115 protein-coding genes and 1 tRNA gene (1 of these 116 cut by a window edge) are annotated in these 115343 nt (G+C 52.1%); 74 read left to right on the top strand and 42 right to left on the bottom strand.

From position 1 onward, the window contains the following. Positions 1 to 214 precede the first annotated feature (214 nt). Positions 215 to 520, bottom strand: a complete 306-nt coding sequence (cbpM, locus tag ACLJNW_RS06195) for a chaperone modulator CbpM (RefSeq protein ID WP_001284251.1) — start codon at positions 518 to 520, stop codon at positions 215 to 217. Further along, positions 520 to 1440 (bottom strand): curved DNA-binding protein, encoded by a 921-nt coding sequence (gene cbpA, locus ACLJNW_RS06190; protein ID WP_000420603.1) that lies wholly within the window; start codon positions 1438 to 1440, stop codon positions 520 to 522. Before cbpA ends, cbpM begins: the two co-directional genes overlap by 1 nt. Positions 1441 to 1675: 235 nt before the next feature. Here cbpA and ACLJNW_RS06185 point away from each other — a divergent pair, with 235 nt between their 5' ends. The 5 genes from ACLJNW_RS06185 (at position 1676) to agp (ending at position 6463) form a co-directional block, all read left to right on the top strand. Further along, complete coding sequence (locus tag ACLJNW_RS06185; RefSeq protein WP_023204327.1) at positions 1676 to 2038, top strand: hypothetical protein; 363 nt, start codon at positions 1676 to 1678, stop codon at positions 2036 to 2038. A gap of 48 nt (positions 2039 to 2086) precedes the next feature. Next, positions 2087 to 3973 (top strand): protein-disulfide reductase DsbD family protein, encoded by a 1887-nt coding sequence (locus tag ACLJNW_RS06180; RefSeq protein WP_001748334.1) that lies wholly within the window; start codon positions 2087 to 2089, stop codon positions 3971 to 3973. After that, positions 3970 to 4593: a DsbA family protein gene (locus ACLJNW_RS06175; protein WP_000876685.1), complete on the top strand. Its 624-nt coding sequence runs from the start codon at positions 3970 to 3972 to the stop codon at positions 4591 to 4593. Before ACLJNW_RS06180 ends, ACLJNW_RS06175 begins: the two co-directional genes overlap by 4 nt. Then, positions 4583 to 5089: a protein disulfide oxidoreductase gene (locus ACLJNW_RS06170; protein ID WP_001529108.1), complete on the top strand. Its 507-nt coding sequence runs from the start codon at positions 4583 to 4585 to the stop codon at positions 5087 to 5089. Before ACLJNW_RS06175 ends, ACLJNW_RS06170 begins: the two co-directional genes overlap by 11 nt. Before the next feature lie 132 nt (positions 5090 to 5221). Continuing rightward, a complete protein-coding gene (agp, locus tag ACLJNW_RS06165) occupies positions 5222 to 6463 on the top strand; it encodes a bifunctional glucose-1-phosphatase/inositol phosphatase (RefSeq protein ID WP_000749201.1) in 1242 nt (413 codons plus the stop codon). Positions 6464 to 6496: 33 nt separating this feature from the next. Here agp and ACLJNW_RS06160 read toward each other — a convergent pair whose 3' ends face one another. Both ACLJNW_RS06160 and wrbA read right to left on the bottom strand, forming a co-directional pair. Beyond that, the gene (locus tag ACLJNW_RS06160) at positions 6497 to 6724 is read right to left on the bottom strand and encodes a YccJ family protein (RefSeq protein WP_001143125.1); all 228 of its coding nucleotides are present in this window, start codon (positions 6722 to 6724) and stop codon (positions 6497 to 6499) included. A gap of 20 nt (positions 6725 to 6744) precedes the next feature. Next, positions 6745 to 7341 carry an NAD(P)H:quinone oxidoreductase gene (gene wrbA, locus ACLJNW_RS06155; protein ID WP_001062898.1) on the bottom strand — a complete coding sequence of 199 codons (597 nt, stop codon included), beginning with the start codon at positions 7339 to 7341 and terminating at the stop codon, positions 6745 to 6747. A 384-nt stretch (positions 7342 to 7725) separates the two neighbouring features. Here wrbA and ACLJNW_RS06150 point away from each other — a divergent pair, with 384 nt between their 5' ends. Together ACLJNW_RS06150 and rutR are read left to right on the top strand one after the other, a co-directional pair. Then, positions 7726 to 7893: a general stress protein gene (locus ACLJNW_RS06150; RefSeq protein WP_001273663.1), complete on the top strand. Its 168-nt coding sequence runs from the start codon at positions 7726 to 7728 to the stop codon at positions 7891 to 7893. A 135-nt stretch (positions 7894 to 8028) separates the two neighbouring features. Then, positions 8029 to 8667, top strand: coding sequence for an HTH-type transcriptional regulator RutR (rutR, locus tag ACLJNW_RS06145; protein WP_000083120.1), 639 nt, complete (start codon positions 8029 to 8031; stop codon positions 8665 to 8667). On the opposite strand, the gene ACLJNW_RS06140 is transcribed toward rutR, so the two are convergent. Both ACLJNW_RS06140 and putA read right to left on the bottom strand, forming a co-directional pair. Next, positions 8664 to 9059: a lysozyme inhibitor LprI family protein gene (locus tag ACLJNW_RS06140; RefSeq protein WP_000821059.1), complete on the bottom strand. Its 396-nt coding sequence runs from the start codon at positions 9057 to 9059 to the stop codon at positions 8664 to 8666. The genes rutR and ACLJNW_RS06140 overlap by 4 nt on opposite strands. Positions 9060 to 9117: 58 nt before the next feature. Further along, positions 9118 to 13080, bottom strand: a complete 3963-nt coding sequence (gene putA, locus ACLJNW_RS06135; RefSeq protein WP_023204328.1) for a trifunctional transcriptional regulator/proline dehydrogenase/L-glutamate gamma-semialdehyde dehydrogenase — start codon at positions 13078 to 13080, stop codon at positions 9118 to 9120. Positions 13081 to 13501: 421 nt separating this feature from the next. Here putA and putP point away from each other — a divergent pair, with 421 nt between their 5' ends. Continuing rightward, positions 13502 to 15010 carry a sodium/proline symporter PutP gene (putP, locus tag ACLJNW_RS06130; protein WP_001018467.1) on the top strand — a complete coding sequence of 503 codons (1509 nt, stop codon included), beginning with the start codon at positions 13502 to 13504 and terminating at the stop codon, positions 15008 to 15010. 880 nt (positions 15011 to 15890) lie between these two features. After that, the gene (phoH, locus tag ACLJNW_RS06125; protein WP_000533527.1) at positions 15891 to 16679 is read left to right on the top strand and encodes a phosphate starvation-inducible protein PhoH; all 789 of its coding nucleotides are present in this window, start codon (positions 15891 to 15893) and stop codon (positions 16677 to 16679) included. A 104-nt stretch (positions 16680 to 16783) separates the two neighbouring features. Here phoH and ACLJNW_RS06120 read toward each other — a convergent pair whose 3' ends face one another. From ACLJNW_RS06120 to ACLJNW_RS06110, 3 genes are all read right to left on the bottom strand, one after another. Then, positions 16784 to 17665 carry a MurR/RpiR family transcriptional regulator gene (locus tag ACLJNW_RS06120; protein ID WP_000433673.1) on the bottom strand — a complete coding sequence of 294 codons (882 nt, stop codon included), beginning with the start codon at positions 17663 to 17665 and terminating at the stop codon, positions 16784 to 16786. Positions 17666 to 17950: 285 nt separating this feature from the next. After that, positions 17951 to 19447, bottom strand: coding sequence for a sodium:solute symporter (locus ACLJNW_RS06115; RefSeq protein WP_023204329.1), 1497 nt, complete (start codon positions 19445 to 19447; stop codon positions 17951 to 17953). Between the two features lie 341 nt (positions 19448 to 19788). Further along, positions 19789 to 20469: an N-acetylmannosamine-6-phosphate 2-epimerase gene (locus tag ACLJNW_RS06110; RefSeq protein ID WP_000054241.1), complete on the bottom strand. Its 681-nt coding sequence runs from the start codon at positions 20467 to 20469 to the stop codon at positions 19789 to 19791. Positions 20470 to 20974: 505 nt separating this feature from the next. Between ACLJNW_RS06110 and ACLJNW_RS06105 the strand changes: the two genes are divergently transcribed. The 4 genes from ACLJNW_RS06105 (at position 20975) to ACLJNW_RS06090 (ending at position 25553) form a co-directional block, all read left to right on the top strand. Beyond that, positions 20975 to 22135 carry an N-acetylneuraminate epimerase gene (locus ACLJNW_RS06105; protein WP_000525756.1) on the top strand — a complete coding sequence of 387 codons (1161 nt, stop codon included), beginning with the start codon at positions 20975 to 20977 and terminating at the stop codon, positions 22133 to 22135. A 45-nt stretch (positions 22136 to 22180) separates the two neighbouring features. Further along, a complete protein-coding gene (locus tag ACLJNW_RS06100; RefSeq protein WP_000700610.1) occupies positions 22181 to 22873 on the top strand; it encodes an oligogalacturonate-specific porin KdgM family protein in 693 nt (230 codons plus the stop codon). 282 nt (positions 22874 to 23155) lie between these two features. Then, positions 23156 to 24436, top strand: a complete 1281-nt coding sequence (locus ACLJNW_RS06095) for an MFS transporter (RefSeq protein ID WP_024154812.1) — start codon at positions 23156 to 23158, stop codon at positions 24434 to 24436. Between the two features lie 10 nt (positions 24437 to 24446). After that, positions 24447 to 25553: a Gfo/Idh/MocA family protein gene (locus tag ACLJNW_RS06090; RefSeq protein WP_000988585.1), complete on the top strand. Its 1107-nt coding sequence runs from the start codon at positions 24447 to 24449 to the stop codon at positions 25551 to 25553. 150 nt (positions 25554 to 25703) lie between these two features. On the opposite strand, the gene ACLJNW_RS06085 is transcribed toward ACLJNW_RS06090, so the two are convergent. Then, positions 25704 to 25791 (bottom strand) — tRNA-Ser (locus ACLJNW_RS06085). A gap of 235 nt (positions 25792 to 26026) precedes the next feature. Between ACLJNW_RS06085 and ghrA the strand changes: the two genes are divergently transcribed. The 4 genes from ghrA to ACLJNW_RS06065 all read left to right on the top strand — a co-directional run bounded on the left by ghrA (position 26027) and on the right by ACLJNW_RS06065 (position 28948). Next, complete coding sequence (gene ghrA, locus ACLJNW_RS06080) at positions 26027 to 26965, top strand: glyoxylate/hydroxypyruvate reductase GhrA (protein WP_000402551.1); 939 nt, start codon at positions 26027 to 26029, stop codon at positions 26963 to 26965. Between the two features lie 84 nt (positions 26966 to 27049). Further along, on the top strand, positions 27050 to 27787 hold the full coding sequence (locus tag ACLJNW_RS06075; protein WP_023193537.1) for a phosphatase: 738 nt from the start codon (positions 27050 to 27052) through the stop codon (positions 27785 to 27787). A gap of 23 nt (positions 27788 to 27810) precedes the next feature. Further along, positions 27811 to 28365 (top strand): molecular chaperone, encoded by a 555-nt coding sequence (locus ACLJNW_RS06070; protein ID WP_001001883.1) that lies wholly within the window; start codon positions 27811 to 27813, stop codon positions 28363 to 28365. A gap of 100 nt (positions 28366 to 28465) precedes the next feature. Then, positions 28466 to 28948: a DUF1097 domain-containing protein gene (locus tag ACLJNW_RS06065; protein WP_001546652.1), complete on the top strand. Its 483-nt coding sequence runs from the start codon at positions 28466 to 28468 to the stop codon at positions 28946 to 28948. A gap of 38 nt (positions 28949 to 28986) precedes the next feature. Here the strand turns inward: ACLJNW_RS06065 and csgG are convergent, their stop codons facing one another. Genes csgG through csgD form a run of 4 tightly spaced genes read right to left on the bottom strand, consistent with a single transcriptional unit; the run spans position 28987 to position 31340 of the window. Continuing rightward, positions 28987 to 29820, bottom strand: coding sequence for a curli production assembly/transport protein CsgG (gene csgG / locus ACLJNW_RS06060; RefSeq protein ID WP_001137620.1), 834 nt, complete (start codon positions 29818 to 29820; stop codon positions 28987 to 28989). A 26-nt stretch (positions 29821 to 29846) separates the two neighbouring features. Further along, on the bottom strand, positions 29847 to 30263 hold the full coding sequence (gene csgF / locus ACLJNW_RS06055; protein WP_001264073.1) for a curli production assembly/transport protein CsgF: 417 nt from the start codon (positions 30261 to 30263) through the stop codon (positions 29847 to 29849). 26 nt (positions 30264 to 30289) lie between these two features. Next, the gene (gene csgE / locus ACLJNW_RS06050) at positions 30290 to 30685 is read right to left on the bottom strand and encodes a curli production assembly/transport protein CsgE (RefSeq protein WP_000833307.1); all 396 of its coding nucleotides are present in this window, start codon (positions 30683 to 30685) and stop codon (positions 30290 to 30292) included. 4 nt (positions 30686 to 30689) lie between these two features. Then, the gene (csgD, locus tag ACLJNW_RS06045) at positions 30690 to 31340 is read right to left on the bottom strand and encodes a biofilm master transcriptional regulator CsgD (protein ID WP_000481517.1); all 651 of its coding nucleotides are present in this window, start codon (positions 31338 to 31340) and stop codon (positions 30690 to 30692) included. Between the two features lie 754 nt (positions 31341 to 32094). Here csgD and csgB point away from each other — a divergent pair. The 6 genes from csgB (at position 32095) to ACLJNW_RS06015 (ending at position 35935) form a co-directional block, all read left to right on the top strand. After that, positions 32095 to 32550, top strand: coding sequence for a curli minor subunit CsgB (gene csgB, locus ACLJNW_RS06040; RefSeq protein ID WP_000791655.1), 456 nt, complete (start codon positions 32095 to 32097; stop codon positions 32548 to 32550). A gap of 41 nt (positions 32551 to 32591) precedes the next feature. Next, on the top strand, positions 32592 to 33047 hold the full coding sequence (gene csgA / locus ACLJNW_RS06035) for a curli major subunit CsgA (RefSeq protein WP_000771416.1): 456 nt from the start codon (positions 32592 to 32594) through the stop codon (positions 33045 to 33047). A gap of 61 nt (positions 33048 to 33108) precedes the next feature. Beyond that, entirely contained in the window at positions 33109 to 33435 is a 327-nt protein-coding gene (gene csgC, locus ACLJNW_RS06030; RefSeq protein ID WP_000557256.1) for a curli assembly chaperone CsgC, read from the top strand. 130 nt (positions 33436 to 33565) lie between these two features. After that, positions 33566 to 33886, top strand: coding sequence for a type 1 fimbrial protein (locus ACLJNW_RS06025; protein WP_000111254.1), 321 nt, complete (start codon positions 33566 to 33568; stop codon positions 33884 to 33886). An 86-nt stretch (positions 33887 to 33972) separates the two neighbouring features. After that, positions 33973 to 34512, top strand: a complete 540-nt coding sequence (gene ymdB, locus ACLJNW_RS06020; protein WP_000203941.1) for an O-acetyl-ADP-ribose deacetylase — start codon at positions 33973 to 33975, stop codon at positions 34510 to 34512. Beyond that, on the top strand, positions 34448 to 35935 hold the full coding sequence (locus tag ACLJNW_RS06015) for a phospholipase D family protein (protein ID WP_000976323.1): 1488 nt from the start codon (positions 34448 to 34450) through the stop codon (positions 35933 to 35935). Before ymdB ends, ACLJNW_RS06015 begins: the two co-directional genes overlap by 65 nt. 16 nt (positions 35936 to 35951) lie before the next feature. Here the strand turns inward: ACLJNW_RS06015 and mdoC are convergent, their stop codons facing one another. Beyond that, positions 35952 to 37106, bottom strand: coding sequence for a glucans biosynthesis protein MdoC (gene mdoC, locus ACLJNW_RS06010; RefSeq protein ID WP_000100070.1), 1155 nt, complete (start codon positions 37104 to 37106; stop codon positions 35952 to 35954). 271 nt (positions 37107 to 37377) lie between these two features. On the opposite strand from mdoC, the gene mdoG reads away from it, so the two are divergent. The 3 genes from mdoG (at position 37378) to ACLJNW_RS05995 (ending at position 41750) form a co-directional block, all read left to right on the top strand. Further along, positions 37378 to 38913, top strand: a complete 1536-nt coding sequence (mdoG, locus tag ACLJNW_RS06005) for a glucans biosynthesis protein MdoG (protein ID WP_001562609.1) — start codon at positions 37378 to 37380, stop codon at positions 38911 to 38913. Next, positions 38906 to 41449 carry a glucans biosynthesis glucosyltransferase MdoH gene (mdoH, locus tag ACLJNW_RS06000; protein ID WP_001044609.1) on the top strand — a complete coding sequence of 848 codons (2544 nt, stop codon included), beginning with the start codon at positions 38906 to 38908 and terminating at the stop codon, positions 41447 to 41449. The genes mdoG and mdoH overlap by 8 nt, the downstream gene beginning before the upstream one ends. A 73-nt stretch (positions 41450 to 41522) precedes the next feature. Continuing rightward, positions 41523 to 41750 (top strand): YceK/YidQ family lipoprotein, encoded by a 228-nt coding sequence (locus ACLJNW_RS05995; RefSeq protein ID WP_001217832.1) that lies wholly within the window; start codon positions 41523 to 41525, stop codon positions 41748 to 41750. Here ACLJNW_RS05995 and ACLJNW_RS05990 read toward each other — a convergent pair whose 3' ends face one another. From ACLJNW_RS05990 to ACLJNW_RS05980, 3 genes are all read right to left on the bottom strand, one after another. Next, the gene (locus ACLJNW_RS05990) at positions 41751 to 42125 is read right to left on the bottom strand and encodes a MysB family protein (protein ID WP_000180050.1); all 375 of its coding nucleotides are present in this window, start codon (positions 42123 to 42125) and stop codon (positions 41751 to 41753) included. An 81-nt stretch (positions 42126 to 42206) separates the two neighbouring features. Continuing rightward, entirely contained in the window at positions 42207 to 43421 is a 1215-nt protein-coding gene (gene mdtG / locus ACLJNW_RS05985; protein WP_000075053.1) for a multidrug efflux MFS transporter MdtG, read from the bottom strand. Between the two features lie 154 nt (positions 43422 to 43575). Then, positions 43576 to 44496, bottom strand: coding sequence for a Kdo(2)-lipid IV(A) acyltransferase (locus ACLJNW_RS05980; protein ID WP_000163973.1), 921 nt, complete (start codon positions 44494 to 44496; stop codon positions 43576 to 43578). 219 nt (positions 44497 to 44715) lie between these two features. Here ACLJNW_RS05980 and ACLJNW_RS05975 point away from each other — a divergent pair, with 219 nt between their 5' ends. Continuing rightward, complete coding sequence (locus ACLJNW_RS05975; RefSeq protein WP_024154811.1) at positions 44716 to 45768, top strand: rhodanese-related sulfurtransferase; 1053 nt, start codon at positions 44716 to 44718, stop codon at positions 45766 to 45768. 51 nt (positions 45769 to 45819) lie between these two features. Here the strand turns inward: ACLJNW_RS05975 and ACLJNW_RS05970 are convergent, their stop codons facing one another. The 10 genes from ACLJNW_RS05970 to mdtH all read right to left on the bottom strand — a co-directional run bounded on the left by ACLJNW_RS05970 (position 45820) and on the right by mdtH (position 53229). Continuing rightward, positions 45820 to 46395, bottom strand: a complete 576-nt coding sequence (locus tag ACLJNW_RS05970; RefSeq protein WP_000739886.1) for a YceI family protein — start codon at positions 46393 to 46395, stop codon at positions 45820 to 45822. Further along, positions 46392 to 46964: a cytochrome b gene (locus tag ACLJNW_RS05965; RefSeq protein WP_023204060.1), complete on the bottom strand. Its 573-nt coding sequence runs from the start codon at positions 46962 to 46964 to the stop codon at positions 46392 to 46394. Before ACLJNW_RS05965 ends, ACLJNW_RS05970 begins: the two co-directional genes overlap by 4 nt. Before the next feature lie 262 nt (positions 46965 to 47226). Continuing rightward, positions 47227 to 47340: a YceO family protein gene (locus tag ACLJNW_RS05960; RefSeq protein WP_001253282.1), complete on the bottom strand. Its 114-nt coding sequence runs from the start codon at positions 47338 to 47340 to the stop codon at positions 47227 to 47229. Positions 47341 to 47380: 40 nt separating this feature from the next. Then, complete coding sequence (solA, locus tag ACLJNW_RS05955; RefSeq protein WP_023204062.1) at positions 47381 to 48499, bottom strand: N-methyl-L-tryptophan oxidase; 1119 nt, start codon at positions 48497 to 48499, stop codon at positions 47381 to 47383. Positions 48500 to 48611: 112 nt separating this feature from the next. Further along, a complete protein-coding gene (bssS, locus tag ACLJNW_RS05950; RefSeq protein ID WP_000414441.1) occupies positions 48612 to 48866 on the bottom strand; it encodes a biofilm formation regulator BssS in 255 nt (84 codons plus the stop codon). 289 nt (positions 48867 to 49155) lie between these two features. Further along, complete coding sequence (gene dinI / locus ACLJNW_RS05945; RefSeq protein WP_001217763.1) at positions 49156 to 49401, bottom strand: DNA damage-inducible protein I; 246 nt, start codon at positions 49399 to 49401, stop codon at positions 49156 to 49158. A 73-nt stretch (positions 49402 to 49474) separates the two neighbouring features. Beyond that, a complete protein-coding gene (gene pyrC / locus ACLJNW_RS05940; RefSeq protein WP_000126587.1) occupies positions 49475 to 50521 on the bottom strand; it encodes a dihydroorotase in 1047 nt (348 codons plus the stop codon). A gap of 103 nt (positions 50522 to 50624) precedes the next feature. Continuing rightward, positions 50625 to 51185: a lipoprotein gene (locus ACLJNW_RS05935; RefSeq protein WP_000713054.1), complete on the bottom strand. Its 561-nt coding sequence runs from the start codon at positions 51183 to 51185 to the stop codon at positions 50625 to 50627. Between the two features lie 124 nt (positions 51186 to 51309). After that, entirely contained in the window at positions 51310 to 51957 is a 648-nt protein-coding gene (grxB, locus tag ACLJNW_RS05930) for a glutaredoxin 2 (RefSeq protein WP_000780893.1), read from the bottom strand. Between the two features lie 63 nt (positions 51958 to 52020). Continuing rightward, the gene (gene mdtH, locus ACLJNW_RS05925; RefSeq protein ID WP_000092174.1) at positions 52021 to 53229 is read right to left on the bottom strand and encodes a multidrug efflux MFS transporter MdtH; all 1209 of its coding nucleotides are present in this window, start codon (positions 53227 to 53229) and stop codon (positions 52021 to 52023) included. Between the two features lie 236 nt (positions 53230 to 53465). On the opposite strand from mdtH, the gene rimJ reads away from it, so the two are divergent. From rimJ to murJ, 4 genes are all read left to right on the top strand, one after another. Then, entirely contained in the window at positions 53466 to 54050 is a 585-nt protein-coding gene (gene rimJ / locus ACLJNW_RS05920; protein ID WP_000468204.1) for a ribosomal protein S5-alanine N-acetyltransferase, read from the top strand. A 35-nt stretch (positions 54051 to 54085) separates the two neighbouring features. Next, complete coding sequence (locus tag ACLJNW_RS05915; protein WP_000873047.1) at positions 54086 to 54733, top strand: YceH family protein; 648 nt, start codon at positions 54086 to 54088, stop codon at positions 54731 to 54733. Between the two features lies 1 nt (position 54734). Beyond that, a complete protein-coding gene (locus ACLJNW_RS05910) occupies positions 54735 to 55658 on the top strand; it encodes a Gfo/Idh/MocA family protein (protein WP_001259729.1) in 924 nt (307 codons plus the stop codon). A 303-nt stretch (positions 55659 to 55961) separates the two neighbouring features. Further along, a complete protein-coding gene (gene murJ, locus ACLJNW_RS05905) occupies positions 55962 to 57497 on the top strand; it encodes a murein biosynthesis integral membrane protein MurJ (RefSeq protein WP_001537775.1) in 1536 nt (511 codons plus the stop codon). Between the two features lie 81 nt (positions 57498 to 57578). Here the strand turns inward: murJ and flgN are convergent, their stop codons facing one another. The 3 genes from flgN to flgA form a co-directional block, all read right to left on the bottom strand. Further along, positions 57579 to 58001 (bottom strand): flagella biosynthesis chaperone FlgN, encoded by a 423-nt coding sequence (gene flgN / locus ACLJNW_RS05900; protein ID WP_000197547.1) that lies wholly within the window; start codon positions 57999 to 58001, stop codon positions 57579 to 57581. 4 nt (positions 58002 to 58005) lie between these two features. Next, entirely contained in the window at positions 58006 to 58299 is a 294-nt protein-coding gene (flgM, locus tag ACLJNW_RS05895; protein WP_000020893.1) for a flagellar biosynthesis anti-sigma factor FlgM, read from the bottom strand. A 91-nt stretch (positions 58300 to 58390) separates the two neighbouring features. Continuing rightward, the gene (gene flgA / locus ACLJNW_RS05890) at positions 58391 to 59050 is read right to left on the bottom strand and encodes a flagellar basal body P-ring formation chaperone FlgA (protein WP_001194086.1); all 660 of its coding nucleotides are present in this window, start codon (positions 59048 to 59050) and stop codon (positions 58391 to 58393) included. A gap of 156 nt (positions 59051 to 59206) precedes the next feature. Here flgA and flgB point away from each other — a divergent pair, with 156 nt between their 5' ends. From flgB to flgL, 11 genes are all read left to right on the top strand, one after another. After that, positions 59207 to 59623 (top strand): flagellar basal body rod protein FlgB, encoded by a 417-nt coding sequence (flgB, locus tag ACLJNW_RS05885; protein WP_000887043.1) that lies wholly within the window; start codon positions 59207 to 59209, stop codon positions 59621 to 59623. 3 nt (positions 59624 to 59626) lie between these two features. After that, positions 59627 to 60031, top strand: coding sequence for a flagellar basal body rod protein FlgC (flgC, locus tag ACLJNW_RS05880; protein ID WP_001196448.1), 405 nt, complete (start codon positions 59627 to 59629; stop codon positions 60029 to 60031). 11 nt (positions 60032 to 60042) lie between these two features. Beyond that, the gene (gene flgD / locus ACLJNW_RS05875) at positions 60043 to 60741 is read left to right on the top strand and encodes a flagellar hook assembly protein FlgD (RefSeq protein WP_000020450.1); all 699 of its coding nucleotides are present in this window, start codon (positions 60043 to 60045) and stop codon (positions 60739 to 60741) included. A gap of 26 nt (positions 60742 to 60767) precedes the next feature. Further along, on the top strand, positions 60768 to 61979 hold the full coding sequence (flgE, locus tag ACLJNW_RS05870) for a flagellar hook protein FlgE (protein ID WP_000010562.1): 1212 nt from the start codon (positions 60768 to 60770) through the stop codon (positions 61977 to 61979). A gap of 20 nt (positions 61980 to 61999) precedes the next feature. After that, positions 62000 to 62755, top strand: a complete 756-nt coding sequence (locus ACLJNW_RS05865; RefSeq protein WP_000349278.1) for a flagellar basal body rod protein FlgF — start codon at positions 62000 to 62002, stop codon at positions 62753 to 62755. Positions 62756 to 62768: 13 nt separating this feature from the next. Beyond that, positions 62769 to 63551, top strand: a complete 783-nt coding sequence (gene flgG / locus ACLJNW_RS05860; protein ID WP_000625851.1) for a flagellar basal-body rod protein FlgG — start codon at positions 62769 to 62771, stop codon at positions 63549 to 63551. 54 nt (positions 63552 to 63605) lie between these two features. Continuing rightward, positions 63606 to 64304: a flagellar basal body L-ring protein FlgH gene (gene flgH / locus ACLJNW_RS05855; RefSeq protein ID WP_001174897.1), complete on the top strand. Its 699-nt coding sequence runs from the start codon at positions 63606 to 63608 to the stop codon at positions 64302 to 64304. 11 nt (positions 64305 to 64315) lie between these two features. After that, a complete protein-coding gene (locus ACLJNW_RS05850) occupies positions 64316 to 65413 on the top strand; it encodes a flagellar basal body P-ring protein FlgI (protein ID WP_001518955.1) in 1098 nt (365 codons plus the stop codon). Next, entirely contained in the window at positions 65413 to 66363 is a 951-nt protein-coding gene (gene flgJ / locus ACLJNW_RS05845) for a flagellar assembly peptidoglycan hydrolase FlgJ (RefSeq protein ID WP_000578692.1), read from the top strand. Before ACLJNW_RS05850 ends, flgJ begins: the two co-directional genes overlap by 1 nt. 64 nt (positions 66364 to 66427) lie before the next feature. Then, the gene (gene flgK / locus ACLJNW_RS05840) at positions 66428 to 68089 is read left to right on the top strand and encodes a flagellar hook-associated protein FlgK (RefSeq protein WP_024154810.1); all 1662 of its coding nucleotides are present in this window, start codon (positions 66428 to 66430) and stop codon (positions 68087 to 68089) included. Positions 68090 to 68103: 14 nt separating this feature from the next. Beyond that, positions 68104 to 69057 (top strand): flagellar hook-associated protein FlgL, encoded by a 954-nt coding sequence (gene flgL, locus ACLJNW_RS05835; RefSeq protein ID WP_001223032.1) that lies wholly within the window; start codon positions 68104 to 68106, stop codon positions 69055 to 69057. Positions 69058 to 69313: 256 nt separating this feature from the next. On the opposite strand, the gene rne is transcribed toward flgL, so the two are convergent. Next, complete coding sequence (gene rne, locus ACLJNW_RS05830; RefSeq protein ID WP_023203916.1) at positions 69314 to 72517, bottom strand: ribonuclease E; 3204 nt, start codon at positions 72515 to 72517, stop codon at positions 69314 to 69316. A gap of 573 nt (positions 72518 to 73090) precedes the next feature. Between rne and rluC the strand changes: the two genes are divergently transcribed. The 3 genes from rluC (at position 73091) to ACLJNW_RS05815 (ending at position 75378) form a co-directional block, all read left to right on the top strand. After that, entirely contained in the window at positions 73091 to 74050 is a 960-nt protein-coding gene (gene rluC, locus ACLJNW_RS05825) for a 23S rRNA pseudouridine(955/2504/2580) synthase RluC (protein WP_023203917.1), read from the top strand. Positions 74051 to 74205: 155 nt separating this feature from the next. Next, the gene (locus ACLJNW_RS05820; protein ID WP_077910178.1) at positions 74206 to 74949 is read left to right on the top strand and encodes a DUF3053 domain-containing protein; all 744 of its coding nucleotides are present in this window, start codon (positions 74206 to 74208) and stop codon (positions 74947 to 74949) included. A gap of 204 nt (positions 74950 to 75153) precedes the next feature. Then, the gene (locus ACLJNW_RS05815) at positions 75154 to 75378 is read left to right on the top strand and encodes a hypothetical protein (protein WP_000528428.1); all 225 of its coding nucleotides are present in this window, start codon (positions 75154 to 75156) and stop codon (positions 75376 to 75378) included. Positions 75379 to 75449: 71 nt separating this feature from the next. Here the strand turns inward: ACLJNW_RS05815 and ACLJNW_RS05810 are convergent, their stop codons facing one another. After that, the gene (locus ACLJNW_RS05810) at positions 75450 to 76034 is read right to left on the bottom strand and encodes a Maf family protein (protein ID WP_001137607.1); all 585 of its coding nucleotides are present in this window, start codon (positions 76032 to 76034) and stop codon (positions 75450 to 75452) included. Between the two features lie 197 nt (positions 76035 to 76231). On the opposite strand from ACLJNW_RS05810, the gene yceD reads away from it, so the two are divergent. From yceD to ptsG, 14 genes are all read left to right on the top strand, one after another. After that, entirely contained in the window at positions 76232 to 76753 is a 522-nt protein-coding gene (yceD, locus tag ACLJNW_RS05805; protein ID WP_001174492.1) for a 23S rRNA accumulation protein YceD, read from the top strand. 51 nt (positions 76754 to 76804) lie between these two features. Then, a complete protein-coding gene (gene rpmF, locus ACLJNW_RS05800; protein ID WP_000290727.1) occupies positions 76805 to 76978 on the top strand; it encodes a 50S ribosomal protein L32 in 174 nt (57 codons plus the stop codon). Between the two features lie 133 nt (positions 76979 to 77111). Then, complete coding sequence (gene plsX / locus ACLJNW_RS05795) at positions 77112 to 78191, top strand: phosphate acyltransferase PlsX (RefSeq protein WP_001532250.1); 1080 nt, start codon at positions 77112 to 77114, stop codon at positions 78189 to 78191. A gap of 79 nt (positions 78192 to 78270) precedes the next feature. After that, entirely contained in the window at positions 78271 to 79224 is a 954-nt protein-coding gene (gene fabH, locus ACLJNW_RS05790) for a beta-ketoacyl-ACP synthase III (RefSeq protein ID WP_000288148.1), read from the top strand. A 15-nt stretch (positions 79225 to 79239) separates the two neighbouring features. Beyond that, positions 79240 to 80169, top strand: coding sequence for an ACP S-malonyltransferase (fabD, locus tag ACLJNW_RS05785; RefSeq protein ID WP_001529843.1), 930 nt, complete (start codon positions 79240 to 79242; stop codon positions 80167 to 80169). A 12-nt stretch (positions 80170 to 80181) separates the two neighbouring features. Continuing rightward, positions 80182 to 80916, top strand: a complete 735-nt coding sequence (fabG, locus tag ACLJNW_RS05780) for a 3-oxoacyl-ACP reductase FabG (RefSeq protein ID WP_000007236.1) — start codon at positions 80182 to 80184, stop codon at positions 80914 to 80916. A 155-nt stretch (positions 80917 to 81071) separates the two neighbouring features. After that, positions 81072 to 81308, top strand: coding sequence for an acyl carrier protein (gene acpP, locus ACLJNW_RS05775; protein ID WP_000103754.1), 237 nt, complete (start codon positions 81072 to 81074; stop codon positions 81306 to 81308). Positions 81309 to 81393: 85 nt separating this feature from the next. Beyond that, positions 81394 to 82635, top strand: coding sequence for a beta-ketoacyl-ACP synthase II (fabF, locus tag ACLJNW_RS05770; protein ID WP_000044664.1), 1242 nt, complete (start codon positions 81394 to 81396; stop codon positions 82633 to 82635). 123 nt (positions 82636 to 82758) lie between these two features. Then, a complete protein-coding gene (gene pabC, locus ACLJNW_RS05765; protein ID WP_000478653.1) occupies positions 82759 to 83568 on the top strand; it encodes an aminodeoxychorismate lyase in 810 nt (269 codons plus the stop codon). A 2-nt stretch (positions 83569 to 83570) separates the two neighbouring features. Next, on the top strand, positions 83571 to 84593 hold the full coding sequence (gene yceG, locus ACLJNW_RS05760; RefSeq protein WP_000736459.1) for a cell division protein YceG: 1023 nt from the start codon (positions 83571 to 83573) through the stop codon (positions 84591 to 84593). After that, complete coding sequence (gene tmk, locus ACLJNW_RS05755) at positions 84583 to 85224, top strand: dTMP kinase (protein ID WP_000535396.1); 642 nt, start codon at positions 84583 to 84585, stop codon at positions 85222 to 85224. The genes yceG and tmk overlap by 11 nt, the downstream gene beginning before the upstream one ends. After that, positions 85221 to 86225, top strand: a complete 1005-nt coding sequence (gene holB, locus ACLJNW_RS05750) for a DNA polymerase III subunit delta' (protein WP_023203779.1) — start codon at positions 85221 to 85223, stop codon at positions 86223 to 86225. Before tmk ends, holB begins: the two co-directional genes overlap by 4 nt. A gap of 10 nt (positions 86226 to 86235) precedes the next feature. After that, on the top strand, positions 86236 to 87033 hold the full coding sequence (locus ACLJNW_RS05745; protein WP_000480277.1) for a metal-dependent hydrolase: 798 nt from the start codon (positions 86236 to 86238) through the stop codon (positions 87031 to 87033). A gap of 294 nt (positions 87034 to 87327) precedes the next feature. Next, positions 87328 to 88761 carry a PTS glucose transporter subunit IIBC gene (gene ptsG / locus ACLJNW_RS05740; RefSeq protein WP_000475705.1) on the top strand — a complete coding sequence of 478 codons (1434 nt, stop codon included), beginning with the start codon at positions 87328 to 87330 and terminating at the stop codon, positions 88759 to 88761. 84 nt (positions 88762 to 88845) lie between these two features. Here the strand turns inward: ptsG and fhuE are convergent, their stop codons facing one another. Next, entirely contained in the window at positions 88846 to 91020 is a 2175-nt protein-coding gene (fhuE, locus tag ACLJNW_RS05735; protein WP_023193237.1) for a ferric-rhodotorulic acid/ferric-coprogen receptor FhuE, read from the bottom strand. Positions 91021 to 91361: 341 nt separating this feature from the next. Between fhuE and hinT the strand changes: the two genes are divergently transcribed. The 8 genes from hinT to ACLJNW_RS05695 all read left to right on the top strand — a co-directional run bounded on the left by hinT (position 91362) and on the right by ACLJNW_RS05695 (position 97434). Continuing rightward, positions 91362 to 91721, top strand: coding sequence for a purine nucleoside phosphoramidase (gene hinT, locus ACLJNW_RS05730; RefSeq protein WP_001532068.1), 360 nt, complete (start codon positions 91362 to 91364; stop codon positions 91719 to 91721). Positions 91722 to 91723: 2 nt separating this feature from the next. Then, positions 91724 to 92098 carry a YcfL family protein gene (locus tag ACLJNW_RS05725; protein ID WP_000589563.1) on the top strand — a complete coding sequence of 125 codons (375 nt, stop codon included), beginning with the start codon at positions 91724 to 91726 and terminating at the stop codon, positions 92096 to 92098. A gap of 13 nt (positions 92099 to 92111) precedes the next feature. After that, positions 92112 to 92750, top strand: a complete 639-nt coding sequence (lpoB, locus tag ACLJNW_RS05720; protein ID WP_000164359.1) for a penicillin-binding protein activator LpoB — start codon at positions 92112 to 92114, stop codon at positions 92748 to 92750. Beyond that, complete coding sequence (thiK, locus tag ACLJNW_RS05715; protein ID WP_001257320.1) at positions 92731 to 93555, top strand: thiamine kinase; 825 nt, start codon at positions 92731 to 92733, stop codon at positions 93553 to 93555. Before lpoB ends, thiK begins: the two co-directional genes overlap by 20 nt. A gap of 10 nt (positions 93556 to 93565) precedes the next feature. Then, positions 93566 to 94591 (top strand): beta-N-acetylhexosaminidase, encoded by a 1026-nt coding sequence (nagZ, locus tag ACLJNW_RS05710; protein WP_000529339.1) that lies wholly within the window; start codon positions 93566 to 93568, stop codon positions 94589 to 94591. Positions 94592 to 94615: 24 nt separating this feature from the next. Then, on the top strand, positions 94616 to 95158 hold the full coding sequence (gene ycfP, locus ACLJNW_RS05705) for an alpha/beta hydrolase YcfP (RefSeq protein WP_021000185.1): 543 nt from the start codon (positions 94616 to 94618) through the stop codon (positions 95156 to 95158). A gap of 253 nt (positions 95159 to 95411) precedes the next feature. Beyond that, positions 95412 to 96716 carry an NADH-quinone dehydrogenase gene (ndh, locus tag ACLJNW_RS05700; RefSeq protein ID WP_000211053.1) on the top strand — a complete coding sequence of 435 codons (1305 nt, stop codon included), beginning with the start codon at positions 95412 to 95414 and terminating at the stop codon, positions 96714 to 96716. Positions 96717 to 96894: 178 nt separating this feature from the next. Then, the gene (locus tag ACLJNW_RS05695; RefSeq protein ID WP_001043449.1) at positions 96895 to 97434 is read left to right on the top strand and encodes a glycine zipper 2TM domain-containing protein; all 540 of its coding nucleotides are present in this window, start codon (positions 96895 to 96897) and stop codon (positions 97432 to 97434) included. A gap of 73 nt (positions 97435 to 97507) precedes the next feature. Here ACLJNW_RS05695 and comR read toward each other — a convergent pair whose 3' ends face one another. Then, positions 97508 to 98143 (bottom strand): TetR family copper-responsive transcriptional repressor ComR, encoded by a 636-nt coding sequence (comR, locus tag ACLJNW_RS05690; protein ID WP_000205986.1) that lies wholly within the window; start codon positions 98141 to 98143, stop codon positions 97508 to 97510. Positions 98144 to 98384: 241 nt separating this feature from the next. On the opposite strand from comR, the gene bhsA reads away from it, so the two are divergent. Beyond that, positions 98385 to 98642, top strand: a complete 258-nt coding sequence (gene bhsA, locus ACLJNW_RS05685; protein ID WP_000800158.1) for a multiple stress resistance protein BhsA — start codon at positions 98385 to 98387, stop codon at positions 98640 to 98642. A gap of 96 nt (positions 98643 to 98738) precedes the next feature. Here the strand turns inward: bhsA and ACLJNW_RS05680 are convergent, their stop codons facing one another. Continuing rightward, a complete protein-coding gene (locus tag ACLJNW_RS05680) occupies positions 98739 to 99704 on the bottom strand; it encodes a L,D-transpeptidase family protein (RefSeq protein ID WP_023203778.1) in 966 nt (321 codons plus the stop codon). Positions 99705 to 99851: 147 nt separating this feature from the next. Beyond that, entirely contained in the window at positions 99852 to 103298 is a 3447-nt protein-coding gene (gene mfd, locus ACLJNW_RS05675; RefSeq protein ID WP_023261436.1) for a transcription-repair coupling factor, read from the bottom strand. Positions 103299 to 103635: 337 nt separating this feature from the next. Here mfd and lolC point away from each other — a divergent pair, with 337 nt between their 5' ends. Genes lolC through cobB form a run of 5 tightly spaced genes read left to right on the top strand, consistent with a single transcriptional unit; the run spans position 103636 to position 108553 of the window. Further along, positions 103636 to 104835, top strand: a complete 1200-nt coding sequence (lolC, locus tag ACLJNW_RS05670; RefSeq protein WP_023204578.1) for a lipoprotein-releasing ABC transporter permease subunit LolC — start codon at positions 103636 to 103638, stop codon at positions 104833 to 104835. Next, complete coding sequence (gene lolD / locus ACLJNW_RS05665) at positions 104828 to 105529, top strand: lipoprotein-releasing ABC transporter ATP-binding protein LolD (RefSeq protein ID WP_001033714.1); 702 nt, start codon at positions 104828 to 104830, stop codon at positions 105527 to 105529. The genes lolC and lolD overlap by 8 nt, the downstream gene beginning before the upstream one ends. Continuing rightward, positions 105529 to 106773 (top strand): lipoprotein-releasing ABC transporter permease subunit LolE, encoded by a 1245-nt coding sequence (gene lolE / locus ACLJNW_RS05660; RefSeq protein WP_000168091.1) that lies wholly within the window; start codon positions 105529 to 105531, stop codon positions 106771 to 106773. Before lolD ends, lolE begins: the two co-directional genes overlap by 1 nt. Before the next feature lie 28 nt (positions 106774 to 106801). Next, positions 106802 to 107713, top strand: a complete 912-nt coding sequence (gene nagK / locus ACLJNW_RS05655; RefSeq protein ID WP_001580511.1) for an N-acetylglucosamine kinase — start codon at positions 106802 to 106804, stop codon at positions 107711 to 107713. Positions 107714 to 107731: 18 nt separating this feature from the next. Next, positions 107732 to 108553, top strand: coding sequence for a Sir2 family NAD+-dependent deacetylase (cobB, locus tag ACLJNW_RS05650; protein ID WP_001191856.1), 822 nt, complete (start codon positions 107732 to 107734; stop codon positions 108551 to 108553). An 81-nt stretch (positions 108554 to 108634) separates the two neighbouring features. Here cobB and potD read toward each other — a convergent pair whose 3' ends face one another. From potD to potA, 5 genes are all read right to left on the bottom strand, one after another. Continuing rightward, positions 108635 to 109681 (bottom strand): spermidine/putrescine ABC transporter substrate-binding protein PotD, encoded by a 1047-nt coding sequence (gene potD, locus ACLJNW_RS05645; RefSeq protein WP_000759329.1) that lies wholly within the window; start codon positions 109679 to 109681, stop codon positions 108635 to 108637. A gap of 24 nt (positions 109682 to 109705) precedes the next feature. Next, a complete protein-coding gene (gene potC, locus ACLJNW_RS05640; protein WP_000580299.1) occupies positions 109706 to 110485 on the bottom strand; it encodes a spermidine/putrescine ABC transporter permease PotC in 780 nt (259 codons plus the stop codon). A gap of 315 nt (positions 110486 to 110800) precedes the next feature. Next, a complete protein-coding gene (gene sifA / locus ACLJNW_RS05635) occupies positions 110801 to 111811 on the bottom strand; it encodes an SPI-2 type III secretion system effector SifA (protein WP_001533329.1) in 1011 nt (336 codons plus the stop codon). A gap of 328 nt (positions 111812 to 112139) precedes the next feature. Beyond that, positions 112140 to 113003: a spermidine/putrescine ABC transporter permease PotB gene (potB, locus tag ACLJNW_RS05630; RefSeq protein WP_000799391.1), complete on the bottom strand. Its 864-nt coding sequence runs from the start codon at positions 113001 to 113003 to the stop codon at positions 112140 to 112142. Continuing rightward, positions 112987 to 114123, bottom strand: a complete 1137-nt coding sequence (gene potA / locus ACLJNW_RS05625; protein ID WP_000531607.1) for a spermidine/putrescine ABC transporter ATP-binding protein PotA — start codon at positions 114121 to 114123, stop codon at positions 112987 to 112989. Before potA ends, potB begins: the two co-directional genes overlap by 17 nt. Before the next feature lie 250 nt (positions 114124 to 114373). Here potA and pepT point away from each other — a divergent pair, with 250 nt between their 5' ends. Continuing rightward, on the top strand, positions 114374 to 115343 hold the 5' portion of the coding sequence (gene pepT, locus ACLJNW_RS05620; protein WP_000359412.1) for a peptidase T. 260 nt of this gene lie beyond the right edge of the window; only the first 970 of its 1230 coding nucleotides appear in the window; its start codon is at positions 114374 to 114376; the stop codon falls past the right edge of the window.

The following is a 115343-nucleotide window of genomic DNA, read 5'->3' as shown; positions in this document are numbered from 1 at the left end:
GTGAACGTGTGGCTGGTCTTTATTTAAACGATGATCTTCGCAATGGCGCATTAATGGCTGACATTGGCGGTTCGTTGATCGGGTTGTGCGCGGTGAAAGGCTATATTTCTTCCGTTGGGGGAAGTATGTCAGAGGCATTCTGGTATTATACCGGGTGCATGTAAATCCGGGGTGGGCAGAAAGCCCACCCTCGGTTTATTGCCTTTATCGTGGATTAGGGATGCGAGATAAAGCGAGAAAGGCGTTGCAGCAGTAACCGGTTTTCTTCGCGCAGCCGTGAATTCTCTTCCAGCAGCGTTAACGCGACCGCGATCCCAGGCCAGTCGAGCGCCAGCTCCTCGCGTAAGCGTAGCGCGCGTTGTACCACGCTCGCTGCGCGATCGTCGAATTGCCAGTCGGCGTTATCGTCTTCGTAAGGCTCAATTACGCCAAGTCCGACGATTTCGTTTAGCTCCTCTTCCGTCACGCCGGTGTGCAAACAAAATTCGGTGATGGTAAAGGTGACAGTGATGTTAGCCATTATGCTTTCCCCCATTGCTGGCGTGGGTCAAAGGACGACTGCGCGTCCGCCAGTTGTTGCCACAGGGCAGCTGTCTTCTCGTCAGGTTTCGGCGGCATAACGATTTTGATGATGGCATAGAGATCGCCAGTGTGCTTTTTACTGGCTAATCCTTTTCCTTTGATACGCAGCCGCTGACCTGCCTGGCTGCCGGGGGGAATGGTCAGCAAAATACGCTCTTTAAGCGTTGGCACAGACACCTTAGCGCCGAGCGCCGCCTCCCATGGGGCAAGCGGAAGGACGACTTCCAGATCCTGATTGACAATATCAAAGAGCGGATGCGGGGCAATATGGATAACGAGCCATAAATCGCCATTAGGTCCGCCGTTTTCCCCCGGCGTGCCCTGGCCTTTCAGTCTGATTCGTTGCCCGTTGCTGACGCCAGCCGGGATTTTCACATTCAATGTTTTGGGAATTTCCCGCTCCACCAGGCCGAACGCGTTATAAACGGGGACGGAATAGCTAATCGTACGCTGGTGCTCTTCCAGCGTTTCTTCCAGGAATACCGCCACTTCAATTTCGATATCATGACCGCGTGCGGCGTGGCGGTGGTGCGAATGGCGACCGTGCTGACCAAAAATAGACGAGAAAATATCATCAAAATCTTCGGCGTTATACGGCTGGCCTTCGTGTTGCTGGAACTGGCGATTAAATTGTGGATCGTTACGGTGTTGCCATAACTGGTCATACTCGGCGCGCCGTTGCTCATCACTCAGCACTTCCCATGCTTCAGCAACCTCTTTGAAACGGGCTTCGGCATCGGGTTCTTTGCTGACATCTGGATGGTACTTGCGGGCCAGTCGGCGATAGGCGGTCTTAATCGTCTTGAGATCGTCCGTCGGTTTCACGCCCATAATGGCGTAATAATCCTTAAGTTCCATAGCATCATCTCGCTAAATCAATACATACAGAAGGGACCCCAAAAAGGTTTCTCCACTAAGTGTAGGGTAAACCTGAAAAGTGCGTATGAAAACACCAGTTATATCATTAGTAAGAATAAATTACGTTGTTCGACTATCAGAAGGTTGCGCAGCGCGCCGACATAACTTTACAGGGGAAAGGTTGCCAAAACCGCGCCAGTGGCTAAGATAACTCGCGTTAAACAGTGAGGGCGCAATGGCGAAACAACAACGGATGGGCTGGTGGTTTCTTTGCCTTGCATGTGTCGTGGTAATGGTTTGTACCGCGCAACGCATGGCGGGCCTGCACGCCTTGCAGATGCAGGCGACGGCCTCTGCTGCGGTGGTCAGCGCTCCCTCCTCGACAGATGACGGCTCGCCGGTCACCCCCTGCGAATTAAGCGCCAAGTCGCTGCTGGCGGCGCCTCCGGTACTCTTTGAAGTCGCTATCCTTGCGCTTTGTCTACTGCTTTCCTTACTGGCGCCTGTCCGGGTCATGCGCCTGCCGTTTTCGCCTCCACGGGCTATTTCGCCGCCCACATTACGGGTACATCTACGATTTTGTGTCTTCCGTGAATGACAGACCGGTTATTGCTAACGGTTAATTACTCATTCACGGAGAAAAAATATGATGATTTTGTTCAGGCGGATACTGTTCTGCCTGTTATGGCTTTGGCTGCCCGTTTCCTGGGCGGCGGAAAGCGGCTGGCTGCGTTCGCCCGATAACGACCATGCCAGCATACGGCTACGTGCCGATACGTCCGCTAACGGTGAGACCCGGCTGTTGCTGGATGTCAAACTGGAAAACGGCTGGAAAACCTACTGGCGCGCGCCGGGGGAAGGGGGCGTGGCGCCCTCTATCGCCTGGAAAGGCGACATGCCTGAGGTAAGTTGGTTCTGGCCAACCCCCTCGCGCTTTGATGTGGCGAATATCACCACCCAGGGATATCACGACGAGGTGACCTTTCCGATGATCGTGCGCGGTACGCCGCCCGCGACCTTGAGCGGCGTGTTGACGTTATCAACCTGCAGCAATGTTTGTCTGTTGACCGATTACCCCTTTTCCGTGACGCCCACTGTGCAGAATGCCGATTTTGCCCATGACTATGCGCGGGCGATGGGTAAAGTTCCGCTCCGCAGTGGACTAACGGACTCGCTTGACGTCGGCTATCGCCCGGGAGAACTGGTGGTCACTGCTACGCGAGCGGCGGGCTGGTCATCGCCCGGGCTCTATCTTGACACCATAGATGACGTCGATTTTGCGAAGCCTCGCCTGCGCGTAGAGGGCGACAGGTTACAGGCGACGGTGCCGGTGACGGACAGTTGGGGCGAAAAGGCGCCCGATTTGCGCAACAAATCGCTGACCCTCGTGTTAGCCGATGGCGCTATCGCCCAGGAGAGCACGCAAACCATTGGCGCTGCGCCAGCGCAAACGCCGGACAATGCGGCGCTACCTTTCTGGCAAGTTGTAATGATGGCGCTGATCGGCGGACTGATTCTTAATTTAATGCCCTGCGTACTGCCGGTTCTGGGCATGAAACTTGGCTCTATTTTATTGGTAGAGGAAAAAAGCCGCTCTCACATCAGGCGACAATTTTTGGCTTCGGTCGCCGGTATCATTGCGTCATTTATGGCGCTGGCGGCGTTTATGACCCTCCTTCGCCTGTCAAACCATGCGCTGGCCTGGGGAGTCCAGTTCCAGAATGCATGGTTTATTGGTTTTATGGCGCTGGTGATGTTGTTGTTTAGCGCCAGCCTGTTTGGGCTTTTTGAGTTCAGGCTTCCCTCATCTATGACCACGAAACTGGCCACTTACGGCGGTAACGGTATGTCGGGACATTTCTGGCAGGGGGCATTCGCCACGCTGCTGGCGACGCCTTGTAGCGCGCCGTTTCTGGGCACGGCGGTCGCGGTGGCGCTCACGGCGTCGTTGCCGACGCTGTGGGGGTTGTTCCTTGCGCTTGGCCTGGGAATGAGCGCGCCGTGGCTACTGGTCGCGCTACGACCAGGGCTTGCGCTACGTTTACCGCGCCCCGGGCGTTGGATGAATGTCCTGCGCAGGATCCTCGGTCTGATGATGCTGGGATCGGCTATCTGGCTGGCGACGTTACTCCTGCCGCATTTCGGCTTCACTGCGTCAAAGAGCGCGCAAGACACGGTTCAGTGGCAACCCTTGAGTGAACAGGCAATCCAGTCGGCGCTGGCGCAGCATAAGCGGGTATTTGTCGATGTCACTGCGGACTGGTGTATTACCTGTAAAGTGAATAAATACAACGTCCTGCAAAAAGAGGATGTGCAGGCCGCCTTGCAACAGCCGGATGTTGTGGCGCTGCGGGGAGACTGGACGCTGCCGTCCGATGCCATTACAGATTTTCTGAAAACGCGTGGCCAGGTCGCCGTGCCGTTTAATCAGGTATATGGCCCCGGCTTGCCGGAAGGGGAGGCATTGCCCACTTTGCTGACCCGCGATGCGGTATTACAAACGTTGAAAAAAGCGAAAGGAATAACCCAATGAAATACATGATTGTTTTACTGCTGGCGCTGTTTTCAACGCTGAGCATCGCGCAAGAAACCGCCCCTTTTACGCCGGATCAGGAAAAGCAGATTGAAAATCTGATCCATGCGGCGTTGTTTAACGACCCTGCCAGCCCGCGGATAGGCGCTAAACACCCTAAGCTGACGCTGGTGAACTTTACGGATTACAACTGTCCGTACTGCAAACAGCTCGATCCGATGCTGGAAAAGATTGTGCAGAAATATCCTGACGTTGCGGTCATTATTAAACCGCTGCCATTCAAAGGAGAGAGTTCCATACTGGCGGCGCGTATTGCGCTGACCACCTGGCGCGAGCATCCGCAACAGTTCCTCGCGCTACATGAAAAACTCATGCAAAAGCGCGGTTACCATACGGATGACAGTATTAAACAGGCCCAGCAGAAAGCAGGGGCTACGCCAGTGACTCTGGATGAAAAAAGCATGGAAACGATACGCACTAATTTGCAGTTGGCAAGGCTGGTCGGCGTGCAAGGAACGCCAGCGACGATCATTGGCGACGAGCTGATTCCGGGCGCAGTGCCCTGGGATACGCTGGAAGCGGTGGTGAAAGAAAAACTGGCGGCTGCCAATGGCGGGTAAACTGCGGCGTTGGCTGCGTGAAGCCGCGGTTTTTCTGGCGCTCCTCATCGCGATAATGGTGGTCATGGACGTCTGGCGCGCGCCGCAGGCGCCTCCGGCGTTTGCCGCGACACCATTACATACGCTGACGGGAGAGTCGACAACTCTGGCGACATTGAGCGAAGAACGCCCCGTACTGCTCTATTTTTGGGCCAGCTGGTGCGGGGTATGCCGCTTTACTACGCCTGCGGTCGCTCGCCTGGCGGCGGAAGGGGAAAACGTCATGACCGTTGCGCTCCGCTCCGGCGATGACGCTGAGGTTGCCCGCTGGCTGGCGCGCAAGGGCGTTGACTTCCCGGTCATCAATGATGCTAACGGCGCCTTATCCGCTGGATGGGAAATCAGCGTGACGCCAACGCTGGTGGTGGTTTCACAAGGTCGGGTTGTGTTCACCACCAGCGGCTGGACCAGCTATTGGGGCATGAAGCTTCGGCTGTGGTGGGCAAAAACGTTCTGAATATGCGCCGGGGTTTCCCGGCGCTAACGCGTTTACTGTAAGAAAAACCCCCGTTTTGCGAAATCGTTCCCGGAAAAATGATCCATTTCTGTCACACTCAGAACGATTTGATAACAACAAGAGGTCATAGGGATGAAAAAATCATTACTCGCTGTTGCTGTGGCAGGGGCTGTTTTGTTGTCATCCGCCGTACAGGCGCAGACAACGCCGGAGGGTTATCAATTACAACAGGTGCTGATGATGAGCCGCCATAATCTGCGGGCGCCGCTGGCGAATAATGGCAGCGTACTGGCGCAGTCGACGCCGAACGCCTGGCCGGCGTGGGACGTTCCCGGCGGGCAACTGACGACGAAAGGCGGCGTGCTGGAAGTCTATATGGGACACTACACACGTGAATGGCTGGTCGCGCAGGGGCTGATACCGTCGGGAGAATGTCCGGCGCCCGACACGGTATATGCCTATGCGAATAGTTTGCAGCGCACCGTCGCCACCGCGCAATTTTTCATTACCGGCGCTTTCCCCGGCTGTGATATTCCTGTTCATCATCAGGAAAAAATGGGCACTATGGACCCTACCTTCAATCCGGTGATTACCGATGATTCCGCCGCGTTCCGGCAACAGGCCGTACAGGCGATGGAAAAGGCGCGTAGTCAGCTACATCTTGATGAGAGTTATAAACTGCTTGAGCAGATAACGCATTATCAGGACTCGCCGTCCTGCAAAGAGAAGCATCAGTGTTCGCTAATCGATGCGAAAGATACCTTCAGCGCGAACTATCAGCAAGAGCCTGGCGTGCAGGGGCCGCTGAAAGTAGGGAATTCGCTGGTGGATGCGTTTACCCTGCAATATTACGAAGGGTTTCCGATGGATCAGGTCGCCTGGGGCGGGATCCACACCGATCGGCAGTGGAAGGTGCTGTCAAAATTGAAAAACGGCTATCAGGACAGCCTGTTTACCTCACCCACGGTGGCGCGCAATGTCGCTGCGCCGCTGGTGAAATATATCGATAAGGTGCTGGTTGCCGATCGCGTTAGCGCGCCGAAGGTTACCGTGCTGGTGGGGCATGATTCCAATATCGCGTCGCTGCTGACGGCGTTGGATTTTAAACCCTATCAGCTCCATGACCAGTATGAGAGAACGCCGATTGGCGGTCAGCTTGTCTTCCAACGCTGGCATGACGGCAACGCTAACCGGGATTTGATGAAAATCGAGTATGTCTACCAGAGCGCCCGGCAGTTACGTAACGCGGAAGCGTTAACGCTCAAATCGCCCGCGCAAAGGGTAACCCTGGAACTGAAAGGATGTCCGGTGGATGCGAACGGCTTCTGTCCGCTGGATAAGTTCGATAACGTCATGAACACTGCTGCAAAATAGCCATATGCCCCCGCGCAGGCGGGGGCGTTTGTGTTATACGTTTTTACGTTCGATGATTTGTTCGCCCCAGAAGAGCGAGTCTTTGTCCGTTTTCTCAAAGGCTTTGATCAGCACCTCATCGCTACCTTCTTCCCATATTTTTTCTGCCAGTTTCTCGTCATAGTGAGCGACTTCAAAAATGGCTTCGGCAATTTCCGGCGACGTATTACGCAGGCTTGCCCATTCGCCGACGCGGTGCGCTTTTGCTTCTTGAGTTGGCATTCGAATCCTCCTGTTGAAGATTAGCCGTTGAGTTTGACTGCCAGACCGGCGACGTATTCCCCCTGATAGCGAGCGATAGAGAGTTCCTCCTGGCTTGGTTGACGTGAACCGTCGCCTCCGGCGATAGTCGTTGCGCCGTAAGGCGTGCCGCCGCGAACCTGGGAGACGTCAAACAGTTCCTGTGCGGCATAGCCTATCGGGACGATCACCATCCCATGATGGGCAAGCGTAGTCCAGGTCGAGGTGATGGTCTGCTCCTGGCCACCGCCCGTTCCGGTAGAACTGAACACGCTGCCGAGCTTGCCGTATAGCGCGCCGGATGCCCACAGTCCACCGGTTTGATCCAGGAAGGTACGCATCTGGCCTGACATATTGCCAAACCGGGTTGGCGTACCAAAAATAATGGCATCGTAATCCGCCAGCTCCTGTGGGGTGGCAACCGGTGCGTTTTGCGTTTTACCGCCAGCTTTTGCGAAGATTTCAGGCGGCATTGTTTCTGGCACACGCTTTATAATGACCTCTGCGCCGTCGACTTTCTTTGCCCCTTCCGCCACCGCGTGCGCCATGGTTTCAATGTGTCCGTACATGGAATAATAGAGCACCAGAATCTTTGCCATTTGTACTACTCCTCAGATTAATCAGGTGTGTAGCGATTCGCTACGTCTATTTAAAGATATGCCCTCCTGTGAAGAGTGCAAATTTCAGCGCCATTTCTTTGATTTATAACAATAATTAATTTGGCGACCTTTGTTGCAAAATGATACATTTTTAAGCGCTTTGATTTTTCCAAGTATAAGAATAACTTATTTATTTCTCATGGTTATTATTCTGCATATTCGGCTTCTGATGTTGCAGAATATTTCGGTAAGCGGCCTACCACGGCGTTTTTCACTATGCTTAATTTTACGCGGCGTTACTGATGATATCGTTCATACGCGGCGCGAGGAGATACTCCTCATTACCTATGCAATATGATGTCTAATCTATGACGGAGGTCAGTAATGGCAAACCATCGTGGCGGTTCCGGTAATTTTGCGGAAGACCGCGAAAGAGCATCAGAAGCAGGTCGTAAAGGTGGTCAGCACAGCGGGGGCAATTTTAAGAATGACCCGCAGCGTGCATCCGAAGCAGGCAAAAAAGGGGGCAAAAGCAGTAACCGTAATAGCTAGCCTGCGTCACAACAGCAAGACGCTGAGCGTTTCGCGCTAAAAAGCGTCATGCGCCACCGCCGCCGGATTTCCGGCGGTTTTTTGTTTATAAGCCGGATTTGGTATGCTTGCGTCCTGACGAAAAGGAGAGGGCGCATGTCGCAACGCACAGAGAAAAAAATCGGGAAACGCTCGCAGGCCACCGGTGCAAAACGGCAGCTTATCTTAACCGCCGCGCTTGCCATTTTTTCCCAGTATGGCATTCATGGCGCGCGTCTTGAGCAGGTCGCCGAGCGGGCAGGCGTCTCCAAAACCAATCTGCTTTATTATTATCCCTCGAAAGAGGCGCTGTATGTCGCGGTAATGCGACAGATCCTGGATGTCTGGCTGGCGCCGCTCAAGGCATTTCGCGCAGAATTTTCCCCTCTGGAGGCCATCAAAGAGTATATCCGTCTCAAGCTGGAGGTTTCGCGTGATTATCCGCAGGCGTCGCGGCTCTTCTGCATGGAGATGCTGGCGGGCGCGCCGCTCTTAATGGAGGAACTGACCGGCGATCTAAAAGCGTTGATAGATGAAAAATCCGCGCTGATTGCCGGATGGGTGCACAGCGGGAAACTGGCGCCCGTCTCCCCGCACCATTTGATCTTCATGATTTGGGCCGCCACGCAACATTACGCCGATTTTGCCCCTCAGGTTGAGGCGGTAACCGGCGCGACGCTTCGCGATGAAGCCTTTTTCAACCAAACGGTCGAAAGCGTTCAGCGCATTATTATTGAAGGGATTCGCGTGCGTTAACCGGCTGGCGGCAGTGGGCAGCTCAAATCACCCTCTTCACATTGCAGCAGCGAGGCTAAAAACGCTTCGCGTTCGTTCGTTTTATCGGTCAGGCACTGGCTGGCGATCATGGGTTGCACGCTGCCGCCCTCCGTACCTGAGCGAATCAGAGCGCAATCGGCGTCCCGCAGTGCAATCCATGCCACCTGCGCTTTTTGCAACAGCTCGCGCTGCGGCGGTTGCGCACGCTTAATCGCGCTTTGATAGGTTTCGTTCAGCTTTTTATCTGCCGCCTGGTATTGCGCGGCGGCGCAGCGATTCATTTCCAGCTGCGTACTGGCGCTGGCACATTCATCGGCCAACGCCTGACTGCTGAACAACAACGCCGCGCAGGTAAGGAAAATTCGTTTCATACGCTCCTCTGACGCGAGTAAAAAGGCTCCATTGACGGAGCCTTAATTAACCACAGTATTAGCCAATTGTCATCAGGCTGGCATTACCGCCAGCGGCAGCAGTGTTTACGCTCAGCGAACGTTCAATATAGAGCCGTTCCAGCAGCATATTGCTTTCGCCGCGGGCGAACCCCTGTACCGACACTATCGCGCCTTCGCGGGCGGCGACGGCTTCGCAAACGGTTCGCAGCTTGTCGGAGTCGCCGTGGAAAATCACCGCGTCAAACGGCTGCGCCATCAGCGTTTCCGCTTTCGCAAACTGGACACGCGCCGCAACGGCGGCGGGGAGACGTTTCGCCAGATCGCGGTGGAAGGCGTCGTCTGACCATAGCGCCTGACTGCCGACGGCGAGAACGGCGGCAAGCTGCGTCAACGCGTCCTGTTCGTCATCAGCCAGGCATAATACCCGTTCACGCGGCAACAGCGTCCAGGTATTGCGCTCGCCGGTCGGTCCCGGTAGCAGGCGCTGCGTGCCGGCCTGCGCCAGATCGGCGAATTGTCGGCAGAGCGTCTGTAGCGCCGGGCGATCCGCCGCCCATTGCGTCAGAGCGGTCAACGGCGCGAGTAGCGTGGTTTTAAGCTGCGCATCCACCGGGTAACGCGCATCCTGACGAGTCAGCGTCGTATTGAGCGCATTGGGCGGGCGGTGTGCCAGCAGGCGGTAGAGATAGAGCGGTCCTCCCGCTTTTGGCCCGGTGCCGGACAGGCCTTCGCCGCCAAACGGCTGGACGCCGACGACCGCGCCCACCATATTACGGTTAACGTACAGGTTGCCGACATGGGCGGAACCGGTGACTTGCGCAATGGTTTCATCAATACGGGTATGTACGCCCAGCGTTAGCCCGTAGCCGGAAGCGTTAATCTGTTCGATAAGCTCCGCCAGTTGGTTACGGTTATAACGCACGACATGCAGCACGGGCCCGAAGACCTCTTTTTCCAGTTCTGCGAAGTTTTCCAACTCAATAAGCGTGGGCATAACAAACGTACCGGTCTGCCATTCCTGCGCGTCATCGTTGTTTTCACGCGCGGCCTGGAAAACCGGGCGGCCTTTGGCGCGCATTGTCTGGATATGACGTTCAATGTTGGCTTTGGCCTCGCTATCGATCACCGGCCCGATATCGGTCGTCAGACGGCCTGGATTCCCCATCCGACACTCCGCCATCGCGCCGCGTAACATTTTCAGCGTATGTTCGGCGATATCGTCCTGTAAACACAGCACGCGGAGTGCGGAACAGCGTTGTCCGGCGCTGTCGAAAGCGGAAGCCAGCACATCCACGACCACCTGCTCGGTGAGCGCGGAAGAGTCGACAATCATAGCGTTCATACCGCCGGTTTCCGCAATCAACGGAATAGGGCGGCCCTGGGCGTCAAGACGCGTGGCGATGTTGCGCTGCAACAACGTCGCGACTTCCGTGGAACCGGTAAACATCACGCCGCGTACACGCGCATCGGCGGTAAGCTGGGCGCCGACGGTTTCTCCCCGTCCCGGCAACAGTTGCACGACGCCCGGCGGTACGCCCGCTTCCAGCAAAATGGCAATGCCCTGGGCGGCAATCAGCGATGTCTGCTCTGCCGGTTTCGCCAGAACGCTGTTACCTGCCGCCAGCGCGGCGGCGATTTGGCCGGTGAAAATGGCCAGCGGGAAGTTCCACGGACTGATACAGACCACCGGCCCTAACGGGCGATGCGTTTCGTTATCGAAATCGTCACGTACTTGACCGGCATAATAATGGAGGAAGTCTACCGCTTCGCGCACTTCGGCAATGGCGTTGCTGAACGTTTTCCCGGCTTCACGCACCAACAGGCCAATCAACTGCTGCATTTGGTCTTCCATCAATACCGCCGCCCGCTGTAAAATGGCGGCGCGTTCTTGCGGCGGCGTCGCAAACCAAACCGGCGCCTGATTGACCGCGTTTTGCAACGCCTGTTCAACCTCGCTTTCTGTCGCTTCGCGTCCCCAGCCAACAATATCTTTCGGTTCCGCCGGGTTGATAACCGGCGTCATCTCACCGTCGGCCACCGGTTGTTCCAGCACAGGTTTGGCCTGCCATTTCTGCATGGCGTTGCTTAACAGGGCAGAAGAAAGCGAGGCGAGGCGATGTTCATTCGCTAAATCAAGTCCGGCGGAGTTTATCCGACCTTCGCCGTACAGATCGCGCGGCAGCGGAATTTTCGGATGCGGTATGCCAGCCTGACCTTCCTGCTGCGCCAGTTTTTCCACGGCCTCGACCGGGTCCGCCACCAGTTCATCGAGCGGTAGGGTGGCATCGGCGATACGGTTGACAAAAGAGGTGTTGGCGCCGTTTTCCAGCAGGCGTCGTACCAGATAGGCCAGCAGGGTTTCGTGTGTTCCCACCGGCGCGTAAATACGGCAGGGACGGTTAAGTTTTCCGTCCGCCACTTTACCGGTGACCTGTTCATACAGCGGTTCTCCCATGCCGTGCAGGCACTGGAATTCGTACTGACCCGGATAGTAATTTTGCCCGGCCAGATGATAAATCGCCGCCAGTGTGTGGGCGTTATGGGTCGCGAACTGCGGGTAGATCAGATTAGGTACGGCGAGCAGTTTTTTCGCGCAGGCCAGATAAGAGACATCGGTATACACTTTGCGGGTATAAACCGGATAGCCCTCCAGCCCTTCCATTTGCGCGCGTTTGATCTCGCTATCCCAGTAGGCGCCTTTCACCAGACGAATCATCAGCCGACGGCGGCTACGGGAGGCCAGATCGACTAAATAATCAATGACCAGTGGACAGCGTTTTTGGTAAGCCTGGATCACAAAGCCAATGCCGTTCCAGCCTGCGAGTTCGGGTTCGAAGCAGAGTTTTTCCAGCAGATCGAGCGAGATCTCCAGACGATCCGCCTCTTCGGCGTCGATATTGAGACCGATATCATACTGGCGCGCCAGCAGCGTCAGGGATTTCAGGCGCGGATAAAGCTCCTCCATTACCCGATCGTATTGTGCACGACTATAGCGTGGATGCAGGGCGGACAGCTTAATTGAGATGCCTGGCCCTTCGTAAATACCGCGACCGTTAGACGCTTTGCCGATGGCATGAATCGCTTGCTGGTAAGAGACCATATAAGCCTGCGCATCGGCGGCGGTTAACGCGGCTTCGCCCAGCATATCGTAAGAATAGCGGAACCCTTTCTCTTCCAGTTTTCGGGCATTCGCCAGCGCCTGAGCAATGGTTTCGCCAGTCACGAACTGCTCGCCCATTAAACGCATCGCCATGTCGACGCCTTTGCGGATTAACGGCTCGCCGCTCTTGCCGATAATGCGGTTCAGCGAGCGCGAAAGATTGGCTTCGTTATGCGTTGAGACCAGCCGGCCGGTAAAGAGCAGCCCCCATGTGGCGGCATTTACAAACAGCGACGGGCTACGGCCAATATGCGACTGCCAGTTGCCATTACTGATTTTGTCGCGAATTAACGCATCGCGCGTAGCTTTGTCGGGAATACGCAGCAGCGCTTCCGCCAGACACATCAGCGCTACGCCTTCTTGCGAAGAGAGGGAAAACTCCTGCAACAGGCCTTGTACCATACCCGCGCGACCGCTGGCGGATTTTTGATTGCGCAATTTCTCCGCCAGTTGATACGCCAGTTTATGCGCCTGCTCAGCGACAGGCGGCGACAGGCGCGCCTGTTCCATTAGCATTGACACCGCATCGGTTTCCGGGCGGCGCCAGGCGGCGGTGATGGCGGCGCGAGAGACGGATTGGGGAAGAATCTGTTCGGCAAACTCCAGAAAGGGCTGATGCGGCTCATCCTGCGGCGCGACCGGCTCCTCGCTTTCATTTGCCGCGCCGGCAAACAGCGCAGGTAGCTCCGGTAGCGTATCGCTATTTTCCAGCTTGTCCAGATAGCTAAAGATTGCCTGTTTTATTAACCAGTGCGGCGTGCGATCGATACGCGACGCGGCCATTTTGATCCGTTCGCGCGTGGCGTCGTCCAGCTTAACCCCCATCGTGGTGGTTCCCATACCCTCTACTCCTGTTATTCGCTCTGTCTGCTAACCAATAGTTAGCGGAAAATATCCACTATGTTGCAACTTTGTGCAACCGCGTTAAATGTGACCTGCGTTGCAAGCTTAAAAATGAATAAATTGTTAAAAAAAGAAAGAGGGAGTCTGACGGGGAAAACCATCTGGATTTATTTTCTCTGCGGTAGTTAACACTTTTAAAAGGTGCAACCGCAAAAAATGTGAGAGAGTGCAACCTGGAGAAAAATAGTATCCCTCTGCAATCAAATTTGATGTAAATGGTGTGTTAAATCGATTGTGAATAACCACCGCTTCCGGCAGGATACGGTCGCCCTGGTAAACATAACACCCTTGCCACGTTCCGGCAGGGTACAAAACGGCACGCTACGGTAGTGCCAATAAATAAATTTGGAGAACCTTGATGGCTATTAGCACACCGATGTTGGTGACATTCTGTGTCTATATTTTTGGCATGATATTGATTGGGTTTATCGCCTGGCGCTCAACCAAAAACTTTGATGACTATATTCTTGGCGGTCGCAGTCTGGGGCCGTTTGTTACGGCTTTATCAGCCGGCGCGTCGGATATGAGCGGCTGGCTGTTAATGGGGCTGCCTGGCGCTATCTTTCTGTCGGGGATCTCTGAAAGCTGGATCGCCATTGGCCTGACGTTAGGCGCATGGATTAACTGGAAGCTGGTGGCCGGGCGCCTGCGCGTGCATACAGAATTTAACAATAACGCGCTCACGCTGCCGGACTATTTTACCGGTCGGTTTGAAGATAAGAGCCGAGTCCTGCGTATTATTTCCGCGCTGGTCATTCTGCTGTTTTTCACTATCTATTGCGCATCAGGTATTGTCGCTGGGGCACGACTGTTCGAAAGCACCTTCGGTATGAGCTATGAAACCGCACTGTGGGCGGGGGCCGCGGCAACCATTATTTATACCTTTATCGGCGGGTTTCTTGCCGTTAGCTGGACGGATACCGTTCAGGCCAGCCTGATGATTTTTGCGTTAATCCTGACGCCGGTGATGGTTATTGTCGGCGTAGGCGGTTTCAGCGAGTCGCTGGAGGTGATCAAGCAAAAGAGCATCGAGAATGTCGACATGCTCAAGGGGCTGAATTTTGTCGCTATTATTTCTCTGATGGGCTGGGGACTGGGTTACTTCGGTCAGCCGCATATCCTGGCGCGCTTTATGGCGGCGGATTCCCATCACAGTATTGTTCATGCGCGTCGTATCAGTATGACCTGGATGATTCTGTGTCTGGCGGGCGCGGTGGCGGTGGGCTTCTTTGGCATTGCGTACTTTAACAATAACCCCGCGCTGGCCGGGGCGGTGAACCAAAACTCAGAACGCGTATTTATTGAACTGGCGCAGATCCTGTTTAACCCGTGGATTGCCGGTGTTCTGCTGTCTGCTATCCTGGCGGCGGTGATGTCGACGTTGAGCTGTCAGTTGCTGGTATGCTCCAGCGCGATTACAGAAGATTTATATAAGGCTTTTCTGCGTAAAAGCGCCAGCCAGCAAGAGCTGGTATGGGTAGGGCGAGTGATGGTGCTGGTGGTAGCGCTGATCGCCATTGCGCTGGCGGCGAATCCCGATAACCGTGTGCTGGGGCTGGTGAGCTACGCCTGGGCTGGATTCGGCGCGGCATTTGGACCTGTTGTCCTGTTTTCTGTGATGTGGTCGCGTATGACACGTAACGGCGCGCTGGCGGGAATGATTATTGGCGCGGTGACGGTTATCGTCTGGAAACAATATGGCTGGCTGGATCTGTATGAGATCATCCCTGGCTTCATTTTCGGCAGCCTGGGGATCGTAATCTTTAGCCTGCTTGGCAAAGCGCCGACAGCAGCGATGCAGGAACGCTTTGCAAAAGCGGACGCGCATTATCATTCCGCGCCGCCGTCGAAGCTACAGGCGGAATAACCGACATGTCCGATAGCATTATTGCCATCGGACATATTTTACCAGGCGGCGTTATACGCCTGCCTGGTCCTCTGATAAGTCCCGGACCGATTGACTGAAGATGTTCAGGTAAATGAGGACGCTCTCTCAAACTATTTTTAGCCCTTGAGCGCCGTTAACGCGGCCGTAATACGTCCCGAGTAATCACTAACTGGCCATATATGAAATCGCCTGTTAATGGTACCAATAGCCTTGACGCAATAGAGTAATGACAAAAATTAAAACGAGTCAGCGTTACTGGCGTAAGTATGCCGCACAAAATTTTGCATAAATAATGCCGTTTTAGCGATGGGAGAGAGAACACGTTAATTACTCCGTTTTAACCTTTTATATGTTGAATATTCAATGGGTTATGGGTGGTTTCACCATTAATACCCATAGTAGCTAATGATTATCTTTTTTAGTCTCCTGCCAATGAAATAATTGTGTAATCTTTCTGTAAGAGACTGACAATGACGCAATAATGTTTGGTGAATATATTGTTGCATTATTGATGTTTTGTGTTGTACTTAGTAGTAATAGCGGTAGTTCCCGGCAGTGATGGTCACTCACTATGGAGATCGCGAATGGTAATGTCCGCACCAGGACACATTGTTTACAGTAGTTACAACACCCTGTACGGACATTCTCTCTCCGGTGGTGGTCTTGTCACCTTAAAAGCTCTCATCATTTCCCTTACTGTCCATACCCATGACGTCATATGTGGTGCGCGTAGCCGTGTGTGGCGTCGTTTCAAAAAGCAAGCTAAGGCTTACAAGGAAGCCAACCCTCAGATGTGTGTGCGCATAATCGCGTTCAAGAGAACGCGGGTGATGTATACCTACAACTCAAGGTGCTATCCATGGGAAGACAAAAAGCAGTGATCAAAGCTCGTCGTGAAGCAAAGCGTGTGTTGAGACGAGATTCGCGTAGTCATAAGCAACGTGAAGAAGAATCGGTCACGTCACTGGTACAGATGGGCGGAGTAGAAGCCATTGGCATGGCGCGCGATAGTCGCGATACCTCTCCTGTTAAGGCGCGAAATGAAGCACAGGCGCATTATCTGAACGCTATCGACAGTAAACAGCTTATTTTTGCGACCGGCGAAGCCGGCTGTGGAAAAACATGGATCAGTGCGGCAAAGGCGGCAGAAGCATTGATTCATAAGGACGTCGAGAGGATCATTGTGACGCGTCCGGTATTGCAGGCTGATGAAGATCTTGGTTTTTTGCCCGGTGATATCGCTGAAAAATTCGCGCCTTATTTTCGTCCCGTCTACGATGTCCTGCTTAAACGGTTGGGCGCGTCCTTTATGCAATATTGTTTGCGCCCGGAAATCGGTAAGGTAGAAATTGCCCCGTTCGCCTATATGCGTGGGCGTACTTTTGAAAATGCGGTCGTGATCCTCGACGAGGCGCAAAATGTGACTGCGGCGCAAATGAAAATGTTTTTGACGCGATTAGGCGAAAATGTCACGGTCATTGTCAATGGCGATATTACGCAATGCGACCTGCCGCGCGGCGTGCGTTCCGGATTGAGCGATGCGTTGGAACGCTTTGAAGAAGATGAAATGGTAGGGATTGTGCATTTCAACAAAGACGACTGCGTGCGCTCGGCGCTTTGTCAGCGAACGCTCCACGCATACAGCTAATATAGCATTGACTTTCAGAGCCCGGGAGACCGGGCTTTGTTGTCTATAAAGCGTCCAGCAGACTCATGGACAAAAAAGGAAATGACGCCTGTACGTGAAGGGAATTATTTTGTCATGTCCAGGGCATTCATTGTCCGTAATTTGCTTTCTCGGGCCTGTTCCGGCGAGGACTGTACAAGAAGGGTATAGAGCAGGTCAAAGACGAAAAGCTGCGCGGCTTTCGTACCGATCGAGTCACCCTGCAACATTCCTTGCCGATTACCATTGATCAGGCAAAAATCGGCCTCTTCACATAATGGAGAACCCAGATTATGGGTAATGGCGACTGTGGTGGCGCCAGCCTGTCGGGCCAATCGGAGTGAATGCACTGTTTCTGGCGATGTGCCCGAGTGACTGACACCCATCGCGACATCGCCTGCTTTTAATAGCGTAGCCTGCATGTACATAAAATGGTTATTGCTTACCGCATCGCCCCGTAAACCAATACGCATTAGCTTGTGTTTCATATCCAGCGCCGTGATCCCCGATGAGCCCACACCAAAGATATAAACTGAGTGACAGTGACGTAGGGCGTCCACGACACCGAGAACCTGTTGCATATCAAGCAGATTTAGCGTTTCAGATAATACATTACTAATGGTGTTCTGCAATTTTAAACCAATGGCGTGGGCATCGTCGGATTCGCTAACTTCGGCATCCAGTAGAGGACTACTGTCATCAGACTCGGTAGTGGCAAGTTCAATGGCCAGGTCCATTTTAAAATCCTGAAAACCTTTATAGCCCAGGGTGCGACAAAAGCGAATAACCGTGGCTTCTCCGGCCTGTGTGTCGCGCGACAAATCGGCAATAGATGACTGTGTCACCTGTCTGGGGAAGGCTAAAATATATTGCGCAATACGCTGGGAGGCACGTGTCAGGCTTTTTTGCATAGCACCCAGAGTGTCAAGGATTTTTCCGGGTTTAAGACGTGGGGGTTGAGGCTCCATATAGTTCCTGCTCTTGAGGGCTGATTGCGGCACAAAGCCTGCAATATCGAACAGAGCAGAGCCTATCAAGTCTGCGGCATGAAAAAAAGCGCGATGTAAGTAAAGGAGGGGGAATATTTACATCGCGTTGCCAACTTATGACAGAACATCACTGGAGAGTAATCTGTTTGCTCTTACGGTGTTTATAGCGCGCCATCTGACGGATGGTTTATATCTGGCCCGGTATTGTCGCCCCGCGCGTTGGCGTCACCGTGTGCTGTGTCGGTATAGCGTGGTATCATGAAATCATAATGTCACCTTTGGCTCAGGTTTTTCATCCAGCGTCAATGGCGGTGCCGGGGCAAATAACGGGGCGAAAATAACGCCGCTGATCACCACGCTTAGCGAGCCAATGACCCCATAAAAGAAGAAGTTAAGGTCAGTGGCATAGCGTGCGCCCAGCACGGTAATGACGCTGATAATAATTCCTAAAACCGCACTCCCGGCATTTGCTCGTTTAAAGAAAATGCCCAGCATGAACAGACCGGTCATTGGCCCTCCCATCAGACCTATCAGACTATTAAATGCATCCCAGATTTCTGATTCATCGGCCATGACCAGCCATACCGAGGCCGCGCTACTTATCAGGCCCGCGACCAGAATAACTAACTTAGCTATTTTCATACGGTTTTCAGGCGTTCTTTTTTTATGACTCAAACGCTGATAGATATCGGAATTAAAACAACTGGAAATGCTGTTTAAGCTGCTGGAGATACTGGACTGCGCAGCAGCGAAAATAGCGGCGATTATCAACCCTGCAATGCCGACTGGCATTTCGGTGACCACGAATAAGGGTAAAATGCCGCCAGTGTTGAATCCCGCCGGTAATAATTGTGGATGTTGCTGATAGTAGACAAACAATGCCGAGCCGATAGCAAAAAAGAAAACAGGGATCACAGCAACCAGTTTGGCATTTGTAAGTAATGTTTTCTTCGTTTCCTCTATGGAGTCAGTCACGATATAGCGTTGGACCACATCCTGGCTGGCAGTAAATTGCTGAATATTGGCAAACAGAAAACCAATCATCAATACAGGTACTGTGCTTTCCGTCCAGCTCCAGTGGAACTGCGTAGCCGGAAAGAATTTATCCGCCTGCTGCGTCACCGTAAAAATTTCACCAATGCCGCCCTGGACTTTGAGACATATCACTATAAAAATCAGTATCGCGCTGCCAGAAAGTAAGAGGCCTTGAATAACATCAGTCCATATTACTCCTTCAATTCCACCCATCCAGGTATAAATGATACACATCACGCTAATCAACAGTACCAAAATCACCGGGTCTATAACGATGAAGGGGCGCAAGGCCAGCACGGTGAGGAAAGTGATAATGGCGATACGTCCGATATGAAACAACATAAATGACATGCTGGCGAATAGACGGCAGCGCACATCGAACCGTGCTTCGAGATATTCATAGGCTGATGTGACTTTCAATTTCCGAAAAAACGGAATATAGAAATAAAAAACCAGCGGTAAAATTGCGATAGCCAGATACTGACCAATGATAAACGTCCAGTCGGAAGTAAACGCTTTGGCAGGAATTGACATAAATGTAATTGAGCTTAACGTAGTAGCAAATACACTGACCCCAGCCGCCCAACCAGGAACCCGGCCACCACCGCGAAAATAATCGTCTGCTGTTTTTTGCCGTCTGGAAAAATAGACACCGACTAACATCATGGCCAGGAGGTAGCCAAATAATACAAGATAATTAACGATGCCGAAAGAATGTGTAATCATAGTTCTTTCCTGCTTATGGTTTTGAGTAGAGTTGCGGTCATCGTCTGTGTATTTTTATCTTCCCATCATTCAGACGATACGATACGATATTCAGATCAAGTAATAGTTTTTGTTAATCTCAATGACGGTAATCATGAGATGTAAAAGGCAGAGCATTTATGCTCCACCAATGGTGATGCCCAGACGTATGTCCTGCCGGATACCTGAAATAGCAGATATCCGATATTGCGTTCAAACAGGCTTCAGGCCTGGGGATCGTATTTGCCGATAGCATTATTAACGTCGGATTATTATCTGAGACATAAATATCAATAGTAAGCGTGTTCATTTTCTTTTCCTGTTCAGCGTTTTACTGCGTGACTGAACCACTGACAGATATGCTCGATACGGGTGATAGCGGAACCAACGGTAACTGCCCAGGCACCATGCTCAATAGCATTGGCCGCCAGTGCAGGCGTGTTATAGCGCCCCTCGGCAATAACACGACAACCTGCATGGCTCAGTTGTGTCACCATTGCCAAATCTGGCTCAACCGGCGTGATGGGGCCGGTATAGCCAGACAGTGTTGTACCAATGAATTCGATTCCTTTCTGATGGCAACTTATGCCTTCATTCACGGTTGAACAGTCTGCCATCGCCAGTAATCCATGCAGGCGAATACGTGTCAGTAAACTATCAATATCAACCGGGCGAGAGCGGAATGAGGCATCAAAAGCGATAATATCGGCACCTGCCTGCGCCAGGGCGTCAACATCCTGTAAATAGGGAGTGATACGGACTGGCGACCCTGTAAGGTCACGTTTAATTATCCCAATAATAGGAACAGAAAGATGGGGACGAACAGCCCGCAGATTCTCAATGCCTTCAATGCGCACAGCGACCGCACCCGCCGAAGCCGCTGCCTGTGCCATTGCAGCCACAATTTCAGGTTTATCCATAGGGCTGCCTGGTACCGGTTGGCATGAGACAATCAGCCCACCGTTTTCGTGTACACTTTGTTCCAGCCTGGCTAATAGTGACATCCAGTTCCGCCTTATATATTTTGAAGTTTTGCTCCGTTTTATGTTATGTTGTGGAGTGTTGCTGCATCAAGCAAAAAGATAGAAAAATGTGAACACAGTCATAAGGTATGTTTGTTATTCAATTACTGCGCCAGCGGATTTGAGGCTATAACCTGAAGCTACAAGACAAATACAATTCACTCTGACGGCAGCATGCTGTATTTTATTAACTGCTTCCGGCATAAAGATAAAATGCTCAGAAGGAGCTTATACGCCACGGGATAGCCAGTATGAAATGCATCACATAATTCTTGTTGTATTTATTCGAATGCTATCACTAATGAGTTTGACCATAACAGGTCACCCATAATCACTTCTAACATCACCATGGTGTGCTTTTACCTCGCACATGATAACCCCATGTAATTATTTTTAGCGCTTGGTCACATTTTGTCATTATCATTGTTGAAATTGTGCACCATAAGATCACTAATGATGAAGCTTTACTCCAATTGTATTTCTTCGCATGGGGATGCAGATGAAAAATTTTAAGAAAATGATGACGCTAATGGCGCTATGTTTATCAGTCGCTATCACCACATCAGGATATGCAACGACGCTTCCTGATATACCAGAACCACTGAAAAATGGTACTGGCGCTATTGATAATAATGGCGTGATTTATGTCGGCTTAGGTACCGCAGGGACATCCTGGTATAAAATTGATCTTAAAAAGCAACATAAAGACTGGGAGCGTATAAAGTCGTTTCCTGGTGGAGCTCGTGAGCAATCCGTGTCGGTATTTTTAAATGATGAGCTTTATGTTTTTGGTGGCGTAGGGAAAAAAAACAGTGAATCACCGTTGCAGGTTTATAGCGATGTGTACAAATACTCACCGGTGAAAAATACATGGCAAAAAGTTGACACTATATCTCCAGTTGGATTAACAGGGCATACGGGAGTAAAATTAAACGAAACGATGGTACTTATTACCGGAGGGGTTAATGAGCATATCTTTGATAAGTATTTTATTGATATAGCGGCTGCGGCTGCGGATGAAAGTGAAAAAAATAAAGTCATCTATAATTATTTTAATAAACCTGCCAAAGATTATTTTTTTAATAAAATCGTATTTATCTACAATGCTAAAGAGAACACATGGAAGAATGCCGGTGAGCTGCCAGACGCGGGGACGGCAGGATCGTCATCGGTAATGGAAAATAATTTCCTGATGCTGATTAATGGTGAGCTCAAACCGGGTTTACGTACCGATGTGATTTACCGCGCCATGTGGGATAACGACAAGCTAACATGGTTGAAGAACAGCCAGTTACCGCCATCGCCTGGAGAACAACAGCAAGAAGGGTTGGCCGGAGCATTTTCGGGCTATAGTCACGGTGTCCTGCTTGTCGGTGGTGGCGCGAATTTTCCGGGAGCAAAACAAAATTATACCAATGGAAAGTTTTATTCCCACGAAGGAATAAATAAAAAATGGCGAGATGAAGTCTATGGTTTGGTTAATGGCCATTGGCAATATATGGGTAAAATGAAACAACCTCTCGGCTATGGTGTATCAGTAAGTTATGGTGATGAAGTTTTCCTTATTGGTGGTGAAAATGCTAAAGGGAAACCTGTTTCGTCTGTAACCTCCTTTACCATGCGTGATGGTAATTTATTAATAAAATAATTTTTTAAATACAAAAATAAAGTTAATTGATGAGCGGAGTATTTTATGAAAATCAACAAATATCTTCTGGGTATGGTTTCGTTTATAGCATTTTCATCATATCTACAAGCGGCAACCCTTGATTATCGGCATGAATATGCTGATAGAACCAGAATTAATAAAGACCGTATTGCTATAATTGAAAAGCTTCCTAACGGCATTGGTTTTTATGTCGATGCCAGCGTTAAATCGGGAGGAGTAGATGGTGAGCAGGATAAGCATTTAAGCGATCTCGTCGCAAACGCTATAGAACTGGGCGTAAGTTATAATTATAAAGTTACGGACAATTTTGTTTTGCAGCCTGGATTTATATTTGAAAGCGGTCCAGACACTTCAATTTATAAGCCTTATTTAAGGGGGCAATATAATTTTGATTCTGGTGTTTATATGGCTGGTCGTTACCGTTATGACTATGCAAGGAAGACAGCTAACTATAGTGATGATGAGAAAACGAATAGATTTGATACTTATATAGGTTATGTTTTTGATGAGTTGAAATTAGAATATAACTTTACCTGGATGGATAGCGATCAAATTAAATTTGATAACAAAAAAACAAACTATGAACATAATGTGGCTTTAGCCTGGAAACTGAATAAATCATTTACACCATACGTTGAGGTCGGAAATGTAGCGGTGAGAAATAATACCGATGAGAGACAGACCCGTTATCGCGTTGGATTACAATACCATTTTTGAGAAAGATTAAAGAGTTACTGTACTAATCTTTGCTTAGTATTCATATCTATAATCTTATAGCCCGTGGCTACGTTACAGAACGTTAGACTTTGTCTTGAGTATTCACGTCCTTAACGTAGCTACGGATAAGGATGATAAACAATGAATATACGTCTTACATAGCTACGATCTCAGGCGGTTGTCGGAAAGTGCCGGTTGATTGTGTCTTATTCGGCAATTGATATGACTTAAAAATTAATTCCGTAAGCATTTCAGACGGTAACAGCAAATAAGGGTTTTATTGTGATAGCAAAATTCTTCCCGTGGTATAGCGAGATAACACGTCCACAAAAAAATGCTTTATTTTCAGCATGGCTGGGTTACGTTTTTGATGGCTTCGACTTTATGCTGATTTTCTACATTATGTATCTGATCAAGGCTGACTTAGGATTGACAGATATGGAGGGCGCATTCCTTGCCACAGCGGCCTTTATTGGGCGACCATTTGGCGGGGCGCTATTTGGTCTGCTGGCAGACAAATTTGGCCGTAAGCCGTTAATGATGTGGTCGATAGTTGCCTATTCTGTAGGTACAGGGTTAAGTGGCCTGGCTTCCGGTGTAATTATGCTGACGCTTAGTCGCTTCATTGTCGGTATGGGGATGGCGGGGGAGTATGCTTGCGCTTCTACTTATGCCGTGGAAAGTTGGCCAAAGAATTTAAAATCTAAAGCGAGCGCATTTCTGGTTTCAGGTTTCGGTATTGGTAACATCATAGCAGCCTATTTTATGCCGTCATTTGCCGAAGCGTATGGTTGGCGTGCTGCTTTTTTTGTCGGTTTGCTACCCGTTCTTTTAGTAATCTACATCCGGGCCAGGGCTCCTGAATCTAAAGAGTGGGAAGAAGCCAAACTCAGTGGTCCCGGAAAGCATTCACAAAGTGCCTGGTCAGTTTTCTCTTTGTCAATGAAAGGGCTATTTAATCGAGCTCAATTTCCACTGACATTATGTGTATTTATTGTTCTGTTCTCTATTTTCGGCGCAAACTGGCCGATCTTTGGTCTACTGCCTACATATTTGGCGGGAGAGGGCTTTGATACGGGCGTGGTCTCTAATTTAATGACGGCGGCGGCATTCGGCACTGTATTGGGAAATATCGTTTGGGGGCTGTGCGCAGATAGAATTGGTTTGAGGAAAACGTTCAGCATTGGTCTTCTCATGTCCTTTTTATTCATTTTCCCGTTATTCAGAATTCCGCAAGATAATTATTTACTGCTGGGCGCATGTTTATTCGGTTTAATGGCGACTAACGTAGGTGTTGGCGGGTTGGTTCCCAAATTTCTCTACGACTACTTTCCTCTTGAGGTTCGTGGTTTGGGTACCGGGCTGATTTATAATCTTGCTGCGACATCAGGCACATTCAATTCAATGGCGGCGACCTGGCTTGGAATAACAATGGGGCTAGGCGCTGCGCTAACGTTCATTGTTGCTTTCTGGACCGCAACAATTCTACTCATTATTGGCCTATCCATTCCGGATAGACTAAAAGCACGTCGTGAAAGTTTTCAATCAACAAAAGAATTTTAATAGAGGATAAATGATGACGAAATACGGTGTTGTAGGTACAGGTTATTTTGGCGCTGAACTGGCGCGATTTATGTCTAAGGTTGAAGGGGCGAAAATCACTGCGATTTACGATCCGGTAAATGCGGCTCCGATAGCGAAAGAGTTGAACTGTGTCGCCACTGCAACGATGGAGGCGCTTTGTTCCCATCCTGATGTGGATTGCGTAATTATTGCTTCACCAAATTACTTACATAAAGCGCCAGTCATTGCGGCGGCTAAAGCGGGTAAACACGTGTTTTGTGAAAAACCTATCGCCTTAAATTACCAGGATTGTAAGGATATGGTTGATGCCTGCAAAGAAGCTGGTGTTACCTTTATGGCGGGTCACGTTATGAACTTTTTTCACGGAGTTCGCCACGCTAAAGCGCTCATCAAAGCTGGTGAAATTGGTGAAGTTACACAAGTTCACACTAAACGTAATGGTTTTGAAGACGTGCAGGATGAGATCTCATGGAAGAAGATTCGCGCAAAGTCAGGTGGGCATCTGTATCATCACATTCACGAGCTAGATTGTACACTGTTCATCATGGATGAAACCCCATCCCTGGTTTCAATGGCGGCGGGGAATGTTGCGCACAAAGGTGAAAAATTTGGTGATGAAGATGATGTTGTCCTAATCACCCTTGAGTTTGAAAGCGGTCGTTTCGCGACACTTCAGTGGGGATCATCGTTCCACTACCCTGAGCACTATGTATTAATTGAGGGCACGACAGGTGCAATTCTCATTGATATGCAAAACACGGCTGGTTATCTAATAAAAGCGGGCAAAAAAACACACTTTCTTGTGCATGAAAGCCAGGCGGAGGATGATGATCGTCGCAACGGTAACATATCCAGCGAGATGGATGGCGCAATCGCTTATGGTAAACCCGGTAAACGTACGCCGATGTGGCTCTCATCAATTATGAAACTGGAGATGCAGTACTTGCATGATGTGATAAACGGTCTGGAGCCAGGCGAGGAGTTTGCTAAATTGCTAACGGGAGAAGCGGCGACAAATGCCATTGCTACCGCTGATGCTGCGACGCTTTCCTCAAACGAGGGGCGCAAAGTAAAACTCACTGAAATTCTTGGCTAAAATTGAAAGCCGGATGGTGGTGTTATTGGCCGGTGGCGCTGCGCTTATGTAGACCGGATAAGGCGCCCGTGAACTGTGCCGCCATCCGGCAATGGACGGGTCATTATGTAAAAAAAAGCCCGTACATTCGTACGAGCTCTTTCTTAAATATGGCGGTGAGGGGGGGATTCGAACCCCCGATACGTTGCCGTATACACACTTTCCAGGCGTGCTCCTTCAGCCACTCGGACACCTCACCAAATTGTCGCTCCAGCATTACTGGAACGGGCGCTAATGTAGGGAAATATCTTTTCTACGTCAATCAACTTTTTTAAAAAAAAGCGCGTTTATACAAACTTCCACCAATCTGTGGTTTTAATAAGCGAAAACTGCTTTTTTTGCCCGCGCCGGGAAATTTGCTATGCTGCACATCCCGTTGAAAACGCTGATAACAGGCGCAATCACATTCCGCACCATACTGCTCAGGAGATAACATGGAGATAATTTTTTATCACCCGACATTTAACGCCGCCTGGTGGGTAAATGCGCTGGAGAAGGCTCTCCCACATGCGCGCGTTCGTGAATGGAAGGTCGGTGATAACAACCCCGCAGACTATGCGCTTGTATGGCAGCCCCCGGTTGAAATGCTGGCCGGAAGACGCTTAAAAGCCGTCTTTGCGCTGGGCGCGGGGGTGGATGCAATTCTGAGTAAATTAAATGCGCATCCGGAAATGCTGGACGCCTCCATTCCTCTATTCCGTCTGGAAGATACCGGAATGGGCCTGCAAATGCAGGAGTATGCCGTCAGCCAGGTATTACACTGGTTCCGTCGTTTCGATGATTATCAGGCGCTGAAAAATCAGGCGCTATGGAAACCGTTGCCGGAATATACCCGCGAAGAGTTTAGCGTCGGTATCATGGGCGCAGGGGTACTGGGTGCAAAAGTGGCAGAAAGTCTACAGGCGTGGGGGTTCCCGTTACGTTGCTGGAGTCGTAGTCGCAAATCCTGGCCTGGCGTGGAAAGTTATGTTGGGCGTGAAGAGCTGCACGCTTTCCTGAACCAGACGCGGGTGCTGATTAATCTGCTGCCGAATACGGCCCAAACGGTAGGAATTATTAATAGCGAATTGTTGGATCAATTGCCGGATGGCGCTTACGTGTTGAATCTCGCGCGCGGCGTGCATGTTCAGGAGGCGGATCTGCTGGCTGCGCTTGATAGCGGTAAGCTAAAAGGCGCGATGTTGGATGTCTTTAGCCAGGAACCGTTACCGCAGGAAAGTCCATTATGGCGCCATCCGCGAGTCGCCATGACGCCGCACATTGCGGCAGTCACCCGTCCAGCGGAAGCCATCGATTATATTAGCCGCACCATTACCCAGCTGGAGAAGGGAGAGCCGGTGACGGGGCAGGTGGATCGGGCGAGAGGATATTGACATCAACCCGGCGCGGGCCGGGTTTCGCTAAAAAACGCTGGCGATACCTGCTATCCTTGTCGGAAATGACTACAGGAGAGAGCAATGTATCCCGTTGACCTGCATATGCATACCGTCGCCAGCACTCATGCCTACAGTACTCTGAGCGATTATATCGCGGAAGCCAAACGCAAAGGCATTAAACTTTTTGCGATTACCGATCATGGTCCGGACATGGAAGATGCGCCGCATCACTGGCATTTTATTAACATGCGCATCTGGCCGCGTCTGGTTGACGGCGTGGGGATACTGCGTGGCATTGAGGCGAATATCAAGAACATTAACGGTGAAATTGATTGTTCCGGAAAGATGTTCGACTCGCTGGATCTGATTATCGCAGGCTTCCATGAGCCCGTTTTTGCGCCACATAATAAAGAAACCAATACCCAGGCGATGATCGCGACCATCGCCAGCGGCAAGGTGCATATAATTAGTCACCCCGGAAATCCAAAGTATCCAGTGGAGGTTAACGCCATCGCGCAGGCGGCGGCGAAACACCATGTAGCGCTGGAAATCAACAACTCTTCTTTTCTGCATTCGCGTAAAGGAAGTGAAGATAATTGCCGCGCGGTCGCTGCCGCCGTACGCGATGCGGGAGGCTGGGTAGCGTTAGGCTCTGATTCCCATACGGCCTTTACGCTTGGCGATTTCACCGAATGCCGGAAAATTCTGGATGCGGTGAATTTTCCGGAAGATCGAATCCTGAACGTCTCGCCGCAGCGCTTACTGGCCTTTCTCGAATCACGCGGTATGGCGCCTGTACCGGAATTTGCCGAACTTTAATCGTTATTTATGGGAAGATATCAATGAATGAGTTTTCAATCCTGTGCCGTGTGCTGGGATCGTTGTTTTACCGCCAACCGCAAGATCCTTTACTGGTTCCGCTGTTTACGTTAATCCGTGAAGGTAAACTGGCGGCAAACTGGCCGCTGGAGCAGGATGACATGCTGGCGCGTTTACAGAAAAGCTGCGATATCACGCAGATTTCCACTGATTACAATGCGTTATTTGTTGGGGAAGAGTGCGCGGTAGCGCCATACCGCAGTGCGTGGGTCGAAGGCGCGGAAGAGTCTGAGGTGCGCGCTTTTTTAACGTCGCGAGGGATGCCGCTGGCCGATACGCCTGCCGATCACATTGGCACTTTATTGCTCGCGGCCTCCTGGCTGGAAGATCAGTCTGCCGAAGATGAAAGTGAAGCGCTGGAAACCTTATTTGCCGATTATCTGCTTCCCTGGTGCAATACCTTCCTCGGTAAAGTTGAAGCCCATGCCGTTACGCCATTCTGGCGCACTCTGGCGCCGCTAACGCGTGATGCGATAGGGGCCATGTGGGATGAACTTCAGGAAGAAGATGAAGAATAATGTGATGTAAATCACCATTAACTGCAACGACTTTTACATCATTGCATAAAATGTGTGCGCGATCTCATTAATGTGCCGCTTTTCTGTTATGATGCGCGCCATGAACATACTTCTTTCTATTGCTATCACGACGGGCATCCTTTCTGGAATATGGGGATGGGTGGCCGTCTCCCTGGGGTTACTAAGCTGGGCCGGTTTTTTAGGCTGTACGGCTTATTTCGCCTGTCCGCAGGGCGGCTTTAAGGGATTGTTGATTTCCGCCTGTACGCTGTTAAGCGGTATGGTGTGGGCGCTGGTCATTATTCACGGTAGCGCGCTGGCGCCGCATCTGGAAATTGTCAGTTACGTGTTGACGGGGATCGTGGCATTCCTGATGTGTATCCAGGCAAAGCAGCTATTGCTTTCTTTTGTTCCGGGAACATTTATCGGCGCCTGCGCGACATTTGCAGGGCAGGGTGACTGGCGGTTGGTATTACCGTCGCTGGCGCTGGGGCTAATCTTTGGCTATGCCATGAAAAATAGTGGGCTATGGCTGGCATCACGCCGCGAGCAACATTCAGCGAATACGGCGGTCACAAAATAAAAAAGCGTGGGGTTCTTCCCCACGCTTTGTCGTATTGATCAGGATTCTGGCGGTACTGACAGCTCACGGTATTTCACCAGAATATCATTTTGCCTGTCCGCTTTATTCTGCAAATCCCACAGTCCGCGATCGATACCATCATTAATGAGGAAGATAACGCCGGTTTCAATGGCTGACATCAGACACAGCATCACCGGTTCGTTCGAGGTATAGCCGATTTCGCCTTCCAGTAAGCGCTGGTAATCAATAAAACGGAACACGCCTGCCTGTACTTCATAGGAAAGGATCGTTTTACTGGTGTTCACCGAAGAAAGGATCTCGCCTGTACTGACGTTAACCACGCGCAGGTTGACAGCAATCTGATCCAGCTGATACTGCGTATCGGCGCCAATACCGAAATATCTTGCGCCGACCCCGCCGGATTTGACGTTACTTTCATAACCAATAATAGAACCTTCCACCATAATATTTGCCGCCGTCAGTGACTGAAGCGGGATACGGTTATTCATCGCCACGGTGCCGTTTTCCTGGGCTGCGCGAATAATTTTCCGTTCATTCAAAAGATTCTGTAAGCCTTGTCGTTCCAGCGGGATAAACCAGCGCGAATCTTTCAGCGCGGTGACCAACATAGCGGTGGCGCTCTGTGGCACAGCCGTAGAAAAGTTACTTGCCGGGTAAGGTTTAAATTGGCCCGTTTCATCCTGAATGTTATATACCGAAACAAAGATCTTACCGGTGGGAGCAGGTAAATGCGTCAAATCTTTGTAACTTTGTGCGCGGGGCATTAATGTCGGTTTCGCAGCTTGTTTCGGCGGGGCAGTTAAGCATCCGCTCAACAATAAAACGGCAACCAAAATAAGTAAGCGCGGCATGATTTATATCCTTTAGTGACTGTAGCTTAAAAATCGGTTGACTGAGTTTGTAAACCTGACACTTCGATGGTCGAGGTTCTTCCCGTTTTTCTGTCCGTGACGTTGAGCTGGAGCTGTCCGTCGCGATTAGCGATATCGATAATAAAATCGTTGGTCACCATACGTCCTGGTTTCCCGGTATTAATATTGGTCAACAAGCCGCCCAGAATTTGCGATTGAATAGCCTGCGTAAAGTTATCCAACGCTGAGGGGGTTTCGATACCAAAATCGTTATCATAAGCGGGGTCTTTATATGAATTTTGCGCCTGGGCGCTATTCAATAAAAAGGAACCGTTATTGGGGTTTCCACCAAAGTTAGGATTACGGAACTGGAACGTCATATTTCCAGCCCAGGTTAATGGCGAAAAAAGCATGAGCAGCACTACTGCATGTTTAACACGCATGACAGCCTCCGGATAAAAATCATGTTTTAGAATTCATCACGCGCTAAATCACTCGTACTTAATAGCGTTTGATCTATTTGTCGGCGATTTAATGCTTCCTCTGTTTGCGCTAATGCGAAGACGACGGTTTTCTCGAAGTCTCTTTTCATTGGAAATAAAAAGGTCTGGAAAATAACGTCCTGATTTACCGTTATGGTGATCCAGCTTCCCCAACGCGCACTGGGTCTTTCATTAATGGTCAGATTGCCGGTGTATTCGCTTTCCCATTTGTCGCTGAATGCACGATAGAATTCATGTCCTATCGAAGAGACGGTATGGTCGGTTAACAATCCGGGAACCTCGACTTCAACTTCATTGGCATGCAGGTTTCCGGTAGCGAACAGTAACTCTGCTGCTACAATCCAGGTCAGATAGCGTTTCATGGCCTTACCGCCTGAGATTATCGTTTGCCCATGAAACTGCCTGGGTGCGATTTTTGACAGCTATCTTTTTGAAAAGATTATAAAGATGTGTCTTAACCGTATTCTCGCTGATAAATAGCGACCTGGCGATTTCATTATTAGAGGCACCAATACGTAACTTATTGAGGATCTCTTTTTCGCGATGAGTGAGTAATGCGGACTCGGTGCTGTTGTAGCGGTAATTTCCTGAGTGTGTAATCAGGTAACTGGCTAATTTTTGTGAAAAATAGCATTCGCCTCGCAGAATACCCTGTAATCCGCTGACCACGTGTTCCTGGTCTTCAGTGGCGTAAAACACGCCGTTAATATGAGGCCAGTTTTCAATTTCACGGTAGGGATAATCGTCAGGGGTATTTAACAATAATGTTTTTATATTATTGTTTTTGCGGCTTAAATTATCCTGCCAATAGTGGATAAGCTTCTTATCCGCTTCCATCATATCCATTAAAACAATGCAACCGGCCGAGATATCTTCCAGAGAACGTTGAATATTATGCAGTTTTCCGGTTATGGCCAGCGATTGCTTTAAATGTTGCAATAATGCCGTAGCTTGCAGAGATGGCTTTGTGATCAACAATAGTGTGTGACCATGACTACTATGGACTTCATTAAACATGATGAAACTCCACTTTTTTTAATCGCACATCTGACAGCTGCCCCCATAAAATAAAGGCACCAGAAGTACTGACAGATGTTGCACTGCTGTGGGTTGAAATAGCCCATTATCCAGAAAGAGAAAAATATTTACGAAAATACTTTTAACTGTTTTCAATCTAGCCATTACAAATCTTAAAGCAAGTGTTAAACTTGTAACCAAATGTAAAAATATATATTAAAATGTTGTTTTTGGGTTTTTTTGAAGTTTAGATTTGATAGTAAAGTTGTACATTTCGCTGTTATTGCATAGATTTAAAAAATCATACAAATTATAATAATTCATTGATTTTTAATCATTTTAATTATTATATGTTATGTTTTGATTTTATTTTTTCTTAAAATTTGAGACGTGGCATTAACCTGGACAGCACAAAGACAAAAAAAACGAAGTGTGTCACGTCTTGTGCGTATTGCCCCACATGGGAAGCATAAGAACATCCCCATGGCGGCATAACACACACCAACACTTCATTTTTTAGGTGCGCGATACACTATCTTCTATGGCCAAAAATCAATTATAAAAAATCACATGGCTATCGTTTTATTAGCACTTTGGTATGAGCTTAAATAACAAAATACCACGCGTGGGTGAGTTATTAAAAATTTTTCCACGGACATACTCTTCATCGTAACGACGCGTTAACAAAAAACGCATGTCGCTAACAAGGTAATAGATAATTTTCGCTATGTACGACCAGGTCCAGGGTGACAGCATGAAAAACAAATTGTTATTTATGATGTTGACAATACTGGGTGCGCCTGGGATTGCAACCGCGACAAATTATGATCTGGCTCGTTCAGAATATAATTTTGCGGTAAATGAATTAAGCAAGTCTTCATTTAATCAGGCGGCCATTATTGGTCAAGTCGGCACGGATAATAGTGCCAGAGTACGCCAGGAAGGATCAAAACTATTGTCCGTTATTTCACAAGAAGGAGGAAATAATCGGGCGAAAGTCGACCAGGCAGGGAATTATAACTTTGCGTATATTGAGCAAACGGGCAATGCCAACGATGCCAGTATATCGCAAAGCGCTTACGGTAATAGTGCGGCTATTATCCAGAAAGGTTCTGGAAATAAGGCCAATATTACCCAGTACGGTACGCAGAAAACAGCAGTTGTAGTGCAGAAACAGTCGCATATGGCTATTCGCGTCACCCAACGCTAATACCGTTACGACTTTTAAATCAATCCGATGGGGGTTTTACCATGAAACTTTTAAAAGTGGCAGCATTCGCAGCAATCGTAGTTTCTGGCAGTGCTCTGGCTGGCGTCGTTCCACAATGGGGCGGCGGCGGTAATCATAACGGCGGCGGCAATAGTTCTGGCCCGGATTCAACGTTGAGCATTTATCAGTACGGTTCCGCTAACGCTGCGCTTGCTCTGCAAAGCGATGCCCGTAAATCTGAAACGACCATTACCCAGAGCGGTTATGGTAACGGCGCCGATGTAGGCCAGGGTGCGGATAACAGTACTATTGAACTGACTCAGAATGGTTTCAGAAACAATGCCACCATCGACCAGTGGAACGCTAAAAACTCCGATATTACTGTCGGTCAATACGGCGGTAATAATGCCGCGCTGGTTAATCAGACCGCATCTGATTCCAGCGTAATGGTGCGTCAGGTTGGTTTTGGCAACAACGCCACGGCTAACCAGTATTAATTTAGCGTCTGCGCTAATAAAAAAACAGGGCATAAGCCCTGTTTTTTTTCGGGAGGAAATTATGCATACTTTATTGCTCCTTGCCGCACTTTCAAATCAGATTACGTTTACCACGACTCAGCAAGGCGATATTTACACGGTGATCCCTCAGGTCACATTAAACGAACCCTGCGTCTGTCAGGTGCAAATTCTCTCTGTGCGCGACGGCGTCGGGGGACAAAGCCATACACAGCAAAAACAAACGCTATCTTTACCTGCTAATCAACCGATTGAGTTGTCTCGTCTTAGTGTAAATATATCTTCAGAGGACTCGGTTAAAATTATTGTTACTGTTTCGGACGGACAATCACTGCATTTATCACAACAATGGCCGCCTTCTGCACAGTAGTTTTTGATGGTGGCGGAAATGGATTGGCTGACCTGGGTATAAAGAGGCGATAAAAGCGTCTCATCGTCTCGGCATGTCGCTATAAGGTAACGCCGAACCCTCGAGGATGACTAATCATTGAGGAGTTAACATGTCCGTAATCAAGAAAAATATCCCTGCCATAGGCCTGTGTATCTGCGCTTTTTTTATCCATTCTGCGGTAGGGCAACAAACGGTACAGGGCGGCGTTATCCATTTTCGCGGCGCGATTGTTGAGCCACTGTGCGATATTTCTACTCACGCCGAAAATATTGATTTAACCTGCCTGCGCGAAGGTAAAAAGCAAATGCACCGGATTGACCTTCGGCAGGCATCTGGATTACCGCAGGATATTCAGTCCATTGCGACGGTACGGCTGCATTATCTCGATGCGCAAAAAAGCCTGGCGGTGATGAATATTGAGTACCGTTAACGGCGGTGTCATAGATATAAAAAGAGCGACTCTGTTGAAAGCCCTGCTGTACACTTTGCAGATAAGGTGAGACAAAGGGGGGGGTTATGACATCACGTCTTCAGGTCATACAGGGTGATATCACTCAACTTAGCGTCGATGCGATTGTGAATGCCGCTAACGCATCATTAATGGGCGGCGGTGGCGTAGACGGCGCGATTCATCGCGCGGCGGGGCCGGCATTGCTGGACGCCTGTAAACTCATCCGCCAGCAACAGGGCGAATGTCAGACGGGACATGCGGTTATCACGCCTGCCGGCAAGCTTTCGGCAAAGGCGGTTATTCACACAGTGGGGCCCGTCTGGCGAGGCGGCGAACACCAGGAAGCTGAGCTACTCGAAGAGGCATACCGGAATTGTTTGCTGCTTGCCGAGGCGAATCACTTTCGTTCCATCGCTTTTCCGGCAATCAGTACCGGCGTTTATGGCTATCCACGCGCCCAGGCCGCTGAGATCGCCGTCAGGACGGTTTCAGATTTTATTACCCGTTACGCTCTGCCTGAACAGGTATACTTTGTCTGTTATGATGAAGAAACTGCCCGGCTTTACGCAAGATTACTTACTCAGCAAGGCGACGACCCTGCCTGATAAAACACGCCTGGAGCGTGCCGTTGAACCGCTATGCGCGCGCCATCCCGGAGAGTGCGGCATTCTCGCGCTGGATAACAGTCTGGACGCTTTTGCCGCCCGCTACCGCCTGACCGAAATGGCGGCGCGGACGCTGGATGTGCAGTATTATATTTGGGAAGACGATATGTCCGGGCGACTGCTCTTTTCGGTACTGCTGTCGGCGGCGAAGCGCGGCGTTCATGTTCGTCTGTTGCTGGATGATAACAATACGCCTGGTCTGGATGATACGTTGCGCTTGCTGGATAGCCATCCTAATATCGAAGTTCGTCTGTTTAATCCTTTCTCTTTTCGTACGCTACGCGCGCTGGGATATTTGACGGATTTTGCGCGGCTGAATCGGCGGATGCACAATAAAAGTTACACTGCTGACGGCGTAGTGACGCTGGTCGGTGGGCGCAACATCGGCGATGCCTATTTCGGCGCTGGCGAGGAGCCGCTATTTTCCGATCTGGACGTGATGGCCATTGGCCCGGTGGTCAATGATGTCGCCAATGATTTTGAACGTTACTGGCGCTGTAGTTCAGTGTCGACATTGCAGCAAGTATTATCCCTTTCTGAGCAGGAGCTGACGCAGCGTATCGAACTTCCCGAATCCTGGTATAACGATGAGATCACCCGCCGTTATCTGCATAAGCTGGAAACCAGTCAGTTTATGGCGGATCTCGATCGCGGAACGTTGCCGCTGATTTGGGCAAAAACACGCTTGCTTAGCGATGACCCTTCTAAAGGCGAGGGGAAGGCGCAGCGCCATTCGCTTCTTCCGCAGCGATTATTTGACGTGATGGGGTCGCCGACGGAGCGTATCGACATTATTTCCGCTTACTTTGTCCCTACGCGCGCAGGCGTGGCGCAGTTGCTTAATCTGGTCAGGAAAGGCGTGAAGATCGCCATCTTAACTAACTCTCTGGCGGCCAACGATGTGGCGGTCGTTCACGCAGGGTACGCGCGCTGGCGCAAGAAATTACTGCGCTATGGCGTGGAGCTCTACGAACTGAAACCGACCCGCGAACATGAAACCGCCGTACATGATCGCGGACTCACCGGGAACTCAGGTTCCAGCTTACATGCTAAAACGTTCAGTATTGATGGTAGTAAGGTGTTTATCGGGTCGCTTAATTTTGATCCCCGTTCAACGCTTTTAAATACCGAAATGGGCTTTGTCATTGAAAGTGAAACGCTGGCGACGCTTATTCATAAGCGTTTTACGCAGAGCCAACGCGATGCGGCCTGGCAACTGCGGCTGGATCGCTGGGGACGAATTAACTGGATCGATCGTCAGCAAGAAGAGGAAAAGGTGTTAAAGAAAGAACCCGCTACGCGTTTCTGGCAGCGAGTTCTGGTACGGTTGGCGGCAATTTTACCTGTGGAATGGTTGCTGTGAACCCGCGCGCGGAAAACTACCCGATCGCGGCGCGGCTTTCTTGTTTTACCGGCGGTTTACCTGAAAAGAGAAATTTCAGGAGCGGGATGCGTAAATGAATTTCATACAGAATTAACGCAATACCCATGACAAATATCAGCCCACACAAGAACCCGATCAGGTTGGAGGAGATATGCGGCGTAATATACGCGCCAAAGAAAAGCGTTAAGGGATGATGCACCAGATAGATAAACAGCGAAGCATTCACGAAATAGGTGACACGCGCGGACTGGAAGTTTAACAAGCGATGCCCCAGTGAGAATACCACGTTCACCATCCACAGCCCCATTACCATCGTAATCACGGATTCGGTTTCGTACATCCAGGCGTCGCCGCTCCCATAACGTTGATTCAGCAGATACGCGATAAAAGCAACGGCAGCGCCTAAAGTGCATCCGCGTGAGGGCGTGGTGAAGCGCGCTTTCAGATCGGGGTGAATGAAGGCCAACGCACCGAGAATAAAAAACGGCACATAAAATAGCGTTTGCATCACAATAAAATTGAACATGCCGTCACTGAGGATTGCTGGATATACGATGAAAATAATGCGCCTGATAGCGGCGTAAGCGATCCCCAGCAGGAAAAAAATAAGCGAAAGCCTGACCAGTGAAATAGCGGCGGGACGAGGCTTGCTTGTTTCCTGCCTTTTTTGGAACCAGGTAAAAATCCCGATGCTGACTGTGGTTAATATCACCAGCACCAGTAAAAACCACAGATGTGAAATGAGTTCCCACGCTAACGTATTATATTTTTCATAGGCAGAGAGTGTAGGCCAGTTCTCTGTTTTCTCTTTGACATATTGCAACAGGATAAATTGCGGCAAGGTAAGCAAAGGGATTGCGGTAAGCATGGGAATACCCACACGTTCTACCCGTACTTTCCACCAGCGTTTTAACGGATAACGTAAAAACAACATGTACGAAAAATAACCAGAAATAACAAAAAATACCTGCATACGAAAAGCGTGGATAAAATCGTTAAACAGGGTTAGCCACCACGATGGCGTGGCGCTATTGACATGCCAACTGTGAGTGGAATAGATCAACGAGATATGAAAGGGAATCCCTAACAACATCAACCATGCGCGGATAGAGTCAAGAAAATATTCACGCGGCGCGGGTACAGAGCTCATATAAGGTCACGTATTCTCAGATTTTTCACCTTATCCATAAGGCGAATTATAGTTACATTCGGTAGCAACCCTACACCAACTCCGACAACCTGTCTCCAGGATAAGCACGCAAAGTGAAAACAGGCGCGGGAGGTGCTTAATCCATGAGCCAGCGCGCTGAACAAAGCCTGGATTCAGTTGTCGTAATGCCTGATTATCCATTAAAATGGATCGGATCGATATAAGCACACAAAGGGGGAAGTGCTTACTTATTATGAAACATAAACGACAAATGATGAAAATGCGTTGGTTGGGCGCAGCTATTATGTTAACGCTCTACGCATCATCGAGCTGGGCGTTCAGTATTGATGACGTGGCAAAACAAGCTCAATCTTTAGCCGGGAAAGGCTATGAGGCGCCTAAAAGCAACTTGCCCTCCGTTTTCCGCGACATGAAATATGCGGATTATCAGCAGATCCAGTTTAACAGCGATAAAGCCTACTGGAACAACTTAAAGACCCCTTTTAAGCTCGAATTTTACCATCAGGGGATGTACTTCGATACGCCGGTCAAGATTAACGAAGTGACGGCGACGACGGTCAAAAGAATCAAATACAGCCCGGATTACTTCAATTTTGGCAATGTTCAGCACGATAAAGACACGGTAAAAGATTTAGGCTTCGCCGGGTTCAAAGTTCTGTACCCCATCAACAGTAAAGATAAGAACGACGAAATCGTCAGTATGCTTGGCGCCAGCTATTTCCGCGTTATCGGCGCAGGCCAGGTATATGGCTTATCTGCGCGCGGCCTGGCGATTGATACCGCCTTACCATCTGGTGAAGAGTTTCCCCGCTTTCGCGAGTTCTGGATTGAGCGTCCAAAACCCACCGATAAGCGTTTGACCGTCTATGCATTACTGGATTCTCCGCGCGCGACCGGCGCTTACCGTTTTGTGATCATTCCTGGCCGCGATACCGTGGTGGACGTGCAGTCAAAAGTCTATCTGCGCGATAAAGTGGGCAAGCTGGGCGTTGCGCCATTAACCAGTATGTTCCTGTTTGGGCCAAACCAGCCGTCGCCGACGACCAACTATCGTCCGGAACTGCATGACTCGAACGGCTTATCCATTCATGCGGGTAATGGCGAGTGGATTTGGCGTCCGCTGAACAATCCAAAACACCTCGCTGTGAGCAGCTATGCGATGGAAAACCCTCAGGGATTCGGCCTGTTGCAGCGTGGTCGCGAGTTCTCGCGCTTTGAAGATTTAGACGATCGCTACGACCTGCGTCCAAGCGCCTGGATTACCCCGAAAGGCGACTGGGGCAAAGGTAAGGTTGAACTGGTTGAAATTCCGACCAATGATGAAACCAACGATAACATCGTCGCTTACTGGACTCCGGATCAACTGCCGGAACCGGGTAAAGAGATGAACTTCAAGTACACTCTGACCTTCAGCCGCGATGAAGATAAACTTCATGCGCCGGATAATGCCTGGGTGCTGCAAACACGCCGCTCAACGGGCGACGTTAAACAGTCAAATCTGATTCGCCAGCCCGACGGCACTATTGCCTTTGTGGTGGATTTCGTTGGCGCCGACATGAAAAAACTGCCGCCGGATACGCCCGTCGCTGCGCAAACCAGCATTGGCGATAACGGTGAAATCGTTGACAGTAATGTACGCTATAACCCAGTCACTAAAGGCTGGCGTTTAATGCTGCGCGTGAAAGTCAAAGACGCGAAGAAAACCACGGAAATGCGTGCCGCATTGGTGAATGCCGATCAGACGCTAAGTGAAACCTGGAGCTACCAGTTACCTGCCAATGAATAAAACAACTGAGTATATTGACGCACTGCTGCTTTCTGAACGTGAGAAAGCGGCATTGCCGAAAACTGACATCCGCGCCGTGCATCAGGCGCTGGATGCCGAGCATCGGACTTACTCGCGAGAAGACGATTCACCGCAGGGTTCCGTAAAAGCCCGCCTTGAACACGCCTGGCCGGATTCATTGGCGAAGGGGCAGTTAATTAAAGATGATGAAGGGCGCGATCAGTTGCAGGCTATGCCAAAAGCGACGCGCTCTTCGATGTTTCCCGATCCCTGGCGAACCAACCCGGTTGGCCGTTTCTGGGATCGTCTGCGTGGGCGGGATGTAACGCCGCGCTATGTTTCTCGTCTGACAAAAGAAGAGCAGGCGAGCGAGCAAAAATGGCGTACCGTCGGCACTATACGCCGCTATATTTTGTTAATTTTGACTCTGGCGCAAACCGTCGTCGCGACCTGGTATATGAAGACCATTCTGCCTTATCAGGGATGGGCGCTCATCAATCCTATGGATATGGTGGGGCAGGATATTTGGGTCTCTTTTATGCAGCTCCTGCCCTACATGCTGCAAACCGGTATCCTGATTCTGTTTGCCGTGCTGTTCTGCTGGGTGTCAGCCGGATTCTGGACGGCGCTGATGGGCTTCCTGCAACTGCTTATCGGGCGCGATAAGTACAGCATCTCCGCGTCTACGGTTGGCGATGAGCCCCTCAATCCGGAACACCGGACGGCGCTGATCATGCCTATCTGTAATGAAGACGTTAGTCGCGTTTTCGCCGGTCTGCGCGCGACCTGGGAGTCCGTTAAAGCCACAGGCAACGCCGCGCATTTCGACGTCTATATCCTTAGCGACAGTTATAACCCGGATATCTGCGTGGCGGAGCAAAAGGCGTGGATGGAGCTTATCGCGGAAGTGCAGGGCGAAGGCCAAATTTTTTACCGTCGCCGCCGCCGCCGTATGAAACGCAAAAGCGGCAATATTGACGATTTTTGCCGCCGCTGGGGCAATCAGTACAGCTATATGGTGGTGCTGGACGCGGACTCAGTGATGAGCGGCGAGTGTCTGAGCGGCTTGGTGCGCCTGATGGAAGCGAATCCAAACGCCGGGATTATCCAGTCTTCGCCGAAAGCGTCGGGGATGGATACTCTGTATGCCCGCTGCCAACAGTTCGCGACCCGCGTCTATGGGCCGCTGTTTACCGCCGGGCTGCACTTCTGGCAGTTGGGGGAGTCGCACTACTGGGGGCACAATGCCATTATCCGCGTGAAGCCGTTTATCGAGCACTGCGCTCTGGCGCCGCTGCCGGGAGAAGGTTCGTTCGCCGGATCGATTCTTTCCCACGACTTTGTGGAGGCGGCGCTAATGCGTCGGGCAGGGTGGGGCGTCTGGATTGCCTACGATCTCCCCGGCTCCTATGAAGAGCTGCCGCCAAACCTGCTGGATGAGCTTAAACGCGACCGCCGCTGGTGTCACGGCAACCTGATGAACTTTCGTCTGTTCCTGGTGAAAGGAATGCACCCGGTGCATCGCGCCGTGTTCCTGACGGGGGTAATGTCATATCTGTCCGCGCCGTTATGGTTTATGTTCCTCGCGCTTTCTACCGCGCTGCAGGTCGTTCATGCGTTAACAGAGCCGCAATATTTCCTTCAGCCGCGCCAGCTTTTTCCGGTCTGGCCGCAGTGGCGTCCGGAACTGGCAATCGCGCTGTTTGCATCAACGATGGTGCTGCTGTTCCTGCCGAAGCTGCTCAGTATTATGCTGATCTGGTGTAAAGGCACCAAAGAGTATGGCGGTTTCTGGCGCGTTACGCTGTCGCTGTTGCTGGAAGTGCTGTTCTCCGTGTTGCTGGCGCCGGTGCGTATGCTGTTTCATACCGTGTTTGTGGTCAGCGCGTTTCTCGGCTGGGAAGTGGTCTGGAACTCACCGCAACGCGACGATGATTCTACGCCGTGGGGAGAAGCCTTTATGCGTCACGGCTCTCAACTGCTGCTGGGGCTGGTCTGGGCGGTGGGTATGGCGTGGCTGGATTTACGCTTTCTGTTCTGGCTGGCGCCGATTGTCTTTTCGCTGATTCTGTCGCCATTTGTTTCGGTGATCTCCAGTCGTTCAACGGTAGGATTGCGCACCAAACGCTGGAAGCTGTTCCTGATCCCGGAAGAGTATTCGCCGCCTCAGGTGTTGGTCGATACCGATAAATATCTGGAGATGAATCGCCGCCGTATTCTGGACGATGGCTTTATGCATGCGGTATTTAACCCGTCGCTTAATGCGCTGGCGACCGCGATGGCCACCGCGCGTCACCGCGCCAGTAAGGTGCTGGAAATAGCCCGCGATCGTCATGTGGAGCAGGCGCTAAACGAAACGCCGGAGAAACTGAACCGCGATCGGCGTCTGGTTTTGCTCAGCGATCCGGTGACGATGGCGCGTTTACACTATCGGGTCTGGAATGCGCCAGAGAGATACTCTTCCTGGGTAAACCATTATCAGTCTCTCGTCCTGAATCCGCAGGCGTTGCAGGGACGAACATCGTCAGCGGGATAAGGTCTTCAGGTCTGGAGTGAGGTGAAAAATACCGGCGTGATGCCGGTATTTTTATAGTGAAATGAGGTATCAGGTGCGTATATTCGCGGTGAGCATAATGGTGATTACCCTGAGCGGCTGCGGCAGTATTATCAGCAGAACGATCCCCGGACAAGGACACGGCAACCAGTATTACCCTGGCGTGCAGTGGGATATGCGTGATTCCGCATGGCGCTATATCACTATCCTCGATCTGCCCTTCTCACTGATCTTCGATACACTGCTACTGCCGCTCGATATTCACCACGGGCCTTATGAGTAATTAACGCTCATCCCATTCGTCTGCCGCAGTACGGCCTTCCTCGGTATCAAGCGGGGGTTCAAGCTGGAATTCCCCTTCATCCCATTCATGCAAAGTATTCTCTTCCTGCCATTCCTGGCGGATCTCTATCTCATCATAATCGCCGTCAAACACGCTCTGTGCGGCTTCACCACTCAGCATCGGCAGACATTCGCCATCTTCACCTTCATCGGCGAAAAATTCGACCTGCCACATGATGTCCCCATCCTGCAGTACATATTTCTGAACGTTGAACTGCTGCACATTCGCTTCGTCTTGTTCGAGGCCTGGATGGTCAGCCAGAAATTCTTCCCGGGCTGCATCGATAGCTTCTTCCAGCGTGGCATACATGGTCATCAGTGTCTCCCTTTGATTTGATGAGGTATTTAGGGAAAGAATAGCTGATTCTGTAATATTGCAAGTATGAAAGCGCAAAAATTATTCTATTGCCAGTCTGCGCCGTCGTAAGCTGTTCCATGAATAGATAGCATTGAACAACACCACGCCTGCCGTGACGCAGAATACGGCGCGGAAGCCATAGCTCGCGGAAATTGCGGCGCCCATGAGAGGGCCGGTGACGTTGCCGATATCGCGGAAAGATTGGTTGTAACTGAATATGCGCCCGGCTATCTGGTTGGTAGAGTTGTAAACCAGCAGAGTTTGAACGGCTGGCAGCAGCGCGCCATCCGCCGCGCCAAGCAGAAACCGCAATAGCGCGAGTTGCCACGGCGTTTGCACAAAAGACATTGGAATCAGCAGCAGTACGGAAATAATCAGCGCGACGATAAGAATCTTTTCCGGGCCAATTCTGTCGCCAAGCTTGCCGAGCCGGGGGGCGCTAAGTAATGCCGCCACGCCGGGAACGGACGCTATCATCCCGCTAATGAACGCAATATTACTGACATTTCCCGCGAGTTCGCGCACATAGAGCGTCAGGATGGGCGCAATAGACCCCGTCGCCACCTGAATAATCAGCGTGGTGACAAACAGGCTTAACACCAGGCGGGGATTTTTTAACGAGGCGACCACTTCCCGAACGTGAAGCATCTCTTTTTTGCTCACCGGCAGGAAATTCTCGCGAATGAAAAAGAAGGTGAGCAGAAAACAGATAAACAAAACGCTGGCGGTAATAAAAAAGACCGGACGAAGGCCGTAATGGTCGGCGAGCAGACCGCCCGCAAGTGGGCCAAGCAGAGCGCCGCTGACGCCGCCAGTAGAGAGCGTCCCTAACGCCCAGCCGCTTTTGTGGCGCGGCACCTGAGTGGCGATGAGCGCATTGGCGTTGGGAATAAATCCGCCCAGCAGGCCTAATAACGCGCGGAGGATCAGAAATTGCCAGATATTTTGCGCCATGCCCATTAACAGCATCACAATGGCCATGCCGAGAGCGGAACGCAACAGCATGATCTTACGCCCTTTACGATCCGCCAGACCGCCCCAAAAAGGGGAAGCGATAGCTGAAAAGAGGAACGTAATACTAAAGACCAGCCCGGACCACATGTTAAGCGCGCTATGGCCTGTTACACCGAGTTGCTCAACGTAGAGAGGGAGAAAAGGCATGACCAGACTGAATGCCGCGCCGGTTAAAAAACAGCCCAGCCAGGTAACGGTTAGATTGCGTTTCCAGTTTATGGGGACATCAGAGGGTGACATAGCGTTCCACAGTATGATGCGCGGTTTGCGCTATCATCAATTTAATTATGAGCGTACTAATTATAATTATGCGCCGACCTTACCAGCCTCGCAATGTGGGGAGCTTTTAAAGCTAAAAGAGGGGAAAAATTGCAGCCTGACGGCTGCAATCCTGTCAATAGCGCGACGGTACGCCTTCAGGGCGAGTTTTAAAGCGGCGATGCAGCCACATATACTGCTCTGGCGCCATCATAATGCACTGCTCAACAATCTTATTCATCCATGCGGCAGTCGCTTCTGCGCTCTCCAGCGGAGGCGAATATTCCGCAGGAAGAATGATCAGTTCGTAGCCTTTCCCATCGGGTTTACGGCGAGGCACGAAGGGGATAATACAGGCTTTAGACATGCGCGCGAGCATCCAGGTACCGGAGGTCGTAGCGGCCTGGTCGACGGCGAATAACGGTACAAAGACGCTGGCGCGCGGGCCGTAATCGTGATCCGGCGCATACCAGATCAATTCGCCGCTTTTCAATGCCTTAACCATGCCTTTCAGATCTTTGCGATCCAACATCGATTTATTGGAGCGTAAGCGTCCCCAGGTCTGTAACCAGTCGAGCAACGGATTATCATTCGGGCGATAAACTCCGATCCCCGGGTTATGCATACCAAACATGCGGGCGCCAAACTCAAGGGTAAGAAAATGTATTCCTACCAGAATGAACCCCAGCCCCTGCGCCTTAACTTCACGGATATGCTCCAGACCGCTCGCTTCCATCCAGCGGTTCACTCGCCGATCGGGCCAGAACCAGGCCATGCCGGTTTCCATCACGCCCATACCGACGGATTCAAAGTTTTTGACCACCATGGTGTGGCGTTCCTGCGCGCTCATTTCCGGAAAGCATAATTCAAGGTTGCGATAGGCGATTTTCGCGCGGCGTTTCATTACGCGTCGCGCCAGGTGGCCCAATGCGCAACCCAATTTATAGATGACCGGGTAGGGGAGTTGCACGACCAACCAAAGCGCGCCTATACCCAACCAGGTTAACCAATAGCGCGGGTGCAGTAAGGCCACGGAGAACTTAGGCAACTTCGTCATTTCTATCCTGTCTTTCAACGAACAATTCCCCGTATTCTCGCATCTTTTTGCGTTGAGCAAAAATATGTAGCAGGAGAGTGGCGATTAAATCGACAATTGTTGTTAATTATTTAGTGTAAAGCAGGAAATGTAGCGCAAAATGTGTGGATGTAAATTGGCGAGACTTGCCTTATCATGCCTGCCCACTTTATTTTTTGCTGATTGCAGGATACGTACACCATGCCAGTGTTACACAACCGCATCTCTAATGACGAGCTGAAAGCCAAAATGCTGGCGGAAAGCGAGCCGCGTACGACAATTTCTTTTTATAAATATTTCACAATCGCCTCGCCGCAACAGACGCGGGACGCGTTGTATCAGGTGTTTACGGCGTTGGACGTTTTTGGTCGCGTTTACCTGGCACATGAAGGCATCAATGCGCAAATCAGCGTGCCGCAAAGCAAGGTCGAGACCTTTCGTCAACAGCTTTATACGTTCGATCCCGCGCTGGACGGGCTGCGTTTAAATATCGCGCTGGAGGATGACGGAAAGTCATTTTGGGTGCTGCGTATGAAAGTTCGCGACCGTATCGTTGCTGACGGTATTGACGATCCGACTTTTGACGCCAGTAATGTCGGCGATTATCTGAAGGCGGCAGATGTGAATGCGATGCTGGACGATCCTGACGCGGTCTTTATTGATATGCGCAACCACTATGAGTATGAAGTCGGCCATTTCGAAAATGCTCTGGAAATCCCGGCGGATACGTTTCGTGAACAGTTGCCAAAAGCGGTTGAAATGCTGCGGGAACATGCAGATAAAAAGATAGTGATGTTCTGTACCGGCGGTATTCGTTGTGAGAAAGCCAGCGCCTGGATGAAACACAACGGTTTCAATAAAGTCTGGCATATTGAGGGTGGCATCATTGAATACGCCCGTCGCGCGCGCGAGCAGGGGCTTCCCGTTCGCTTTATCGGCAAAAATTTTGTATTTGATGAGCGAATGGGCGAACGAATCTCGGATGAGGTTATCGCGCATTGCCATCAGTGCGGCGCGTCCTGCGACAGCCATACCAACTGCAAAAATGACGGTTGCCATCTGCTGTTTATCCAGTGTCCGCAGTGCGCCAGTAAATTTAACGGCTGCTGTAGTGAACAATGCTGTGAAGAGTTGGCCTTGCCGGAGGAAGAACAGCGCCGACGTCGTGCGGGTCGTGAGAACGGCAACAAAATTTTTAATAAATCGCGTGGTCGGCTTAATAGCAAACTGAGCATTCCCGATCCAACTGAGTAATATTTTTCCAGATAGCGGCGTAAAGGCCGCTATCCGGCATTTCGCCAGGCGTTACTTCTGCTGAACGCCTTCTACTGAGATGATAAGCTCCACCTCTTGTGAGGCTGGGCCGAGATCGGTAGTTATATTGAAATCCTTCAGCTTAATTTTTCCTTCGGCCTCAAAGCCCGCGCGCTTACCGCCCCACGGATCGTCGCCCTGGCCCATCAGCTTCGCTTCCAGCGTCACCGGTTTAGTCACGCCATTGAGCGTCAGATTGCCGGTAATATCCAGTTCATCGCCCTCTTTTTTCACGCTGGTAGAGGTGAAGGTTGCCTGCGGGAATTTCGCAACATTAAGAAATTCCGCGCTACGCAGGTGTTTGTCACGTTCGGCATGGTTAGTGTCGACGCTATTGGTGTTAATGGTCACGTTCACTTTGTCTGCCGACGGATTTTTTTCGTCAAAAGTGAACGTGCCGTCGAAATCTTTAAAGGTGCCGTATAGCCAGCTGTAGCCCAGATGCTGAATGCGGAAATTGACGAACGCATGTTGGCCTTCTTTATCAATTTTATACTCCGCCGCCACGGCGGAACCGGTCGTGAATAACAAGGATGCGAGGGTGAATCCCAGCAGGTTTTTTTTCATTTTTGAGCTCCATAGTCAGATGACGACATTCCTGTCATACGTTTCAGAGTGTCGTCTTTATCGATGAAATGGTGTTTTAGCGCCATAACCCCATGCGAGAGCGAGATAGTGACCAGCGACCAGGCAAACCACAGATGCAGTGTTCCGGCGATGTCAGCCTGCGCGCCCGCGTCCGTAAGCGTGGCCGGAATCTCAAACCAGCCAAAGACGCTAATCGGTTTACCATCGGCGGTGGAAATCAGGTAGCCGCTAATGATTATCGCAAAGAGCAGGAGATACAGGAGGAGATGACCCGCGGCGGCGCCAGCGCGCGTTAAACGGGAATAGCTGGTCAACGCAACGGGCGGCGGAGAATAAAGCCGCCAGATAATACGCACGATCAGCGCCATCATCAGTAATATGCCAATACTTTTATGTATTTCCGGCGCCTGGTGATACCAGCCGTCGTAATAACTGAGCGTGACCATCCATAAGCCCAACGCAAACATGCCATAGACCACCAGGGCGGTCAGCCAGTGGAGCGCGGCGGAAACCACGCCATAACGCTGTGGAGTATTTTTAAATTGCATAAACACACCAATGAATATTTCACGAGAGAATGAAAATGGCGTGGAAAAGCGCCGAATGCAACTTATAAATAAGAATTTGAATGATATTTATTTTTATTTCAATAATTTTGATGTTGTTTGCGGTTCAGCTTCAGAAGTTTCGAGATATTTCCCCCTGATAACCGCGCAACGGCAGGAACTGGCATTATTGCCGTGCTTCAACGTTATGAAATAAAAAGTGAGGAATTTTCAGGAAGTGTCAGTTAGCGTCAATGAAAAGCAATCAGAAGAAAAGGAGATAAACAATATCCATCACCGCCAGCAGCGACCAAAGAATAACGTAAAGCATGAAATGTTCGCGAATATTATTCATCAGAAAATGAAAGAGACGACGCATAGCTTACCTTAATAAACAGCCCCTTTACGGGGCCGACAAATTATTGGCTAAAACGGGAAAGCCGGAACGGCGTCAGATCAAAGGAGGGCGTTTTTCCCAACGCAAAATCTGCAGCGATTTCTCCTAACACGGGGGCGAATTTAAAACCATGTCCGCTGAGTCCAGTGATGACAAGCGTATTCTCATGACCAGGCAGCGTATCGATAATAAAATCCTCGTCCGGCGAATTATCATAGGTACATGCCGCCCCATGTAAACAACCGCCGATACCCGGCAGTACGTTACGCAGGAAAGGAAATGCTTCCGCGCCATCGCTGGCAACGGCGGCAAAGGGCTTGCGCTCTTCCTGAGCCTGTATTCGCTGTCCGCCATTGTGTTTGCCGATTTTTAACTCGTCGTTCTCCGCCGGGAAACCGTAATATTGATCGCCGTTGGGCATTTCGCCGGTAAAGGCCGGAAAGCGGTTTTTAGTGCTGTAACGTCCATCCGCCTTAAACCAGGCAAAAACTTTACGTACGGGCTGAACGGGCAGCTCCGGTACCAGCGCTTTGACCCAGGTGCCCGCGCTAATCAGCGCCTTGCTGGCGTGGTAGCTGCCTTCACTCGTCTCTATCGTCACACCGTTATCATCATGATGAATATGGCTTACCGGGCTGTTAAATAGCTGTGCGCAGCCTGCCTCTTGGGCCAGACGAAGCCATGTGGTAATGGCTAATTCGCTGCGCAGGAAACCGGAGTCAGCTTCAAACAGCCCGATATAATTATCGGGCACGCGAATTTCCGGCCAGCGCGTCATGAGGGCCGTCGCGTCCAGGCGCTCGACGTTCAATTGCCACTGTTGCGCGCTTCGTGCGACGTTGGCTAAGAAAGCGGAATCGGCCGGGCCGAGGTTGACGACGCCGGAGCGGACAAAAATAGGCTCTTCATTGTGTGTGGAGAGTTCATCCCAAAGCGTCTGGGCGCGAAGCACCAGCGGGACATATTTTTCGCCTTCACCATAAGCGTGGCGGATAAGACGGGTATCGCCGTGGTGGCTGCCCTGTTGATGAGGCGGCATATGCGCATCGGTCATCAGGACCTTTAGCCCGGCGCGGGTGGCGTAATAACCAGCGGCGGCGCCAACCGAACCGCTGCCGATAATAATAAGGTCGTATTTCATCAGCTTCTCTCTGCTATCGCGATGATTTCAGGGTAAATAACTGCGCTGAGATATACAAGCCAGAAATAAGTGAGGCACCTTACGGTGCCTGAGAGAGGGGGAGCGCGTCACGCTAATGGCGACGATACTCGTTTTCCTGGTAATCGCCTGATTCTATTTTGGCGATGCCGGCTTCTAATATTGAAATAAATTGCCTGGCTACATCTGTTGTTAACCAGAGCGTTTGACCAACTTCAGTCCCTTCCGGTTCCGGACGATTTGGGGTCTGGTAGTGTAAACGCAGCATCAGCGCATCATAGCTATCGACGGTGCTGATGTCCCATCCTACAAGCGGATGGGTCTGAATGACTTCATTATTCTTTTCCATCATGCCCCCCTGGTACGTGTTATAAGACAACGGTTCTCGAGGTTCAATGCGTGTTTTTCTTCTGAAGCAACTTCAGTATACCAATTAATAAGGCTATTCACTGCGTTTTTAAAGAGACCGGAGGATAAATTTCTCTTTTTAAGAATTATATGAACAATAAAGCGGCAGTTCATTCATATTTTTTTAGGATGTTGTGCAATTATTTTGAGGGTCAGGTGAAATATTCATCAGTTGCGCAAATAAAAAAGCCGGGGCGACCCGGCAAACATACATCACTGCATATCATTTTTTATTCATTGATGAACCAGTCATCAGCGCTCTCCCAGGTCTCCTGGAGAATCTCGCTAATGCGTTCTTTGTCCTCTTTTGATGCGCCAATGACGGACAAGTTGTTGGCGGTAGCGTAACGTACGGTGACGTTACCCAAGTTCTCAGGAAAATGATGGCTAATACGACGGGAGAGTTCGCCCGCCAGCGCATCAATCGCACCGGCAGGCAGAGGTGACGTTTTGGCTATAGTGACTTCAATACGCATAATGGCCCCCTGTTGAATATACTGGATATATATACAGTTAAATCCAATATATAGCAACAGGTAAGCGCATTTTTTATTTTTTTACTGACCAGCGTACTGTTTCACCCGCTAAAAAAGGCACCAGCGAATCATCAGCCAGCGCGATATTTTCCGGTACCTGTTGTTCATCGCGAACCAGTTCCACCCACCCCGTATTCACCGGCAGGCCATAGAATTGCGGGCCATTCAGTGAACAGAACGCTTCAAAGTGCGCCAGCGCGTTCATTTCCTCAAACACGGCGGCATAACTGCCAAGGGCGGAGGGGGCGTTGAAACAACCGGCGCAGCCGCAACTGGTCTCTTTACGATGACGTGAATGCGGCGCTGAATCCGTCCCCAGGAAGGCGCGCGTAAAACCACTGGCAACCAGTTCGCGTAACGCCTGTTGGTGAATATTGCGTTTCAGAATCGGCAGACAGTACAGGTGAGGACGAATGCCGCCGACCAGCATATCATTACGGTTAAACATTAAATGTTGAGGCGTAATGGTAGCCGCCAGGTAGTCGTTGCCGTCACGTACATACTGCGCGGCATCTTTGGTCGTGATGTGCTCAAAGACCACTTTAAGCGCGGTCAGACGCTGGCGTAGCGGTTCCATTACGGTGTCGATAAAACGCGCTTCGCGATCGAAGATATCAACATCCGCATGGGTCACCTCACCGTGGACCAGCAATGGCATTCCGAGTTTTTCCATCCGCTCCAGTACCGGCATGATAGCGTCGACTGACGTTACGCCATGACTGGAGTTAGTGGTGGCATTGGCCGGGTAAAGCTTAGCCGCAGTAAATACGCCTTCATGGAAACCACGCTCCAGTTCATCGGCATCGAGCGAATCCGTTAAATAGCAGGTCATTAACGGCGTGAAATCATGCCCGGCGGGCACCGCATCGAGAATACGCTGGCGGTAGGCGATCGCTGCATCAACGGTCGTGATGGGGGACGCCAGGTTCGGCATCACGATAGCGCGACCATAAATTTCGCTGGTATAGGGTACGACCGTTTTTAACATGTCGCCATCGCGAAGGTGAACGTGCCAGTCGTCCGGGCGGCGGATCTTTAAAACCTGGGATGGTGCAGTCATTAATAAGCTCCGGCTGAGGAATAGTCTTTTTGCCGGAAACAAAGGATAAGCGGAAACGTTTTCGTTTGCACGTAAAAAAAGGGCGCGAGCGCGCCCTCCGAAATCAATTGGTGAAAGGAATAACGATTTCACCAGGTTTAACTTCAATGCCTTTCGCGAGTTTCTTCGCTAACGCTTCGCCTTTACTGCTGTCCTCACGCAACACGTAAGCGGGCCGCTGGTTAAAGTAGCTACGTAAAGACTGATTTAAATAGGGCAGGAGCGTTTGTAGCACCGATTGCATTTTCTCCGGCGTCACGGTGGCGTCTACTACTTCCATCTCCTGAAGATAGATGGCGCCTTTTTCTTTATCAAAGACCGGCAGGGCTTTTAGCTTGAGTTTCATCGTCGCTTTTTGACTGCCAAACAGGGAATTCATATCCAGCCTGGCATCGCCAGTAAGGGTGACTTTATTAGGCTCTTCCCGACCAATCTGGCTGGCAAGATTAGTCAATACGATATGCGCGTCGGCAATGCCGGGAAGACCAATATCTTTTGAGAAATTATTCCGTTTTTCAAGCGCTTGATTGATTTCTTGTTCGCTAATGGTGTATTGCGTAAGTTGATTACAACCCACTAACAGGCCGCTAACTACCAGCGCAGCGGCAAAAAAAAACTTTTTCATGGCGTTCCTTAGCATGTTGCCTGTGCCCTAATCTTGACACAAAGCAGCATGTCGCGCCAGCGGACATGGCGCCACTAGAAAAAGCTGAAAAAGGCGGCAAGAAAGGGTTGCCGCCTGGCGGGCGTTAGATAGCCATTGAGGAGAGTAAATTAATTTGCGTCTGCTTTGCCATATTATCGCGATAGTCTGCGACTTTTGTCGGCCAGTGAATACCGGCGACCAGCGTCAGATTACGCAGAAGCGGAAACAGATGAATATCATCTTCCGATAATTCGCCGTTAACGGCGTTAGGCTGTACGATGAGTTTATCCAGCAAACGTAAATCATCGCCGATCTTTTTAATCAGTCCGGCAGAGTGCGCAAGATGGTTGTCAAAACTGCCAGATGAGGCTTCTTTTTTGCGGATAAAATACTGACGCGCCGCAGGGGTAGAAAATTCATCGAAAGCGGATTTTGCAAATCGCGGCAGCAGTAGCTGATTAACGTAACCGTTAACTTTGCGCAACCACTCTTCAATGGCTGGATTGCGTTTCCCGGTTAACAGCGGTTTGCCGTCGAGGTTGTCGACATAATGTACAATATCCATACTTTCAGGAAGGTAGCGACTATCATCTTTTTGCAGGATGGGCACCATCTTTTGACCAATCATCCGGGTGGGCGTCGCCTCGTCGTCATTTTGTAACACGTTAAGTTCAACGGGGATGTTCTTCAGGCCGAAAATCATGCGGGCTTTAACGCAGAAAGGGCAATGATCGTAAATATAAAGCTTCACGTTTCTCCTCCATTTGACTGTCGGTATCTGACCAGTATGGAGGAGATAGCGACAGGTATCAAATCAGGCGCCGGGTTCCAGCATCCGGCGCGGCGTGCGTTTATGACTAAATTGCCAGCCTAAAGCCAAAAAGGTGATAAAGCCGATAATACCGAGCATCATCCACGGTAGTTCAGGCTGCGCAAGCGCTTTCCCCATATCAAACAACCAGCCGCCGCCGATATAACCAATCGCGCCGCCAATGGCTAATCCCAGACGGCTAAAGCCCATATAGCTTCCCCGCGCCCTCGCGTCCGCGAGCGACGCGCTGAGCGTTTCGCGCGCCGGTTCGGCGATAACCGAGCCGATGTAGAAAGCGCAAATAAGCGTAAAAAGCTGCTGTAAATTGCCCACCATCCCGATGGGGATCATGCTCAGCGACATGACGAGCAAGCCGGCCATCAGCCGATGCTCCAGCCGAAAACGCTTTTCGCTCCAGCGGGCAATCGGATAGAGCAACGTCAGCGAGAGACACGCCTCTATAGCGTACATCCATTTCACGGCAGCAGGCGAACCGGCGATATCGTTTACCATAATCGGCAGCATTAACATGACCTGTACCGCCAGCATATAGTAGCCCGCCAGCGTCAGCACGTAGGTGACAAACCTTTTATCGCTCATGACGCGGCGCATTCCTTCACGCACCGGCGTTCTGACCGTTGATAGCTTCCAGGCCGGAAGCAGCCATGCATTGAAAAGGGCGCATAATATGAACAAAATAGCGCCCGTCGCGCAGACCAGGCGAAAATCGTATTGTAGCAACCAGCTTCCCAGCAGCGCGCCAATCACCGCGCCCGCGCTGTCCTGCATCATCAACAGAGAGAAGAAGCGGCCCCGTTGCTCCGGACGAATTAATTTGACCACCAGCGCTGAACGCGGCGGGTCGAAAAGCGTACCGCCGAGACCGGAAAGAAAGCAGGAAAACCACAAGAGCCAGGGCTCATGCGCGATACCCATGGTGGCAAAGCCTGCGGCGCGCATCAGCATACCGGTGACAATCATCGGTTTCGCGCCAAAGCGATCGGCGATGGCGCCGCCAAAAATGCCCAGACCTTGTTGAATAAACTGGCGCAGGCCGAGCGCGATCCCTACCATTACGGCAGCCCACCCCATTTGATCGACAAAGCGAATAGAGATGAGCGGGAAGACGACGAAAAAACCCAGCACCACTAACATGTTATCGATGAGAAGAAAATATTTACCCAGGTTCCTCGCCTGCGAGACGCGCGACATTTCCCCTCCCGGGAAATAAAAGATGAGCGTCTTCTATTCTGCGGCGGCGTTTCGTTTTTTCCTACCGTTAGCGGGACAATATTTTTTTATCAAAAGTCCTTTTTAATCGAGAGTTTTCATCAAAATGTGGCAGCAATTCAAAAAATGACGATTTGCGCTTTTCACAGAGCCTGGTTGCGCAGGTATAGTAATGTTACTGGCGTGCTGAAGACGTTACAGGAAGGAGTAGGTATAGAATGTTTGGCTATCGTAGTAACGTGCCAAAAGTGCGCTTAACCACCGATCGTCTGGTGGTACGTTTAGTGCATGAGCGTGATGCCTGGCGTCTGGCCGATTATTACGCGGAAAATCGTCATTTTTTAAAACCCTGGGAACCGGTCCGTGATGAAAGTCATTGTTATCCTTCAGGATGGCAGGCGCGTCTGGGAATGATCGGTGAATTTCACAAACAGGGCTCCGCCTTCTATTTCGCGCTACTTGATCCGGAAGAAAAAGAAATTATCGGCGTGGCGAATTTTTCCAATGTGGTGCGCGGTTCTTTTCATGCCTGTTATCTGGGCTATTCCATTGCGCAGAAGTGGCAGGGGCAAGGGCTGATGTTTGAAGCCTTAACCGCTGCGATTCGCTATATGCAGCGCACTCAGCATATCCACCGTATCATGGCGAACTATATGCCGCACAACAAACGTAGCGGCGCGTTGCTGGCGCGGCTTGGCTTTGAAAAAGAAGGCTATGCGAAAGATTACCTGTTGATTGATGGACAATGGCGCGACCATGTCCTGACGGCGTTAACCACGCCGTTATGGACGCCGGGGCGTTGAGCGGCTTACGGAATGAGAGGCAAAGGGAGAAAACGATGAAATATGAATTAACCGCCACTGAAGCGCGAGTGATTGGCTGTCTGCTGGAAAAGCAGGTGACAACGCCGGAACAGTATCCGCTTTCCGTCAACGGGGTGGTGACAGCCTGTAATCAGAAAACCAACCGTGAACCGGTGATGAACCTGACGGAACAAGAGGTACAAGAACAGCTCGATAACCTGGTGAAACGCCACTTTTTGCGTACGGTCAGCGGGTTTGGCAATCGCGTCACCAAATATGAACAGCGCTTCTGTAATTCCGAATTTGGCGATCTGAAACTTAGCGCGGCGGAAGTGGCGCTTGTCACTACGCTGCTGCTGCGCGGCGCGCAAACGCCCGGCGAGTTGCGTAGCCGGGCGTCGCGGATGCATGAATTCAGCGATATGGCGGAAGTTGAATCCACGCTGGAACGGCTTGCCAGTCGTGAGGACGGCCCGTATGTCGTCCGTCTGGCGCGTGAACCGGGTAAGCGCGAAAGCCGTTATATGCACCTTTTTTGCGGCGACGTCGATGAACTGTCTCTCCAGACGTCTGCGCCGGAAAGTGCGTCGGGCGATCTTCAGTCGCGCGTCGAAGCGCTGGAAAGCGAAGTGGCGGAGTTAAAGCAGCGGCTGGATTCTTTGTTAGCTCACCTGGGAGAGTAATGTGAGAACATTACGGATTGGCATTGTCGGATTAGGCGGTATTGCGCAGAAGGCCTGGCTGCCGGTATTAACCAACACCGCCGGATGGACGTTACAGGGCGCCTGGTCTCCTTCGCGGGATAAAGCCTTACGTATCTGCGAAAGCTGGCGCATACCGTATGTGGATTCGCTGGCGAATTTAGCGTCCGGCTGCGATGCGGTCTTCGTCCACTCCAGTACCGCAAGCCATTATGCCGTGGTCAGCGAACTTCTCAATGCCGGCGTCCATGTTTGCGTGGATAAACCGCTGGCGGAAAATCTACGTGATGCCGAACGGCTGGTGGCGCTGGCGGCGCAAAAAAAATTGACGCTGATGGTTGGCTTTAATCGCCGTTTCGCGCCGCTGTACCGCGAACTGAAGACGCGCCTCGGCACTGCGGCGTCACTACGTATGGATAAACATCGTACCGATAGCGTCGGGCCGCACGACTTACGTTTTACTTTGCTCGATGACTATCTGCATGTCGTGGATACCGCTCTGTGGCTGGCGGGCGGCGAGGCGCGCCTTGCCAGCGGCACGTTGCTCACCAGCGAGTCCGGCGAAATGTGCTATGCGGAACATCATTTTTCCGCCGACAAACTACAAATTACCACCAGTATGCACCGGCGCGCCGGAAGTCAGCGTGAATCGGTCCAGGCCGTCACCGACGGCGGGCTATATGACGTGACGGATATGCGTGAATGGCGCGAAGAGCGCGGGCAGGGTATTCTCATCAAACCCATTCCTAGTTGGCAAACGACGCTTGAACAGCGTGGTTTTGTCGGATGCGCGCGGCATTTCATTGACTGCGTACAAAATCAGACGGTTCCGGAAACAGCGGGGGAGCAGGCGATTTTGGCCCAGCGCGTCGTGGAGGCGCTGTGGCGGGACGCCATCAGCGAATAACCCTCTGTAACATCTGGCGGTAGTAATTCATCGTAATCCAGGTACTATACCCTCAATAATTCGAGTTGCAGAAAAGCTAACGCACATGCAGCTCGAAGTATGGCGGGTATATATGCCCACTCTACACAATACCTCTTTTCACAGTGAATAATGGCAAACCGTGGGGAGTCTGTAAGGCCTGATAAGACGTTTTAACGTCGCCGTCAGGCGCGGTGATACAGCCGGATACGGCAGAAGTTGCGTTATCCGGTCGATGGATCAGCCATGCAGGAGTTTTACGCCAGGGTCTGGAATACAAAAGAAATGAATTTATTGAAATCGCTGGCTGCCGTCAGCTCGATGACTATGTTTTCACGCGTGTTGGGCTTTGCCCGTGATGCGATTGTCGCCAGAATTTTTGGCGCAGGGATGGCGACCGACGCCTTTTTTGTGGCGTTTAAACTCCCCAATCTACTACGCCGGATCTTTGCCGAAGGCGCTTTTTCTCAGGCCTTTGTGCCTATCCTGGCGGAATATAAGAGCAAGCAGGGTGAAGAAGCGACGCGGATCTTTGTCGCTTACGTTTCCGGCCTGTTGACGCTGGCATTGGCCGTCGTGACAGTGGCCGGTATGCTGGCCGCCCCGTGGGTGATTATGGTAACCGCGCCGGGTTTTGCCGATACTGCGGATAAATTCGCGCTGACGACGCAACTGCTGCGGATTACATTTCCCTATATTCTGCTGATCTCGCTGGCTTCACTGGTTGGCGCCATTCTCAACACCTGGAATCGCTTCTCTATTCCCGCTTTTGCGCCGACATTTCTTAATATCAGCATGATCGGTTTTGCATTATTCGCCGCGCCATACTTTAATCCGCCGGTGCTGGCGTTAGCCTGGGCAGTCACCGTCGGCGGCGTGCTGCAACTGGTGTATCAACTTCCGTATTTGAAAAAGATCGGTATGCTGGTGCTGCCGCGCATTAACTTTCGCGACACCGGGGCGATGCGGGTGGTCAAACAGATGGGGCCGGCGATTTTGGGCGTTTCCGTCAGTCAGATCTCCCTTATCATCAATACCATTTTCGCCTCGTTTCTGGCCTCCGGCTCGGTTTCATGGATGTACTATGCCGATCGGTTGATGGAGTTCCCGTCCGGCGTGCTGGGCGTGGCGTTGGGGACCATCCTGTTGCCGTCATTGTCGAAAAGCTTTGCCAGCGGCAATCATGATGAGTACTGCCGCCTGATGGACTGGGGGCTGCGTTTGTGCTTTTTACTGGCGTTGCCGAGCGCGGTAGCGTTAGGCATTCTGGCGAAGCCGCTGACGGTCTCGCTGTTTCAGTACGGTAAATTCACCGCCTTTGATGCGGCGATGACGCAGCGGGCGTTAATCGCCTATTCGGTGGGGCTGATTGGCTTGATCGTCGTAAAAGTGTTGGCCCCGGGCTTCTATTCTCGCCAGGATATTAAAACGCCGGTGAAAATCGCCATAGTGACGTTAATCATGACTCAGTTAATGAACCTGGCGTTTATTGGACCGCTGAAACACGCCGGGCTGTCGCTCTCTATTGGTCTGGCGGCATGTCTCAATGCGTCGCTGCTGTACTGGCAACTGCGCAAACAGAATATCTTTACGCCACAACCGGGGTGGATGTGGTTCCTGATGCGTCTGATCATTTCCGTACTGGTAATGGCCGCCGTATTGTTCGGCGTGTTGCATATTATGCCGGAGTGGTCGCAAGGGTCGATGCTATGGCGTTTGCTGCGTTTGATGGCGGTAGTGATCGCGGGTATCGCGGCCTATTTCGCCGCGCTTGCCGTGCTGGGCTTTAAAGTGAAAGAGTTTGTTCGCCGGACGGCGTAAATTCAGTGCCTGATAGCGCTGTGCTATCAGGCCTACAAGGCATTCAGGCCGGAAAGGCACAACGTCGCCATCCGGCAATGATTAGATAGAAATTTTTTTACCGCCGCGGTGAGAGACGGAAGTCTGACCGTCAGCCCCGTACAAGGTCGGCTCCTGGTGAGGTTTCAGCACCTCCAGCGCCTGTTGATTACGCTCGATTTGCCCTTCCAGCAGCCAGCCGTTGTGCTGGTTGAGGTCGCGAAGATGCTGCGTTTTTTCGGTAATCGCCTGCCAGCGCTCTGCAATGTCATCGTTTGCGCTACGCTGCGCATTCTGCTCCAGACGGCGCTGTTGTTCCAGATAATCCAGCGTCGCCAGCAACGAGCTTTTTTCTTCTGTAATACGCTGTAGCTGGCTGCCGTTAATCTGGCCTACGGAAAGCTGTTGTTGCTCGGCGTCCATCACCGTCTTCAGGTCATTCAGGACGGTGGTCATCTGGTCAAGTATTTCTGACAAACGAGTCATACGCTTATTTACTCTGTAAGTAGCTCTGCGCCTCGCGAATGAGCGAGTCTGCTATTTTTCCCGTATCCATTTTTAACTCACCGTTACGGATAGCCGTTTTTAATGCTTCGACGCGTTCCATATTAATGTCGCTGACGCCTGGCTGCATGAGCTTCGCTTGCGCGTCGCTTAACGTTACGCTGGCGCTCGTCGCGGCGGACGTTTTTTCCTGACGCGTTTTTTGTACCGGCGTGTCGCTGGTTTCGCGCGTCTGGACAGTGCTAACGGGTTTCAAAGGTGAGGTACGGTCAATGCTCATTTATTTATCCTCATCGAGGGTTACGTTGTAGCGGCCAGCTACCATCATGGTTGAATATCTCATCGGCAGCCGCGACAAAATCTTTACACAATTATAGGTTAATAAGAATATTCCCATCAGAATCGACGGTTCCACTCACGATTTGACCCGATGTCATGCGTACGCGCGCATTTTGCGCGACGGCGGCATTATTCATCGCCTGACCTTCCGCATTGACGCTAAACCCCTCGCCATTGGCGATGACCTGTACTCGTTGACCCGCTTTGACGCGCCAGGCCTGACGTATCATCGTAAGCTGTACCGGCTGCCCGGGAGCGAGATCGCGCAAACTGACGGCATCCTGAATCTGACGGATATCCAGTACCGTCCGCGGCGGTAACTGATCCAGCCTGCCACGTTTTAGCGTGACGTTGGCCGGCGTCAATTTTCCGCCGCGCGCGACGGGCGCGGCAACGGCGACATAATTGCCGGTCGCTTGCACATTCACCTGCAAATAACGTTTTTCATTGGCGCAGCGCGCCACCACATTGACGTTGCCCCACAGCTTCGCGCTGCCCGTCATGCTGAAGGCTGGCTGTTCGCAGCTCGGTAGCAGATTGGGCGATGAACGGAGCGTGACAACCACCTCGTCGCTGAAGCCAGCCAGACGCTGGGAAAACCACGTGGTCAGCTGGGCGTTGATGTCCTGCGCCATTGTCAGGGGGCTGAACAGCAAAGCCGCCACGGCGAATCCTCGTTTTAACGTTTGCATGGTACTTCCCCCTGGTTGATGTCATGACAGGATTCTACCCGTGTGAAGCAAGCATCAACGCAATAAATAGCGACGCATTTTGCGTTTATTCCGGCGATAACGCGCGCGTGAAGGCATTTAAGCTGTCGGCTGAATTTTGCCATTTGCGGAGGAGATATGCTCGACAGGCTCGATGCCGCCTTACGATTTCAGCAGGAAGCGCTAAATCTGCGCGCGCAACGTCAGGAAATATTAGCGGCGAATATCGCCAATGCCGATACGCCGGGGTATCAGGCGCGCGATATTGATTTTGCCAGTGAGTTAAAAAAGGTGATGGTGCGTGGACGGGAAGAAACCGGCGGCGTCGCGTTAACGTTGACTTCCTCTCACCATATTCCCGCCCAGGCGGTCTCTTCTCCCGCAGTGGATCTGCTTTACCGCGTACCCGATCAGCCTTCTTTGGATGGTAACACCGTAGATATGGACAGGGAACGTACGCAGTTTGCGGATAACAGTCTCAAATATCAGATGGGGCTTACCGTTCTGGGTAGCCAACTCAAAGGCATGATGAATGTGCTACAGGGAGGAAACTAATTCGTGGCGCTGTTAAACATTTTTGATATTGCCGGATCGGCGCTTGCCGCGCAGTCCAAGCGGTTGAACGTTGCGGCCAGTAACCTGGCGAATGCGGATAGCGTCACCGGCCCGGACGGACAGCCTTATCGCGCCAAACAGGTGGTTTTTCAGGTGGACGCCGCGCCGGGTCAAGCCACTGGCGGGGTAAAGGTCGCCAGCGTGATTGAAAGTCAGGCACCGGAAAAGCTGGTTTATGAGCCAGGCAATCCGCTGGCGGACGCTAATGGTTACGTCAAAATGCCCAACGTCGATGTGGTCGGCGAAATGGTCAACACGATGTCAGCCTCGCGCAGCTATCAGGCAAATATCGAAGTCCTGAATACCGTAAAAAGCATGATGCTTAAAACGCTGACATTAGGCCAGTAAAGGAGGCGCGTATGTCTATTGCCGTAAATATGAATGACCCGACCAACACGGGCGTCAAAACGACGACCGGCAGCGGATCGATGACCGGAAGCAACGCTGCCGATCTGCAAAGCAGTTTCCTGACCTTACTGGTCGCGCAATTGAAGAACCAGGACCCGACTAACCCATTACAAAATAATGAGTTAACGACACAGTTGGCGCAAATCAGTACCGTGAGCGGCATTGAAAAACTGAATACGACGCTGGGGGCTATTTCTGGGCAAATCGATAATAGTCAGTCCCTACAGGCGACCACGCTGATTGGACATGGCGTTATGGTGCCTGGCACCACAATTCTGGCGGGTAAAGGCGCGGAAGAAGGGGCCGTGACGTCCACGACGCCGTTTGGCGTGGAATTGCAACAGCCTGCGGACAAAGTGACGGCAACCATTACCGATAAAGATGGCCGGGTGGTACGGACGCTGGAGATCGGTGAGTTGCGAGCCGGGGTACACACCTTTACCTGGGATGGTAAGCAAACGGACGGAACAACGGTACCGAATGGTTCTTACAACATTGCGATTACCGCCAGCAATGGCGGGACGCAACTGGTGGCGCAGCCGCTGCAATTCGCTCTGGTACAGGGCGTGACGAAGGGCAGTAACGGCAACCTGTTGGATCTGGGTACCTACGGCACCACCACACTCGACGAAGTTCGGCAAATAATCTAAGCCCTTACACTTATCAGGAGTCAGTCATGTCTTTTTCTCAAGCGGTTAGCGGCCTGAACGCTGCGGCCACCAACCTTGATGTTATCGGTAATAACATCGCCAACTCCGCCACCTATGGCTTTAAGTCCGGTACGGCATCATTTGCCGATATGTTCGCCGGTTCCAAAGTGGGGCTGGGCGTAAAAGTGGCGGGGATTACCCAGGATTTTACCGACGGTACGACAACGAACACCGGGCGCGGGCTGGATGTCGCGATTAGCCAGAACGGTTTTTTCCGCCTGGTAGACAGCAACGGTTCCGTGTTCTATAGCCGCAACGGCCAGTTCAAACTGGACGAGAACCGTAACCTGGTCAATATGCAGGGGATGCAGTTGACCGGCTATCCGGCCACCGGTACGCCGCCGACCATTCAGCAGGGGGCGAATCCTGCGCCGATCACCATTCCGAACACGCTGATGGCGGCGAAATCGACCACCACCGCGTCAATGCAGATCAACCTGAACTCAACGGACCCTGTACCGTCTAAAACGCCCTTTAGCGTGAGTGATGCGGATTCGTATAACAAAAAAGGCACCGTCACCGTTTATGACAGCCAGGGTAATGCCCATGACATGAACGTCTATTTTGTGAAAACCAAAGATAATGAATGGGCCGTGTACACCCATGACAGCAGCGATCCTGCAGCCACAGCGCCGGCGGCACCATCAACCACTCTGGTATTTAACGCAAACGGGACACTGCAATCCGGCGGTACGGTGAACATCACCACCGGTACGATTAATGGCGCGACAGCGGCCACCTTCTCCCTCAGCTTCCTTAACTCCATGCAGCAGAACACCGGGGCTAACAACATCGTCGCCACCAATCAGAACGGCTATAAGCCGGGCGACCTGGTGAGCTACCAGATTAACAACGACGGCACCGTGGTTGGCAACTACTCCAACGAGCAGGAGCAGGTGCTGGGGCAGATTGTGCTGGCTAACTTCGCCAATAACGAAGGTCTGGCATCCCAGGGCGATAACGTCTGGGCGGCGACGCAGGCCTCCGGGGTTGCGCTGCTGGGGACTGCCGGTTCCGGCAACTTCGGTAAGCTGACGAACGGCGCGCTGGAAGCCTCTAACGTGGATTTGAGTAAAGAGCTGGTGAATATGATCGTCGCGCAGCGTAACTACCAGTCGAATGCGCAGACCATCAAAACTCAGGACCAGATCCTCAATACGCTGGTTAACCTGCGCTAAGCGCCTGACGGGATAGCTTAATGGATCACGCAATTTATACAGCTATGGGGGCGGCCAGCCAGACGCTTAACCAGCAGGCGGTAACGGCCAGCAACCTGGCTAATGCCTCAACGCCGGGCTTTCGCGCGCAGCTTAACGCGTTACGCGCGGTGCCTGTTGATGGCCTCTCTTTAGCAACGCGCACGCTGGTTACGGCGTCGACGCCCGGGGCGGATATGACCCCGGGTCAGTTGGACTACACCTCCCGTCCGCTGGATGTCGCGTTACAGCAGGACGGCTGGCTGGTAGTGCAAGCGGCGGATGGCGCTGAAGGATATACCCGTAACGGGAATATCCAGGTGGGTCCGACCGGGCAGTTAACCATTCAGGGACATCCGGTTATCGGCGAAGGCGGCCCGATTACCGTTCCTGAAGGGTCGGAAATCACCATTGCGGCAGACGGCACGATCTCCGCGCTCAATCCCGGCGACCCGCCAAACACGGTGGCGCCCGTTGGGCGACTGAAGCTGGTCAAAGCGGAAGGCAATGAGGTGCAGCGGAGCGATGACGGTTTATTCCGCCTTACCGCCGAGGCACAGGCTGAACGCGGGGCGGTACTGGCCGCCGACCCGTCAATTCGCATTATGTCGGGCGTGCTGGAGGGCAGTAACGTCAAGCCGGTTGAAGCGATGACCGACATGATCGCCAACGCACGTCGTTTTGAAATGCAGATGAAGGTTATCACCAGCGTAGATGAGAACGAAGGGCGAGCTAACCAACTGCTGTCGATGAGTTAATACAGGACATTTTATGATCAGTTCATTATGGATCGCCAAAACCGGTCTGGACGCGCAGCAAACCAATATGGATGTGATTGCCAATAACCTGGCAAACGTCAGCACCAATGGTTTTAAGCGTCAGCGCGCGGTATTTGAAGATCTGTTGTATCAGACCATCCGCCAGCCGGGCGCGCAGTCGTCCGAGCAGACGACGCTGCCTTCAGGGCTGCAAATCGGTACCGGCGTGCGTCCGGTCGCCACGGAGCGTCTGCACAGTCAGGGGAACCTGTCGCAGACCAACAACAGTAAAGATGTGGCGATTAAAGGGCAGGGCTTTTTCCAGGTCATGCTGCCGGACGGTACGTCTGCTTATACCCGCGATGGCTCTTTCCAGGTGGATCAGAATGGTCAACTGGTGACGGCGGGCGGTTTTCAGGTGCAGCCGGCAATCACCATTCCGGCCAACGCGTTAAGCATCACGATTGGCCGCGACGGCGTGGTCAGCGTGACCCAGCAGGGGCAGGCCGCGCCGGTTCAGGTCGGGCAGCTTAACCTGACCACCTTTATGAACGACACCGGGCTGGAAAGCATCGGCGAGAACCTCTATATCGAAACGCAATCGTCCGGCGCGCCGAACGAAAGCACGCCGGGGCTCAACGGCGCGGGGTTGTTGTATCAAGGGTATGTCGAAACGTCGAACGTTAACGTGGCGGAAGAGCTGGTGAACATGATTCAGGTTCAACGCGCCTATGAAATTAACAGTAAAGCAGTATCGACGACCGATCAGATGCTGCAGAAACTGACGCAACTCTAAGGGGCCGCCGGTGGGGGATACGCCACCGGCTCCCTGATTTTGAAGATGAAGGTAATGCAAAAATACGCGCTTCACGCTTACCCAGTTATGGCCCTGATGGTCGCGACGCTGACAGGATGCGCCTGGATACCCGCTAAACCGCTTGTGCAGGGGGCGACCACGGCGCAGCCGATACCTGGCCCGGTACCGGTGGCGAATGGCTCCATATTTCAGTCTGCGCAGCCGATTAATTATGGCTATCAGCCGCTTTTTGAAGATCGTCGACCGCGTAATATCGGCGATACGCTCACGATTGTGTTACAGGAAAACGTCAGCGCCAGTAAAAGCTCGTCGGCAAATGCCAGTCGCGACGGCAAAACCAGTTTTGGTTTTGATACGGTACCGCGTTATCTGCAGGGATTATTCGGTAATTCCCGCGCGGATATGGAGGCCTCCGGCGGCAACTCTTTTAACGGCAAAGGCGGCGCGAATGCCAGCAATACCTTTAGCGGCACGCTGACCGTGACCGTCGATCAGGTTCTGGCCAATGGCAATTTACACGTCGTGGGGGAAAAACAGATCGCGATTAATCAGGGAACGGAATTCATCCGCTTCTCCGGCGTGGTAAATCCACGCACCATCAGCGGCAGCAACTCTGTTCCCTCGACACAGGTGGCGGATGCGCGGATTGAATATGTCGGGAACGGCTATATTAACGAAGCGCAAAATATGGGCTGGCTGCAACGTTTCTTCCTTAATTTGTCGCCGATGTAAGCGAGGTGTATGTGTTTAAAGCTCTTGCAGGAATCGTTCTGGCACTGGTTGCCACTCTGGCGCACGCCGAGCGTATCCGGGATCTGACCAGTGTCCAGGGAGTACGGGAAAACTCGCTGATCGGCTACGGGCTGGTGGTCGGGCTGGACGGTACGGGCGACCAGACGACCCAGACGCCATTTACCACCCAGACGCTGAATAACATGCTGTCACAACTGGGGATTACGGTCCCCACCGGCACCAACATGCAGTTGAAAAACGTGGCGGCGGTGATGGTGACGGCGTCGTATCCGCCTTTTGCGCGACAGGGACAAACGATCGATGTCGTCGTTTCCTCAATGGGGAACGCTAAAAGTCTGCGTGGCGGGACGTTATTAATGACGCCGTTAAAAGGGGTGGACAGCCAGGTGTATGCTCTGGCGCAGGGCAATATTCTGGTCGGCGGCGCGGGCGCTTCCGCAGGCGGCAGTAGCGTGCAGGTTAACCAGCTTAATGGCGGGCGCATCACTAACGGCGCGATTATCGAACGCGAGTTGCCGACTCAGTTCGGCGCTGGCAACACCATTAATCTGCAATTGAACGACGAAGATTTTACGATGGCGCAGCAAATTACCGACGCCATCAACCGCGCGCGCGGTTACGGCAGCGCCACTGCGCTTGATGCGCGAACGGTACAGGTACGCGTGCCCAGCGGCAACAGCTCGCAGGTGCGTTTTCTGGCGGACATTCAAAATATGGAAGTCAACGTGACGCCGCAGGATGCAAAAGTCGTGATCAACTCGCGTACCGGTTCGGTGGTCATGAATCGGGAAGTCACGCTGGATAGCTGCGCTGTGGCGCAGGGCAATTTGTCAGTGACAGTCAATCGCCAGCTCAACGTCAACCAGCCGAATACGCCATTTGGCGGCGGGCAGACCGTGGTGACGCCACAGACTCAGATAGATTTGCGTCAGAGCGGCGGATCGCTACAGAGCGTGCGTTCCAGCGCCAATCTGAACAGCGTAGTGCGCGCGTTGAATGCGCTTGGCGCGACGCCGATGGACCTGATGTCGATTTTGCAGTCCATGCAGAGCGCGGGCTGTCTACGCGCCAAACTGGAAATCATCTGATGATAGGAGACGGTAAATTGCTGGCCAGCGCGGCCTGGGATGCGCAATCTCTGAACGAACTGAAAGCGAAAGCGGGCCAGGACCCGGCGGCGAATATCCGTCCTGTGGCCCGTCAGGTGGAAGGGATGTTTGTGCAGATGATGCTGAAAAGTATGCGCGAGGCTTTACCCAAAGATGGTTTATTCAGCAGCGATCAGACGCGTCTGTATACCAGCATGTATGACCAGCAGATCGCCCAGCAGATGACTGCCGGCAAGGGACTGGGGCTGGCGGATATGATGGTTAAACAGATGACCAGCGGGCAGACGATGCCTGCGGATGACGCGCCGCAAGTACCGCTTAAATTCTCCCTGGAGACGGTAAACAGCTATCAAAATCAGGCGCTGACCCAACTGGTGCGCAAAGCCATACCGAAAACGCCGGACAGCAGCGATGCGCCGCTCTCCGGCGACAGTAAAGACTTTCTGGCCCGGCTTTCGCTCCCGGCGAGGCTGGCCAGCGAACAAAGCGGGGTGCCGCATCATCTGATTCTGGCGCAGGCGGCGCTGGAGTCCGGCTGGGGGCAGCGGCAAATCCTGCGGGAGAATGGCGAACCCAGCTATAACGTATTTGGCGTGAAAGCGACCGCCAGTTGGAAAGGGCCGGTGACGGAAATCACCACCACTGAATACGAAAATGGCGAAGCGAAAAAAGTGAAAGCGAAATTCCGCGTCTATAGCTCGTATCTGGAGGCATTATCGGATTATGTCGCGCTGTTAACGCGTAACCCACGCTACGCTGCCGTGACCACTGCCGCCACGGCAGAGCAGGGCGCAGTGGCTCTGCAAAACGCCGGATACGCCACTGACCCGAATTACGCGCGTAAATTGACCAGCATGATTCAGCAGTTGAAAGCGATGAGTGAAAAGGTCAGCAAAACCTACAGCGCGAATCTCGACAATCTCTTTTAAATTGCTCAAGTCCACGTAGTCGCTGCCGATAACAACGAGTATTGAAGGATTAAAAGGAACCATCATGTCCAGCTTGATTAATCACGCCATGAGCGGACTTAACGCCGCGCAGGCCGCGTTAAATACGGTCAGTAATAACATCAACAATTATAACGTTGCGGGTTATACCCGGCAGACAACTATTCTGGCGCAGGCAAACAGTACGTTAGGGGCTGGCGGCTGGATAGGTAATGGCGTTTACGTTTCAGGCGTACAGCGCGAATATGATGCGTTTATCACTAATCAGCTACGCGGCGCGCAAAACCAGAGCAGCGGCTTAACCACGCGCTATGAACAAATGTCGAAAATCGACAACCTGCTGGCCGATAAATCCAGCTCACTGTCTGATTCGTTGCAGAGTTTTTTTACCAGCCTGCAAACGTTAGTCAGTAACGCGGAAGATCCTGCGGCGCGTCAGGCGCTGATTGGTAAAGCGGAAGGGCTGGTAAACCAGTTCAAAACCACCGATCAGTATCTGCGCGATCAGGATAAACAGGTCAATATCGCGATTGGCTCCAGCGTGGCGCAAATCAACAATTACGCGAAGCAGATAGCTAACCTGAACGATCAAATCTCCCGTATGACGGGCGTAGGCGCGGGCGCATCGCCGAACGACCTGCTCGATCAGCGTGATCAGTTGGTCAGCGAGCTTAACAAGATCGTTGGCGTCGAGGTGAGTGTACAGGACGGCGGCACCTATAACCTGACGATGGCCAATGGCTATACGCTGGTGCAGGGGTCGACGGCGCGTCAGTTGGCGGCGGTTCCCTCCAGCGCCGACCCGACGCGAACGACTGTCGCTTATGTCGATGAGGCCGCCGGTAACATCGAAATTCCGGAAAAGTTGCTGAACACCGGTTCGCTCGGCGGATTACTGACGTTCCGTTCTCAGGATCTGGATCAGACTCGTAATACGCTGGGCCAGTTGGCGTTGGCGTTTGCCGATGCGTTTAACGCGCAGCATACCAAAGGTTATGACGCCGACGGCAATAAAGGGAAAGACTTCTTTAGCATTGGCTCGCCGGTGGTATATAGCAACAGTAATAATGCCGATAAAACGGTATCGCTAACCGCTAAGGTGGTCGACAGCACGAAGGTTCAGGCAACGGATTATAAGATTGTTTTTGACGGTACAGACTGGCAGGTTACTCGCACTGCGGATAACACCACTTTCACGGCGACAAAAGATGCTGACGGAAAACTGGAGATTGACGGTCTGAAAGTGACGGTAGGGACTGGCGCACAGAAAAACGACAGTTTTCTTCTCAAGCCGGTCAGCAATGCTATCGTCGACATGAACGTTAAAGTGACAAATGAAGCCGAGATTGCGATGGCGTCTGAGTCAAAACTCGATCCTGACGTGGATACCGGCGACAGCGATAACCGCAATGGTCAGGCATTGCTGGACTTACAAAACAGCAATGTAGTGGGCGGCAACAAAACTTTTAACGATGCTTACGCCACGTTGGTCAGCGATGTGGGTAACAAAACGTCAACGCTGAAAACCAGCAGCACCACGCAGGCGAATGTGGTTAAACAGCTTTATAAACAGCAACAGTCGGTTTCCGGCGTTAACCTCGACGAAGAGTACGGCAATTTGCAGCGTTATCAGCAGTATTATCTGGCGAATGCGCAAGTATTGCAGACCGCGAATGCGCTGTTTGATGCGTTATTGAATATTCGCTAAAGGAGAAGGATGACATGCGTATCAGTACCCAGATGATGTACGAACAAAATATGAGCGGCATCACTAATTCTCAGGCCGAATGGATGAAGCTGGGCGAGCAGATGTCTACCGGTAAGCGCGTTACCAACCCATCTGACGATCCGATCGCCGCGTCGCAGGCGGTAGTACTCTCTCAGGCGCAGGCGCAGAATAGCCAGTACGCCCTGGCGCGTACGTTTGCCACCCAAAAAGTGTCGCTGGAAGAAAGCGTACTCAGTCAGGTGACGACGGCGATTCAAACCGCGCAGGAAAAAATCGTCTATGCCGGAAACGGCACGTTAAGCGACGATGACCGCGCGTCGCTGGCGACGGATTTACAGGGGATCCGCGATCAGCTGATGAACCTGGCAAACAGCACTGACGGCAATGGTCGCTATATCTTTGCCGGGTATAAAACGGAAGCGGCGCCATTCGACCAGGCGACAGGTGGTTATCATGGCGGCGAGAAAAGTGTTACCCAGCAGGTGGATTCCGCACGCACGATGGTAATTGGCCATACGGGAGCGCAAATTTTTAATAGCATCACCAGCAATGCGGTGCCGGAACCGGATGGCTCGGACTCCGAAAAGAATCTGTTTGTCATGCTCGATACGGCAATTGCCGCGCTCAAGACCCCGGTGGAAGGCAATGACGTGGAAAAAGAAAAAGCCGCTGCCGCCATTGATAAAACCAATCGCGGCTTAAAAAATTCGCTTAATAACGTCCTGACCGTTCGTGCGGAACTGGGAACGCAACTGAGCGAACTCAGTACGCTGGATTCACTGGGAAGCGACCGTGCGCTGGGACAGAAGTTGCAGATGAGCAACCTGGTAGATGTGGACTGGAACTCGGTCATTTCTTCCTACGTCATGCAACAGGCGGCATTACAGGCGTCCTATAAAACGTTTACCGACATGCAGGGAATGTCGCTTTTCCAGTTGAACCGGTAACACCTCTTTTTGAAACATATCACGAAACTGGATATGTTTTGTCTGCCCGCGCCATCCACCCCGGCGCGGGCATTTTTTTAGTCGTCATTGAGTTAGTGGTCATATTGTCGCGCCCGTAGCGACGCCATCCGTACGTATTATCCCGCCCGATCTCATAAACGCCTGGAGTGACTAAAAGACGCCATGGGGTGAGGCATCGCCCTGTAAGGGGCATAAAAAAGCCGACCTGGCGGTCGGCTTTGTATCAGCATTTACATCATTCTACCGGCTGTGGGCGTGTCGCCGGGGCGCTGGCGTGACGTGTGGCGCTGTGTCCGCCTGCTGCGCCTTTACCTTCAAAGTGGAAGGAAGGGCGCTGCCAGTCGCTATGGTGCGGGGTTTCCGGCACATATTCCGGCGCTGGCGCACGCGTCATCGGCGCGCTGGCGTGGTTATGATCGTCAACGCAGACAACGTCCTGCGGTTTTTCCACCACCTGGGCCGGTGCGATAACGGTTTCTTCTGCCGTGTGCTCCACAACAGCCGCTTCCGCTTTTGTCTCTTCTTCTGGCTCGACAACGACAACATCAGCTACGTTTTCAGCCACCGTAATGGACGCGTCGGCGGTTTCTGCTACCGGTTCGGCGTCAGCAATAACCTCTTGCGCTTCCGGCGTATCGCTTTCGGCAATCAGTTGCGGCTGTTCATCAACTGGCGCGGCAATGACTTCCGGATGCGTTGTCTCGACCTCGACGACTTCCGACGTCTGTGGTTCGGCGACGGTCTGCGGCTCAACGGCAACGTTTTCTACCGCCTGTACTGACGCTTGTGGTTCGAGCGCTACGGTCGCAGCGATAACCTGCTGTTCAGCAACAACCGGTTGTGGCAGCGCCAGATCTGCTTCACGCTGCTCTTCAACAACCTGCGTTTCCTGAGGACGGACAATCGGGTAGCGGATCCAGACTTTACCGGACGCCATTTCCGGCGACGCGCAGGCGACGGTTAACGGCATCGGCGATTGTGTCGGGTAGCGCTCGTCACGATAGCGACGGCGACGCTGACCGCTTACGCGCAGGTGGCGCGGAGAACGGCGGGAGCGACGCGGCATACCGGTATTATCGCGAGGTTCTACGCTATCATCCTGCTCCGGCGCGATATCGGCGACGACAGGTAAATCAACTTTCGCCAGCTCGGTACGCGGCGCTGGAACGGGCTGTTCAACGTTTTCAACCGGGCGTGGTTCGTCGACGACGACCGGCGTGTCAACCGTTTCAACCACTGCGCTGTTGGTAAAGCGGACTTTCTGATTAAGCTGACGCTGCTTGCGGCGCGGCTGAACCTGCTGAACGCGTTCTTCCTGCTCGGTCTCCTGGACAGGCTGTTCTTCGCGGTTAAGCGCTTTTACTTCCTGCTGCGCCTGGCGCTTGTCATCATTGCGGCGGCGGCTGCGTTCGCGACGCGGCGTCTGTTGCTGTTCATCGCCGGTTTTCACTTTTTCCGCCGTTTCCTGCTGGCGGGTATCGCGCGCTTCCGCATTTTGCTGCTGCGCCTGGCGACGGTTACGACGATTATCGTCGCGGCTCTCGCCGCCGTCACGTCCGGCACGGTTATCACGGGTGTCGCGGCGTTCGTTACGATCGCGACGGTTGTTCTGCCGTGGCTTGCGACGATCCTGCTGACGCTCCGCTTTTTCTTCCGCTTTCGGCGCGGCTGTTTCAACGGTTTTCGTTTCTTCACCGCTGAACAGTTGTTTCAGCGCGTTAAGGAAGCGGCTAAACAGACCCGGCTGGGCAGGCTGCGCGGCGGCAACATTATCCTTTTTCGCCGTGGCGACGCTAACCGCCGGTTCGACAGGCGTCGGCGCCGGAGGCACATCTGGCATAGCGAATGTCGCCAGCGCAGGCTGTTCCGGGCGTTTACGCTCGGCGTACTCTTCTTCAGAAGGCAGCGCCATCGCTTCTTCGTGCAGCTTCGGCAGCATGTAGCTCAGGGTCGGCGTTTCTTCCCCTTTGCGTACGCGCAGCACGGAATAGTGCGGCGTTTCCATCTGATCGTTCGGGACGATGACACAGCGGACGCCATCCTGACGCGTCTCAATAGCGTTAACTGCCGTCCGTTTTTCGTTAAGCAGATAAGAGGCGATCGGCACCGGAACAATGGCATGGACTTCCTGCGTATTCTCTTTCAGCGCTTCTTCTTCAATCAGGCGCAGAATGGACAGCGACAGAGATTCGTTATCGCGCACGGTGCCGGTACCGCTACAGCGCGGACACACGTGATGGCTGGATTCGCCCAGCGACGGGCTCAGGCGCTGACGCGACATTTCGAGCAGGCCGAAGCGGGAAATATGGCTAATCTGAATACGCGCCCGGTCCTGACGCACCGCTTCACGCAGGCGGTTTTCTACCGCGCGCTGGTGACGTACCGGCGTCATATCGATAAAGTCGATAACGATCAGGCCGCCCAGGTCGCGCAGACGCAACTGGCGGGCAATCTCGTCGGCCGCTTCGAGATTGGTGTTGAACGCGGTTTCTTCGATATCGCCGCCGCGAGTCGCGCGGGCGGAGTTGATATCGATGGCGGTTAACGCTTCGGTACTGTCAATGACGATGGAGCCGCCGGAGGGCAGGCGCACTTCACGCTGGAACGCTGACTCGATCTGCGATTCGATCTGGTAATGGCTGAACAACGGGATTTCACCGGTGTACAGCTTAATTTTGCTGCTAAAATCCGGGCGGCCCAACGCGGCGATATGCTGACGCGCCATTTCCATCACTTTTGGATTGTCGATCAGGATTTCACCGATATCCTGACGCAGATAGTCGCGAAACGCGCGTACGATGACGTTGCTTTCCTGATGGATCAGGAACGGCGCGGGACGGCTTTCAGCGGCTTTCTGAATGGCCTCCCAGTGTTTCAGGCGGAAGCTTAAATCCCACTGCAACGCTTCGGCGGATTTACCCACGCCCGCGGTACGCACGATAAGCCCCATCCCTTCAGGAAGTTCCAGGCTGGCCAACGCTTCTTTTAACTCGGTACGATCGTCGCCTTCAATGCGACGGGAAATACCACCCGCGCGCGGGTTATTCGGCATCAGTACCAGGTAGCTGCCCGCCAGACTGATAAAGGTGGTTAACGCCGCGCCTTTGTTGCCGCGCTCTTCTTTATCGATTTGAACAATGACTTCCTGGCCTTCGCGTAACACGTCTTTAATGTTCGGGCGACCATGAGCGCTGTAGTTAGCGGGGAAATATTCGCGGGCAATTTCTTTTAACGGGAGGAAACCGTGGCGTTCTGCGCCGTAATCAACAAAAGCCGCTTCTAGGCTCGGTTCAATACGGGTAATTTTGCCTTTATAGATGTTCGCTTTTTTCTGCTCGTGTCCGGGGCTTTCTATATCCAGATCGTACAGACGCTGCCCATCTACAAGGGCGACGCGCAACTCTTCCTGCTGAGTCGCGTTGATTAACATTCTTTTCATCGTAACTTACTCATTATTCTTACGTTGACGACTAAGCTGCGGGCATGGTGACGCCTTACCGGGCATGAACCGATGGCCTCGTGACTATTTCGCGTCGCCAACCTCACGGTTATCGTCAGCTCAAAGAGGCGCAGAGTGTCGGTTGCCTGTATTTCATACGGAAACACAGCGCAATTATCAGGGAAGCAGCCTGGGCATTACTCTCCAGAGAAGATCCTATCTACCGGTAAGGACTGCAACCCGCAGCCCGCTAACTGTCTGAAAAATCAATACGTCTTACGCCATTGCTGCGTTGATGATCGGTCAGACAAAATGGGTTATTCCGCTAAACTTTTTGTTTTAACAAGTTTCGGTGCGGAAACCGCATCATTATTCCACTGCTAACCTTGTTATAGCAAGATGACTTTTACCATTTATCACCCGCTTACTCACAGTTTTTTCACCAGCGTGAGCCAATCGCTTTAATAACCAGCAAAACCGCAGTGAAAAATGTTCATCCACTGGCGTAGGCGTCTCTATAAGCATAGAAAAATGTGTGGCGCGAATCTCACAGGCTATTTAGAATCGCCCCCCATGAAAATAGAAACGCCATCCGTAAAAATTGTTGCTATCGCCGCTGACGAAGCGGGGCAACGCATTGATAACTTTTTGCGCACCCAACTGAAAGGGGTACCAAAAAGTATGATTTATCGCATCTTGCGTAAAGGCGAGGTGCGGGTGAACAAAAAACGCATTAAACCGGAATACAAACTGGAAGCGGGCGATGAAGTCCGCATTCCGCCGGTTCGCGTTGCTGAACGCGAAGAAGAGGCCGTGTCGCCGCATTTGCAAAAAGTGGCGGCGTTGGCGGACGTCATTTTGTATGAAGACGACCATATTCTGGTGCTGAATAAGCCTTCCGGCACCGCCGTACACGGCGGGAGCGGGTTAAGTTTTGGCGTCATCGAAGGGCTGCGGGCGTTGCGTCCGGAAGCGCGATTCCTGGAACTGGTGCATCGTCTTGACCGCGATACCTCCGGCGTGCTGTTGGTGGCGAAAAAACGCTCCGCGCTGCGTTCGCTGCATGAGCAACTGCGCGAAAAGGGAATGCAGAAAGATTATCTGGCGCTGGTGCGCGGCCAGTGGCAATCGCACGTTAAAACCGTACAGGCGCCATTATTAAAGAACATTCTGCAAAGCGGCGAACGTATTGTTCGCGTGAGCCAGGAAGGCAAACCGTCAGAAACGCGCTTCAAGGTGGAAGAGCGCTATGCCTTCGCCACGCTGGTGCGCTGTAGCCCGGTCACGGGCCGTACGCATCAGATTCGCGTACATACCCAATATGCCGGTCACCCTATTGCGTTCGACGATCGCTACGGCGACCGTGAGTTTGATCAACAGCTTACCGAAGCGGGAACCGGTCTTAAACGTCTCTTTCTGCACGCCGCGGCGCTGAAGTTCACGCATCCGGGAACGGGCGATGTCATGCGCATTGAAGCGCCAATGGATAACGCCCTGAAGCGCTGTCTGCAGGTGCTGCGTAACGCAAAATAGTTCCTCTCTCGGGCAGGTTATCTGCCCGAATCTCACTTTTCTCATAATATTTTTGTTTTGCTGTATCCGACGCATTTTTACCGTTGTGCACTGTTTATTCTTGCGATCCGGATTTCGGCGCGTTTAAGGACGAACAGATGGCCAATACTAGCTGGATGCGCTCATTTACTCAGCGTTGGGGAAAATACGTTATCGTGCCGCTCGTGATCGCGATGCTGACCGGTTGCGAAGGGAAGGGCGATAGTTCACGACGGGCTTTCGTTGAGTATTTGAATACGCAAGTCATTACGTCTCCCGTGGTGGGCGTCTGTGAGTTGACGCCAGCCCAACGTCAGGCTTTTGGTCATTACGCCGATGACTACGATGTACTATTAGCTGCCTACGGGCAAATCTTTGCTGTGGTGTATGAGACCGGCCAGGAGGATAAGATCACCGGTGTTATTCAGTCTGAGCGTGATAATCTGGTTTTCCTGAACGAGCTACGTGTGGCTCGTGACGTAAACAATCGATTTATCCTTCGGTTGAAAAATGTGAGTAGTGAAAACAGAAAAAAATATTCTGCTTTAAAGCTCCCCTCTGATGTGAAGCCTGTCTTTGACGCTGCGTGGAATAAAACCGTAACACCGCTGGATGAGACGATGACTCGCTATTATTTTCTGCGCGGAAAGCGGCTCGACCAACTGGTCGCAATGGGCGAGTTTCTGCAAAAACAGGGAAATAAAGTCCGCTTTGAAACGAATGGAAAAGCGGTTTTTGCCGACCTGGCAGCAAAAGAACACTTTCAGGATCAACAATTTAATTTTTTCATTACGCAGAATGATATAAACCATCTTACTCAGCAGATGGTTGAATTTATAAATAGTCAACAAGATGCGGCTGATGCTGGCGGCGTTAATTAAAGGAATGTGTCGTGAGGTGAAGCAATGTTCGGGGGAGGGCGTAAACTCATCGCGAGATGGAATTTAACGAGTCGCAAAGGGAAGGTTTCAGGACATAAACGTCCTGAGAGTTGTTCGCGAGAATAAGTTCGTAAGCCGCTTTTGACGCCGTAGAGCGCGTCAGGCGAGTATTGAGAACACGTGTTTTTACAAAACTGAACTGAGATGGGGAATTCATTAACGCGCACGTATACCGCTGTTGATACCCTATGGGATAAAACGCACCGTACATCGGTTCGTAATGCCAATGCTTTTTTTCTGGTCGGTGAATGGATTGACCAGGAAACGGGCCCGCACGAAGAGAGTGAAGATCGGCAGGCGCTAAATTGTTCACAACAAGCGCTTTCCAGTTGGTTAGAACTGGAAGCGGTCGAAACTGCTCCCCAATAAACGGGAGATAACTACCAACACGTGCAGAAACGGCTTTTAGGGGTATTTGAAAAGCCTACAGAGTAGGCCGTTTACTGCTGTAGCGGGTTGAAGCCCTCCCGTCGCAGCATCTGGCACAGGGCAATAAGCGGCAAGCCGATCAGCGTGTTCGGATCGCGGCCCTCTAAGCGCTCAAATAATGCAATGCCTAAACCTTCGCTTTTAAAACTTCCCGCGCAGTGCAGCGGATGCTCTTTACGGACATAGTCGTCTATTTCCGCTTCGCTTAAATGGCGAAAATGAACGTCAAAAGGCTCCACTTCGGTTTGTAATTGCCCGGAGGCGGAGTTATACAGTGCCAGTCCGGTATAAAACGTCACAATATTTCCGCTGGCTTTGGCTAATTGCTGACGCGCTTTTTCTTCCGTCAGCGGTTTGCCGGTGATTTCGCCGTCCAGAACACAAATTTGGTCGGAGCCAATAATCAAATGATTCGGGAAACGCGCGGCGAGCGATTGCGCCTTCGCCTGCGCCAGCCGCAGCACCAACTGACGCGGCGCTTCGCCCGGCATGGGGGTTTCATCAACATCCGGCGCGGCGCATTCGAAAGGAATCGTCAGCTTTTCCAGCAGCGCGCGACGCCAGGGAGAGGTAGACGCAAGGATGAGACGGGGCATATTTTTTCCCTCAGATATAGCGTAATGATGAGAGCCATCTTAAACTATGCTCTTCGGTCTTCAAGCCTGTCATACTGACTCGTCTTGAGCGAAAATAAGTCTGTAACCCGCAATGTGTGCGAATTATTGGCAAAAGGCAACCGCAGGCTGCCTTTTTCTTTGACTATATGACGTTACGAAGTTAATATGCGCGCCCTATGCAAAAGGTAAAATTACCCCTGACTCTTGATCCGGTTCGTACCGCTCAAAAACGCCTTGATTACCAGGGTATCTATACCCCCGATCAGGTTGAGCGCGTTGCCGAATCTGTAGTCAGTGTGGACAGTGATGTGGAATGCTCCATGTCGTTCGCTATCGATAACCAGCGTCTCGCCGTTTTAACCGGCGATGCGGTCGTTACGGTGTCGCTCGAATGCCAGCGTTGCGGGAAACCGTTTACCCATCAGGTTCACACAACGTATTGTTTTAGCCCTGTCCGTTCCGACGAGCAGGCTGAAGCACTGCCGGAAGCGTATGAGCCGATTGAGGTAAACGAATTCGGCGAAATCGATCTGCTGGCGACGGTTGAAGATGAAATCATCCTCGCCTTGCCGGTAGTTCCGGTGCATGATTCTGAACACTGTGAAGTGTCCGAGGCGGACATGGTCTTTGGCGAACTGCCTGATGAAGCGCAAAAGCCAAACCCATTTGCCGTATTAGCCAGCTTAAAGCGTAAGTAATAGGTCTTCCCCGCGGACGCAGGGATAAACCGTAATTGAGGAGTAAGGTCCATGGCCGTACAACAGAATAAACCAACCCGTTCCAAACGTGGCATGCGTCGTTCCCATGACGCTCTGACCGCAGTCACCAGCCTGTCTGTAGACAAAACTTCTGGTGAAAAACACCTGCGTCACCACATCACTGCCGACGGTTACTACCGCGGCCGTAAGGTCATCGCTAAGTAATCGCGCGATACTCGATGCCTTTTGCATCACAGGCGTGCCTGTGGTGTAAAAGCCGAAGAGTACAAGCGTGATAAAGCTTAGTGAGGATTTCTCCGCGTAAGCGGAGAACACCGAACCAGGCAGCGACGATACCTTGACACGTCTAACCCTGGCGTTAGATGTCATGGGGGGTGATTTTGGTCCTTCCGTGACGGTGCCTGCAGCATTGCAGGCACTGAACGCTAATTCGCAGCTCACTCTTCTTTTAGTCGGGAATCCCGATATTATCACGCCATTACTTGCCAAAGCTGACTTTGAACAACGTTCGCGTCTGCAGATTATCCCTGCACAGTCAGTTGTTGCCAGTGATGCCCGGCCTTCGCAGGCGATCCGCGCCAGTCGCGGGACATCCATGCGTGTGGCCCTGGAGCTTGTGAAAGAAGGCCGAGCCGAAGCTTGCGTTAGCGCCGGTAATACCGGGGCGCTGATGGGGCTGGCGAAATTATTGCTCAAGCCTCTTGAGGGGATTGAGCGTCCGGCGTTGGTGACGGTATTACCGCACCAGCAAAAGGGCAAAACGGTAGTGCTTGATTTGGGGGCCAACGTCGACTGCGACAGTACCATGCTGGTGCAGTTTGCCGTGATGGGCGCCGTTTTGGCGGAAGAGGTCGTCGGGATCAAAAATCCCCGCGTGGCGCTACTCAATATCGGGGAAGAAGAAACCAAAGGCCTCGACAGTATTCGCGAAGCCTCTTTAATGTTAAAAACAGTCCCAACCATCAATTACATCGGCTACCTTGAGGCGAATGAGTTACTGACGGGAAAAACCGATGTACTGGTGTGTGACGGCTTTACAGGCAATGTCACACTTAAAACGATGGAGGGGGTTGTCAGAATGTTCCTTTCACTGCTGAAATCACAGGGCGAGGGGAAAAAACGGTCGTGGTGGCTGCTGTTATTAAAACGTTGGTTACAAAAAAGCCTGACGAGGCGATTCAGTCACCTCAACCCCGACCAGTATAATGGCGCCTGTCTGTTAGGATTGCGCGGCACGGTGATAAAAAGTCATGGTGCGGCCAATCAGCGAGCATTTGCAGTCGCGATTGAACAGGCAGTGCAGGCGGTGCAGCGACAAGTTCCTCAGCGAATTGCCGCTCGCCTGGAATCTGTATACCCAGCCGGATTTGAACCGCTGGACGATGGCAAAGGCGTAAACCTGCGGGCGCACAGATAATATCGCTGTCTCCCCGGCGCCGCCAGCGTGCCAGACGTTTACAGGTAACGGTATATAACCGAAAAGTGACTGAGCGTACATGTATACGAAGATTATTGGTACTGGCAGCTATCTGCCCGAACAAGTGCGGACTAACGCCGATCTGGAAAAAATGGTTGAGACCTCTGACGAGTGGATTGTCACTCGTACAGGTATTCGTGAACGCCATATCGCCGCGCCGAATGAAACTGTCGCGACGATGGGCTTTACCGCTGCGAATCGCGCGATTGAGATGGCGGGGATCGATAAAGACCAAATTGGCTTGATTGTGGTGGCGACCACATCAGCAACGCATGCATTTCCAAGCGCGGCATGTCAGATTCAAAGTATGCTCGGTATTAAAGGTTGCCCGGCGTTTGATGTCGCGGCAGCGTGCGCAGGTTTCACCTACGCGTTAAGCATCGCCGACCAGTACGTTAAATCCGGCGCGGTTAAACACGCGCTGGTGGTCGGCTCCGATGTATTAGCCCGCACTTGCGATCCTGGCGATCGCGGTACGATCATTATTTTCGGCGATGGCGCAGGCGCGGCCGTACTGAGCGCTTCTGAAGAACCGGGTATTATCTCCACTCATCTTCATGCCGATGGCCGTTACGGTGAATTACTGACCCTGCCGAATGCCGATCGCGTAAATCCGGATAACCCGATTTACCTGACGATGGCGGGTAATGAAGTCTTTAAAGTGGCGGTCACTGAACTGGCGCATATTGTCGATGAGACGCTGGCGGCTAATAACCTGGATCGCTCAGAACTCGATTGGCTGGTGCCGCATCAGGCTAACCTGCGTATCATTAGCGCGACAGCGAAAAAACTCGGCATGTCGATGGACAATGTCGTCGTCACGCTGGACAGGCACGGCAATACCTCCGCGGCTTCTGTGCCGTGCGCGCTGGATGAAGCCGTGCGTGACGGGCGAATTAAAGCCGGTCAGCTGGTATTGCTTGAAGCCTTCGGGGGTGGATTCACCTGGGGCTCCGCGCTGATTCGTTTCTAGTATAAGGATTTAAACATGACGCAATTTGCATTTGTGTTCCCCGGTCAGGGTTCTCAGAGCGTTGGGATGTTGGCCGAGATGGCGGCAAATTACCCTATCGTAGAAGAAACGTTTGCTGAAGCTTCTGCGGCTCTGGGATATGATCTGTGGGCGCTCACCCAGCAAGGTCCAGCGGAAGAACTGAATAAAACCTGGCAGACGCAGCCGGCGCTATTAACCGCTTCCGTCGCGCTTTGGCGCGTTTGGCAGCAGCAGGGCGGTAAAATGCCTGCGTTAATGGCAGGTCACAGCCTGGGCGAATATTCCGCGCTGGTTTGCGCTGGCGTCATCAACTTTGCTGATGCCGTTCGTCTGGTGGAAATGCGCGGTAAATTCATGCAGGAAGCGGTTCCGGAAGGTACTGGCGGCATGTCTGCGATCATAGGGCTGGATGATGCCTCTATTGCTAAAGCCTGTGAAGAATCTGCCGAAGGGCAGGTTGTTTCACCGGTTAACTTTAACTCGCCGGGACAGGTGGTTATCGCCGGGCATAAAGAGGCGGTAGAACGCGCGGGCGCAGCCTGTAAAGCCGCTGGCGCGAAACGCGCGCTGCCGCTGCCGGTGAGCGTACCGTCGCACTGCGCGCTGATGAAACCAGCGGCAGATAAGCTGGCGGTTGAATTAGCCAAAATTACCTTTAACGCGCCAACGGTGCCGGTAGTGAACAACGTTGACGTGAAATGTGAAACCGATGCCGCCGCTATCCGCGATGCGCTGGTTCGCCAGTTGTACAATCCGGTACAGTGGACGAAGAGCGTGGAATTTATCGCGGCGCAGGGCGTTGAACATCTTTATGAAGTGGGTCCAGGTAAAGTCCTCACTGGTCTGACGAAACGTATTGTCGACACCCTGACAGCGTCGGCGCTGAACGAGCCGGCGGCGCTGTCTGCGGCACTTACGCAATAAAAGAGGAAAACCATGAGCTTTGAAGGAAAGATTGCGCTGGTGACTGGTGCAAGCCGTGGCATAGGCCGCGCAATTGCAGAGACTCTCGTTGCCCGCGGCGCGAAAGTTATCGGGACTGCGACCAGTGAAAATGGTGCGAAGAACATTAGCGACTATTTAGGTGCTAACGGGAAAGGTTTGATGTTGAATGTGACCGATCCTGCATCTATTGAATCTGTTCTGGAAAATATTCGCGCAGAATTTGGTGAAGTGGATATCCTGGTTAATAATGCCGGTATCACTCGTGATAATCTGTTGATGCGAATGAAAGATGATGAGTGGAACGATATTATCGAAACCAACTTATCATCCGTTTTCCGCCTGTCAAAAGCGGTAATGCGCGCTATGATGAAAAAGCGTTGTGGTCGCATTATCACTATTGGTTCTGTGGTTGGTACCATGGGAAATGCAGGTCAGGCAAACTACGCTGCGGCGAAAGCGGGCCTGATCGGTTTCAGTAAATCACTGGCGCGTGAAGTTGCGTCCCGTGGTATTACTGTCAATGTTGTGGCTCCGGGTTTTATTGAAACGGACATGACGCGTGCGCTGTCTGACGATCAGCGTGCGGGTATCCTGGCGCAGGTGCCTGCGGGTCGCCTCGGCGGCGCTCAGGAAATCGCCAGTGCGGTTGCATTTTTAGCCTCTGACGAAGCGAGTTACATCACTGGTGAGACTCTGCACGTCAACGGCGGAATGTACATGGTTTAATCACGATTGAAAAATATTTGCGTTATTAGGGCGAAAGGCCGCAAAATAACGTAAAATCGTGGTAAGACCTGCCGGGATTTAGTTGCAAATTTTTCAACATTTTATACACTACGAAAACCATCGCGAAAGCGAGTTTTGATAGGAAATTTAAGAGTATGAGCACTATCGAAGAACGCGTTAAGAAAATTATCGGCGAACAGCTGGGCGTTAAGCAGGAAGAAGTAACCAACAATGCTTCTTTCGTTGAAGACCTGGGCGCAGATTCTCTTGACACCGTTGAGCTGGTAATGGCTCTGGAAGAAGAGTTTGATACTGAGATTCCGGACGAAGAAGCTGAGAAAATCACCACCGTTCAGGCTGCCATTGATTACATCAACGGCCACCAGGCGTAAGTGAACATCTCCAGGCGGTCGTTCGACCGCCTGAGTTTTATCTTTTTGTCCCACTAGAATCATTTTCCCTCCCTGGAGGACAACCGTGTCTAAGCGTCGTGTAGTTGTGACCGGACTGGGCATGTTGTCTCCTGTCGGCAATACCGTAGAGTCTACCTGGAAAGCTCTCCTTGCCGGTCAGAGTGGCATCAGCCTGATCGACCATTTCGATACTAGCGCCTATGCAACGAAATTTGCTGGCTTAGTAAAGGATTTTAACTGTGATGACATTATCTCGCGCAAAGAACAGCGCAAGATGGATGCCTTCATTCAATATGGAATTGTCGCTGGCGTACAGGCCATGCAGGATTCTGGCCTTGAAGTGACGGAAGAGAACGCAAGCCGTATTGGCGCCGCTATCGGCTCCGGTATCGGTGGTCTCGGTCTGATCGAAGAAAACCACAGTTCGCTGGTAAAAGGCGGACCGCGTAAGATTAGCCCGTTCTTTGTCCCGTCGACGATTGTTAACATGGTAGCAGGCCATCTGACTATCATGTATGGCCTGCGTGGGCCAAGTATCTCTATTGCGACTGCCTGTACTTCAGGCGTGCATAACATCGGCCATGCCGCGCGTATCATCGCCTATGGCGATGCGGACGCGATGGTGGCAGGTGGCGCAGAAAAAGCCAGTACGCCGCTGGGTGTAGGTGGTTTTGGCGCAGCGCGCGCGCTGTCGACCCGCAACGATAACCCACAGGCGGCGAGCCGTCCGTGGGATAAAGAACGCGATGGTTTTGTACTGGGCGACGGTGCCGGTATGTTGGTGCTTGAAGAGTACGAACATGCAAAAGCGCGTGGTGCGAAAATCTATGCCGAAATCGTCGGCTTTGGTATGAGCAGCGATGCTTACCATATGACGTCGCCGCCGGAAAATGGCGCAGGCGCTGCGCTGGCGATGGTTAACGCGTTGCGTGATGCCGCGATTGAGCCTGCTCAGATTGGCTACGTCAACGCGCACGGCACGTCGACGCCTGCCGGCGACAAAGCTGAGACGCAGGCGGTTAAGTCAGTCTTTGGCGATGCCGCAAGCCGAGTGATGGTGAGCTCGACCAAATCGATGACCGGCCATCTGTTGGGCGCCGCAGGCGCAGTAGAGTCTATTTTCTCTATTCTGGCGCTACGCGATCAGGCCATTCCGCCAACCATTAATCTGGATAACCCGGATGAAGGTTGCGATCTGGACTTCGTGCCGCATGAAGCGCGCCAGGTCAGCGATCTGGAGTACGCTCTGTGTAACTCCTTTGGTTTTGGCGGAACTAACGGTTCCTTGATCTTTAAAAAGATCTAAGTTAAGCCAGAGACAGACATTAATAAAAAGGTCCGCTTGTCGGGCCTTTTTTATCAGGCATATCACCTCTTGTTCTGCGTTATTCATCCTGCCACACTAGCAGGCGACGGATAAGGAGCCACTATGTTTTTAATTAATGGCCATGCGCAGGATCAACTTGCTGTAAGCGACCGGGCGACGCAGTTCGGCGATGGCAGTTTTACGACCGCACGTATTGTTGATGGCAACATTTGCCATCTGGAAGCGCATCTTCAGCGCTTGCAGGTTGCCTGTGAAAAATTACGGATCGCTTTTAGCCATTGGGCGACCCTTCGGCAAGAGATGACAATGTTGGCCACAGGGCATGATTCAGGCGTGTTGAAAGTGATCATTAGCCGTGGTAGCGGCGGCCGGGGATACAGCGCCATGAATTGTCAGGCAGCTACCCGAATCCTCTCCGTTTCTGCTTATCCCGCTTATTATTCTCAGTGGCGTAAGCAAGGCATCACTCTTACCCTTAGTCCCATACCGCTTGGGCGCAATCCTTATCTTGCCGGATTAAAACATCTGAACCGCCTCGAACAGGTGTTGATTCGCTCTCATCTTGAGCAGACGGACGCCGATGAGGCGCTGGTTCTTGACAGCGAGGGATGGGTTACGGAATGCTGTGCGGCTAATTTGTTCTGGCGTACAGGCGACATTGTTTTTACGCCGCGTCTGGATCAGGCCGGGGTGAACGGCATTATGCGACAATTTTGTTTACGCCAACTGGCGCAATCTCCTTTCCAGGTTCTTGAAGTACAGGCGAGAGAGGAGGCAGTCAGGCAGGCGGATGAGATTATCATTTGCAACGCGCTAATGCCGATTATTCCCATACGCGCCTATCACGGGACGTCGTATTCTTCGCGAACACTGTTTCAATTTTTAGCCCCATTTTGTGAGCATCCGAATTAGTTATGAAAAAATTGTCAGGCGTTTTCCTTCTGCTGTTGGTTGTGCTGGGTATTGCCGCGGGCGTGGGGATGTGGAAAGTTCGCCATCTGGCGAACAGCACGTTACTTATTAAAAACGAGACTATCTTTACGCTCAAGGCGGGAACGGGGCGGCTGGCGCTTGGCGACCAGCTTTATGATGAAAAAATCATTAATCGCCCCCGGGTATTTCAGTGGCTGCTGCGCGTGGAGCCTGAGTTATCGCACTTTAAAGCGGGAACTTACCGTTTTACGCCGGGGATGACCGTACGGGAGATGCTTGAGTTGCTGGAGAGCGGCAAAGAAGCGCAATTCCCGTTGCGGTTTGTGGAAGGGATGCGCCTTAGCGATTACCTGAAACAGTTACGAGAGGCGCCGTATATTCGCCATACATTGCCGGATGATGACTACGCCACTGTCGCTCAGGCATTAAAGCTTGCGCATCCGGAATGGGTAGAAGGGTGGTTCTGGCCTGATACCTGGATGTATACCGCCAACACCAGCGATGTCGCTATTCTCAAGCGAGCGCATCAAAAGATGGTGAAAGCTGTCGATACTGTCTGGAAAGGCCGGGCCGAGGGGCTGCCTTATAAAGATCAGAACCAACTGGTGACAATGGCCTCGATTATTGAAAAAGAGACGGCTGTCGCCAGCGAACGCGATCAGGTGGCCTCAGTCTTTATTAATCGCCTGAGAATCGGTATGCGCCTTCAGACCGATCCCACCGTGATTTACGGGATGGGGACGAGTTATAATGGTAACTTGTCGCGTGCGGATCTGGAAAAGCCGACGGCTTATAACACGTATACCATAACCGGGCTGCCGCCAGGACCGATCGCATCGCCCAGCGAAGCGTCATTGCAGGCGGCGGCGCATCCGGCGAAAACGCCGTATCTCTATTTTGTGGCCGACGGTAAAGGTGGTCACACATTTAACACCAATCTTGCCAGCCATAATCGGTCAGTGCAGGAGTACCTGAAAGTGCTTAAGGAAAAAAATGGGCAGTAATTATATCGTCATCGAGGGCCTGGAAGGCGCCGGAAAAACCACTGCGCGCGACGTGGTGGTGGAGACCCTTGAGCAACTGGGTATTCGTAATATGATTTTTACCCGTGAGCCGGGCGGTACGCAGCTTGCCGAAAAACTAAGAAGTCTGGTGTTGGATATTCGATCGGTAGGCGACGAAGTGATTACCGATAAAGCGGAAGTGCTGATGTTTTATGCCGCTCGCGTACAGCTCGTCGAAACGGTAATCAAACCCGCGCTGGCGCAAGGCATATGGGTGATCGGCGATCGCCACGATCTCTCGACCCAGGCGTATCAGGGGGGAGGGCGCGGCATTGATCAAACCATGCTGGCGACACTACGCGATGCCGTGCTGGGCGATTTTCGCCCTGACCTGACGCTGTATCTGGATGTCACGCCGGAAGTCGGGCTAAAACGCGCCAGAGCGCGCGGCGATTTGGATCGCATTGAGCAAGAATCTTTTGATTTCTTTAACCGGACTCGCGCGCGCTATCTGGAACTGGCGGCGCAAGACTCGCGTATCCGCACCATTGACGCGACCCAGCCGCTGGATGCCGTCATGCGCGACATTCGCGCCACGGTGACGAAGTGGGTGCAGGAGCAAGCGGCATGAAATGGTATCCATGGTTACGGCCCGCCTATGAAAAACTGGTAGAAAGTTACCAGGCGGGACGTGGGCACCATGCGCTACTGATTCAGGCCTTACCTGGCATGGGCGACGAGGCGCTGTGCTATGCGCTGAGCCGTTATCTGTTATGCCAGCAGCCTGAGGGCCACAAAAGCTGTGGGCATTGCCGTGGCTGTCAGCTTATGCAGGCTGGCACGCATCCGGACTATTACACGCTGACGCCGGATAAAGGCAAAAGCAGCCTCGGCGTAGATGCGGTACGCGAGGTAAGCGAGAAATTGTACGAGCACTCCCGTCTGGGCGGTGCGAAGGTGGTGTGGATTGCGGATGCGGCGCTATTAACCGACGCCGCCGCCAATGCGTTGCTCAAAACGCTGGAAGAGCCGCCGGAGCAAACCTGGTTTTTCCTTGCCAGCCCGGAGCCTGCTCGTCTGTTGGCGACATTACGCAGCCGCTGCCGGCTGCATCATCTGGCGCCGCCGTCCGAATCGTATGCGATGTCATGGCTATCGCGAGAAGTGACGGCGTCACAAGAAGTATTGCTCACGGCGCTACGTCTGAATGCGGGGTCGCCCGGCGCCGCGCTGGCGCTGTTGCAGTCTGAACGCTGGGCGCAGCGTGAGGCGCTGTGTCAGGCGTTAATGGACAGTTTGCATACGGGCGACTGGTATGCGTTATTAACGGCGCTCAATCATGAGCAAGCCCCGGCGCGCCTGCACTGGCTGGCGACGCTGCTGGTAGACGCGCTGAAACGTCAGCACGGCGCGTCGTACCTGACAAACGTTGATGCGGACGCGGTTGTTGCCGCGCTGGCGGGGCCGCTATCCCCGGCGCGTATTCAGGCAATCCTGAACGATGTTTGCCATTGTCGTGATCAATTACTTCATGTGACCGGATTAAATCGCGAACTGGTATTAACCGATCTCATTCTCCGCATCGAGCATTACCTGCAACCAGGCACCTTGTTGCCTGTTCCTCATCTTTGAGAGAGACATTATGTTTTTAGTCGACTCACACTGCCATCTTGATGGTCTGGATTATCAATCTTTGCATAAGGACGTGGACGATGTGCTGGCGAAAGCCGCCGCGCGCGATGTGAAGTTCTGTTTAGCGGTGGCGACGACGCTGCCGGGGTATCGCCATATGCGCAAGCTGGTGGGCAAGCGCGATAATGTGGTCTTTTCCTGCGGCGTGCATCCGTTAAATCAGGATGAAGCATATGACGTAGAAGAACTGCGCCTCCTTGCTGCAGAAGACGATGTGGTGGCGATGGGCGAGACAGGGCTTGATTACTTTTACACGCCTGAGACCAAAATCCGCCAGCAGGCGTCTTTTATTCATCATATCCAGATTGGCCGCGAATTGCATAAACCGGTGATTGTCCATACTCGCGACGCGCGCGCCGATACGCTGGCTATCCTGCGCGAAGAAAAAGTGACGGATTGCGGCGGCGTACTACACTGTTTTACAGAAGACAGAGAAACGGCCGGCAAATTGTTGGATCTGGGGTTTTATATCTCTTTTTCCGGCATCGTAACGTTCCGTAACGCTGAACAGTTGCGTGATGCGGCGCGCTATGTGCCGCTGGATCGGTTATTAGTCGAGACCGATTCTCCTTATCTGGCGCCGGTGCCGCATCGCGGTAAAGAGAACCAGCCTGCGATGGTACGCGACGTCGCAGAATATATGGCGGTATTGAAAGGGGTTGCCGTTGAAGAACTGGCGCAGATCACCACCGATAACTTTGCTCGCCTGTTCCATATTGACGCGTCTCGCCTGTCATCAATCCGTTAAACGAGTTTTTTTAAAGCTCGTAATTAATAAACAAAACGCGTAAAGTTCACCGCCACAAAAGGGGCGGTGAGCGAGCTTATGGAAACATTCGGAAACTCATTTTGGCAGAATGTGATACTTTTTAGGCTATCTGGCGCTGAAACGTGATAGCCGTCAAACAAAATCAGACGTATTTATTTTACTCTGTGTAATAAATAAAAGGGCACTTAGATGTCCTGTCCACGGCGGGGTTCTCCCCCCTCGCCAATGCGTGAGAACGTAGAAAAGCACAAATACTCAGGAGCACTCTCAATTATGTTTAAGAATGCATTTGCTAACCTGCAAAAGGTCGGTAAATCGCTGATGCTGCCGGTATCCGTACTCCCTATCGCAGGTATCCTGCTGGGTGTCGGTTCCGCTAACTTCAGCTGGCTGCCAGCCGTTGTATCGCACGTTATGGCAGAAGCGGGCGGATCTGTTTTTGCCAATATGCCGCTGATTTTCGCTATCGGCGTGGCGTTGGGCTTCACCAACAACGACGGCGTTTCGGCTCTGGCGGCGGTAGTAGCGTATGGCATCATGGTGAAAACCATGGCTGTGGTTGCGCCGCTGGTTCTGCATTTACCTGCTGAAGAGATCGCCGCTAAACACCTTGCTGATACGGGTGTTCTCGGGGGGATTATCTCCGGTGCGATCGCAGCGTATATGTTTAACCGCTTCTACCGTATCAAACTGCCTGAGTATCTGGGCTTCTTTGCGGGCAAACGCTTCGTGCCGATCATTTCGGGTCTGGCCGCTATTTTTACCGGTGTGGTGCTGTCTTTCGTATGGCCGCCAATCGGTACGGCTATCCAGGCGTTCTCGCAGTGGGCTGCTTATCAGAACCCGGTTGTCGCGTTTGGTATTTACGGTTTTATCGAGCGTTGCCTGGTGCCGTTTGGTCTGCATCATATCTGGAACGTTCCTTTCCAGATGCAGATCGGCGAATATACCAACGCAGCGGGTCAGGTATTCCACGGCGACATTCCGCGCTATATGGCGGGCGACCCGACGGCAGGTATGTTGTCTGGCGGCTTCCTGTTCAAAATGTACGGTCTGCCGGCTGCGGCCATTGCTATCTGGCACTCTGCTAAACCGGAAAACCGCGCAAAAGTGGGCGGTATCATGATTTCCGCCGCGCTGACCTCGTTTTTGACGGGTATTACCGAGCCTATCGAGTTCTCCTTCATGTTCGTGGCGCCGATCCTGTACATTATTCACGCGATTCTGGCAGGTCTGGCATTCCCGATCTGTATCCTGCTGGGGATGCGTGACGGTACGTCGTTCTCCCACGGTCTGATCGACTTTATCGTGCTGTCCGGTAACAGCAGCAAATTGTGGCTGTTCCCGATTGTTGGCGCCGGTTATGCGATTGTGTACTACACCGTGTTCCGCGTGCTGATCAAAGCGCTGGATCTGAAAACGCCGGGTCGTGAAGACACTACTGATGACGCAAAAGCGGGGGCGACCAGCGAAATGGCGCCGGCTTTGGTTGCGGCGTTTGGCGGTAAAGAGAACATCACTAACCTGGATGCCTGTATCACGCGTCTGCGCGTGAGCGTAGCCGATGTAGCGAAAGTGGATCAGGCTGGCCTGAAGAAACTGGGCGCGGCAGGCGTTGTCGTCGCGGGTTCCGGCGTTCAGGCTATTTTCGGTACGAAATCCGATAACCTGAAAACGGAAATGGATGAGTACATCCGTAACAGCTAAGCAGTAATGATGTTGGGGAGAATTAAGGCAGCCATTCGGCTGCCTTTTTTAATGGCGCTTTACATGCCGCTCTCCGACAGTCTGTCAGAACTGATAATTGGCGGTGAGGCTGACGTTACGCGGTGCGCCGTAAACAATGGAACCATCAATATTGGTGTCGTAGGTTTTATCAAACAGGTTGTTGATGTTTCCCTGTACGGAGAAATTTTTCGTCACCTGATAGCGGGTAAACAGATCGACCAGCGCATAGCTGCCCTGTTCGGCGCGGAAAGTGCCGTACGGCGTCGTGGTATCTTTGTAAACCCGATTCTGCCAGTTCACGCCGCCGCCGACCGTCAGCTCCGGTATCGCCGGCAGACGATAGCGGGTGAATAACTTCACGCTGGTGCGCGGAAGATTAGGGTTCACGGCGTTACCTTCATTGTCCTCGGCAACATACCGGGTAGCCCCGAAAGTCATCTGCCAGTTATCGGTAATTGCGCCGTTCACTTCAAATTCGACGCCTTTGCTCACCGTTCCGTCAGTAGACTTCCAGGCAAACTCCCCATTACTGCCAGGGATGGGAATAGTGGTTGCCTGAGCGACGTTATCCTGCTCAATGCGGAACACGGACAACGTGGTGGTGAGGCGGCTGTTCATCCAGTCGGACTTCAGGCCCGCTTCATAGTTATTACCGGTAATCGGAGCCAGATATTGACCCGCTTTGTCGCGTTTATTCTGCGGCTGAAAGATAGAGGTATAACTGGCATAAGCGGACCAGTTGTCGTTGATATCATAAATCAGCCCGGCATACGGCGTGGTATGGTTTTTCTCCATGCTGTAGGTCAGTGTATCAACACGCCAGTTGGTATAACGAGCGCCGAGAATCAGATGCAGCGGGTCGGCCAGCGAAATGCGCGTAGCGGCATACAGCGATTTCATATGCGTGGTATCGTCCTGCGCCAGATTTTGTGGCGCCCAGTGGGTTTGGGGGAAATTACCGTTAAAGGCGCTGAAGTTGCCAATGTCGTCCGGAAAGACGTTCGCCCAGGCGCTAAAATAGCGGTTATTCTGTTTACTATAACTGCCGCCAAACATCATATTGTGCTGACGGCCAAACAGCTCATAAGCGCCATCGGCAAAGAGATCTATGGCATCTACTTTGCGCTTGCCGCTGTTCCAGCCCGTACCGCCGACCACGGGGTAGCTTGCGCCATAAGGACTCACCAGCGTACCTGTCTCTTTATCGACTAAAGCATCGATATACATCATTTTACTGTCGAATTTGACCTCAGTATGGGTCGCATTCAGGGTCGCCTGCCAGCTTTCGGCAAAACGCTGCTTAAGCGTGACGAAGAATTTATTTATCTCTTTGTTGTTATAAGCCCAGTCCGGGGCGGTACTACGCGCGCGGTCATAGCTATTTTTGCTGCCATCGGTGTTCCAGCGCGGCAGACCGCCCCAGGTCGGGCTGTTGACATCAATTTTTTGATATTCATAACCGGCTGAAAGGCTGGTAGTTGCCCCCAGATCGGCATCGATAATTCCGGAAAAGAACGCTTTCTCACTGTTATAGCGGTCCAGCCAGGAATCATTATTCTGATAACCCGCCACGATGCGCCCACGGACATTACCGTCTGCGGTGAGCGGACTTTGCAGATCCATGACGTAACGCTGCTTATTCCAGCTACCGTATTCTGTGGAGACGTTACCTTTGAACTCCCGACTGGTGGCGTGTTTACGGATCATATTAATTGAGGCAGAAGGATTACCGGTCCCGGTCATCAGCCCATTCGCGCCGCGAACCACCTCCACGCGCTCATACAGCGCGGTATCCGTTAGCGCATCGCCCAGATTCCAGCGGGACTCAAAATACGTTGGAATACCGTCAACCATATAGTTGTCAATTTCAAACCCGCGCGAGTAATAGCTGATGCGATCGGAGTCAGCCTGGCTTCCGCTGATCCCCAGCGTATTGGTCATCACCTCGCCCAGGGTTTGCAACTGCTGGTCTTCCATACGCTGTTGGCTGACAATACTGACCGACTGCGGGATATCGCGCTGAGTCATCGGCATTTTGGTGCCCGCTGCGGTCGTTTTCACGCTGTAATCCTGTTCTTCACGGTTTACGGCGTCAGCGGTCGTCGCGCCTTCGACAATAACGGTATCCTCAGCCGCGAAGGCGGCAGGCATAAATGCCATCGCCATACCCATAGCTAACAGCGACGGTGCGGCGGTGGACTGAAGGTGTTTGTCCCGGCGGTATTGAATGAAAGACATCTGAAAATCCTTGCTTGTTATTGGGGTAAGTTCAGGACGTATGACGTTGAACCTTTTCATTCTTTGCTAGTTAATGCGCACAAAAATGCAAATGAGAAATATACGCATTTGTATTAAATGTGTAAAACGGTATAACCAGGGAAACTAGAAATATTTTTTAAGCGTACAAAGGCGTCATGGCAGGGGGATATGGCGGTAAGTCCAGCATGTAGTCATTTTTCGCTTAATAAATCGTGGGTTAAAGTTGAAAGAGCGTCGGTAACTCGCTCATACTCTATACTCGCAGTATGGCTCGGCGTAGCATGTGCGCTGCAAGGGCTATTATGAAAAAGGAAAACGTCGTGGCAGAAGAAACTATATTCAGCAAAATTATTCGTCGTGAAATCCCTTCGGATATCGTTTATCAGGATGAGCTGGTCACCGCCTTTCGTGATATTTCACCGCAGGCGCCGACGCATATCTTGATTATTCCCAATATCCTGATCCCAACCGTCAATGACGTGACGGCGGAACATGAACAGGCGTTAGGTCGGATGATCACCGTGGCGGCGAAAATCGCCGAACAGGAAGGCATTGCCGAAGATGGGTATCGTTTAATCATGAATACCAACCGCCATGGGGGCCAGGAGGTTTATCATATCCATATGCACCTACTGGGCGGCCGCCCGCTAGGCCCGATGCTGGCGCATAAAGGCTTGTAAGTATGATCAAAGGATGCATCGCGGTTTCTCTGGGCTTGCTGCTGCTTACCGGCTGCCGGTCACACCCTGAAATTCCGGTAAGCGACGCGCAGTCGCTGGTGATGGAGTCCACGGTTCTGGCGGCGGGCGTCACCGCAGAGCCGCCTGAACTGACGGCGTCTGATATCCAGCCATCAGCCTCTTCCCGCGTCTATAACGAAAGGCAAGAGCCCATAACCGTTCATTATCGGTTTTACTGGTATGACGCGCGGGGGCTGGAGATGCATCCGCTGGAGGCGCCGCGTAGCGTAACCATACCCGCGCGTTCGTCGGTAACGCTATTTGGCAGCGCCAATTATCTGGGGGCGCATAAGGTCAGGCTTTATCTTTATTTGTGAGGAGTGAATTTTGATGACAAAAATGCATCGCTACGCCGCCATTGCTGCGCTGGCGATATTTCTCTCCGGGTGTATGGCGCAACGTCAACCTGCGCCAGTTGAAGAGGTAAAACCAGCGCCAGAACAACCCGCGCAGCCGCCGCAGCCTCCTGTTGTGCCGTCTGTGCCAACCATTCCACAGCAACCGGGGCCGATCGAACATGAAGATCAAACGGGCCAGCCAGCGCCTAAGGTGCGCCACTATGACTGGAACGGCGCGATGCAACCGCTGGTCAGCAAAATGTTGCAGGCTGATGGCGTGACGGCCGGAAGCGTATTGCTTGTCGACAGCGTGAATAACCGGACGAATGGGTCGTTAAATGCGAACGAGGCAACGGAAACGTTACGTAATGCGCTGGCGAACAACGGTAAATTTACGCTGGTGTCCGTACAGCAACTCTCGATGGCAAAACAGCAGTTAGGATTGTCTCCGCAGGATAGTCTGGGAACGCGCAGTAAAGCTATTGGCATTGCGCGCAATGTCGGGGCGCAATATGTACTTTACTCCAGCGCATCCGGTAACGTTAACGCGCCTGCATTACAGATGCAGTTAATGCTGGTGCAAACTGGCGAGATAATCTGGTCAGGTAAAGGTGCGGTCCAACAACAATAATCCCTTAACGCGCGACGAGATCCTGTCGCGCTATTTTCCCCAGTATCGTCCCGCCGTCGCCGCATCGCAGGGGCTAAGCGGCGGGAGCTGTATTATTGCTCACGATACTCACCGTATCGTGCTGCGCCGTCATCACGACCCCGACGCTCCACCAGCCCATTTTTTACGTCATCACCGCGCCTTATCCCAATTGCCAGCCAGTCTGGCGCCGCGAGCGCTTTTTTATACGCCGGGCTGGATGGCGGTAGAATATCTGCATGGTGTGGTAAATTCCGCTCTGCCAGATGCCGACGAACTGGCGGCCTTACTGTATCATTTGCATCAACAGCCGCGTTTTGGCTGGCGTATCGCGCTATCGCCACTATTGGCGCAGTACTGGTCGTGTTGCGATCCGGCAAGGCGTACGCCGTTTTGGTTGCGGCGGCTCAAACAGTTGCAAAAAAACGGTGAACCTCGCCCGCTGCGGCTCGCGCCTTTGCATATGGATGTCCATGGCGACAATATAGTATTAACGTCCGCCGGGTTGAGACTGATTGACTGGGAGTATGCCGGCGACGGCGATATTGCGTTGGAGCTGGCGGCAGTATGGGTTGAGGATGAACGCCAGCACCGACAACTGGCAGACGCTTATGCCGCGCGCGCGCGAATCGACGCCCGGCAGCTATGGCGACAGATACGATTATGGCACCCCTGGGTCATTATGCTAAAAGCAGGGTGGTTCGAATACCGCTGGCGACAAACCGGCGAGCAACAATTTATCAGGCTGGCCGATGAAACCTGGCGCCAGCTACGTATGAAAGGATAAGGAGAGCAGTGTGGGCCCAGTAATGTTGAATGTCGAAGGATGTGAGCTGGATGCGGAGGAGCGCGAGATACTGGCGCATCCGCTGGTTGGCGGGCTTATTCTGTTCACGCGTAATTACCATGACCCGGAACAGCTGCGCGAATTAGTGCGCCAGATTCGGGCGGCATCGCGTAACCATCTGGTGGTGGCCGTCGATCAGGAAGGCGGGCGCGTACAGCGTTTCCGTGAAGGGTTTACCCGCCTGCCCGCGGCGCAATCTTTTTTTGCGCTGCATGGGCTGGAAGAGGGGGGACGACTGGCGCAGGAGGCAGGGTGGCTGATGGCCAGCGAAATGATCGCGATGGATATTGATATCAGTTTTGCGCCAGTGCTGGATGTCGGGCATATCAGCGCGGCAATTGGCGAGCGTTCTTATCATGCCGATCCCGCAAAAGCGTTGGCAATGGCAACACGCTTTATTGACGGTATGCATGACGCCGGGATGAAAACGACCGGTAAGCATTTCCCCGGCCACGGCGCGGTCACGGCGGACTCCCACAAAGAGACGCCGTGCGATCCACGTCCTGAAACGGACATCCGTGGCAAAGATATGTCGGTGTTCCGCGCGCTGATTAGTGAGAATAAACTGGATGCGATTATGCCTGCCCACGTAATCTACCGCGCTATCGATCCACGCCCGGCAAGCGGTTCGCCGTACTGGCTGAAAACGGTGCTGCGTCAGGAGTTAGGCTTTGATGGCGTCATTTTCTCCGACGATCTGTCGATGGAGGGCGCGGCGATTATGGGCAGCTATGCTGAGCGCGCTCAGGCGTCGCTGGATGCGGGTTGCGATATGATTCTGGTCTGCAATAATCGTAAAGGCGCAGTCAGCGTGTTGGATAATCTGTCGCCGATCAAAGCAGAACGTGTTACACGTTTGTATCATAAAGGTTCATTTTCACGCCGGGAGCTCATGGACTCAGCTCGCTGGAAAACAGCCAGCGCCCAGCTCAACCAGTTACATGAACGCTGGCAGGAAGAAAAAGCAGGTCATTAACTCGAGTTTTCGTGAGGGTGCCAGATGATTATTTATTTACACGGTTTTGATTCAAATAGTCCGGGCAACCATGAAAAAGTGTTGCAATTACAGTTTATCGACCCGGATGTTCGGCTGGTAAGCTACAGTACGCGGCATCCTAAGCACGATATGCAGCATCTGCTGAAAGAAGTGGACAAAATGTTGCAGTTGAATGTGGACGATCGCCCTTTAATCTGTGGCGTGGGGCTGGGCGGTTACTGGGCGGAGCGGATTGGCTTTTTGTGCGATATCCGTCAGGTGGTTTTTAACCCGAACCTGTTCCCCTATGAAAACATGGAGGGGAAAATCGATCGCCCGGAAGAATATGCGGACATCGCTACAAAGTGCGTAACCAACTTTCGCGAAAAAAATCGCGATCGTTGTCTGGTGATCCTCTCGCGTCATGACGAAGCGCTGGACAGCCAACGCTCAGCGCAAGCGCTTCACCCGTATTATGAAATTGTGTGGGATGAGGAACAGACTCACAAATTCAAAAATATTTCGCCGCACTTGCAACGTATCAAAGCGTTTAAAACGCTGGGGTAACGCCCCCGGCAATATGGCGTTATCAGTGACCGGATAACCAGCCTTGCGGCTGGTTTTTTTATGCTCAATTCTCGCAAACTGTCTATCTTTTCAGCATGAAAACTTGATGCACATCAATTTTGGTATGACCAATGCACCGTTCATGCTATTCTCATATCAGAAGCTTATTCTCATTAACGTAACTTGTTGTTAATTAAAGGCTATACTAATAACTTTTAATTAACAATTGGTTAATAAATTTAAGGGGGTCACGTTGACTACACCATTAAAAAAGATCGTGATTGTCGGCGGCGGCGCTGGCGGGCTGGAAATGGCGACGCAGTTAGGCCATAAACTGGGGCGCAAGAAAAAAGCGAAAATCACGCTGGTAGACAGAAATCACAGCCATCTGTGGAAACCATTGCTGCACGAAGTGGCGACTGGCTCTCTGGACGAAGGCGTGGATGCGCTGAGCTATCTGGCCCATGCGCGCAATCATGGTTTCCAGTTCCAACTGGGGTCGGTGATGGATATCGATCGCGAAGCGAAAACCATCACTATTGCCGAGTTACGTGATGAAAAGGGCGAACTGCTGGTGCCGGAGCGCAAAATCGCGTATGACACGCTGGTGATGGCGCTGGGCAGCACCTCTAATGATTTCAACACGCCGGGCGTGAAAGAGCACTGTATCTTCCTCGATAACCCGCATCAGGCGCGCCGTTTTCACCAGGAGATGCTGAACCTATTCCTCAAGTATTCGGCTAATCTGGGCGCGAACGGTAAGGTCAATATCGCCATCGTTGGCGGCGGTGCGACGGGGGTTGAGCTGTCGGCTGAACTGCATAATGCGGTAAAACAGCTGCATAGCTATGGTTATAAGGGGCTGACCAACGACGCGCTGAACGTGACGTTGGTTGAGGCTGGCGAGCGTATTCTGCCTGCGTTGCCGCCACGTATCTCCAGCGCCGCGCATAATGAACTGACCAAACTGGGCGTTCGCGTGCTGACGCAAACTATGGTCACCAGCGCCGACGAAGGCGGTCTGCATACGAAAGAAGGTGAATATATTCAGGCCGATCTGATGGTGTGGGCGGCGGGTATCAAAGCGCCAGATTTTATGAAAGAGATTGGTGGTCTGGAAACGAACCGCATTAACCAACTGGTGGTGGAACCGACGCTGCAAACCACGCGCGATCCTGATATTTATGCGATTGGCGACTGCGCTTCCTGCGCACGTCCGGAGGGAGGTTTTGTGCCGCCTCGCGCTCAGGCGGCGCATCAGATGGCTACCTGCGCGATGAATAACATTCTGGCGCAGATGAATGGCAAACCGCTGAAAGCTTACCAGTATAAAGATCATGGATCGCTGGTCTCTCTGTCCAACTTCTCTACCGTGGGTAGTCTGATGGGGAACCTGACCCGCGGTTCAATGATGATTGAAGGACGTATCGCCCGCTTCGTGTATATCTCGCTATACCGTATGCACCAGATAGCGCTGCATGGATACTTTAAAACCGGCCTGATGATGCTGGTGGGCAGTATTAACCGCGTCATTCGTCCGCGCCTGAAACTGCATTAATTTCTCTGCGTCTCACCGGCTGCTCGCGCCGGTGAGCGCTTCTCCATCACTCGCTTCGGAGTTGTCCGAATCCTTCAGCTTTACCGCCTCATCCCGCATTTTTCATCCTCATTCCGATTGGCTTTGTTCGCATACTGGTTGCAAAATTGTTACCAATAGCAACGAAGGAGGAACTCCCGTGAATAAATCAATGTTGGCGGGTATAGGGATTGGCGTAGCGGCTGCGCTGGGTGTGGCGGCAGTGGCCAGTCTCAACGTATTTGATCGTGGTCCGCAATATGCGCAGGTGATATCGGCTAAACCGATTAAAGAGACGGTAAAAACGCCGCGTCAGGAGTGCCGTAATGTCACGGTCACGCATCGTAGACCGGTTCAGGACGAAAACCGTATTGCTGGCTCGGTGCTTGGCGCAGTAGCAGGCGGCGTGATTGGACATCAATTTGGCGGCGGTCGTGGTAAAGATGTGGCGACGGTCGTCGGGGCGCTGGGCGGCGGTTATGCTGGCAATCAAATCCAGGGGTCAATGCAGGAAAGTGATACTTACACTACCACGCAGCAACGCTGTAAGACGGTGTATGACAAATCTGAAAAGATGCTTGGCTACGACGTGACCTACAAAATTGGCGATCAGCAGGGCAAAATCCGCATGGATAAAGACCCCGGAACGCAAATTCCCCTCGACGGCAATGGCCAACTGGTTCTGAATAACAAAGCATAAAAAAGCTGTACTCTGCAAGTTAGCCCCTCATTCGCTCAGGCTGAGGGGCTTTTTTTATCCGAAGCTGCGTCGTTCAGGACTTGAGTAGTTCAGGCCAGATGCGCAGAGTCGTACGCGTAATTTGCATCAGTTGTTCGAAGGTGGCTCCTTCACGGGCGCTGATCGACATTCCCTGTAAAATACAGTTTATATATTCCGCGAGCGCCTGCGGGTTACAGTGCGCCGGAATTTCACCGCGCTCCTGACGTTGGCGCAGAAACTGGATGAGCGTCTGTTCCTGCATGGCGTGGCGTGATTTTACCGTGCGGGCGATATCGCGCGAGGAGGCGGCGAGGGTGGCGGACGTATTAATCATAAAGCAGCCAGCCGGCGTGTCTGTACTGGTAAAGCAGGCGGCAATTTCTGTGAAGTAATCTTCCAGCGCCGATTCCACGCTTTTCTCTTCACAAAAGAGCTGGGCTTCGTGCTTTGAGGCAAAGCGAGTGATGTAGCGATCCAGGACAGCGCGAAATAATCCTTCTTTGTTAGTGAATTCCGCATAGAGAGTAGGCGCTTTCGCCCCGGTAGCCTCTACGAGATCGGCAAGCGAAGTTGCTTCATAGCCGTGCTGCCAGAAGAGAGTCATGGCCTTATCAAGCGCGGCTTCCCTGTCGAACACTTTTGGTCGGCCACGGCTTTTCTTCGCGCAACTCGTGGTATCCGTTGTCATGATGCCGTTGTACCTGTTTAAAGAGCGGTCTCTCTATTATAAAAACAAACCACTTCTGGCTCCAGAGTATTCATTAGAAAAATAAATCAATTCTATTCACATGAAAAATAACACCTTTATAAATTATATAACGATCATTATAAAAAGAGGTTGACGTGTGATGTAGATCACATCTATGATTAACTTATCGATCGTTAAGTTAATGCTTGCGACACCCATTCATCTGCTAAAGGTCATCACTATGAAAAACGTAAAAACCCTCATCGCTGCTGCGGTACTGAGTTCGCTCTCATTCGCCAGCTTCGCCGCCGTTGAAGTTCAGGCAACGCCAGAAGGTCAACAGAAGTTCGGCACCATTTCCGCGAATGGCGGCACGAATCTGGGCTCGCTGGAAGATCAGCTGGCGCAAAAAGCGGAGGAAATGGGGGCGAAGTCTTTCCGTATTACCTCTGTTACCGGCCCGAATACCCTTCACGGTACGGCGGTAATCTATAAGTAAGCATTAACCCTCATTAATGCCGCTGCGATTGCCACAATAAAAAAAGAAAGCCTCGCGATGCATCGCGAGGCTTTTTTGTCGGTCAGCTATTCACGCTTACAGCGACTGCGGTTTCGCCTCTGATTGACGGGTTACATCCACCGGCATTCCGGAACGCACTTCCATAACATGTTCCATCACCGCAGCATCGGTCTGCGGCGCGTCCTTAAAGGCCTGCATCGGGCCATTCAGCACAATCGGCAGCACCTGTGGATCGTCGCCTATATTTTTAGACAGCGGCTGATGAACTTCCACCAGTCGCACGCCGCCTGGCTCCACCGAGGCTTTAATCGGCGTATTGATAATATTCACTTTGGTTCCCGGCGTGACCTGACGGAACAATGTCTCTATATCACCGTCGCGCAGACGGATACAGCCGGAACTGACGCGCATACCAATGCCAAAATCGGCATTCGTGCCATGTAACAGATAGACGCCGCCGTAGGCCGCTAAACGAATCGCGTGATGCCCCATTGGGTTATCGGGACCGGCAGGCACCACGGCGGGGAGATCGATGCCTTGCGCTTTATAACGGGCGCGAATATTGGCGGTCGGCGTCCAGGTTGGATTGGCGCGTTTATCCGAAATGGTCGTCACCATCGTTGGCGTCAGGGTATCGCCGCCCAGTTGGCCAATCCCGATAGGGTAGACCGTGACCGTATTTTTCCCCGGTTGATAATAGTAAAGCCGTAATTCCGCGAGGTTAATGGCGATACCTTCACGTGGCGCGTCCGGTAGCAGCGTTTGCAGCGGAATCGTTAGCACGCTGCCTGCGCGTGGCACATAAGGATCAATGCCGGGGTTGGCCTGTAACAGGGCTAAAAAGCCCACGTTATATTTTTTGGCGATCGCCTCCAGCGAGCCGCCGTCGTCTTCAACGACATGGAATTTATTTTCTCCCACCAGTCGACTGCCGGGGGGCGGAAGAGGCCACGTATTCGCCTGCGCGGGAAGGGCAAGCATGATGGTCGCGGTAAGCGCAAGCAACGCCCACCAGCGAGAGAGTCGCGTATTGTTGAACATTATAATAAACCCATGATTATTATGTGGTTATTTTTATAAAAGAGGAAATAAGAATTATGGCGGTTGGCTGTGTCTGGAACTGCAGGGAAGTGCAAAGAATTTGTAAAGATTAGGCCGGACGCAGAGTAATGACGCCCGGCCTGACGCTTATGCAATAGCGTTTTCTTCCAGTTGCTGCATAAACTGGCGTACCCATTCTATACGCGTTTTACGTTCGCTTAAATCCTGAATAAACTTGAGGCGCGTCGGGCCATCCAGACGGAAATGCTGCGGCTGTTTTTGCAGCAACCCGATAAGCCAGGCGGGGTCAACGTGGTTTTTCTCGGCGAACTCAATCGTTCCGCCTTTCTCGTTACCCTCCAGTTTTCGGATGCCGAGCTTTTGCGCCTGTTGGCGCAGGCGTGCGATATCCAGCAGATTACGCGCCGGATCGGGCAGCAGGCCGAAGCGGTCGATCAATTCCACTTTGATCTCTTCCAGCTCGTTTTCGTTCTTCGCGCTGGCAATGCGTTTATAGAATGACAGCCGGGTATTAACATCCGGAATAAAATCATCTGGCAGTAACGACGGCATTCGCAGCTCGACTTCCGTTTGCTGACTGGTGAGATCTTCCAGCGAGGGTTCGCGGCCTGCTTTCAGCGCATCAACGGCGTTTTCCAGCAGTTCCATGTAGAGTGAGAAGCCAATGGTTTCCATTGAGCCGCTTTGCTCTTCGCCAAGCAGTTCGCCCGCGCCGCGGATCTCCAGATCGTGGGTCGCCAGCGCAAACCCGGCGCCTAAATCCTCCAGCGACGCAATCGCCTCCAGCCGTTTTTGCGCATCGGTGGTCATGGCCTTAGGATGTGGCGTCAACAGCCAGGCGTAGGCCTGGTGGTGCGAGCGCCCAACGCGGCCACGCAGCTGGTGCAACTGCGCGAGGCCGAAATGATCCGCGCGTTCAATGATGATCGTGTTCGCGGTGGGGATATCAATCCCCGTTTCGATAATGGTAGTACACACCAGCACGTTAAAACGTTGATGGTGGAAATCGTTCATGACCCGTTCCAGCTCACGTTCGCGCATCTGCCCGTGGCCTATAGCGATTCGCGCTTCCGGTACCAGTTCCGCCAGCCGCTCTGCGGCTTTCTGAATATTTTCGACGTCATTGTACAAATAGTAAACCTGACCGCCGCGCAGGATTTCACGCAGAATCGCTTCCCTTACTACCAGGCTATCATACTCGCGAACAAAGGTTTTTACCGCCAGACGACGGGCAGGGGGAGTGGCGATAATGGAGAGATCGCGCATACCGCTCATCGCCATATTCAGCGTCCGCGGGATCGGCGTCGCCGTGAGCGTCAGAATATCGACATCGGCGCGCATCGCCTTAATTCGCTCTTTGTGGCGCACGCCGAAACGGTGCTCTTCATCGACAATCAGCAGGCCCAGGTCGCGCAGCTTCACATCGCTTTGTAGCAGTTTATGCGTACCGATCAGAATATCGATCTTACCCTCGGCGGCTTCCGCCAGGATTTGTGTCTGCTCTTTGGCGCTGCGAAAGCGGGACAGCATCTCAATGCGTACCGGCCAGTTGGCGAAACGGTCGCGGAAGTTATCATAGTGTTGCTGCGCCAGCAGCGTGGTTGGCACCAGTACCGCTACTTGTTTATGGTTTTCCACTGCCAGGAACGCGGCGCGCATCGCCACTTCGGTTTTGCCGAAGCCGACGTCGCCGCACACCAGCCTGTCCATCGCCAGCGGTTGGCACATATCGCTCAATACGGCGTTAATCGCCTGTGCCTGATCGGGCGTCGTTTCAAACGGGAAGCTGTCGCAGAATAACTGATACTGCTCACGATCATGCTTAAAGGCAAACCCCTCTTTTGCCGCCCGTTGCGCATAAATATCCAACAGTTCCGCTGCGACATCGCGCACTTTTTCCGCCGCTTTCTGCCGGGCGCGCGACCAGGCGTCGCCGCCCAGTTTATGCAGCGGCGCACTTTCTTCCGCGCCGCCGGCATAGCGGCTAATCAGATGCAATGAGGAGACCGGCACATACAGTTTGGCGTCATTGGCGTAGGTGAGCATCAGATACTCACCCTTGATGCCGCCAGCCTCCAGAGTGGTCATGCCGGCATAGCGTCCGACGCCGTGCTCCAGATGCACTACCGGTTGACCGACGTGGAGCTCCGCCAGGTTACGAATCAACGTATCCGGGTTGATCGTACGACGGGAATCCAGGCGGCGACGCGCGACCCGTTCACCCAGGAGATCGCTTTCACAAATCAGCGCCAGATTGCGTTGGGTGTCGATAAAGCCATGTTCTGCGGCGCCAATCATCAGATAGCGTCCCGCATCCTGCGCCTCGTCCAGGCGTAATATCCGCTTCGGCGCGATTTTTATGCGAGCCAGGAGCTCTCCCAGCGCTTCGCGGCGACCTTCGCTTTCCACCGAGAAAATCACCGGGCCGCTGAAAGATTCGAGGAACTTACGTAGCGCGTCCAACGGCGCTTTCTGCTGTGCCTGGATAGCCAAATCCGGTAATTTCTGGAAACCGAGATTGGTATTGGCGGCTTTTTCCGGCAGATGGTCGGTTTTAAGCTGGAGGCGCGGCCAGCGTTTAAGCTCGGAAAAGAGCTCATCTACCCGTAGCCAGAGGGCTTCCGGCGGCAAAAGCGGACGCATAGGATCGACGCCGCGATTTTCAAAACGCGCCAGCGTGTCGGCCTGAAAACGTTCGGCGCTGGTTTCCAGCGAGCCGGTATTCACCACCAGAGTATTGGCGGGGAAGTAGCTAAATAATGGCGGTAACGGTTCGCTGAAAAAGAGCGGCTGCCAGTATTCGATCCCGGCGGGCAGGGTGCCTTTGCTGACCTGCTGATAGATGTGCTCGGCGTCGCGTTTTACCTCAAAGGTATCGCGCCATTGGCTACGGAAAAGCTCAATAGCGGCTTTGTCGGTAGGAAATTCGTGCGCGGGCAACAAATTGATGGCCTCGACCTCCTCCAGCGTACGCTGGGTATCCGCGTCAAACAGACGCAGGCTGTCGATTTCATCATCAAAAAAGTCGAGGCGATAAGGCTGTTCGCTGCCCATCGGAAAGAGATCCAACAGCGCGCCGCGCGTCGCGTATTCGCCATGCTCCATCACCTGATCGACATGCCGATAACCGGCGCTGTCAAGCTGCGCGCGCAGAGCGTCGCGGGACAGCCGCTGGCCTTTTTTCATCACCAGCGCATGACCATGCAGATAGCTATGCGGACAAACGCGCTGCATCAGGGTGTTTACCGGTACAATCAAGACGCCGCGCTGCATCGACGGCAACTGGTAGAGCGTGGACAGACGCGAAGAGATAATTTCCTGATGCGGGGAGAAGCTGTCATACGGTAGCGTTTCCCAGTCCGCCAGGTTCATGACCATCTGATCGGTAAACTGGCGGATTTCATCATGCAATCGCAGAGCATTTTGCATGTCAGGCGCTATGAGTACCACCGGACCGGCATGGCGTTCAGCTATCTCCGCCACCAGCGTAGCGCAGGCGGCACCGGTAAGTTCGCCCAACTGGCGCTGATCGCCCGCTTTTGTCGGCAGCGTGTAACGTTGTTTTTCAGGCATAACGGTTGTCAGTATCTCTTTTTGTTTTACGCCGCACTCTACGCGTCACCCTTCAGGCTGCTTCATGGTTGGCTGCACGCCAGGACAGCATGAAGGACTCAGGTATTCAGGGGCATATGACTGATAAGCAATGTTCTTTATTATCCGCGATCGTTGTTTATTAGCAAATTGAATCCGCCGCATAACACGCCGAACAGGTAAAGTATGAACATGTAAGTGACTTGATTTGTCGGCCTTTTTCAGAATAACGCTGACGAACTCTTACGGTTCAGACATTTACGCATTCCGCTTTCGCTTATATACTCGGGACTTTGCTAACAGCAACCAGACGGATTACATGTATCAACCTGTCGCTCTATTCATTGGCCTGCGTTACATGCGCGGGCGTGCAGCAGATCGCTTCGGTCGCTTCGTTTCCTGGCTTTCCACTATCGGCATTACCCTGGGGGTGATGGCGCTGGTCACGGTATTGTCGGTGATGAACGGTTTTGAGCGCGAACTGCAAAATAACATTCTTGGTTTGATGCCTCAGGCCATCCTCTCTGCTGAACATGGTTCTCTTAACCCGAGTCAGATGCCGGAAAAAGCGGTGAATCTGCAAGGCGTTAACCGTATTGCGCCGCTGACGACGGGCGATGTCGTACTGCAAAGCGCGCGTAGCGTTGCAGTTGGCGTGATGTTGGGTATCGATCCGACGCAAAAAGATCCGTTAACGCCGTATCTGGTCAATGTGAAGCAAAGCGAATTACAGCCGGGTAAGTATAATGTCATCCTCGGCGAGCAGCTCGCCGGACAGTTAGGGGTCAACCGCGGCGATCAGATTCGGCTAATGGTGCCATCTGCCAGCCAGTTTACGCCAATGGGACGCCTGCCCAGCCAGCGTCTGTTTACGGTGATTGGCACATTTGCCGCCAATAGCGAGGTCGATGGCTATGAAATGATGGTCAATATTCAGGACGCGTCGCGTTTAATGCGCTATCCGGCAGGCAATATTACCGGCTGGCGTCTGTGGCTGGATGAACCGCTGCAAGTCGATACCCTCAGCCAACAGACGCTGCCGCAAGGCACGAAGTGGCAGGACTGGCGCGAACGCAAAGGCGAGTTGTTCCAGGCTGTGCGCATGGAAAAGAACATGATGGGATTGTTGCTGAGCCTCATCGTGGCGGTCGCGGCTTTTAACATTATTACTTCGTTGGGCCTGATGGTTATGGAGAAGCAGGGTGAAGTGGCGATTTTACAAACTCAAGGGCTGACGCCGCGACAAATTATGATGGTCTTTATGGTGCAGGGCGCCAGCGCCGGGATTATCGGCGCGCTGTTGGGCGCCGCGCTGGGCGCATTGCTTGCCAGCCAACTGAATAACCTGATGCCGATCATCGGCGCGTTTCTGGATGGCGCTGCGTTGCCCGTGGCGATAGAGCCGTTACAGGTGATCGTTATCGCGCTGGTGGCAATGGCCATCGCGCTGCTTTCTACGCTTTATCCTTCCTGGCGCGCTGCCGCCACTCAACCCGCTGAGGCTTTACGTTATGAATAAGATCCTGTTGCAATGCGACAACCTGTGCAAACGCTATCAGGAAGGCACCGTACAAACCGACGTGTTGCACGATGTCAGCTTCAGTATCGGCGAAGGCGAAATGATGGCGATCGTCGGCAGTTCCGGTTCGGGTAAAAGTACGTTGCTGCATCTGTTAGGCGGGCTGGATACGCCCACCTCCGGCGATGTGATTTTTAGCGGCCAGCCGATGAGCAAACTCTCTTCTGCGGCAAAAGCAGAATTACGTAACCAGAAACTGGGGTTTATCTATCAGTTTCATCATCTCCTGCCGGATTTTACGGCGCTGGAAAACGTGGCGATGCCATTATTGATTGGCAAAAAGAAACCGGCGGAGATTGACGCTCGGGCGCGAGAAATGCTGCACGCCGTAGGGCTGGAGCATCGCGCAACCCATCGACCTTCGGAACTTTCCGGCGGTGAGCGCCAGCGTGTCGCGATAGCGCGCGCGTTGGTGAATAACCCGCGTCTGGTACTGGCGGATGAGCCGACCGGTAATCTGGATGCGCGTAATGCCGACAGTATTTTTGAGCTTCTGGGCGAGTTAAATCGTCTGCAGGGAACCGCGTTTCTGGTGGTGACTCACGATTTGCAACTGGCGAAACGTATGAGCCGCCAGCTTGAGATGCGCGATGGCCGCCTGACGGCGGAACTGAGCCTGATGGGGGCTGAGTAATGGCGTCGCCTTTATCATTGTTAATTGGCTTGCGCTTCAGCCGTGGGCGGCGGCGCGGCGGTATGGTTTCGCTCATTTCCGTCATTTCTACCATCGGTATCGCGCTGGGCGTGGCGGTATTGATTGTCGGTTTAAGCGCGATGAACGGTTTCGAACGCGAGTTGAATAACCGTATTCTGGCGGTGGTTCCGCACGGGGAGATTGAAGCGGTCAATCAGCCGTGGACCAACTGGCGTGAAGCGCTGGCAAAAGTGCAGAAGGTGCCGGGCATTGCCGCCGCCGCGCCGTATATCAATTTTACCGGCCTGGTAGAGAGCGGGGCGAATTTGCGCGCCATTCAGGTTAAAGGCGTCGACCCTAAGCAAGAGCAGCAGCTTAGCGCGTTACCGTCATTTGTGCAAAATCACGCCTGGGATCATTTCAAAGCGGGCGAGCAGCAGATCATTATCGGCAAAGGCGTCGCCGATGCGCTGAACGTGAAACAGGGCGACTGGGTGTCCATCATGATCCCCAATGCGAATGCCGACCATAAGCTGCTCCAGCCCAAACGCGTGCGTTTGCATGTCATCGGGATTCTGCAACTGAGCGGCCAGCTCGATCACAGCTTCGCCATGATCCCGCTTGAGGATGCGCAGCAGTATCTGGATATGGGGTCCAGCGTTTCCGGTATCGCGCTTAAAGTTCATGACGTGTTTAATGCTAACAAACTTGTGCGTGACGCGGGTGAGGTGACTAACAGCTATGTCTACATTAAGAGCTGGATAGGCACCTACGGCTATATGTATCGCGATATCCAGATGATTCGCGCCATTATGTATCTGGCGATGATTCTGGTGATCGGCGTGGCCTGTTTTAATATCGTTTCCACCTTAGTGATGGCGGTAAAAGACAAAAGCGGCGACATTGCGGTATTAAGAACGCTGGGGGCGAAAGATGGTTTGATTCGTGCCATTTTCGTCTGGTACGGACTACTGGCGGGCTTGCTGGGCAGCTTGATTGGCGTGGCGATCGGCGTTGTCGTTTCGCTTCAGCTTACCGCCATTATTAATGGGATTGAAAAGGCGATCGGGCATCAGTTTTTGTCCGGCGATATCTATTTTATCGACTTCCTGCCATCCGAATTACATTGGCTGGACGTTGTTTACGTACTGGTCACGGCGTTGTTGTTAAGCTTACTGGCGAGCTGGTATCCGGCGCGGCGGGCGAGCAACATTGACCCTGCGCGAGTATTGAGCGGCCAGTAATCGCGGAATATAAAAACAAGGAGCGGTGATGTATTACGGGTTTGACATTGGCGGAACAAAGATTGCGTTAGGCGTATTTGACTCAACGCGGCGGCTGCAGTGGGAAAAACGGGTTCCCACGCCCCATGCCAGCTATAGCGCCTTTTTAGACGCCGTGTGCGAGCTGGTCGCGGAAGCCGACCAGCGATTTGGCGTAAAAGGGTCGGTAGGGATTGGCATACCCGGTATGCCGGAAACCGAAGACGGCACGCTGTACGCCGCGAATGTCCCGGCAGCCAGCGGTAAGCCGTTGCGCGCCGATCTCAGCGCCCGACTGGATCGCGATGTGCGTCTGGACAATGACGCTAACTGTTTTGCCTTGTCCGAAGCCTGGGATGATGAATTCACGCAATATCCTTTGGTTATGGGGCTTATCCTCGGCACCGGCGTCGGCGGCGGCCTGGTGCTAAACGGGAAGCCGATTACCGGTCAGAGCTATATCACCGGCGAGTTTGGTCATATGCGTTTGCCGGTTGACGCGCTAACGTTGATGGGGTTTGATTTTCCTCTCCGCCGTTGTGGATGCGGTCAGATGGGCTGCATTGAGAATTATCTGTCCGGGCGCGGGTTTGCGTGGCTATATCAGCATTATTATCATCAATCGCTGCAGGCGCCGGAGATTATCGCGTTGTGGGAGCAGGGCGATGAGCAGGCGCACGCGCATGTTGAGCGCTATCTGGATTTACTGGCGGTTTGTCTGGGGAATATACTGACGATTGTCGATCCCGATTTATTGGTGATCGGCGGCGGACTATCGAACTTTACGGCAATAACAACGCAACTGGCGGAAAGACTACCGCGCCATCTCCTCCCTGTTGCCCGCGCGCCGCGCATTGAGCGTGCGCGGCATGGGGATGCAGGTGGGATGCGCGGTGCTGCTTTTTTACATCTTACCGACTAATTAAAAAAAGAGGTTGTTATGCAGTCGCGTCGGTTTCATCGATTAAGCCGCTTTCGTAAAAATAAACGTCTGTTGCGTGAACGTCTGCGCCAGCGGATCTTTTTCAGAGACAGAGTGGTGCCGGAAATGATGGAAAACCCAAGAGTATTAGTCCTTACAGGTGCAGGAATTTCTGCAGAGTCTGGTATTCGTACGTTTCGCGCGGCGGATGGCCTTTGGGAAGAGCATCGGGTTGAAGACGTGGCAACGCCGGAAGGATTCGCCCGTAATCCGGGGCTGGTGCAGACATTTTATAATGCCCGCCGTCAGCAGCTTCAACAGCCGGAAATACAACCCAATGCGGCGCATCTGGCGTTAGCGAAGCTTGAAGAAGCGCTTGGCGATCGCTTTTTGCTGGTGACGCAAAACATCGACAATTTGCATGAACGCGCGGGCAATCGCAACATCATTCATATGCATGGCGAGCTGTTGAAGGTGCGCTGTTCGCAAAGCGGCCAGATTCTGGAATGGAACGGCGATGTGATGCCGGAAGATAAATGTCACTGCTGTCAGTTCCCGGCGCCGCTACGTCCGCACGTGGTGTGGTTTGGCGAGATGCCGCTTGGCATGGATGAAATTTATATGGCGCTGTCGATGGCGGATATTTTTATCGCCATTGGCACATCTGGTCATGTCTATCCGGCTGCGGGTTTTGTGCATGAAGCAAAACTGCACGGCGCACATACGGTGGAACTGAATCTTGAGCCAAGCCAGGTCGGCAGCGAGTTTGAAGAGAAGCACTACGGCCCGGCAAGCCAGGTTGTGCCGGAATTTGTTGATAAATTCCTGAAAGGGCTGTAGTGCTGTTTGCCCGGTAACGCCTTATCCGGCCTACATTTCACGTTACGTTCATCTGTAGGCCCGACAGGCGCTTTGGCTGAATTAGCGTCCTGCTTTTAGCTTCTGATAATACTCTTCATAAATGGCGCTGGCGTCGCCGACATCGTTTTGCCACTCGCCTTTGCTGATGGTTTGCGCATCCGGATAGAGCGACTTATCATTGGCGACCTCCGGGCTTAACAGCTTACGCGCCGCCAGGTTGGGGGTAGGGTAGCCGATGGTTTCTGCCACCTCTTTCGCGACGTCAGGACGCAGCAGGAAGTTGATTAGCTTCAGCGCGCCCTCTTTATTTTTCGCGTTCGCCGGAATAGCCAGGCTGTCCATCCAGAAAATACCGCCTTCCTTCGGCCAGACGACCTCCAGCGGCGTGCCAGCCTGACGAGCAACGAAGGCCGAACCGTTCCACACCATACCCAGGTTGACTTCCCCTTCCATATACGGATTCGCCGGATTATCGGAGTTGAAGGCCGCTACGTTCGGCATCAGTTTTTTCAACTCTTCATATGCCGCTTCGATCTCTTTCGGATCGGTAGTGTTACCGGAATAACCTAGCTTGCGCAGCGCCATCTGGAAGACTTCTCGCGCATCGTCGGTTAAAAGCAGGCTGTTTTTATATTCCGGTTTCCACAAGTCAGCCCAGCTGGTAATGGTTTTTGGATCGATAGCATCGCTGTTCACGCCAATCGCCGTTGCGCCCCAGATATACGGGACAGAATAATCGTTGTTGGGGTCAAACGGTTTGTTGAGCATTTCCGGATCGAGGTTGTGGAAATTGGTTAATTTCGACTTATCGATCTTCTGGATCATGCCTTCTTTGCGCATTTTGTCGACATAGTATGTAGAAGGAACAACCAGGTCATACGCGCCATCTTTATAGGTTTTGAGTTTGGCATACATGGTTTCGTTCGACTCGTAGGTCGAATAAATCACCTTAATGCCGGTCTCTTTAGTGAACTGTTCCAGCAGGCCCGGCGGTACATACTCAGTCCAGTTATAGAAATAGAGCGTGTCGTTGTCGGAGGCATGAGCGGCACTCATACCCAGCGCCAGGGCGCCCGCCGCGAGCAGGTGGCGTGACCATTTTTTCATTTAACGTCCCCTGAATTACGGGCCTTATCGGCCCTTGGTTTTATCACGAGCAATAAGCTGGCTGGCAATGACCATTACCAGAGACAGCACCAATAAAACGGTCGCCAGCGCGTTCACTTCTGGTGAAACGCCGACTTTTACCATGGAATAAATCTTTAAGGGTAAAATTTCATAGCCCGGCCCGGTGACAAACGACGAGACCACTACATCGTCCATCGACAACGTAAAGCTCAGCAACCAGCCCGCCGCCACCGCCGGCATCGCCAGCGGCAGAATGATTTTGCGTAAAATCGTTACCTCACTGGCCCCCAGGTCTTTTGCGGCTTCCAGCATTCTGACATCAAAGCCTTTCAGGCGCGAATAGACCGTGACGACCACAAACGGCAGGCTAAAGGTGATGTGCGAGAACAGCAACGACCAAAAGCCCAGTTGAATGCCGAGTAACATAAACAGCACCAGCAGGGAGATCGCCATCACGATATCCGGCGACATCATTACTACAAACAGCATCCCGCTGACGAATGGCTTCCCGCGAAAGCGGTAGCGATAAAGCGCCACCGCGGTTAACGAGCCAATCAACGTGGCGAAGGTCGCTGAAAAAATCGCCATCGTCAGTGAATGTTGAGCGGCCTGCAACAGACTGTCGTTATTGACCAGGAGTTCGTACCATTTAGTGGTAAAGCCCTGCCAGTTAATGCCGAACCGCGAACTGTTGAAGGAGTTCACGATCAGAATAATGATGGGAATATACAGATACGCATAGATGGCAGTCATGAAACCGCCACGGAGCAGCCGACCGATCATTCAAGTTCCACCTTCTTATTCAGAGGATGGGGTGCTTTTAGAGTATTGAAAATGATCAATTTTTTCTCTTCTCCAAAATCTCTCCAAAACGTCTCGCGGTTATCAGCAGCCAGGAAGAAGCAAGCTGCCGCTTGAAGCCGCGAATTTTACAACAAATTGCCAGACGAGCGGGAAAAAAAGGCCATTTAAATGACTATTCTCATCCGATCCGGTCATATGCGGCATTATTGCGCCTGGCAAGAGGTTACTCTGTAGGCAAACAGGAAGTACGTGAGTAAACCCTGAACGTGACGTCTGAGAAAGCGTCGTCTGATTTTATAAAAAACAACATAAACAGCCGCTTTGTTGTTCTGAGCGAACGTGTAGCGTGGTTAACTGTTCTTCCGCCATTTTTTGTATAGCCTGGGGGTCTATTCTAAAAATGGCGTGAAAAACCTGATCAGAGATGGTTTCGACTATCTCAGCTAACATACTTTGGCTGGTGCTGGGATCCGTTACGAGGAACGCCTGAAACGTCTTATCCGCCAGTAAAACCTCTTTTACCATTTTTTCAATAGGTATGTGGGTATGCGGTGGTGGTATTTCAAGCTGTTTTAATCCACACATCGCCATTGTTTCTAAAAATGCGTTTTGCTGAGTACTTTCGGATATATTCGCATGGTGTAAAATGCGCGTTGTCTTTTCAATCCCGGACTGAATTTTCGCTGCCAGGTAGGTTGCCTTTTCTTGCGCTTTCCACCCATCTAAATGTCCTTTTCTCAATTCAGTATATAAATACCCCTCTATGTTGTCTAATGGAACCGATAATATCGGCGCGCCAGCAGGATTGAGACATAATGTCGAAGGGAGGGGGTAGTCTACGATTTCGCTATATCTTCTCTTAATCATGGCCGTCATTTGTGGATGCGATTTTAAAATATCCGGGCGATCTTTCATTAAAAAATAAAGATTCCCCATGACTTCACAGCTAAAGGTATCGGTATTTTGAGTGATACGTAACAATTCGTTCTCTTCGTTTTGATCCATGATGCGAAGAATAATGGTGGCATCATTTTCATGAGGATTATGAACCTGAAATCTATCTCTTTGCGATGCGCAGGCTAACTCTTTCAACTCAAAAAAAATCTCTGTAAGCCGCTCTCGTGTGGGGGCGCGTTCGGCAAACAACATCTCATGTAGACAACGGTCCGCTTTTGCTTTGCCAGTAGAAAAAAAGAAGTCTTTAATTTTTTCCCATAAAACTTTCCACCATGCTTCTTTCGTATTCCTTGGGGAGTTGGTAAGGATTTCACTTTTTAAAAAACCATTCCCTATAGTAATCGGCATATTAATCTCACTTATACTGGAATAAAAATGACTACATTATTGATTAAATCGACCCTTTTTATCTCAACTGCGGGCGCATCGGATGTAATATAATTTTTAAAAGAGACTGGCAATCAGTATAAAACCTGAGAGCTTCGCGTATAAACGCATTACTGTCTGTGATAGCGTCGCTACAGGTAAAAATAAAAGAAGGCCTGGCGCGGATGATGTTGTAGGTTTGCAATACTGGCGGCAACTTCTTTCATGCGTTTTTTATGCCGAAGGCATGAAGTTTACCCTTGAATAAACTTCATGCCTGGATGCGTGTGGATTTGTTAGCGTTGCGCAATTAATCGCTTATATCACTCACCTTCTTATTCAATAAGCGGGAAGCCCGCCAGTAAATCAACAGCATGAGTCCCATCACAATGGTCAGCGTAATGCTGGTAGCCGCGCCAAACGGCCAATCGCGAATATTCAGGAACTGTACCTTAATGACGTTACCAATCAGCAGGTTTTTCGCGCCACCCATTAAATCGGAGACGTAGAACAGGCCCATTGCCGGTAGCATCACGAGCAGGCAACCGGCGACAATGCCCGGCATGGTTAATGGAATAATGATGCGGATGAACGTTTGCATTTTACTGGCGCCGAGATCGCGTGCGGCCTCCAGTAGTGGTTTGTCGAGCTTCTCAATGCTGGAGTAGAGCGGCATGACCATAAATGGCAGCAAAATGTAAACCAGGCCGATAATAACGGCGCTCGGGGTGAACATGATGCGAATCGGTGTATCAATCACGCCCAGCCACAGCAGGAATTCATTGAGATAACCTTTAGTGCTCAGGAATATTTTCAGCCCATAGATGCGGATCAGTGAGTTGGTCCAGAAAGGAACAATCAGCAAAAACAGCAATAACGGACGTATCTTTTCCGGTAACTTCGCCAGAAACCAGGCAAAAGGATAGCCCAGCACCAGGCAGGAGAGGGTGGCGATCAGCGCCATATTCAGAGAGTGCAGGAGCACTTCAAAATAGAGCGGATCGAGCAGGCGCGCGTAGTTATCCAGCGTAAAGACCATCTTGACGAAACTGGCGTCGTCACGGGTCAGAAAGCTGGTGCCAATGATCATCAGGTTGGGCAGAAAAACAAATAACACAAGCCAACCGACGATAGTGACAATCACTACATTCTGGAATTTACTTGTGTTCTTCATCAGCCAGTACGACCTCCCAGCTTTCTACCCAACTAATGGCCATTTTTTGGTCAAGTGAATGGTCGAAGTCAGGATCGTCTTCGTTGAAGAATTCGCTGACCATCACCATTTTGCCATTTTCCAGTTCAACCACCGACTCCAGCGTCATACCTTTATAATTGCGCTCGCGCACGTAGCCGATAAGCCCTTCGATGTGGTTATCATCGTTGATCTCTTCGACGCGTAGATCTTCCGGTCGCAGCAGGACGTTCAGTTTTTGGCCCGGTTCGACAGCGAAATTGACGTATATATTGCACTCCCGACCTTCTACGCTGGCGCGGACGCGCTGTTCATCAAGCCGTTCAATGACGGTTGCGTCAAAGCGGTTAATTTCGCCGATAAAACCGGCGACAAACAGGTTTTTTGGCTCTTCATAGATTTCACGCGGCGTGCCGTCTTGCTCAATCACGCCATTACGCATTACCACGATACGATCGGACATGGTGAGCGCTTCTTCCTGATCGTGAGTGACAAAAACAAACGTGATACCGAGTTTACGCTGTAATGCTTTAAGCTCGTTCTGCATTTGTTTGCGCAATTTATAGTCCAGCGCGGAGAGCGATTCATCCAGTAATAACAGGCGAGGTTTATTCACCACCGCGCGAGCGATAGCCACACGCTGCTGCTGTCCGCCGGAAAGCTGGTGCGGTTTACGTTGTGCAAACTCTTCAAGCTGCACCATACGCAGCGCATCGGTCACGCGAGGCGCTATCTCGGCGGCTGGCGTTTTTTGCATCCGTAAGCCAAACGCGACATTTTCAAACACCGTCATATGCGGAAATAAAGCGTAGCTTTGAAATACGGTATTTACATAACGATTTTCGGCGGGAACGTGGGTGATATCCTGGTTATCCAACATGATATGCCCGGCATCAACGGTTTCCAGGCCGGCAATCAGGCGAAGAACGGTTGTTTTACCACAGCCGGAAGGGCCAAGCAGCGTGAGGAATTCGCCATTGTTAATGGTCAAATCCAGCTGTGAAATGACCTCTTTGCCATCGAAACTTTTGCTAATTCCCGACAAAAGCACCAGCGGTGAAAGCGAACGCGGTTGATTATTCAATTTCTTACTCTGTCCCATGTAAACGCAACGGATGGCTGACCGCTGCGGGGTTTGTGGTTAACCACCTTAATCACTCTTAATGAGGGCGGTCATTCTACGGCAAACCACTGTGATCGCCAATCCTTGTTGCGAATTACTGACTTAGCTTTATAGTCAGAAAGCGTGTCAAAGTGAAATATTCTTGTTTGCAGGGATAAAAGTGACCTGACGCAATATTTGTCTTTTCTTGCTTATTAATAATGTTGTCACGAAAAGTGAGGGTGACTGCATGGATAAACTACTTGAGCGTTTTTTACACTACGTATCGCTGGATACCCAATCAAAGTCGGGTGTTCGGCAGGTTCCCAGCACTGAGGGGCAGTGGAAGTTACTACGTTTGCTCAAACAGCAGCTCGAAGAGATGGGGCTGGTTAACATTACATTAAGTGAAAAAGGGACGTTGATGGCGACGCTCCCGGCCAATGTTGAGGGGGATATTCCCGCCATTGGTTTTATCTCCCATGTGGATACCTCTCCGGATTTCAGCGGTAAAAACGTTAACCCGCAGATTGTCGAGAATTATCGCGGCGGCGATATAGCATTAGGGATTGGCGATGAGGTGTTGTCACCCGTGATGTTCCCGGTACTGCATCAATTACTGGGACAGACGCTGATTACTACCGACGGTAAGACATTGCTGGGCGCGGACGATAAAGCCGGTGTTGCGGAGATCATGACCGCGCTGGCGGTGCTGAAAGGTAATCCTATTCCCCACGGCGACATTAAAGTGGCGTTTACGCCTGACGAAGAGGTAGGGAAAGGCGCGAAGCACTTCGATGTTGAGGAATTTGGCGCGCAGTGGGCCTATACGGTCGACGGCGGCGGCGTGGGCGAACTGGAGTTTGAAAACTTCAATGCCGCCTCGGTGAATATCAAAATCGTCGGCAATAACGTGCATCCTGGTACGGCGAAAGGTGTGATGGTCAATGCGCTGTCGTTGGCGGCGAGGATTCACGCGGAAGTGCCGGCGGATGAAGCGCCTGAAACCACTGAAGGTTACGAAGGGTTTTATCATCTGGCCAGCATGAAAGGCACCGTTGACCGGGCCGAAATGCACTACATCATTCGCGATTTCGACCGTAAGCAGTTTGAAGCGCGTAAACGCAAAATGATGGAGATTGCCAAAAAAGTCGGCAAGGGGCTGCATCCGGACTGCTATATCGAACTGGTGATTGAAGACAGTTATTACAATATGCGCG

Origin of the sequence: Salmonella sp. SAL4457 (assembly GCF_046548235.1) — a bacterium.
In the GTDB taxonomy this organism is placed as follows: Bacteria; Pseudomonadota; Gammaproteobacteria; order Enterobacterales; family Enterobacteriaceae; genus Salmonella; species Salmonella enterica.
This window is presented reverse-complemented; position numbering and strand designations above follow the sequence as displayed.

Bases quoted from the DNA above. Each gene is read 5' to 3' on its own strand.
- cbpA (WP_000420603.1), bottom strand. From the start codon at position 1,440: ATGGAACTTAAGGATTATTACGCCATTATGGGCGTGAAACCGACGGAC.
- csgB (WP_000791655.1), top strand. From the start codon at position 32,095: ATGAAAAACAAATTGTTATTTATGATGTTGACAATACTGGGTGCGCCT.
- ycfP (WP_021000185.1), top strand. From the start codon at position 94,616: ATGATTATTTATTTACACGGTTTTGATTCAAATAGTCCGGGCAACCAT.
- flgG (WP_000625851.1), top strand. From the start codon at position 62,769: ATGATCAGTTCATTATGGATCGCCAAAACCGGTCTGGACGCGCAGCAA.
- ACLJNW_RS05865 (WP_000349278.1), top strand. From the start codon at position 62,000: ATGGATCACGCAATTTATACAGCTATGGGGGCGGCCAGCCAGACGCTT.
- flgA (WP_001194086.1), bottom strand. From the start codon at position 59,050: ATGCAAACGTTAAAACGAGGATTCGCCGTGGCGGCTTTGCTGTTCAGC.
- flgN (WP_000197547.1), bottom strand. From the start codon at position 58,001: ATGACTCGTTTGTCAGAAATACTTGACCAGATGACCACCGTCCTGAAT.
- ACLJNW_RS06090 (WP_000988585.1), top strand. From the start codon at position 24,447: ATGATGACGAAATACGGTGTTGTAGGTACAGGTTATTTTGGCGCTGAA.
- pabC (WP_000478653.1), top strand. From the start codon at position 82,759: ATGTTTTTAATTAATGGCCATGCGCAGGATCAACTTGCTGTAAGCGAC.
- ACLJNW_RS06065 (WP_001546652.1), top strand. From the start codon at position 28,466: ATGAACATACTTCTTTCTATTGCTATCACGACGGGCATCCTTTCTGGA.
- flgB (WP_000887043.1), top strand. From the start codon at position 59,207: ATGCTCGACAGGCTCGATGCCGCCTTACGATTTCAGCAGGAAGCGCTA.
- flgK (WP_024154810.1), top strand. From the start codon at position 66,428: ATGTCCAGCTTGATTAATCACGCCATGAGCGGACTTAACGCCGCGCAG.
- ACLJNW_RS06015 (WP_000976323.1), top strand. From the start codon at position 34,448: ATGATGAAGAAACTGCCCGGCTTTACGCAAGATTACTTACTCAGCAAG.
- holB (WP_023203779.1), top strand. From the start codon at position 85,221: ATGAAATGGTATCCATGGTTACGGCCCGCCTATGAAAAACTGGTAGAA.
- flgJ (WP_000578692.1), top strand. From the start codon at position 65,413: ATGATAGGAGACGGTAAATTGCTGGCCAGCGCGGCCTGGGATGCGCAA.
- dinI (WP_001217763.1), bottom strand. From the start codon at position 49,401: ATGCGTATTGAAGTCACTATAGCCAAAACGTCACCTCTGCCTGCCGGT.
- mdtH (WP_000092174.1), bottom strand. From the start codon at position 53,229: ATGTCGCGCGTCTCGCAGGCGAGGAACCTGGGTAAATATTTTCTTCTC.
- lpoB (WP_000164359.1), top strand. From the start codon at position 92,112: ATGACAAAAATGCATCGCTACGCCGCCATTGCTGCGCTGGCGATATTT.
- bhsA (WP_000800158.1), top strand. From the start codon at position 98,385: ATGAAAAACGTAAAAACCCTCATCGCTGCTGCGGTACTGAGTTCGCTC.
- flgH (WP_001174897.1), top strand. From the start codon at position 63,606: ATGCAAAAATACGCGCTTCACGCTTACCCAGTTATGGCCCTGATGGTC.
- flgD (WP_000020450.1), top strand. From the start codon at position 60,043: ATGTCTATTGCCGTAAATATGAATGACCCGACCAACACGGGCGTCAAA.
- ACLJNW_RS05745 (WP_000480277.1), top strand. From the start codon at position 86,236: ATGTTTTTAGTCGACTCACACTGCCATCTTGATGGTCTGGATTATCAA.
- ACLJNW_RS05935 (WP_000713054.1), bottom strand. From the start codon at position 51,185: ATGAAAAAGTTTTTTTTTGCCGCTGCGCTGGTAGTTAGCGGCCTGTTA.
- ACLJNW_RS05915 (WP_000873047.1), top strand. From the start codon at position 54,086: ATGAAATATGAATTAACCGCCACTGAAGCGCGAGTGATTGGCTGTCTG.
- rpmF (WP_000290727.1), top strand. From the start codon at position 76,805: ATGGCCGTACAACAGAATAAACCAACCCGTTCCAAACGTGGCATGCGT.
- potB (WP_000799391.1), bottom strand. From the start codon at position 113,003: ATGAAGAACACAAGTAAATTCCAGAATGTAGTGATTGTCACTATCGTC.
- ACLJNW_RS06150 (WP_001273663.1), top strand. From the start codon at position 7,726: ATGGCAAACCATCGTGGCGGTTCCGGTAATTTTGCGGAAGACCGCGAA.
- ACLJNW_RS05725 (WP_000589563.1), top strand. From the start codon at position 91,724: ATGATCAAAGGATGCATCGCGGTTTCTCTGGGCTTGCTGCTGCTTACC.
- ACLJNW_RS05960 (WP_001253282.1), bottom strand. From the start codon at position 47,340: ATGCGTCGTCTCTTTCATTTTCTGATGAATAATATTCGCGAACATTTC.
- potD (WP_000759329.1), bottom strand. From the start codon at position 109,681: ATGAAAAAATGGTCACGCCACCTGCTCGCGGCGGGCGCCCTGGCGCTG.
- ACLJNW_RS06105 (WP_000525756.1), top strand. From the start codon at position 20,975: ATGGGGATGCAGATGAAAAATTTTAAGAAAATGATGACGCTAATGGCG.
- fabG (WP_000007236.1), top strand. From the start codon at position 80,182: ATGAGCTTTGAAGGAAAGATTGCGCTGGTGACTGGTGCAAGCCGTGGC.
- flgE (WP_000010562.1), top strand. From the start codon at position 60,768: ATGTCTTTTTCTCAAGCGGTTAGCGGCCTGAACGCTGCGGCCACCAAC.
- lolC (WP_023204578.1), top strand. From the start codon at position 103,636: ATGTATCAACCTGTCGCTCTATTCATTGGCCTGCGTTACATGCGCGGG.
- ACLJNW_RS05965 (WP_023204060.1), bottom strand. From the start codon at position 46,964: ATGCAATTTAAAAATACTCCACAGCGTTATGGCGTGGTTTCCGCCGCG.
- yceD (WP_001174492.1), top strand. From the start codon at position 76,232: ATGCAAAAGGTAAAATTACCCCTGACTCTTGATCCGGTTCGTACCGCT.
- ACLJNW_RS05975 (WP_024154811.1), top strand. From the start codon at position 44,716: ATGCCAGTGTTACACAACCGCATCTCTAATGACGAGCTGAAAGCCAAA.
- ptsG (WP_000475705.1), top strand. From the start codon at position 87,328: ATGTTTAAGAATGCATTTGCTAACCTGCAAAAGGTCGGTAAATCGCTG.
- csgD (WP_000481517.1), bottom strand. From the start codon at position 31,340: ATGTTTAATGAAGTCCATAGTAGTCATGGTCACACACTATTGTTGATC.
- mdoG (WP_001562609.1), top strand. From the start codon at position 37,378: ATGATGAAAATGCGTTGGTTGGGCGCAGCTATTATGTTAACGCTCTAC.
- ACLJNW_RS06180 (WP_001748334.1), top strand. From the start codon at position 2,087: ATGATGATTTTGTTCAGGCGGATACTGTTCTGCCTGTTATGGCTTTGG.
- ACLJNW_RS05970 (WP_000739886.1), bottom strand. From the start codon at position 46,395: ATGAAAAAAAACCTGCTGGGATTCACCCTCGCATCCTTGTTATTCACG.
- ACLJNW_RS06025 (WP_000111254.1), top strand. From the start codon at position 33,566: ATGTCCGTAATCAAGAAAAATATCCCTGCCATAGGCCTGTGTATCTGC.
- fhuE (WP_023193237.1), bottom strand. From the start codon at position 91,020: ATGTCTTTCATTCAATACCGCCGGGACAAACACCTTCAGTCCACCGCC.
- csgF (WP_001264073.1), bottom strand. From the start codon at position 30,263: ATGCGTGTTAAACATGCAGTAGTGCTGCTCATGCTTTTTTCGCCATTA.
- putA (WP_023204328.1), bottom strand. From the start codon at position 13,080: ATGGGAACCACCACGATGGGGGTTAAGCTGGACGACGCCACGCGCGAA.
- rne (WP_023203916.1), bottom strand. From the start codon at position 72,517: ATGAAAAGAATGTTAATCAACGCGACTCAGCAGGAAGAGTTGCGCGTC.
- murJ (WP_001537775.1), top strand. From the start codon at position 55,962: ATGAATTTATTGAAATCGCTGGCTGCCGTCAGCTCGATGACTATGTTT.
- ACLJNW_RS06160 (WP_001143125.1), bottom strand. From the start codon at position 6,724: ATGCCAACTCAAGAAGCAAAAGCGCACCGCGTCGGCGAATGGGCAAGC.
- ACLJNW_RS05990 (WP_000180050.1), bottom strand. From the start codon at position 42,125: ATGACCATGTATGCCACGCTGGAAGAAGCTATCGATGCAGCCCGGGAA.
- putP (WP_001018467.1), top strand. From the start codon at position 13,502: ATGGCTATTAGCACACCGATGTTGGTGACATTCTGTGTCTATATTTTT.
- fabD (WP_001529843.1), top strand. From the start codon at position 79,240: ATGACGCAATTTGCATTTGTGTTCCCCGGTCAGGGTTCTCAGAGCGTT.
- lolD (WP_001033714.1), top strand. From the start codon at position 104,828: ATGAATAAGATCCTGTTGCAATGCGACAACCTGTGCAAACGCTATCAG.
- csgC (WP_000557256.1), top strand. From the start codon at position 33,109: ATGCATACTTTATTGCTCCTTGCCGCACTTTCAAATCAGATTACGTTT.
- nagK (WP_001580511.1), top strand. From the start codon at position 106,802: ATGTATTACGGGTTTGACATTGGCGGAACAAAGATTGCGTTAGGCGTA.
- potC (WP_000580299.1), bottom strand. From the start codon at position 110,485: ATGATCGGTCGGCTGCTCCGTGGCGGTTTCATGACTGCCATCTATGCG.
- ACLJNW_RS06185 (WP_023204327.1), top strand. From the start codon at position 1,676: ATGGCGAAACAACAACGGATGGGCTGGTGGTTTCTTTGCCTTGCATGT.
- ACLJNW_RS05810 (WP_001137607.1), bottom strand. From the start codon at position 76,034: ATGCCCCGTCTCATCCTTGCGTCTACCTCTCCCTGGCGTCGCGCGCTG.
- ACLJNW_RS06100 (WP_000700610.1), top strand. From the start codon at position 22,181: ATGAAAATCAACAAATATCTTCTGGGTATGGTTTCGTTTATAGCATTT.
- agp (WP_000749201.1), top strand. From the start codon at position 5,222: ATGAAAAAATCATTACTCGCTGTTGCTGTGGCAGGGGCTGTTTTGTTG.
- potA (WP_000531607.1), bottom strand. From the start codon at position 114,123: ATGGGACAGAGTAAGAAATTGAATAATCAACCGCGTTCGCTTTCACCG.
- ACLJNW_RS06175 (WP_000876685.1), top strand. From the start codon at position 3,970: ATGAAATACATGATTGTTTTACTGCTGGCGCTGTTTTCAACGCTGAGC.
- sifA (WP_001533329.1), bottom strand. From the start codon at position 111,811: ATGCCGATTACTATAGGGAATGGTTTTTTAAAAAGTGAAATCCTTACC.
- yceG (WP_000736459.1), top strand. From the start codon at position 83,571: ATGAAAAAATTGTCAGGCGTTTTCCTTCTGCTGTTGGTTGTGCTGGGT.
- csgE (WP_000833307.1), bottom strand. From the start codon at position 30,685: ATGAAACGCTATCTGACCTGGATTGTAGCAGCAGAGTTACTGTTCGCT.
- mdoH (WP_001044609.1), top strand. From the start codon at position 38,906: ATGAATAAAACAACTGAGTATATTGACGCACTGCTGCTTTCTGAACGT.
- solA (WP_023204062.1), bottom strand. From the start codon at position 48,499: ATGAAATACGACCTTATTATTATCGGCAGCGGTTCGGTTGGCGCCGCC.
- ACLJNW_RS06110 (WP_000054241.1), bottom strand. From the start codon at position 20,469: ATGTCACTATTAGCCAGGCTGGAACAAAGTGTACACGAAAACGGTGGG.
- ACLJNW_RS06120 (WP_000433673.1), bottom strand. From the start codon at position 17,665: ATGGAGCCTCAACCCCCACGTCTTAAACCCGGAAAAATCCTTGACACT.
- mfd (WP_023261436.1), bottom strand. From the start codon at position 103,298: ATGCCTGAAAAACAACGTTACACGCTGCCGACAAAAGCGGGCGATCAG.
- csgA (WP_000771416.1), top strand. From the start codon at position 32,592: ATGAAACTTTTAAAAGTGGCAGCATTCGCAGCAATCGTAGTTTCTGGC.
- bssS (WP_000414441.1), bottom strand. From the start codon at position 48,866: ATGGAAAAGAATAATGAAGTCATTCAGACCCATCCGCTTGTAGGATGG.
- ymdB (WP_000203941.1), top strand. From the start codon at position 33,973: ATGACATCACGTCTTCAGGTCATACAGGGTGATATCACTCAACTTAGC.
- flgL (WP_001223032.1), top strand. From the start codon at position 68,104: ATGCGTATCAGTACCCAGATGATGTACGAACAAAATATGAGCGGCATC.
- ACLJNW_RS05815 (WP_000528428.1), top strand. From the start codon at position 75,154: ATGGGGAATTCATTAACGCGCACGTATACCGCTGTTGATACCCTATGG.
- rimJ (WP_000468204.1), top strand. From the start codon at position 53,466: ATGTTTGGCTATCGTAGTAACGTGCCAAAAGTGCGCTTAACCACCGAT.
- lolE (WP_000168091.1), top strand. From the start codon at position 105,529: ATGGCGTCGCCTTTATCATTGTTAATTGGCTTGCGCTTCAGCCGTGGG.
- ACLJNW_RS06075 (WP_023193537.1), top strand. From the start codon at position 27,050: ATGTATCCCGTTGACCTGCATATGCATACCGTCGCCAGCACTCATGCC.
- cbpM (WP_001284251.1), bottom strand. From the start codon at position 520: ATGGCTAACATCACTGTCACCTTTACCATCACCGAATTTTGTTTGCAC.
- fabH (WP_000288148.1), top strand. From the start codon at position 78,271: ATGTATACGAAGATTATTGGTACTGGCAGCTATCTGCCCGAACAAGTG.
- tmk (WP_000535396.1), top strand. From the start codon at position 84,583: ATGGGCAGTAATTATATCGTCATCGAGGGCCTGGAAGGCGCCGGAAAA.
- csgG (WP_001137620.1), bottom strand. From the start codon at position 29,820: ATGCCGCGCTTACTTATTTTGGTTGCCGTTTTATTGTTGAGCGGATGC.
- comR (WP_000205986.1), bottom strand. From the start codon at position 98,143: ATGACAACGGATACCACGAGTTGCGCGAAGAAAAGCCGTGGCCGACCA.
- mdtG (WP_000075053.1), bottom strand. From the start codon at position 43,421: ATGTCACCCTCTGATGTCCCCATAAACTGGAAACGCAATCTAACCGTT.
- wrbA (WP_001062898.1), bottom strand. From the start codon at position 7,341: ATGGCAAAGATTCTGGTGCTCTATTATTCCATGTACGGACACATTGAA.
- ACLJNW_RS06140 (WP_000821059.1), bottom strand. From the start codon at position 9,059: ATGAAACGAATTTTCCTTACCTGCGCGGCGTTGTTGTTCAGCAGTCAG.
- pyrC (WP_000126587.1), bottom strand. From the start codon at position 50,521: ATGACTGCACCATCCCAGGTTTTAAAGATCCGCCGCCCGGACGACTGG.
- mdoC (WP_000100070.1), bottom strand. From the start codon at position 37,106: ATGAGCTCTGTACCCGCGCCGCGTGAATATTTTCTTGACTCTATCCGC.
- ACLJNW_RS06170 (WP_001529108.1), top strand. From the start codon at position 4,583: ATGGCGGGTAAACTGCGGCGTTGGCTGCGTGAAGCCGCGGTTTTTCTG.
- rutR (WP_000083120.1), top strand. From the start codon at position 8,029: ATGTCGCAACGCACAGAGAAAAAAATCGGGAAACGCTCGCAGGCCACC.
- ACLJNW_RS05980 (WP_000163973.1), bottom strand. From the start codon at position 44,496: ATGACGAAGTTGCCTAAGTTCTCCGTGGCCTTACTGCACCCGCGCTAT.
- ACLJNW_RS05820 (WP_077910178.1), top strand. From the start codon at position 74,206: ATGCGCTCATTTACTCAGCGTTGGGGAAAATACGTTATCGTGCCGCTC.
- ACLJNW_RS06070 (WP_001001883.1), top strand. From the start codon at position 27,811: ATGAATGAGTTTTCAATCCTGTGCCGTGTGCTGGGATCGTTGTTTTAC.
- rluC (WP_023203917.1), top strand. From the start codon at position 73,091: ATGAAAATAGAAACGCCATCCGTAAAAATTGTTGCTATCGCCGCTGAC.
- ACLJNW_RS06115 (WP_023204329.1), bottom strand. From the start codon at position 19,447: ATGATTACACATTCTTTCGGCATCGTTAATTATCTTGTATTATTTGGC.
- ghrA (WP_000402551.1), top strand. From the start codon at position 26,027: ATGGAGATAATTTTTTATCACCCGACATTTAACGCCGCCTGGTGGGTA.
- acpP (WP_000103754.1), top strand. From the start codon at position 81,072: ATGAGCACTATCGAAGAACGCGTTAAGAAAATTATCGGCGAACAGCTG.
- ACLJNW_RS05680 (WP_023203778.1), bottom strand. From the start codon at position 99,704: ATGTTCAACAATACGCGACTCTCTCGCTGGTGGGCGTTGCTTGCGCTT.
- flgM (WP_000020893.1), bottom strand. From the start codon at position 58,299: ATGAGCATTGACCGTACCTCACCTTTGAAACCCGTTAGCACTGTCCAG.
- phoH (WP_000533527.1), top strand. From the start codon at position 15,891: ATGGGAAGACAAAAAGCAGTGATCAAAGCTCGTCGTGAAGCAAAGCGT.
- cobB (WP_001191856.1), top strand. From the start codon at position 107,732: ATGCAGTCGCGTCGGTTTCATCGATTAAGCCGCTTTCGTAAAAATAAA.